General features: G+C 63.0%; 110 protein-coding genes, 1 other RNA gene and 1 riboswitch (2 of these 112 only partly in view). Of the genes, 51 read left to right on the plus strand and 60 right to left on the minus strand.

Annotation, left to right across the window (positions count from 1 at the left end):
• The 4 genes from AC07UB_RS07570 to AC07UB_RS07585 all read right to left on the minus strand — a co-directional run.
• On the minus strand, window positions 1–1,277 hold the 5' portion of the coding sequence (locus AC07UB_RS07570) for a tripartite tricarboxylate transporter permease (RefSeq protein ID WP_492792562.1). 238 nt of this gene lie to the left of the window's left edge; only the first 1,277 of its 1,515 coding nucleotides appear in the window; its start codon is at window positions 1,275–1,277; its stop codon lies off the left edge, out of view.
• A 7-nt stretch (window positions 1,278–1,284) separates the two neighbouring features.
• Window positions 1,285–1,779, minus strand: a complete 495-nt coding sequence (locus AC07UB_RS07575; RefSeq protein ID WP_492792561.1) for a tripartite tricarboxylate transporter TctB family protein — start codon at window positions 1,777–1,779, stop codon at window positions 1,285–1,287.
• A gap of 90 nt (window positions 1,780–1,869) precedes the next feature.
• The gene (locus tag AC07UB_RS07580; RefSeq protein ID WP_492792560.1) at window positions 1,870–2,403 is read right to left on the minus strand and encodes a chromate transporter; all 534 of its coding nucleotides are present in this window, start codon (window positions 2,401–2,403) and stop codon (window positions 1,870–1,872) included.
• Window positions 2,400–2,996 (minus strand): chromate transporter, encoded by a 597-nt coding sequence (locus tag AC07UB_RS07585; RefSeq protein ID WP_492792559.1) that lies wholly within the window; start codon window positions 2,994–2,996, stop codon window positions 2,400–2,402. Before AC07UB_RS07585 ends, AC07UB_RS07580 begins: the two co-directional genes overlap by 4 nt.
• 460 nt (window positions 2,997–3,456) lie before the next feature.
• Here AC07UB_RS07585 and AC07UB_RS07590 point away from each other — a divergent pair, with 460 nt between their 5' ends.
• The 5 genes from AC07UB_RS07590 (at window position 3,457) to AC07UB_RS07610 (ending at window position 6,914) form a co-directional block, all read left to right on the plus strand.
• On the plus strand, window positions 3,457–3,960 hold the full coding sequence (locus tag AC07UB_RS07590; protein WP_492792805.1) for a ClpXP protease specificity-enhancing factor SspB: 504 nt from the start codon (window positions 3,457–3,459) through the stop codon (window positions 3,958–3,960).
• A gap of 193 nt (window positions 3,961–4,153) precedes the next feature.
• A complete protein-coding gene (gene fumC, locus AC07UB_RS07595) occupies window positions 4,154–5,557 on the plus strand; it encodes a class II fumarate hydratase (RefSeq protein ID WP_494651509.1) in 1,404 nt (467 codons plus the stop codon).
• Between the two features lie 268 nt (window positions 5,558–5,825).
• The gene (locus AC07UB_RS07600) at window positions 5,826–6,032 is read left to right on the plus strand and encodes a DUF4169 family protein (RefSeq protein ID WP_492792556.1); all 207 of its coding nucleotides are present in this window, start codon (window positions 5,826–5,828) and stop codon (window positions 6,030–6,032) included.
• Window positions 6,029–6,301 (plus strand): ribbon-helix-helix domain-containing protein, encoded by a 273-nt coding sequence (locus AC07UB_RS07605; protein ID WP_492792555.1) that lies wholly within the window; start codon window positions 6,029–6,031, stop codon window positions 6,299–6,301. The genes AC07UB_RS07600 and AC07UB_RS07605 overlap by 4 nt, the downstream gene beginning before the upstream one ends.
• 274 nt (window positions 6,302–6,575) lie before the next feature.
• The gene (locus AC07UB_RS07610; RefSeq protein ID WP_492792554.1) at window positions 6,576–6,914 is read left to right on the plus strand and encodes a ribbon-helix-helix domain-containing protein; all 339 of its coding nucleotides are present in this window, start codon (window positions 6,576–6,578) and stop codon (window positions 6,912–6,914) included.
• Between the two features lies 1 nt (window position 6,915).
• On the opposite strand, the gene AC07UB_RS07615 is transcribed toward AC07UB_RS07610, so the two are convergent.
• Entirely contained in the window at window positions 6,916–10,560 is a 3,645-nt protein-coding gene (locus AC07UB_RS07615) for an AsmA family protein (protein WP_492792553.1), read from the minus strand.
• A 180-nt stretch (window positions 10,561–10,740) separates the two neighbouring features.
• Between AC07UB_RS07615 and AC07UB_RS07620 the strand changes: the two genes are divergently transcribed.
• Window positions 10,741–11,592, plus strand: a complete 852-nt coding sequence (locus tag AC07UB_RS07620; RefSeq protein WP_492792552.1) for a class I SAM-dependent methyltransferase — start codon at window positions 10,741–10,743, stop codon at window positions 11,590–11,592.
• 6 nt (window positions 11,593–11,598) lie between these two features.
• On the opposite strand, the gene AC07UB_RS07625 is transcribed toward AC07UB_RS07620, so the two are convergent.
• Both AC07UB_RS07625 and AC07UB_RS07630 read right to left on the minus strand, forming a co-directional pair.
• Entirely contained in the window at window positions 11,599–12,405 is an 807-nt protein-coding gene (locus tag AC07UB_RS07625; protein ID WP_492792551.1) for a 2-keto-4-pentenoate hydratase, read from the minus strand.
• 14 nt (window positions 12,406–12,419) lie between these two features.
• On the minus strand, window positions 12,420–13,832 hold the full coding sequence (locus tag AC07UB_RS07630) for an FAD-binding oxidoreductase (protein WP_492792550.1): 1,413 nt from the start codon (window positions 13,830–13,832) through the stop codon (window positions 12,420–12,422).
• A gap of 95 nt (window positions 13,833–13,927) precedes the next feature.
• Here AC07UB_RS07630 and AC07UB_RS07635 point away from each other — a divergent pair, with 95 nt between their 5' ends.
• Entirely contained in the window at window positions 13,928–14,446 is a 519-nt protein-coding gene (locus tag AC07UB_RS07635; protein WP_492792549.1) for a thioesterase family protein, read from the plus strand.
• A 14-nt stretch (window positions 14,447–14,460) separates the two neighbouring features.
• Here the strand turns inward: AC07UB_RS07635 and AC07UB_RS07640 are convergent, their stop codons facing one another.
• The gene (locus AC07UB_RS07640; RefSeq protein WP_046829548.1) at window positions 14,461–14,634 is read right to left on the minus strand and encodes a DUF1328 domain-containing protein; all 174 of its coding nucleotides are present in this window, start codon (window positions 14,632–14,634) and stop codon (window positions 14,461–14,463) included.
• 270 nt (window positions 14,635–14,904) lie between these two features.
• Here AC07UB_RS07640 and AC07UB_RS07645 point away from each other — a divergent pair, with 270 nt between their 5' ends.
• From AC07UB_RS07645 to AC07UB_RS07655, 3 genes are all read left to right on the plus strand, one after another.
• Complete coding sequence (locus tag AC07UB_RS07645; RefSeq protein ID WP_494651505.1) at window positions 14,905–17,370, plus strand: ATP-dependent helicase; 2,466 nt, start codon at window positions 14,905–14,907, stop codon at window positions 17,368–17,370.
• Window positions 17,371–17,494: 124 nt separating this feature from the next.
• Window positions 17,495–18,418, plus strand: coding sequence for an ABC transporter ATP-binding protein (locus AC07UB_RS07650; protein WP_494651503.1), 924 nt, complete (start codon window positions 17,495–17,497; stop codon window positions 18,416–18,418).
• Window positions 18,415–19,176 (plus strand): ABC transporter permease, encoded by a 762-nt coding sequence (locus AC07UB_RS07655; protein ID WP_492792545.1) that lies wholly within the window; start codon window positions 18,415–18,417, stop codon window positions 19,174–19,176. Before AC07UB_RS07650 ends, AC07UB_RS07655 begins: the two co-directional genes overlap by 4 nt.
• Before the next feature lie 36 nt (window positions 19,177–19,212).
• On the opposite strand, the gene AC07UB_RS07660 is transcribed toward AC07UB_RS07655, so the two are convergent.
• Both AC07UB_RS07660 and AC07UB_RS07665 read right to left on the minus strand, forming a co-directional pair.
• A complete protein-coding gene (locus AC07UB_RS07660) occupies window positions 19,213–19,515 on the minus strand; it encodes a hypothetical protein (protein WP_492792544.1) in 303 nt (100 codons plus the stop codon).
• 219 nt (window positions 19,516–19,734) lie between these two features.
• A complete protein-coding gene (locus tag AC07UB_RS07665; RefSeq protein ID WP_492792543.1) occupies window positions 19,735–20,043 on the minus strand; it encodes a hypothetical protein in 309 nt (102 codons plus the stop codon).
• A 216-nt stretch (window positions 20,044–20,259) separates the two neighbouring features.
• Between AC07UB_RS07665 and AC07UB_RS07670 the strand changes: the two genes are divergently transcribed.
• Entirely contained in the window at window positions 20,260–21,039 is a 780-nt protein-coding gene (locus AC07UB_RS07670) for a L,D-transpeptidase (protein WP_492792542.1), read from the plus strand.
• A gap of 26 nt (window positions 21,040–21,065) precedes the next feature.
• On the opposite strand, the gene AC07UB_RS07675 is transcribed toward AC07UB_RS07670, so the two are convergent.
• On the minus strand, window positions 21,066–23,336 hold the full coding sequence (locus AC07UB_RS07675) for a spermidine synthase (protein ID WP_492792541.1): 2,271 nt from the start codon (window positions 23,334–23,336) through the stop codon (window positions 21,066–21,068).
• A gap of 130 nt (window positions 23,337–23,466) precedes the next feature.
• Here AC07UB_RS07675 and AC07UB_RS07680 point away from each other — a divergent pair, with 130 nt between their 5' ends.
• Together AC07UB_RS07680 and AC07UB_RS07685 are read left to right on the plus strand one after the other, a co-directional pair.
• Window positions 23,467–25,068, plus strand: a complete 1,602-nt coding sequence (locus AC07UB_RS07680; RefSeq protein ID WP_492792539.1) for a phytoene desaturase family protein — start codon at window positions 23,467–23,469, stop codon at window positions 25,066–25,068.
• A gap of 160 nt (window positions 25,069–25,228) precedes the next feature.
• On the plus strand, window positions 25,229–26,173 hold the full coding sequence (locus AC07UB_RS07685; protein WP_492792538.1) for a 50S ribosomal protein L11 methyltransferase: 945 nt from the start codon (window positions 25,229–25,231) through the stop codon (window positions 26,171–26,173).
• Window positions 26,174–26,198: 25 nt separating this feature from the next.
• Here AC07UB_RS07685 and AC07UB_RS07690 read toward each other — a convergent pair whose 3' ends face one another.
• Window positions 26,199–26,600, minus strand: coding sequence for a hypothetical protein (locus tag AC07UB_RS07690; protein ID WP_492792537.1), 402 nt, complete (start codon window positions 26,598–26,600; stop codon window positions 26,199–26,201).
• A 22-nt stretch (window positions 26,601–26,622) separates the two neighbouring features.
• Here AC07UB_RS07690 and AC07UB_RS07695 point away from each other — a divergent pair, with 22 nt between their 5' ends.
• Window positions 26,623–28,461, plus strand: coding sequence for an aminopeptidase P family protein (locus tag AC07UB_RS07695; RefSeq protein WP_492792536.1), 1,839 nt, complete (start codon window positions 26,623–26,625; stop codon window positions 28,459–28,461).
• 59 nt (window positions 28,462–28,520) lie between these two features.
• Window positions 28,521–29,801: a multidrug effflux MFS transporter gene (locus AC07UB_RS07700; protein WP_492792535.1), complete on the plus strand. Its 1,281-nt coding sequence runs from the start codon at window positions 28,521–28,523 to the stop codon at window positions 29,799–29,801.
• 93 nt (window positions 29,802–29,894) lie between these two features.
• Here the strand turns inward: AC07UB_RS07700 and ligA are convergent, their stop codons facing one another.
• From ligA to AC07UB_RS07740, 8 genes are all read right to left on the minus strand, one after another.
• A complete protein-coding gene (ligA, locus tag AC07UB_RS07705) occupies window positions 29,895–32,054 on the minus strand; it encodes an NAD-dependent DNA ligase LigA (RefSeq protein WP_492792534.1) in 2,160 nt (719 codons plus the stop codon).
• Window positions 32,055–32,063: 9 nt separating this feature from the next.
• Complete coding sequence (recN, locus tag AC07UB_RS07710) at window positions 32,064–33,737, minus strand: DNA repair protein RecN (RefSeq protein WP_492792533.1); 1,674 nt, start codon at window positions 33,735–33,737, stop codon at window positions 32,064–32,066.
• Window positions 33,738–33,760: 23 nt separating this feature from the next.
• On the minus strand, window positions 33,761–34,573 hold the full coding sequence (locus tag AC07UB_RS07715) for an outer membrane protein assembly factor BamD (RefSeq protein WP_492792804.1): 813 nt from the start codon (window positions 34,571–34,573) through the stop codon (window positions 33,761–33,763).
• A gap of 333 nt (window positions 34,574–34,906) precedes the next feature.
• Window positions 34,907–35,869: a UDP-3-O-acyl-N-acetylglucosamine deacetylase gene (gene lpxC / locus AC07UB_RS07720; RefSeq protein WP_492792532.1), complete on the minus strand. Its 963-nt coding sequence runs from the start codon at window positions 35,867–35,869 to the stop codon at window positions 34,907–34,909.
• Between the two features lie 375 nt (window positions 35,870–36,244).
• The gene (gene ftsZ, locus AC07UB_RS07725; RefSeq protein ID WP_492792531.1) at window positions 36,245–38,011 is read right to left on the minus strand and encodes a cell division protein FtsZ; all 1,767 of its coding nucleotides are present in this window, start codon (window positions 38,009–38,011) and stop codon (window positions 36,245–36,247) included.
• An 87-nt stretch (window positions 38,012–38,098) separates the two neighbouring features.
• Window positions 38,099–39,421 carry a cell division protein FtsA gene (gene ftsA, locus AC07UB_RS07730; protein WP_492792530.1) on the minus strand — a complete coding sequence of 441 codons (1,323 nt, stop codon included), beginning with the start codon at window positions 39,419–39,421 and terminating at the stop codon, window positions 38,099–38,101.
• Window positions 39,418–40,401 carry a cell division protein FtsQ/DivIB gene (locus tag AC07UB_RS07735; RefSeq protein ID WP_492792529.1) on the minus strand — a complete coding sequence of 328 codons (984 nt, stop codon included), beginning with the start codon at window positions 40,399–40,401 and terminating at the stop codon, window positions 39,418–39,420. The genes ftsA and AC07UB_RS07735 overlap by 4 nt, the downstream gene beginning before the upstream one ends.
• Entirely contained in the window at window positions 40,368–41,294 is a 927-nt protein-coding gene (locus AC07UB_RS07740; protein ID WP_492792528.1) for a D-alanine--D-alanine ligase, read from the minus strand. Before AC07UB_RS07740 ends, AC07UB_RS07735 begins: the two co-directional genes overlap by 34 nt.
• Window positions 41,295–41,423: 129 nt before the next feature.
• Between AC07UB_RS07740 and AC07UB_RS07745 the strand changes: the two genes are divergently transcribed.
• Window positions 41,424–42,197 carry a bestrophin-like domain gene (locus tag AC07UB_RS07745; RefSeq protein ID WP_492792527.1) on the plus strand — a complete coding sequence of 258 codons (774 nt, stop codon included), beginning with the start codon at window positions 41,424–41,426 and terminating at the stop codon, window positions 42,195–42,197.
• A 4-nt stretch (window positions 42,198–42,201) separates the two neighbouring features.
• Here AC07UB_RS07745 and murB read toward each other — a convergent pair whose 3' ends face one another.
• The 4 genes from murB to AC07UB_RS07765 form a co-directional block, all read right to left on the minus strand.
• A complete protein-coding gene (murB, locus tag AC07UB_RS07750) occupies window positions 42,202–43,125 on the minus strand; it encodes a UDP-N-acetylmuramate dehydrogenase (RefSeq protein ID WP_492792526.1) in 924 nt (307 codons plus the stop codon).
• Window positions 43,122–43,601: a DUF6653 family protein gene (locus tag AC07UB_RS07755; protein ID WP_492792525.1), complete on the minus strand. Its 480-nt coding sequence runs from the start codon at window positions 43,599–43,601 to the stop codon at window positions 43,122–43,124. The genes murB and AC07UB_RS07755 overlap by 4 nt, the downstream gene beginning before the upstream one ends.
• A 12-nt stretch (window positions 43,602–43,613) precedes the next feature.
• A complete protein-coding gene (gene murC / locus AC07UB_RS07760; RefSeq protein ID WP_492792524.1) occupies window positions 43,614–45,017 on the minus strand; it encodes a UDP-N-acetylmuramate--L-alanine ligase in 1,404 nt (467 codons plus the stop codon).
• 144 nt (window positions 45,018–45,161) lie between these two features.
• Window positions 45,162–46,355 carry an MFS transporter gene (locus AC07UB_RS07765; protein ID WP_494651496.1) on the minus strand — a complete coding sequence of 398 codons (1,194 nt, stop codon included), beginning with the start codon at window positions 46,353–46,355 and terminating at the stop codon, window positions 45,162–45,164.
• A gap of 112 nt (window positions 46,356–46,467) precedes the next feature.
• Between AC07UB_RS07765 and AC07UB_RS07770 the strand changes: the two genes are divergently transcribed.
• A complete protein-coding gene (locus tag AC07UB_RS07770; RefSeq protein ID WP_494652653.1) occupies window positions 46,468–47,373 on the plus strand; it encodes a LysR family transcriptional regulator in 906 nt (301 codons plus the stop codon).
• On the opposite strand, the gene murG is transcribed toward AC07UB_RS07770, so the two are convergent.
• The 9 genes from murG to rsmH form a co-directional block, all read right to left on the minus strand.
• Entirely contained in the window at window positions 47,374–48,474 is a 1,101-nt protein-coding gene (murG, locus tag AC07UB_RS07775; RefSeq protein WP_494651494.1) for an undecaprenyldiphospho-muramoylpentapeptide beta-N-acetylglucosaminyltransferase, read from the minus strand.
• Window positions 48,475–48,489: 15 nt separating this feature from the next.
• Window positions 48,490–49,641, minus strand: coding sequence for a putative lipid II flippase FtsW (ftsW, locus tag AC07UB_RS07780; protein WP_494651492.1), 1,152 nt, complete (start codon window positions 49,639–49,641; stop codon window positions 48,490–48,492).
• A gap of 182 nt (window positions 49,642–49,823) precedes the next feature.
• A complete protein-coding gene (murD, locus tag AC07UB_RS07785; protein ID WP_494651490.1) occupies window positions 49,824–51,227 on the minus strand; it encodes a UDP-N-acetylmuramoyl-L-alanine--D-glutamate ligase in 1,404 nt (467 codons plus the stop codon).
• 4 nt (window positions 51,228–51,231) lie between these two features.
• Entirely contained in the window at window positions 51,232–52,317 is a 1,086-nt protein-coding gene (gene mraY / locus AC07UB_RS07790) for a phospho-N-acetylmuramoyl-pentapeptide-transferase (RefSeq protein ID WP_492792519.1), read from the minus strand.
• 10 nt (window positions 52,318–52,327) lie between these two features.
• Entirely contained in the window at window positions 52,328–53,776 is a 1,449-nt protein-coding gene (locus AC07UB_RS07795) for a UDP-N-acetylmuramoylalanyl-D-glutamyl-2,6-diaminopimelate--D-alanyl-D-alanine ligase (RefSeq protein ID WP_494651488.1), read from the minus strand.
• The gene (locus AC07UB_RS07800) at window positions 53,773–55,221 is read right to left on the minus strand and encodes a UDP-N-acetylmuramoyl-L-alanyl-D-glutamate--2,6-diaminopimelate ligase (protein ID WP_494651487.1); all 1,449 of its coding nucleotides are present in this window, start codon (window positions 55,219–55,221) and stop codon (window positions 53,773–53,775) included. Before AC07UB_RS07800 ends, AC07UB_RS07795 begins: the two co-directional genes overlap by 4 nt.
• Before the next feature lie 92 nt (window positions 55,222–55,313).
• Window positions 55,314–57,062, minus strand: a complete 1,749-nt coding sequence (locus AC07UB_RS07805) for a peptidoglycan D,D-transpeptidase FtsI family protein (protein WP_492792516.1) — start codon at window positions 57,060–57,062, stop codon at window positions 55,314–55,316.
• A complete protein-coding gene (gene ftsL / locus AC07UB_RS07810) occupies window positions 57,059–57,469 on the minus strand; it encodes a cell division protein FtsL (RefSeq protein ID WP_492792515.1) in 411 nt (136 codons plus the stop codon). The genes AC07UB_RS07805 and ftsL overlap by 4 nt, the downstream gene beginning before the upstream one ends.
• A gap of 1 nt (window position 57,470) precedes the next feature.
• The gene (rsmH, locus tag AC07UB_RS07815; RefSeq protein WP_494651484.1) at window positions 57,471–58,472 is read right to left on the minus strand and encodes a 16S rRNA (cytosine(1402)-N(4))-methyltransferase RsmH; all 1,002 of its coding nucleotides are present in this window, start codon (window positions 58,470–58,472) and stop codon (window positions 57,471–57,473) included.
• A gap of 541 nt (window positions 58,473–59,013) precedes the next feature.
• On the opposite strand from rsmH, the gene AC07UB_RS07820 reads away from it, so the two are divergent.
• The 3 genes from AC07UB_RS07820 (at window position 59,014) to AC07UB_RS07830 (ending at window position 61,652) form a co-directional block, all read left to right on the plus strand.
• Window positions 59,014–59,790 carry an N-acetylmuramoyl-L-alanine amidase gene (locus tag AC07UB_RS07820; protein WP_492792513.1) on the plus strand — a complete coding sequence of 259 codons (777 nt, stop codon included), beginning with the start codon at window positions 59,014–59,016 and terminating at the stop codon, window positions 59,788–59,790.
• Window positions 59,791–59,822: 32 nt separating this feature from the next.
• An RNA gene (gene rnpB, locus AC07UB_RS07825) (RNase P RNA component class A) lies at window positions 59,823–60,250 on the plus strand.
• A gap of 193 nt (window positions 60,251–60,443) precedes the next feature.
• Window positions 60,444–61,652, plus strand: a complete 1,209-nt coding sequence (locus AC07UB_RS07830; protein ID WP_492792512.1) for a diguanylate cyclase domain-containing protein — start codon at window positions 60,444–60,446, stop codon at window positions 61,650–61,652.
• Between the two features lie 24 nt (window positions 61,653–61,676).
• On the opposite strand, the gene AC07UB_RS07835 is transcribed toward AC07UB_RS07830, so the two are convergent.
• The 5 genes from AC07UB_RS07835 to AC07UB_RS07855 all read right to left on the minus strand — a co-directional run bounded on the left by AC07UB_RS07835 (window position 61,677) and on the right by AC07UB_RS07855 (window position 68,361).
• Window positions 61,677–63,482 carry an ABC transporter ATP-binding protein gene (locus tag AC07UB_RS07835; protein WP_494651481.1) on the minus strand — a complete coding sequence of 602 codons (1,806 nt, stop codon included), beginning with the start codon at window positions 63,480–63,482 and terminating at the stop codon, window positions 61,677–61,679.
• A 443-nt stretch (window positions 63,483–63,925) separates the two neighbouring features.
• Complete coding sequence (locus AC07UB_RS07840) at window positions 63,926–64,288, minus strand: Zn-ribbon domain-containing OB-fold protein (protein ID WP_494651479.1); 363 nt, start codon at window positions 64,286–64,288, stop codon at window positions 63,926–63,928.
• A complete protein-coding gene (locus tag AC07UB_RS07845) occupies window positions 64,285–65,421 on the minus strand; it encodes a thiolase family protein (RefSeq protein ID WP_494651477.1) in 1,137 nt (378 codons plus the stop codon). The genes AC07UB_RS07840 and AC07UB_RS07845 overlap by 4 nt, the downstream gene beginning before the upstream one ends.
• A 54-nt stretch (window positions 65,422–65,475) precedes the next feature.
• Entirely contained in the window at window positions 65,476–67,065 is a 1,590-nt protein-coding gene (locus AC07UB_RS07850; RefSeq protein WP_494651475.1) for a DHA2 family efflux MFS transporter permease subunit, read from the minus strand.
• Between the two features lie 42 nt (window positions 67,066–67,107).
• Window positions 67,108–68,361: an HlyD family secretion protein gene (locus tag AC07UB_RS07855; protein WP_492792507.1), complete on the minus strand. Its 1,254-nt coding sequence runs from the start codon at window positions 68,359–68,361 to the stop codon at window positions 67,108–67,110.
• Between the two features lie 259 nt (window positions 68,362–68,620).
• Here AC07UB_RS07855 and AC07UB_RS07860 point away from each other — a divergent pair, with 259 nt between their 5' ends.
• The gene (locus AC07UB_RS07860) at window positions 68,621–69,259 is read left to right on the plus strand and encodes a TetR/AcrR family transcriptional regulator (RefSeq protein WP_492792506.1); all 639 of its coding nucleotides are present in this window, start codon (window positions 68,621–68,623) and stop codon (window positions 69,257–69,259) included.
• 55 nt (window positions 69,260–69,314) lie between these two features.
• Here the strand turns inward: AC07UB_RS07860 and AC07UB_RS07865 are convergent, their stop codons facing one another.
• Both AC07UB_RS07865 and AC07UB_RS07870 read right to left on the minus strand, forming a co-directional pair.
• Window positions 69,315–70,574 (minus strand): extensin-like domain-containing protein, encoded by a 1,260-nt coding sequence (locus tag AC07UB_RS07865; protein ID WP_492792505.1) that lies wholly within the window; start codon window positions 70,572–70,574, stop codon window positions 69,315–69,317.
• Window positions 70,575–70,619: 45 nt separating this feature from the next.
• Window positions 70,620–70,832 (minus strand): hypothetical protein, encoded by a 213-nt coding sequence (locus tag AC07UB_RS07870; protein WP_492792504.1) that lies wholly within the window; start codon window positions 70,830–70,832, stop codon window positions 70,620–70,622.
• Window positions 70,833–71,080: 248 nt separating this feature from the next.
• On the opposite strand from AC07UB_RS07870, the gene AC07UB_RS07875 reads away from it, so the two are divergent.
• The 4 genes from AC07UB_RS07875 to AC07UB_RS07890 all read left to right on the plus strand — a co-directional run bounded on the left by AC07UB_RS07875 (window position 71,081) and on the right by AC07UB_RS07890 (window position 76,240).
• Window positions 71,081–72,730: a FecR domain-containing protein gene (locus AC07UB_RS07875; protein ID WP_492792503.1), complete on the plus strand. Its 1,650-nt coding sequence runs from the start codon at window positions 71,081–71,083 to the stop codon at window positions 72,728–72,730.
• Window positions 72,731–72,856: 126 nt separating this feature from the next.
• A complete protein-coding gene (locus AC07UB_RS07880) occupies window positions 72,857–73,900 on the plus strand; it encodes an MBL fold metallo-hydrolase (RefSeq protein WP_494651472.1) in 1,044 nt (347 codons plus the stop codon).
• Window positions 73,901–73,966: 66 nt separating this feature from the next.
• The gene (locus tag AC07UB_RS07885) at window positions 73,967–75,520 is read left to right on the plus strand and encodes a DUF4403 family protein (RefSeq protein ID WP_494651470.1); all 1,554 of its coding nucleotides are present in this window, start codon (window positions 73,967–73,969) and stop codon (window positions 75,518–75,520) included.
• 213 nt (window positions 75,521–75,733) lie between these two features.
• Window positions 75,734–76,240, plus strand: a complete 507-nt coding sequence (locus AC07UB_RS07890) for a transglycosylase SLT domain-containing protein (RefSeq protein WP_492792500.1) — start codon at window positions 75,734–75,736, stop codon at window positions 76,238–76,240.
• A 32-nt stretch (window positions 76,241–76,272) separates the two neighbouring features.
• Here the strand turns inward: AC07UB_RS07890 and AC07UB_RS07895 are convergent, their stop codons facing one another.
• Window positions 76,273–77,769: a hypothetical protein gene (locus AC07UB_RS07895; protein ID WP_494651469.1), complete on the minus strand. Its 1,497-nt coding sequence runs from the start codon at window positions 77,767–77,769 to the stop codon at window positions 76,273–76,275.
• Between the two features lie 277 nt (window positions 77,770–78,046).
• Window positions 78,047–78,157: riboswitch (TPP riboswitch) on the plus strand.
• On the opposite strand from AC07UB_RS07895, the gene AC07UB_RS07900 reads away from it, so the two are divergent.
• The 7 genes from AC07UB_RS07900 to AC07UB_RS07930 all read left to right on the plus strand — a co-directional run bounded on the left by AC07UB_RS07900 (window position 78,145) and on the right by AC07UB_RS07930 (window position 83,631).
• Window positions 78,145–79,164: an FAD-dependent oxidoreductase gene (locus tag AC07UB_RS07900; protein WP_494651467.1), complete on the plus strand. Its 1,020-nt coding sequence runs from the start codon at window positions 78,145–78,147 to the stop codon at window positions 79,162–79,164. (Overlaps the previous riboswitch by 13 nt.)
• Window positions 79,155–79,352, plus strand: a complete 198-nt coding sequence (gene thiS, locus AC07UB_RS07905; protein WP_492792497.1) for a sulfur carrier protein ThiS — start codon at window positions 79,155–79,157, stop codon at window positions 79,350–79,352. The genes AC07UB_RS07900 and thiS overlap by 10 nt, the downstream gene beginning before the upstream one ends.
• A gap of 2 nt (window positions 79,353–79,354) precedes the next feature.
• On the plus strand, window positions 79,355–80,146 hold the full coding sequence (locus AC07UB_RS07910; RefSeq protein WP_494651465.1) for a thiazole synthase: 792 nt from the start codon (window positions 79,355–79,357) through the stop codon (window positions 80,144–80,146).
• A complete protein-coding gene (locus AC07UB_RS07915) occupies window positions 80,133–80,741 on the plus strand; it encodes a thiamine phosphate synthase (protein WP_492792495.1) in 609 nt (202 codons plus the stop codon). The genes AC07UB_RS07910 and AC07UB_RS07915 overlap by 14 nt, the downstream gene beginning before the upstream one ends.
• Window positions 80,742–80,764: 23 nt before the next feature.
• Window positions 80,765–82,696 (plus strand): phosphomethylpyrimidine synthase ThiC, encoded by a 1,932-nt coding sequence (gene thiC / locus AC07UB_RS07920; RefSeq protein ID WP_494651464.1) that lies wholly within the window; start codon window positions 80,765–80,767, stop codon window positions 82,694–82,696.
• A gap of 188 nt (window positions 82,697–82,884) precedes the next feature.
• Complete coding sequence (locus AC07UB_RS07925) at window positions 82,885–83,355, plus strand: hypothetical protein (RefSeq protein ID WP_494651462.1); 471 nt, start codon at window positions 82,885–82,887, stop codon at window positions 83,353–83,355.
• Between the two features lie 96 nt (window positions 83,356–83,451).
• Window positions 83,452–83,631, plus strand: a complete 180-nt coding sequence (locus AC07UB_RS07930) for a hypothetical protein (RefSeq protein WP_494651460.1) — start codon at window positions 83,452–83,454, stop codon at window positions 83,629–83,631.
• A 92-nt stretch (window positions 83,632–83,723) separates the two neighbouring features.
• Here the strand turns inward: AC07UB_RS07930 and AC07UB_RS07935 are convergent, their stop codons facing one another.
• Window positions 83,724–84,179, minus strand: a complete 456-nt coding sequence (locus AC07UB_RS07935; RefSeq protein ID WP_494651459.1) for a hypothetical protein — start codon at window positions 84,177–84,179, stop codon at window positions 83,724–83,726.
• Between the two features lies 1 nt (window position 84,180).
• Window positions 84,181–84,858, minus strand: coding sequence for a hypothetical protein (locus AC07UB_RS07940; protein WP_494651458.1), 678 nt, complete (start codon window positions 84,856–84,858; stop codon window positions 84,181–84,183).
• A gap of 180 nt (window positions 84,859–85,038) precedes the next feature.
• Between AC07UB_RS07940 and AC07UB_RS07945 the strand changes: the two genes are divergently transcribed.
• The 3 genes from AC07UB_RS07945 (at window position 85,039) to AC07UB_RS07955 (ending at window position 87,016) form a co-directional block, all read left to right on the plus strand.
• Window positions 85,039–85,467: a YeeE/YedE family protein gene (locus AC07UB_RS07945; protein WP_494651456.1), complete on the plus strand. Its 429-nt coding sequence runs from the start codon at window positions 85,039–85,041 to the stop codon at window positions 85,465–85,467.
• A gap of 4 nt (window positions 85,468–85,471) precedes the next feature.
• Window positions 85,472–85,939 (plus strand): DUF6691 family protein, encoded by a 468-nt coding sequence (locus tag AC07UB_RS07950; RefSeq protein WP_494651455.1) that lies wholly within the window; start codon window positions 85,472–85,474, stop codon window positions 85,937–85,939.
• Between the two features lie 180 nt (window positions 85,940–86,119).
• The gene (locus tag AC07UB_RS07955; RefSeq protein ID WP_494652651.1) at window positions 86,120–87,016 is read left to right on the plus strand and encodes a YiiG family protein; all 897 of its coding nucleotides are present in this window, start codon (window positions 86,120–86,122) and stop codon (window positions 87,014–87,016) included.
• Window positions 87,017–87,096: 80 nt separating this feature from the next.
• On the opposite strand, the gene AC07UB_RS07960 is transcribed toward AC07UB_RS07955, so the two are convergent.
• Entirely contained in the window at window positions 87,097–87,534 is a 438-nt protein-coding gene (locus AC07UB_RS07960; protein WP_492792488.1) for a hypothetical protein, read from the minus strand.
• A gap of 124 nt (window positions 87,535–87,658) precedes the next feature.
• Window positions 87,659–88,102, minus strand: a complete 444-nt coding sequence (locus tag AC07UB_RS07965; RefSeq protein ID WP_494651452.1) for a hypothetical protein — start codon at window positions 88,100–88,102, stop codon at window positions 87,659–87,661.
• 96 nt (window positions 88,103–88,198) lie between these two features.
• On the opposite strand from AC07UB_RS07965, the gene AC07UB_RS07970 reads away from it, so the two are divergent.
• Window positions 88,199–88,396 carry a hypothetical protein gene (locus AC07UB_RS07970; protein WP_494651450.1) on the plus strand — a complete coding sequence of 66 codons (198 nt, stop codon included), beginning with the start codon at window positions 88,199–88,201 and terminating at the stop codon, window positions 88,394–88,396.
• 72 nt (window positions 88,397–88,468) lie between these two features.
• Here the strand turns inward: AC07UB_RS07970 and AC07UB_RS07975 are convergent, their stop codons facing one another.
• Entirely contained in the window at window positions 88,469–88,735 is a 267-nt protein-coding gene (locus AC07UB_RS07975; RefSeq protein WP_492792485.1) for a DUF2277 domain-containing protein, read from the minus strand.
• A gap of 250 nt (window positions 88,736–88,985) precedes the next feature.
• Here AC07UB_RS07975 and AC07UB_RS07980 point away from each other — a divergent pair, with 250 nt between their 5' ends.
• The 6 genes from AC07UB_RS07980 to AC07UB_RS08005 all read left to right on the plus strand — a co-directional run bounded on the left by AC07UB_RS07980 (window position 88,986) and on the right by AC07UB_RS08005 (window position 92,466).
• On the plus strand, window positions 88,986–89,243 hold the full coding sequence (locus tag AC07UB_RS07980; protein WP_492792484.1) for a helix-turn-helix domain-containing protein: 258 nt from the start codon (window positions 88,986–88,988) through the stop codon (window positions 89,241–89,243).
• A 50-nt stretch (window positions 89,244–89,293) separates the two neighbouring features.
• Window positions 89,294–89,524: a hypothetical protein gene (locus AC07UB_RS07985; RefSeq protein WP_492792483.1), complete on the plus strand. Its 231-nt coding sequence runs from the start codon at window positions 89,294–89,296 to the stop codon at window positions 89,522–89,524.
• Between the two features lie 25 nt (window positions 89,525–89,549).
• The gene (locus tag AC07UB_RS07990; RefSeq protein ID WP_492792482.1) at window positions 89,550–90,491 is read left to right on the plus strand and encodes a hypothetical protein; all 942 of its coding nucleotides are present in this window, start codon (window positions 89,550–89,552) and stop codon (window positions 90,489–90,491) included.
• Window positions 90,488–91,180 carry a YoaK family protein gene (locus AC07UB_RS07995; protein WP_492792481.1) on the plus strand — a complete coding sequence of 231 codons (693 nt, stop codon included), beginning with the start codon at window positions 90,488–90,490 and terminating at the stop codon, window positions 91,178–91,180. The genes AC07UB_RS07990 and AC07UB_RS07995 overlap by 4 nt, the downstream gene beginning before the upstream one ends.
• 104 nt (window positions 91,181–91,284) lie before the next feature.
• A complete protein-coding gene (locus AC07UB_RS08000; protein WP_492792480.1) occupies window positions 91,285–91,836 on the plus strand; it encodes a hypothetical protein in 552 nt (183 codons plus the stop codon).
• A 276-nt stretch (window positions 91,837–92,112) separates the two neighbouring features.
• Window positions 92,113–92,466, plus strand: a complete 354-nt coding sequence (locus AC07UB_RS08005; protein WP_492792479.1) for a hypothetical protein — start codon at window positions 92,113–92,115, stop codon at window positions 92,464–92,466.
• Window positions 92,467–92,517: 51 nt separating this feature from the next.
• Here the strand turns inward: AC07UB_RS08005 and AC07UB_RS08010 are convergent, their stop codons facing one another.
• The 3 genes from AC07UB_RS08010 to AC07UB_RS08020 all read right to left on the minus strand — a co-directional run bounded on the left by AC07UB_RS08010 (window position 92,518) and on the right by AC07UB_RS08020 (window position 94,354).
• Window positions 92,518–93,288: a DUF169 domain-containing protein gene (locus AC07UB_RS08010; protein ID WP_492792478.1), complete on the minus strand. Its 771-nt coding sequence runs from the start codon at window positions 93,286–93,288 to the stop codon at window positions 92,518–92,520.
• Window positions 93,289–93,436: 148 nt separating this feature from the next.
• On the minus strand, window positions 93,437–93,943 hold the full coding sequence (gene bfr / locus AC07UB_RS08015; protein ID WP_492792477.1) for a bacterioferritin: 507 nt from the start codon (window positions 93,941–93,943) through the stop codon (window positions 93,437–93,439).
• 135 nt (window positions 93,944–94,078) lie between these two features.
• On the minus strand, window positions 94,079–94,354 hold the full coding sequence (locus AC07UB_RS08020) for a (2Fe-2S)-binding protein (RefSeq protein ID WP_492792476.1): 276 nt from the start codon (window positions 94,352–94,354) through the stop codon (window positions 94,079–94,081).
• Between the two features lie 238 nt (window positions 94,355–94,592).
• Between AC07UB_RS08020 and AC07UB_RS08025 the strand changes: the two genes are divergently transcribed.
• From AC07UB_RS08025 to AC07UB_RS08045, 5 genes are all read left to right on the plus strand, one after another.
• A complete protein-coding gene (locus AC07UB_RS08025; RefSeq protein ID WP_494651446.1) occupies window positions 94,593–95,198 on the plus strand; it encodes a pyridoxamine 5'-phosphate oxidase family protein in 606 nt (201 codons plus the stop codon).
• A gap of 25 nt (window positions 95,199–95,223) precedes the next feature.
• On the plus strand, window positions 95,224–95,718 hold the full coding sequence (locus AC07UB_RS08030; RefSeq protein ID WP_494651444.1) for a CinA family protein: 495 nt from the start codon (window positions 95,224–95,226) through the stop codon (window positions 95,716–95,718).
• Between the two features lie 280 nt (window positions 95,719–95,998).
• The gene (locus tag AC07UB_RS08035; protein ID WP_492792473.1) at window positions 95,999–96,391 is read left to right on the plus strand and encodes a hypothetical protein; all 393 of its coding nucleotides are present in this window, start codon (window positions 95,999–96,001) and stop codon (window positions 96,389–96,391) included.
• Window positions 96,392–96,596: 205 nt separating this feature from the next.
• A complete protein-coding gene (locus AC07UB_RS08040; RefSeq protein WP_492792472.1) occupies window positions 96,597–96,917 on the plus strand; it encodes a hypothetical protein in 321 nt (106 codons plus the stop codon).
• Between the two features lie 279 nt (window positions 96,918–97,196).
• Complete coding sequence (locus AC07UB_RS08045; RefSeq protein ID WP_492281197.1) at window positions 97,197–97,484, plus strand: hypothetical protein; 288 nt, start codon at window positions 97,197–97,199, stop codon at window positions 97,482–97,484.
• Between the two features lie 68 nt (window positions 97,485–97,552).
• Here the strand turns inward: AC07UB_RS08045 and AC07UB_RS08050 are convergent, their stop codons facing one another.
• From AC07UB_RS08050 to AC07UB_RS08065, 4 genes are all read right to left on the minus strand, one after another.
• Complete coding sequence (locus tag AC07UB_RS08050) at window positions 97,553–98,767, minus strand: lytic murein transglycosylase (RefSeq protein WP_492792801.1); 1,215 nt, start codon at window positions 98,765–98,767, stop codon at window positions 97,553–97,555.
• 134 nt (window positions 98,768–98,901) lie between these two features.
• Window positions 98,902–99,513 carry a TIGR00645 family protein gene (locus AC07UB_RS08055; protein ID WP_494651442.1) on the minus strand — a complete coding sequence of 204 codons (612 nt, stop codon included), beginning with the start codon at window positions 99,511–99,513 and terminating at the stop codon, window positions 98,902–98,904.
• Between the two features lie 165 nt (window positions 99,514–99,678).
• Window positions 99,679–100,449, minus strand: coding sequence for a trans-aconitate 2-methyltransferase (gene tam, locus AC07UB_RS08060; protein ID WP_492792470.1), 771 nt, complete (start codon window positions 100,447–100,449; stop codon window positions 99,679–99,681).
• A gap of 51 nt (window positions 100,450–100,500) precedes the next feature.
• Complete coding sequence (locus AC07UB_RS08065; RefSeq protein ID WP_494651440.1) at window positions 100,501–101,655, minus strand: acyl-CoA dehydrogenase family protein; 1,155 nt, start codon at window positions 101,653–101,655, stop codon at window positions 100,501–100,503.
• Between the two features lie 203 nt (window positions 101,656–101,858).
• Between AC07UB_RS08065 and AC07UB_RS08070 the strand changes: the two genes are divergently transcribed.
• Complete coding sequence (locus AC07UB_RS08070) at window positions 101,859–102,566, plus strand: winged helix-turn-helix transcriptional regulator (RefSeq protein WP_492792468.1); 708 nt, start codon at window positions 101,859–101,861, stop codon at window positions 102,564–102,566.
• A gap of 29 nt (window positions 102,567–102,595) precedes the next feature.
• Here the strand turns inward: AC07UB_RS08070 and AC07UB_RS08075 are convergent, their stop codons facing one another.
• The 4 genes from AC07UB_RS08075 to ettA are packed head-to-tail and all read right to left on the minus strand — an operon-like array spanning window position 102,596 to window position 105,698.
• A complete protein-coding gene (locus tag AC07UB_RS08075) occupies window positions 102,596–103,024 on the minus strand; it encodes a hypothetical protein (protein WP_494651437.1) in 429 nt (142 codons plus the stop codon).
• Between the two features lie 53 nt (window positions 103,025–103,077).
• Entirely contained in the window at window positions 103,078–103,602 is a 525-nt protein-coding gene (locus AC07UB_RS08080; RefSeq protein WP_492792466.1) for a MarR family winged helix-turn-helix transcriptional regulator, read from the minus strand.
• 6 nt (window positions 103,603–103,608) lie between these two features.
• Window positions 103,609–104,052 carry a MarR family winged helix-turn-helix transcriptional regulator gene (locus tag AC07UB_RS08085; RefSeq protein WP_492792465.1) on the minus strand — a complete coding sequence of 148 codons (444 nt, stop codon included), beginning with the start codon at window positions 104,050–104,052 and terminating at the stop codon, window positions 103,609–103,611.
• On the minus strand, window positions 104,049–105,698 hold the full coding sequence (gene ettA, locus AC07UB_RS08090; protein WP_492792464.1) for an energy-dependent translational throttle protein EttA: 1,650 nt from the start codon (window positions 105,696–105,698) through the stop codon (window positions 104,049–104,051). Before ettA ends, AC07UB_RS08085 begins: the two co-directional genes overlap by 4 nt.
• A 269-nt stretch (window positions 105,699–105,967) precedes the next feature.
• Here ettA and AC07UB_RS08095 point away from each other — a divergent pair, with 269 nt between their 5' ends.
• The 3 genes from AC07UB_RS08095 to AC07UB_RS08105 all read left to right on the plus strand — a co-directional run bounded on the left by AC07UB_RS08095 (window position 105,968) and on the right by AC07UB_RS08105 (window position 108,982).
• Window positions 105,968–106,180 carry a hypothetical protein gene (locus AC07UB_RS08095; RefSeq protein ID WP_492792463.1) on the plus strand — a complete coding sequence of 71 codons (213 nt, stop codon included), beginning with the start codon at window positions 105,968–105,970 and terminating at the stop codon, window positions 106,178–106,180.
• Window positions 106,181–106,436: 256 nt separating this feature from the next.
• Window positions 106,437–107,780 carry an NADP-specific glutamate dehydrogenase gene (gene gdhA / locus AC07UB_RS08100; RefSeq protein ID WP_492792462.1) on the plus strand — a complete coding sequence of 448 codons (1,344 nt, stop codon included), beginning with the start codon at window positions 106,437–106,439 and terminating at the stop codon, window positions 107,778–107,780.
• A 245-nt stretch (window positions 107,781–108,025) separates the two neighbouring features.
• A complete protein-coding gene (locus tag AC07UB_RS08105) occupies window positions 108,026–108,982 on the plus strand; it encodes a D-2-hydroxyacid dehydrogenase family protein (protein WP_494651435.1) in 957 nt (318 codons plus the stop codon).
• Between the two features lie 104 nt (window positions 108,983–109,086).
• On the opposite strand, the gene AC07UB_RS08110 is transcribed toward AC07UB_RS08105, so the two are convergent.
• From AC07UB_RS08110 to AC07UB_RS08120, 3 genes are all read right to left on the minus strand, one after another.
• A complete protein-coding gene (locus AC07UB_RS08110) occupies window positions 109,087–109,575 on the minus strand; it encodes a VOC family protein (protein WP_494651433.1) in 489 nt (162 codons plus the stop codon).
• Between the two features lie 132 nt (window positions 109,576–109,707).
• Complete coding sequence (locus tag AC07UB_RS08115) at window positions 109,708–110,547, minus strand: outer membrane protein (RefSeq protein WP_494651432.1); 840 nt, start codon at window positions 110,545–110,547, stop codon at window positions 109,708–109,710.
• A 178-nt stretch (window positions 110,548–110,725) separates the two neighbouring features.
• Window positions 110,726–111,411 carry the 3' portion of a L,D-transpeptidase gene (locus AC07UB_RS08120; RefSeq protein ID WP_494652649.1) on the minus strand. The gene runs 553 nt beyond the window's last position, so 686 of the gene's 1,239 nt are visible here — the last part of the coding sequence; its start codon lies off the right edge, out of view; it ends in the stop codon at window positions 110,726–110,728.

Here is a 111,411-nt window from a genome sequence, read left to right on the forward strand (position 1 = left end):
TAGCCGACAAGCCCGAAGGCGGCGGTCAACACGACGTCCATGGGCGCATTGTTGACCGAGTAGATGCCGATGGCACAGAAAATCACGATGCAGGGGAACAAGAGCCGGTAAGGCACTCGCAGCAACCGCACCCAGATGCCGACCATCGGCAGATTGATGACGAGCAGCATCAGGTTGCCGATCCACATCGAGGCGATCATGCCCCAGACGAGTTCCGGCTGCTTCTGCATCACCTGCGGGCCGGGCACGATGCCGTGAATGGTCATCGCGCCGACCATCAGCGCCATCACCGCGTTGGGCGGGATGCCGAGCGTGAGCAGCGGAATGAACGAGGTCTGCGCCGCCGCGTTGTTGGCGCTTTCGGGCGCCGCAACGCCTTCGATGGCGCCGCGGCCGAAGCGTTCGGGATGCCTCGATATCTTCTTCTCGAAGGTGTAGGCGGCGAACGACGCGATCACCGCGCCACCGCCGGGCAGGATGCCGAGGATCGATCCCAGCACCGTGCCGCGCATGATGGCCGGCGCTGAATCCTTCAGATCCTTCTTGGTCGGCATTAGTCCGGAAATCTTCTGCTGCACCAGTTCACGGTCCATCGACGCGCCGTGATCGAGATTGCGGATAATCTCGGCGAATCCGAACAGGCCCATCGCCACCGTCGCGAAGCCAAGACCGTCGGCAAGTTCCGGAATGTTGAACGACATGCGCGACGCGCCGGTCTCAATGTCCGATCCGACCATCGACAGCAGCACGCCGAATGCGATCATTGCGATGGCTTTCAGAACCGATCCCTTCGCCAGCACCACCGCGAAGATGAGACCAAGCACCATCAGTGAGAAATACTCGGCAGGCCCGAACGCCAGCGCGAGTTTGGTCAACGGTGCGCCGAGCAGCGCGATCAGAACGGTCGCGACACAGCCTGCGAAGAACGAGCCGATGGCGGCAATAGCGAGCGCAGGACCGGCGCGGCCCTGCTTGGCCATCTGGAAGCCATCCAGTGCCGTGACCACCGACCCGGCCTCGCCGGGAATGTTGACCAGGATCGACGTGGTCGAGCCGCCATACTGCGCGCCGTAATAAATACCCGCGAGCATGATGAGCGCGCCGACCGGAGGCAATCCGAACGTGATCGGCAGCAGCATCGCCACTGTCGCAATAGTACCGATGCCGGGCAACACGCCGACGAGCGTGCCGACCAGCGCGCCGATCAGACAGAGACCGAGATTGATGGGTGAGAACGCAACGCCGAAGCCGAGCGCGAGATTTGCAAAAATATCCATGACGCCCTCAGCGCAGAATGCGTGGGAAGAGATCAAGCGGCAGCCCGAGCGCATAAGGGAACAGGAGTGCGCATCCGAGCGTCAGGCAAGCCCCGACAATGATGGCCTCTTTCCATTGTGTCTCATTGCTGCCCAGCACCGCGATCATAAAGCTCGCAAACGCGGAGATGATCAGGCCGAGCGGACGGATGGTCGCCGCGAACGACAGGATCGACAGCGTCACGAAGAAAGGCCCGCGAACGCCGTAACGCTGCAGCGGCGGCCCCTCGACGAAAAATCCGGTAATGGCGACGCCCGCGCCGAGCGCGAGCAGAAGATACGCGAACATGCGCGGCGCGGTGCCTGGGCCGAAAGAGAACCCACGCATCCCCTGCAGGTCGCTCGATGCCCACAACGCAAACAGCGCAATCCCCATCAGGGCGAGCCCGCCGTAAAAATCCTGTGGTCCTTTGACAAGCCTTGGCGCGGATTTCTCCGCAGCGCGGCTGGGCGCTTCACTCATCGTCATCCCCCTCAAGTCACGGGCTTCAGCCCGGTCTATTTTTTGCCGCTCGGAAAAGTTCCCCGAGGCCCCCCTGCTTATCGATTTTCATCAGACGACGCCAGCAAAACCGAGGATGCCCCCAGCGACCAGCATCCACAGGGGATTGAGCCGGGTCACGAGCGCCAGCGCAGCAGATCCTGTTGTGAGCAGTGCAGCAATCCATGTTCCACCGGATGTAATTGCGAGAATAAGGCCGCTGGCGCACATTAGCCCGATCGAAATGGGAACCAGCGCGGTTTGCAGAATCGTCGGCCAGGCGGATTGACTTGATCGCGTCAGCATATTGCTGACGAAGTAGGCAAACACGGCGGATGGACCGCACATGGCGAATGTCGCGACCAGCGCACCGGCGATGCCCGCCACGTGATAGCCGATCAGTGTCACAATCAGGACATTCGGGCCAGGCGACAATTGCGAGATCGCGAACATGTCGGCGAATTGCGAATCCGTCATCCAGTGACGCACATCGACGGCCACACGGTGCATTTCCGGAATCGTCGAGTTTGCACCGCCGATAGCGAGCAACGACATCAGACCGAAGGTCCATGCCATCGTGAGCAGCGTTCCCGTGGGCGAGTTCATGGCGCCGCCCTCCTTCGCATGGCAAAGGTGATCGCGAGGCTGAGCGGGATGGCGGTAAACAGAACGGGCACCAGCGGCAGCCGCAGCAACCCGATGGCGACGAAAACCGCAGCCAGCAACGACAGGGCTACCGGATCACGCTTCTTCAGCAGCGGCATCATCATGCGCAGGATCACCGCGAGAAAAAGTCCCACCGCCGCGCAGGACACACCGGCCAGCGTCCGCTGCAACGCGGGGATTTCGCCATAGCGCGCGTAGATCGCGGCCAGCACAGTGACGATCACCACCGGCGGACCGATAAGACCGAGAAACGCGGCGATGCTCCCGGGAATGCCGCGAAAACGCGCACCGAACACCACGGACAGATTGACGATGTTGGGACCCGGGAGAAAATGACAGAGCGCGAAGGCTTCGTTGAATTCGTCAGGCGTCATCCAGCGATGCTGGTCGACAATGGCGCGCCGCGCCCACACCAGTACGCCGCCGAAGCCCGCAAGCGACATCTTGGCGAAGGCAACGAACAGTTCGATCAACCCGGGACGCATTATCGCATCGGGAGACCGGGGAATCACGGGAGCGGAATCGAAAGACATGGCCCGATTTAGAATGGGCCCGAGTGGAGGCCAACTGATATTCCGATCCTCCCTCATGCAACACATGCAAATCACAGCGCTGCCGGGTGCAGGCCTCGGATCAAAGGCGCGGATCTTGGATAAACCCAGCCTTCAAACAGCCGAAGCTCCCGCTCACCCGGGAACACGGCCTTTTTCGGCGGAATTTACCCCTTATATCAAGGCTGCCGGTTCGTCCGGCTGATCGAGGTTCGGAGGCATCTGGCAACGGATGCCGCCACTTTTGCCACCCCGCATTGAATTTGATGGGGACTGTTTCAGGCAGAAGCGTTGCCGTTCTCGAGAATTTCTGCGATCTGCAGGCCGCAGATGCTGACCTGAGAGCTATGACGCGATAGCATGGATCGAAACCGCGAGTCGGACGTTCGCGTTCGGCACTCTGCAGACTTCGACCAGCCACCTTTTTCTACAGGACCGTATGATGGCGACCGATCACATTCGTTACGACGTCCTTGCACGCGACGCACTGCGCAGCGTGTTGAAGCAGGTGCTTGCGGATGCCGCCGAGAACGGCTTGCCGGGCGAACATCATTTCTACATCACGTTCCTGTCCAAGGCCGAAGGGGTGAAGATTTCCCCGCGTCTGCTGTCGCAGTACCCGCAGGAGATGACCGTCATTCTCCAGCACCAGTTCTGGGATCTGGTCGTGACCGACGACCGCTTCGAGGTTGGCCTCTCCTTCAACGGAATTCCGGAGCGCCTCGTCATTCCCTTCAGTTCGATCAAGAGCTTCTTCGATCCGTCGGTGCAGTTCGGCCTGCAATTCGAGCCCGTCGATGACCCAGCCGCCGAGGCCGCGCCCGTGGTGGTCGAGTCGCTACCGGTTGCGGCTGCCGCTGAAACACCCACGTACGCTAGCGACGAGCCCGTCAAACAGGGCGAAGGCGCCGAGGTTGTGCGCCTCGATCGTTTCCGGAAGAAATAATCAGGCGCGGACATCGTTCGCGAGCCGTACCGCACGTTGTCTTCCTTCCTTCCCTTCCTCCTCTGCTTCATAATGTCTTGAAGCTTTCTAATGTCAGGCGCGCGTTTCTCGCGATGTGCGGACGCGCAGCGGTTGCGCATGTCGCGCGTGAAGTCCTAAACTTCGCTGTCCCCGTACAACACCGGAAACCGTCATGGCCGTACCGAAAAAAACAACGCGCACCGAAACCGACACGTTCGGGCCGATCGAAGTGCCGGCGGATCGCTACTGGGGCGCGCAAACCGAACGCTCGAAGCACAATTTCAAGATCGGCAATGAACGAATGCCGATGCCGATCGTTCGCGCGCTCGCTATCGTCAAGCTCGCCTCCGCGCAGACCAATCTCCAACTCGGCCTGCTCGACCAGCGCCGTGCGCGCGCCATCGTCCGCGCTGCCCGCGAAGTCATCGACGGCAAGCTCGACGACAACTTTCCGCTGGTGGTCTGGCAGACCGGCTCGGGCACCCAATCCAACATGAACCTCAACGAGGTGATCGCCAACCGCGCCAGCGAGTTGCTCGGCGGCGAGCCCGGCACCAAGAAGCCGGTGCATCCGAACGATCACGTCAACATGAGCCAGTCCTCCAACGATTCCTTTCCGACCGCGATGCATATCGCGGCGATAGAGCGCATCACCCACGACCTCGTACCCGCGCTGACCGTACTGCTGAAAGCATTGCGCCAGAAAGAAAAGGCGTTCGCGAAAATCGTCAAGATCGGCCGCACCCACACGCAGGATGCGACGCCACTGACGCTCGGTCAGGAATTTTCCGGCTACGCGGCGCAGGTGGAAAGCGGCATCTCGCGAATACGCGAGGCGGCAAAAACTCTCTATCTGCTGGCGCAGGGCGGCACGGCGGTGGGCACCGGCCTCAACGCAAAGCCGCGATTCGCCAAGCTGTTCGCCAGGCAGGTTGCTACTCTCACCAAGCTGCCGTTCACCAGCGCGCCGAACAAGTTCGAGGCGCTAGCTTCGAATGACGCCTATGTGTTCGTGCACGGCGCGATCAACGCGATGGCCACCGGCCTGTTCAAGATCGCCAACGACATCCGGCTGCTCGGTTCAGGTCCGCGCTCGGGTCTGGGCGAATTGATCCTGCCGGAAAACGAGCCGGGTTCGTCGATCATGCCGGGCAAGGTCAATCCGACCCAGTGCGAAGCCATGACGATGGTGTGCTGCCAGATATTCGGCAACCACACCACGATCACCGTCGCAGGCAGCCAGGGTCACTTCGAACTGAACGTCTACAAGCCGGTGCTGGCGCACTGCATGTTGCAATCCATCCAGTTGATGGCCGATGTGGCGCGTTCGTTCACCGAACATTGTGTGGTCGGCATTCGCGCAGACGAGAAGCGCATCGACGATTTGATGCAGCGGTCGCTGATGCTGGTGACGGCGCTGGCGCCGAAGATCGGCTACGACAGCGCAGCCAAGGTCGCGAAGACTGCTCACGCCCGTGGCACGACGCTGAAGGAAGAGGCTGTGCGTCTCGGCTTTGTATCGGCAGCCGAATTCGATCGGCTCGTGAAGCCAGCCAGAATGACCCATCCCGGATAAAGGATAGCGCGGCTTCGCAACATTAACTTGTCGTAACCAATGCGGACATGTCGTCGCACCGCCTAAAGTCCTAGCTTGTTCGGCTACCCTACGCGACGCATCGCGTGCTAATTTTGAATCTCCTGCATCGCAATCGCACGCAGGGGACGAACGATAGCAACGGGCCCGCTCGAACGCTGGCTCCAATGAGACCCGAACAGGACACAACGAAACCGGCACTCACTTCAGCCGTTCATTCGTTACAACTGTCCTGGATGATGGAGGCGTCATGGGCGATCTGGTCAATCTGAGGCAAGTCAAAAAGCGCATCGCGCGTGACGGCGCGGCGAAGCAATCCGAAACCAATCGCGCACGCTTCGGCCGCACCAAGGTCGAGCGCCAGCGCGACGAGCTTCACGCGCAGCGCGCCGGCAACGTGCTGGATCAGCACCGCCTCGACGACGAGACTTCAAACGACGACAGGACTTCGGCATGAAGTCGCCTGTCGTCAAACGATCGATCGTCGTCGCCGGCCACAAAACCAGCGTCAGTCTCGAAGAAGCCTTCTGGAACGGCATGAAGGAAATCGCCTCGGCGAGAACCCTGACGCTGTCAGAACTCGTCGGAGAAATCGACGGCGGTCGGCAGCAGGGAAATCTCTCCTCGGCGATCCGGCTGTTCGTGCTGGATTATTTCCGGTCACGCGCGATGCCTTCAACGGGGAACGGCGCCAGCCGGATGCCCGCCGAAAACCCGCATCCGTAGTTTCACGCATCGGACACCTACGATTCTGATTCCGTCGTAGGTTTTCACACGAATACCGCCGGTACCCGGTTTCAGTTACTATGTACCCGTATCTCGAAACTCATACCGTTTCGGGAGCGGCTGTGAGGGCGCCGCGCATCTTTTGCGCCAGCGATATGTATTCTGATCCGCGCAGCCTGCCGATCCGAGTTCGTACCAACGTGCATGAGCCTCCCTCTCGACGAGACATCCTCTCGCCGCGCGCGGTCGCTTGGCCGAAATGGAGGATACTTCGATGCAGGACGACACAATCACGGCGGACATGGGCGACCTGGACCTCCACTCGGCACGGCGGGTCAAGGAATTCGCAGTGGTCAAGCGGTCCGTCGTGGTCGGTGGGCACAAGACCAGCGTTAGCCTGGAAGATGCCTTCTGGACCAGCCTGAAAGACATAGCGACACGACGCGGCCTAGCGCTCTCGACTCAGATCGACGTCATCGATCGCACCCGCAAGACCAGCAACCTGTCCTCCGCGATCAGGCTATTCGTGCTGGATCATTTCCGCGCGCGCGCCGTCACCACGATGTTCATAGGCGAGCGGGTTCAGTCACCGGGGATCGTCCCCGCCGCGTAAATCAAAACGTCCGGGACGCCGGCGGGGGTGCCGCCGAACGCGGTCTCGGCGTCTGCAAGACTCCCGGTGCGGGCTTGATGTTGATCGGCGGCGGCAGCGGCTGCACCTGCACATTGCCAGTCGACGGTTCGGGCGGCGCACTCGGCCGAGCCGGCGGCGCAACCGGGGCCCGCGGCTGCACGGTTTTCGCGCCGGAGTTCTTCCGCCGGGGATCGCGGATTGGAATTTTCACCTCCGACGGTGCAAGGGGCTCGGCCGTGGGCAGCGTTTCATCCCACAGGTTTTCGAATTCTGCTTCAGGCGTGACACCGCGCTCAAGCTGATCGAGCCTGCGCGTTTCACGATCGATCGCGCGCATCCCGAGCCACGACGACAACGCTGCGACGTCGACCGCGCGCGCCAAGCCATCCGGCGACCCGTTCAGATCGACACGAATTTCAGGACGCCCGCTGATCGGCTTTGTATTGATCGGCGACATGATCGCGCGAAGGTCCGCCTGATCGGCGAGCAGATCGTAACCGCCGGCGATGGCGACACGAGCCCGCGCAGACTGAAACGTCGCCGCCTCGACCCGCAGCCGGCCATCCTTGATGGTGAACGGAATCTGCGCCGATGGAACGCTCAGTGCGCCAGCGGCCAGTACCGGCTCGACGATTTCTTTCAGCTTGAGATCGTCGATCGCCTGCCCGCCATCGCTGGCGCGAAGTGCGACTTCGAAGGCGCGCGTATCGAGCCCCGTGATCTGCGCATCCGTCAGCGTCAGCGTCCCGCCGCCTGACAATGCGCCGGTCAATCCCGCAGCGCTGCGGCCCTGTCCCGCGAGTGTCATCTGCAGCGCTGCCTTGCCGCTCGGCATCGCGAGGTTGCGATAGCGCAACGACGCGCCGTCGACGCCCGACAATTGCAGACGCGCGTTAAACGACGCGCCTTGATTTGGTCCCTGCGCGGTCTGCCGCGCATCGAAGTCGAGCATCGCCTCGCCGCCGCCGATACCGGCTTTGACATTTTCCAGCACCAGCGATTGCCCGTCGCCCTTGATCGCGCCGCTGACGGGCCGCATCTCGCCGCCACCCGGCAGCGTCCCGCTCAATACCTGAAACGCCAGACGCCCACGCCAGCCGCGCAGCCAGCCTTTGTTGAGCGGAGACGATGCATCGTGACCCGCCGCGCCGAACGCCAGCCCGGTCACTGCGGCAATATCGAGCGTATCGAGTCCGATTTCACCATCGACGCCGATCTCGTCGCCGCGCGTCAGCGTCAACCGTCCGCGCACGCGCGATCCGCCCACGGTGGCGTCGAGACCGTCAAAGGTGAAGGCGTTACCCGACATACCGAGTTTCGACGACAGCGCGATTCCGAGCGATGGCACGCTTCCCGGCTTCAGATCGAACAGTACGGCCAGATCCGCACGGCGCACCGCCATTGTCAGCGCCGCCGTGGGTTGATCCTCCCAGGGGTTACCGGCGCCTTGAATGTCGCCATCGATGCCCGCCCCCGTCAGTTTCGCTTTCAGTTGCAGCGGCGAGCCCCAAACACCCATGACCGACGACTCGAACTGCGCAGGACCGTCCTGCGCCGAAACGACACGATCAAGACCGAGCGATGACAACATCGACGCGGTCTGGTCCGCGGCGAACTTCGTCTCAAGATTAAACTCGCTGCCGCGCAGCACCGCGAGGTCAAACCCGCGCGCAAGATCAATGCTCGGAGACGCGGTCAGCGTCATCGCACCCTTGATCCGCGGCGAGTCGATGTCGATAACGGCGCGCGCATCGGTGCGGCCGGAGCGATCCTTCGCCTTGCCGAGATCGGCGGAGAGTTGCACGCGCGCCGCGCCGCCGCCTTGCGACGCCGTGTTCAGCCGCTCAGCGACAGCGGGTGCGAACGGCGCGATGAAGCTGCCGATCCTTGCAAGCGATGGCGCGGTTGCGGTCAACGCGAGCTTGCCGCTGCCCTCAATGCGATCGAACGAGCCCTCGCCGTCGATAGCAAGACCACCACTGGCATCACCGATCCGAATTCGGTCGAGCGCGATGGTTTTCGGGCCGTAGCTGAAATTCATTCCGGCGGGCCGGAGTTCCTGCCCCGCGATGACGGCGCTTGCGGCGTCGAGCGAGATTTGCGCCTCGTCCGGCCACGCCGACTGCGGTCCGGCCAGCATCGCAACAAGCGACGAGGCGGACTCAAAATCAAGGCTCGCGGCTTTCAACGCGGCTTCAAACCGCGTCTTGCCGTCGGCGACTGTCAGAAGCGCGAGACGCCCGTCCATAGCGCCGCCGTTGATGTCGGCTTTCATACTTTCAAGCACGATACGATCCGCCGCCACCGTCGCATCGCCGCTCAGGCGCAGCGGCTTCTGGTTGCGGTACGTCACGTCGCCGCGCCCTTGCAGCCACGCCGCGAGCGCGTCCGGATCGGCCGATTCGATATTGACCGGACCCGTGAAACGAGCGGACGGCTGCGCAATCCCGCCGCTGGCCGAGATTCGCGTTGCGCCCGGCGCGCGCATCTCGAACTTGCCGATGGTCCATGCCTTGTCGTCGCCACGCAATTCGACAGCGATGTTCTGAAGCGGACGGCCGCCAAGCGCGATCTGGTCGGCGCTGAGTTCGATCTGCGCTAGAAGCGGCAGCGACGGCAGCGAGGTCACGAGCGTGCGCAGCGCCGGCAACAGCCGCAGCGGTTCGGCGTTGGCCGAGCTTCTAGCCAGCAAACGGTCCGCATCGAGTTGCCGCGCCGACAAGGCGAGATGCAACAACGGCGACGCGCCGAACCTGATATCGCCGCTGCCAATGAGGCGCAGCGCATTGTCCTCCGGACCGAATCCGGCTTCGACCTGCTCGAACGTTGCGGACGACGGAGTGGCCTTCACCCGCGATGTCAGCCTCCACGGCTGGCCGGGGTCTGCGGTCTTGACGTCTGCCGGCCGCGCCAACGTCAGCCCGCCGTCGAATTTCGGCACGGCGTTATCGAACGTCAGAACGCCATCGAGATCGGTCAGCAGCGGCCGCTCGCCCGGGTCGGTCATGAATCGCACACGCGTGCCTTTGCCGTCGGCGCTCTGGCCCGACGAGAGACGGAACGGCGTTCGCGCACTGAGCAGCGTGAACGATCCCTCCCCCCGCGCGCTGCCCGCGGCCCCGCGTATGTCCCCGCTGAAGTTGAGGTCGTCGATCCGCAGCGTCGCTCCGCTCGACGCATCGTGGAACGCGACACGTCCCGCGATGTTCATCCGGTTGATGGCGAGCGATCCGAGATTGAAGCGGCCCGTCGTCGCCGGCCATTCAAAACGACCCTGACGGTCGAGACCGAGATCGAGCACGAAACCATCCAGCGACAACTCGCTCGCGCGCCATTCGCCCCGCATCAGCGAGCCAAGTTCGAATTCGACGTCCAGTTTTTCCGCCCGGACCCTGGCGGGATCTTTCTCGCTGCCGACGGCGACCGATCGCAGCCGCAACGTGGGCGTCGGCAGCAAAAGCGCGTCGAGTTTGCCGTTGACGCGCACCGGCATCCCGAGGACACGGGAGGCTTCCGCCTCGAACTGCGGGCGAAACTGGTTCCAGTCGATAAAATACGGCCCGACCAGCGCCGCGATCAGCGCCAGAATAAATGCAATGGCCAGTCCAAGCAGCGTTGTCTGCAAGGTTTTACCTCAGCGAGGGATCGGCCGATCTTGCGCCGGTCGTCATAGGACATGACGGGGCTCAGCCGCGACCGTCAAGTGCCACGCACAGCGCAAATATTGAACCAACCGGCTGCTTCGAATACTAAGTTTAACAGGCTCCCTTCACAACCCTGCAAACCGGCAGACGCGATGTCCGAAATGACCTCACGACCACCCGACAGAACAGGCGCGTCGCCTGACGCCATCAAGTCGCATTACGACATGGGCAACGATTTTTTCCGGCTCGTGCTCGATCCAGAGATGATTTACTCATGCGCGCTGTTCGCGGACGACGACGATCTCGTCACAGCCCAGCGCCGCAAGCTCGATCATCATATCGACGCTGCTTCGGCGGCGAATAAAGCGCGGGTTCTCGACATCGGATGCGGCTGGGGCGCGATGCTGCGGCGGCTGGTCGATCACGCGGGCGCCGGACATGCGGTCGGGCTCACGCTCAGTCCATCGCAGGCAAGCTGGATTCGTGAAACCCGCAATCCGAAAATCGAAGTCATCGAGCAGGACTGGCGCGATCACAAGCCGGACCGCCGCTACGACGCCATCATCTCGGTCGGCGCGTTCGAGCATTTCGTGCAAAAGGGCCTCGACCCCAAGATCAAGCTCGACGCCTATCGCAAGTTCTTCGCCTGGTGCGACAGCGTGCTCGTCACCGGCGGCAGGCTGTCGCTGCAAACCATCGCCTATTCCGAACGGCACAAGGTCCTGCCGCTGCTGGAAAAGACCTTCCCTGAAAGCGACCTCCCGCTGGAATGGGAGCCGATCGCCGCTGCCGAAGGCACCTTCAGCCTGATCGCGGCGCGCAACGATGCGGATCACTATTACCGGACACTGCGGATGTGGGAGCAGAACCTGCTCACGCATTACCAGGAAGCGGTCGCGCTGGTCGGCGACGAACGCGCCGACGAATTCCGGCGTTATCTCCGGCTATCGGCGACGGGCTTCCGGATGGGCATGGTCAGCCTGATGCGCATGAGCTTCGTGAAGAAGCACTGATCGCGGTCAGGTGAATGTAACGTCGATCTGGCCGAGCGGAATTCCTGATACCGTCGTCGTCCAGCGTTCGCCGGGCTTGATCGGCATCGCGCGGGTCAGTGTGCCCGTGGTAACGATCTCTCCCGCTGCGAGCCCCGGATTCACATCGTCCTGCGCCAGCACGCCGACAAAGTGGCGCAACGCCGACAGCGGCCCGCCGAGAACGTTGCGCGCATGGCCGCGATCCACGACATCGCCGTTGCACGCGAGTTCGACGTCGAAATTCGCAAGCTGCTTCAGCCATTGTCCGGCATTGCCCGACACCGGATGCCGCTCACCGATCAGCATCGCGCCGTGCAGACCGAACGCCGCCACCGTATCGGCTGCGGCGAATTTCCAGTCGGGATAAATCGATTGTACGATCTCGTACCCGAGTGCCACCCATCCGACGCAGGACAGCAGCGCGCGCTCGTCCATCGCCGCATCAGGCGCGACGTCGAGACCGAAAACGATTTCCGGCTCAATTCGCGGATCGGTCAGATCGGCCAGCGACGCTTTCGCATTCGTCTCGCCCAGATTGTGGACCGTGCGATCGTACATATAGCCCCAAATCGGGCCGTTGACGTTGTATTGCGCCCAGATCGTGCTGTTGGTGAAGCCGATCTTGCGGCCCAGCACATTTTCGCCGCGCGCCTCGCGCATCTGACGGACGACCGGCGTCACCATATAGGCCTCGTCCAGACCGAACGCCGGATCGCGCGACGAAAACGGCGCAATCTGCCGGCCCTGACCGAGAACCGACAGGGCCTCCGCAGCGATGCTCTGCGCGTCCATGCTGCTCGACCTTGTCACGCGGGGAGAATTTTTCCGGGGTTCAGAATGTTGTGCGGATCAAGCGCCATTTTTAGAGCGCGCATCGCCTGCACTGCTTCCGGCCCGAGTTCTGTCTCCAGATACTGCTGCTTGCCCTGCCCGATACCGTGCTCACCGGTGCAAGTACCACCCATGGCCTGCGCACGCTCCACCAGACGGTGCAGGAAACCATCCGCGCGCTGCATCTCGTCGGGATCGTTGACATCAACTAGCATCGAGCAATGGAAATTACCGTCGCCCACATGGCCCACGATCGGAGACAAGAGCCCGACCGTTTCCAGATCCTTCTCGGTCGCGACCACGCATTCCGCCAGCCGCGAGATCGGCACGCAGACATCCGTCGCTACCGCCTGCGCGCCGGGGCGAAGTCCGCGCACCGCCCAATAGGCGTCATGCCGCGCCTGCCACAGCCGGGTGCGGTCTTCCTGCCGCGTGGTCCATTCGAATGCGCCGCCGCCACATTCCCTGGCGATCTCGGCAAACATCTGCGACTGCTCGGCGACGTCCGCTTCGGTGCCGTGGAATTCCAGCAGCAGCAGCGGCGTCTCCGGCAGAGACAGCTTTGAATAAGCGTTGCAGGCCTTCACCTGCGCGGCGTTCAGCAGTTCGATGCGCGCCAGCGGTATTCCGGTTTGAATGGCGAGAATGGTCGCATTGCAGGCACCCTGCACGGTCACGAACGAACACGACGCCGCCGCGATGCTTTGGGGAATGCCGCGCAGCTTGATGGTCAACTCGGAAATGATGCCGAGCGTGCCTTCCGCGCCGACGAACAGATGCGTGAGATCGTAACCCGCCGAGGATTTCTTCGCGCGCGTACCGGTCGTAATGATCTCGCCATCGGCGCGCACCACCTTCAGCGCCAGCACGTTGTCGCGCATGGTGCCGTAACGGACGGCGTTGGTGCCTGACGCGCGGGTCGATGCCATGCCGCCGATGGAGGCGTCCGCGCCGGGATCGATCGGAAAAAACAAACCCTGATCGCGCAGATGCTCGTTGAGCGCCTTGCGCGTCACGCCGGGCTCGATCACGCAATCGAGATCGTCGGCGTGGACGTCGATGATGCGATTCATCTCGCGCAGATCGATGCAAATGCCGCCCGCCGGCGCGTTGACCTGCCCTTCCAGCGAGGTGCCCGTGCCGAACGCGATCACTGGCACGCGCCGCTCGGCGCAAATCCGCACCACGTCCTGAATGTCCGCCGTGTTCTGAGCCAGCACGACGGCGTCCGGCGGCTGCGGCGGCAGCCATGTGGTGGTATGGGCGTGCTGATCGCGCACCGCCTGCGAGGTGATGAGATTGTTGCCGAACCGCGCGGCAAGCGCTTCAATCGCGCTCGAAACCGCCGATGGCGCGGGACGTGTCAGGGCTGCGTTGGAAAAGGCCACGGTTGCTCATCTCTAGGGAAGCTGTTGTGGCGCTGACCGTGGCAAAGGATGTATAGCGGGTCAAGAGAGAGTGCCGACTCGAACCGGGAATAGAGATGACATCGAGTACGCTTCCGAAAAACAATGCGCCGCAACAAATCGCGGCACCGTTCCTCACCACCGTGATGCAGATCGAACCGCAATGGATCGATTACAACGGCCACCTGAACATGGCCTACTACAACGTGCTGTTCGACCGCGGCATCGACCAGATGTGGCTCGAACTCGGCATCGGCCCCGACTACATGAAAGAGCGCAATGGATCGACGTTTACGGCGGAATGCCACGTGCGTTATCTGCGCGAAGTCCATCTCGGCGATCCGGTGCAAGTGTCGGTTTACCTCGTCGCGGCGGACGAAAAACGGATTCACACCTTCGAGGAATTGCGCCACGCGACCGAGGGATGGATTTCAGCGACCTCGGAAAACATGACGCTGCACGTCGATATGACGACACGGAAGACAGCGCCGTTTCCGCCCGACATCGCAACGCGTATACGTGAGGTGGTAGCGGCGCATGGCGCCGTCGGGCAGCCGGACGGCATAGGCCGACGCATCGCAATGCCGGTCAAATAACGCCAAAGCCGCCTTTACGGACCAGTACCGCGCCGCGCCAGACCGACAACGGCGGAAATCAGGAACAGGATCAGCGCGACGAAAAACACGATCTTGGCGATTTCGATCGACGCACCCGCGATGCCGCCGAAGCCCAACAGGCCCGCGACCAGCGCGATAATCAAGAATGTGACGACCCAACTCATCATGACACGCTCCTGCGTTCGTTTCGGGGGAGCGGCGTGCGCTCCATCTGTAAAAACAATCCGGTGCAGGATCGAAAGTTCCATCCCCGCAAAGAGGCCCCAACCCTGAAGAATCAGCCTCCAAACGGAAGAAATCCGCTCAATCCCGGCAAATAACGCCCCCACAGACGGCGCTGTCGGAACGACGCCGGAATGCCTATATGTTCCGTAATCCTGATATGAAGTCTCCCCTTCCCGGTGTCGCGATGTCATCGTGGCCTAAAGACGAATCGCATGACCGAGCCAAACAAGCTGCCGCCGCAAGATATTTCCCGCGACGTGCCGAACCACCAGCCTGCCGCTGGCGGCATCGCCGCGCGGGCGCGCGCGTCGGCGGCCCCGCAATATCTCTCGGCGCTCAATCCCGAGCAGCGTGATGCGGTGGAAACGCTGGACGGCCCGGTGCTGGTTCTGGCCGGCGCGGGCACCGGCAAGACGCGCGTGCTGACCTCGCGCATCGCGCATATCCTGTCGATGGGCCGCGCACGGCCCCACGAAATTCTTTCCGTCACCTTCACCAACAAGGCGGCGCGCGAGATGAAGCACCGTCTCGGCCAGATGCTCGGCCAGGCGGTCGAGGGCATGCCGTGGCTCGGCACGTTTCACTCCATCGGCGGACGCATCCTGCGCTATCACGCAGAACTGGTGCAGTTGAAATCCAACTTCACCGTGCTCGATGTCGATGACCAGGTCCGGCTCCTCAAGCAGTTGCTGCAGGCCGAAGGGATCGACGACAAGCGCTGGCCCGCTCGGATGCTGGCCGGACTGATCGACGGCTGGAAAAATCGCGGACTGCCCCCGTCGCAGGTGCCTGCCGGCGAAGCCGCCGTGTTCGGCAACGGCAAGGGCGGCAAACTTTACGCGACCTATCAGGAGCGGCTGAAAATTCTCAACGCCGCCGATTTCGGCGATCTCCTGCTGGAGAACATCCGGCTGTTCCGCGAGCATCCGGACGTGCTGCGGCAGTATCAAAACCGCTTCAAATACATTCTGGTCGACGAATATCAGGACACCAACGTCGCGCAATATCTCTGGCTACGGCTGCTGGCGCAGGCGCCGTCGTCTCCGATCGCGCTTCCCGCATCCGGCGACAGCGCACCCGCCCCCCTCGCCGCACCGAAGAACATCTGTTGTGTCGGCGACGACGACCAGTCGATCTACGGCTGGCGCGGTGCGGAAGTCGACAACATCCTGCGCTTCGACCACGACTTTCCCGGCGCGAAAGTGATCCGGCTCGAGCGCAATTATCGCTCGACGGGACATATCCTCGCCGCGGCCTCGCACCTGATCGCGCACAACGAAGGTCGCCTTGGCAAGACACTGCGCACCGAGGACATCGACGGCGAAAAAGTCACCGTCACCGGCTCGTGGGATTCCGAGGAAGAAGCCCGCGCCATCGGCGAGGAAATCGAGCAGTTGCAGCGCGCGGGCAGCAAGCTCAACGAGATCGCCATTCTGGTACGCGCCTCGTTCCAGATGCGCGAGTTTGAAGACCGCTTTGTCACCCTCGGGCTGAATTACCGCGTGATCGGCGGTCCAAGATTTTATGAGCGCGCGGAAATCCGCGACGCACTGGCCTATCTGCGCGTGATCAATTCGCCCGCCGACGACCTCGCCTTCGAGCGCATCGTCAACACGCCGAAACGCGGACTTGGTGACGCCACCGTGCAGATGCTGCACGATATCGGGCGCAAGCGCCGCATTCCGCTCACCGAAGCGGCGCGCGCCGTGATCGAGACCGACGAGTTGAAGCCGAAGGCGCGCGGCAGCCTCCGTGACGTGATGATGAATTTCGACCGCTGGCGCGCGCAGCGCGACATCGTTCCGCACACGCAGTTGGCCGAAATCGTGCTGGATGAATCCGGTTACACCGAAATGTGGCAGAAGGACCGCTCCGCCGACGCCGCCGGACGTCTGGAGAACCTGAAAGAACTCGTGCGCTCGATGGAGGAGTTCGAGAACCTGCAAGGTTTCCTCGAACATATCTCGCTGGTGATGGACCGCGAAGGCAACGCCGATGACGACGCGGTGTCGCTGATGACGCTGCATTCCGCCAAGGGACTGGAATTCAACAATGTGTTCCTGCCCGGCTGGGAAGAAGGATTGTTTCCCAGTCAGCGCACGCTCGACGAACAGGGCCGCGCGGGCCTGGAGGAAGAACGCCGCCTTGCCCATGTCGGTATTACGCGCGCGCGCAAACGCGCCAAACTTTACTTCGCTACCAACCGGCGCATTCACGGCTCATGGACGACGACGATTCCGTCGCGTTTTCTCGATGAATTGCCCGCGGACAATGTGGAGATCACCGAGAGCAAGGGCGGCTCGGGCTGGGGCGGCGCAGGCGGCTACGGCACGTCACGCTTCGACAATGTCGAGACATTCGGTTCGAGCTATACGACGCCGGGCTGGCAGCGCGCGCAGGCCAACCGCGCACGCAACGGCGGCAAGGGCTTCGACGAGACCGGCGCGCGTTACGATTCCGGTTCGCGCGGCGGCTTCAGCCGCAAGCCAACCGTGATCGAAGGCGAGCTGATCGCAAAATCCACCGGCGCGAATTCGGAATTCTCGCCCGGCGACCGGGTATTCCATCAGAAATTCGGCTATGGCCGCGTCGCCAAGGTCGACGGCAACAAGCTCACCATCGCGTTCGAAAAGGCCGGTGAAAAGAAGGTGGTCGACAGCTTCGTGACGCGGGCATAACGCGCGGATCCGGGATGCCACGAAAGAATTTTTGATGCGCGCCGCGCCATCCGAATAGGCGTTATGCATTGCGCGGGGACGCCGGGACGCCTATGTCATGCTCCCGCCTCCACAGATCGCACCCATGTCCCCTATCATCTCCATCTCCAACGTCTCGAAGACCTATGCGTCCGGCTTCACCGCGCTGAAGAATATCAACCTTGATATTCGCCGCGGCGAGATCTTCGCTCTGCTCGGACCAAACGGCGCCGGCAAGACCACGCTCATCAGCGTGATCTGCGGCCTCGCGGTGCAGACCGCAGGCACGGTGACGGTGGACGGCCACGACATCGTCAAGGACTATCGCGCCGCGCGCTCGCTGATCGGGCTGGTGCCGCAGGAACTGCATACCGACGCATGGGAGTCGCCGTGGTCGACCGCCTCGTTCAGCCGCGGCCTGTTCGGCAAGCCGAAAAACCCTGCGCATATCGAAAAGGTGCTGAAAGATCTGTCGCTGTGGGACAAGCGCAAGAGCCAGATCATCACGCTGTCGGGCGGCATGAAGCGCCGCGTCATGATCGCCAAGGCGCTGGCGCACGAGCCGCAAATCCTGTTTCTCGACGAGCCGACCGCGGGCGTTGACGTCGAACTGCGCAAGGCGATGTGGGAAGTGGTGCGCGGACTGCGCGACGCCGGCGTGACCATTATTCTCACCACGCATTACATCGAGGAAGCCGAGGAGATGGCCGACCGCGTCGGCGTCATCAACAAAGGCGAGATCGTACTGGTCGAGGAAAAGGCCAAGCTGATGCAGAAGCTCGGCAAGAAGCAGCTCAAGCTGCACCTGCAGGAGAAACTCACCGTCATTCCGCCGTCCCTCGCCGCACATCATCTCGACCTCTCAGCGGACGGCGAGGAACTGGTCTACACCTACGACACCAAGGGTGAGCGCACCGGCATCACATCGCTGCTGAACGACCTCGGCGTGGCCGGAATCAAGTTCAACGATCTCAACACCACACAAAGCTCGCTGGAAGAAATCTTCGTCAGCCTGGTGCATCAATCATGAATTTTCACGCCGTCGCTGCAATCTACAAGTTCGAGATGGCGCGGACCTTCCGCACGCTGCTGCAGAGCGTCGTTTCGCCGGTGATCTCGACATCGCTGTATTTCGTGGTGTTCGGCGCGGCGATCGGCTCGCGCATCACCGAGATCGACGGCATCAGCTACGGCACCTTCATCGTGCCGGGCCTCATCATGCTGTCGCTGCTGACGCAGAGCATCGCCAATGCCTCGTTCGGCATCTACTTCCCGAAGTTCGCCGGCACGATTTACGAATTGCTATCCGCGCCGGTGTCCTCCTTTGAAGCCGTACTGGGCTATGTCGGTGCGGCGGCGACCAAGTCGATCATCCTCGGCCTCATTATTCTTGCCACAGCAGGGTTGTTCGTGCCGCTGAAGATCGCGCACCCAGTCATGATGCTGACATTCCTCGTGCTTACGGCGGTAACGTTCAGCCTGTTCGGCTTCATCATCGGCATCTGGGCCGACGGCTTCGAGAAATTGCAGGTGATCCCGCTGCTGGTGATCACGCCGCTGACGTTCCTCGGCGGCAGCTTCTATTCGATCCACATGCTGCCGCCGGTCTGGCAGACCGTGACGCTGTTCAATCCGGTGGTGTATCTGGTCAGCGGCTTCCGCTGGAGCTTCTTCGAGATCGCCGATGTCAGCGTCGGCCTGAGCCTCGGCATGACGCTCGGATTTCTCGCGCTGTGCATGATCGCCGTGTGGTGGATTTTCCGCACGGGCTATCGGCTCAAGACCTGAGCCCTACAGCCCAAGCTCAATAAACCGGCTGTTTATCTACCGGCCGCGAGGCGCATCATTCGGCGGTGGCGGCACGTCTGCCGGCTGCACGGCGCGCGAAGCACCATCCCCGATGGCTCCCAGCGTACCGGCAACAGCGCCCACACCCGCGCCGACCGCGCCGCCGACCAGACCGCCGACGGGACCTGCCGCAGTCTTGCCCTGGTAAGTGCCCTGGGCTGCGCCGCTGACGGCCCCGTTGATCGGTCCCTGCTGCGCCTGCGACATTGCCGGAAGTGCCAGAAAAGCCAACGCCGTGGCCGCCCGCGCGAAACCTGAAATCGAAGTCTGGATTTTCATTTCAGAAAACCTCCCTGCCCGGCCGAATCCCGGCCCAGTTCAAGCAAATCACGAGACAGGAGGTTGCGTCAGGCGGGACGGAAACGCAATGCGCGGTGGTTTGACGCAATGACCGGCATTGCCTCAATTTGCGGGAGGCCCCGCCCGGCAACGCCCACGAAAAAGCGGCGCACCTGTTGCAGAAGCGCCGCCGGAATTCCAGTGTTCTGCCGCTCTCGATCAGCGGTGACGCCTGTGGTGGCGATAATGGCGATGCTTATAGCTGCGGCGATTGTCGATGCCGAGCACGCCATTCACGCCGCCGACCACACCACCGACACCCGCGCCTACCGCGCCTCCGACGACGCCGCCGACCGGACCCGCGGCGCGGTTGCCCCTGTAAACGCCTTCGTTCGCGCCGCCTTCCATGCCGCGAAAGACGCCCTGGGCGTGCGCCGCGACCGGCAAAGCCAGCAGCGCCAGCGCGGCCGCCACAAACGTGAAGCGCCGATGCGCCGATGTGATCATGAACAAGGCTTCAGTCTTCATCTTTAAATCTCCGTGGAGAGCCGAACTTTGACCCACGTTGCAAACGCGCTGGAACCTGGAAAGTTGCGTCAACTTTGGCGAAAACACGCCTTAAAGACGCGCCGTTCACGAAACCGTTTGGCTGCGGCCGTCAACCTTAAGACCATGACACTGTTAAAAAAGCCATGTTCCATGCTTTATTGCAGTGAAAGGGCTGGGCGAGACGAGGCAACAGTTATGCGTACGATTTTGATTTCGGTGACCGGCTTGATGCTGCTTGCAGGCAGCGCACAGGCTGCGGTTTCCATCCTCGTCGACAAGAACACGCAGCAGATGACCGTCTCCGTTGACGGCGTGCCGCGCTATACTTGGCCGGTGTCCAGCGGCAATCCCTCGCACGAAACGCCGAACGGCAGCTTCAAGACCTTCCGCATGGAAGAGGATCATTACTCGAAGGAATTCGATGATGCGCCGATGCCGAACGCGATCTTCTTCACCAAGCAGGGCCACGCCATTCACGGCACGGATTCGGTCAACCGGCTCGGCAGCCCGGCCTCACACGGTTGCGTGCGGCTGTCGCGCGCCAATGCGTTGAAACTCTGGGATCTCGTCAAGACCGAGGGCCTGCTCAACACCACCGTGACGCTGACGGGTTCGTCGCAGGTGGCGCTCGCGCGAAATCCCAAGGCGCGCACCAACGTCGCGACGACGCGCGGCACCGACGCCTATGGCCAGCCGGTTCAAATCGCACCGCGCGGCGTGGCGCAGGATACGTTCAGCGAAGACCTCAACGCCGCCACGCGTGCGCGTCAGGTGTCGCCCGATCGCATGTACCGCGATCCGTCGTTCCCGCAGGATCAGGCTTACTACGGACCGAGCGATCCCGGCCCGATGCAGCGACGCATCTATCAGTCGCAGGGCGGATATCAGGGTTACGCCCAGGGTTATGAGCAGGATGCCCGCTATCAGCGGCGCGCTCCCGCGCCTCGCGGCGGATATTACTATTACGCGGAGTAATGCGAATTGAGTGAGCGTAACACCGCCTACTCGTCCGGCGTCCTGAGCCGCCGCCACACTGCGCCGAGCACGTTGGAATAATCATCGGTCCAGACCCGCTGGCCTTCGGTGGCCTCCGTCAGAACCCACTTTTCGTCCGATGCGATCTTGCCGACATCGGCTTCCTCGCGCGCCGAGATCACCACCGCCGTGGTGAAGATGTATTCGGCATCGCGGCCAGAATCCTCGTTGTAAACCCAACTCTTCAAATCGTTTTCCTCGGCGATGCCGACGACAACGCTGGCGAGTTCGAGATGGCGGTTGGAGACATGCATCACCACGGCGCCCTGCGGGGCGAGCTTGGCCTTGTAGATCGCCATCGCCTCTTCCGTCGCGAGGTGGATCGGAATCGCATCGGATGAATAGGCGTCGACGATGATCAGGTCGTAGGTGCCGTCCTTCTCCTTGGCGAAGGTCAGCCGCGCATCGCCCATCACGGGCTTCATGTCGGGCTCGCACGAATTGACGAAGGTGAAATATCGCGGATCACGCGCGGTATCGACCATGGTCTGGTCGATCTCGAAGAACGTCCAGTCTTCGCCAGGGGCGGATTGACAGGCGAGCGTGCCGGCGCCGAGACCGATCACCGCCACGCGAATGTTGCCGCCCTTACGCTCGCGGATCGCTGCGATCGCCCGGCCCATGCCACCGTCCTTGTGATAATAGCTGATCGGCTCCGGACGGCCCGTGATCGGCGTTCCATCATTCTCCTGGAATTTCTGCGCGCCGTGAATCGTCGTGCCGTGCATCAGAACGTGATACTGGCTGTTCATCACGACCTTGTGGACGCCGAAGAAGCTGCGCACCGTTTCCACGCGGCCGTCGTCCGACGGATAGACACGGACCAGAACCAGTCCCAGCGCCACCAGCGTGGCGATCTGCCAGCGGCCAATCTTCCACAGTACCGCCAGCACCATCATGACGACGGCGACAATCGTGACCATCCAGACCCGATTAAGTTCGAGGAACGCTTCGGTCTCCCCGGACTTGAAAGAAAGTCCTATCAGCACTACCGCAGCCACGATTGCGACCAGCCAAAGCGCGATGCCGCCGCGAACGGTTGAGGTTTCCTGCGGACGGCACAGCGCGGCCAGCGCCAGCAGGATCGGATATTCGGCAATCCATGAAAACGTGTACGGCGCGATCAGGCCCGCGAACAATCCGCCGACCATGCCGCCGAACGACAGCGCGACATAGAAGCCGGTGAGATAGCTCGCCGCGGGCCGCGTGCGGGCCAGTTCGCCGTGGCACGCCATGGCAATGATGAAGAAACAGACCAGATGACCGCCGAGGGTCAGCAGCAGATTCTGTTCGCCGCCGATCACCAGCAGAATCATGACGCCCGCGATGGCGAGCGGTTGCAGCAGCAGCATGAAACGATGCGGCAGCAGCGGCCGCGACTGGAACACCAGCACCCATGTCAGAAGATAGAGCGACAGCGGCAGCACCCACAGCAAGGGCGCCGCGGCGACATCGGTCGAGATATGCGCGGTCACTGCAATCAGCAGGCCCGACGGCACGGCTGCGAGAAACACCCAGCGCAGCCGCGTGCTCCACGCGGGAGCCGGCGCATCGCCGTCGCTGGCGCGGGTCGCTTCCACGGTCATCGGCGGCGAGCGCATCAGCAGCACGCCGCACGCCGCGATCAGCACGATCAGCAATCCGTACCCGCCGGTCCAGATCAGGTTCTGGCTCCGCAGCGTGAACATCGGCTCCAGCAGCACGGGATACGACAGCAGGGCGAGAAAGCTGCCGATGTTCGACGACGCATACAGAAAATAAGGATCGGGACCCTGTGGATGGCCGGTGCGGACGAACCACGCCTGGAGCATCGGGTTGTTGGCGGCGAGCGCGAAGAACGGCAGGCCGATCGAGACCGTGAACAGCCCCAGCAGCCAGAACGCATAACCGCTCGCCGGCGGCTCGCCCCACCCGCTTGCGATCGACAGCGGCAAGGTCAGCAGCGCCACCGCCAGTACCACGAGATGGATCACGACCGGAGCCACGCGGCTCTTCAGCGTCATGAGATAATGCGCGTAGGCGTATCCGCCGAGCAGCAGCGACTGGAAGAACACCATCGCCACCGACCACACCGCAGGCGATCCGCCCAGCCGCGGCAGCACCATTTTCGTGAACAGCGGTTGCACCGAAAACAGCAGCAGGGCGCTGGTGAAAATCGCTGCGGTGTAGACCACCAGAACGAGCGTATTCCTCGCGCCGGTGGACTGGCTCGCGGATTCGGACGGCACAGACGTCATGAAGGCTCCGGACATTCCCGGCAAATCACCGGAGTGCGGCGGAGTGGATCATAGCCTCGGACTTCGGGCAATAACATGCACGTGATAGAAAACCCTCGCGCCTCGCGTGCCCTGCGATTATGACTGCCGCATGTCGGACTATGATGCACTCATCATTGGCGCGGGCCATAACGGCCTGACCTGCGCGGCCTATCTTGCGATGAAGGGCCTGCGCGTGAAAGTCGTTGACCGCCGCAAGACGGTCGGCGGCGCTGCGGTGACGGAAGAGTTTCATCCCGGCTTCCGCAATTCCGTCGCCGCCTACACGGTGAGCTTGCTCAACCCGAAAGTGATCGCAGATCTGCAACTGCACCGCCACGGGCTGCGGATTGTCGGCCGCCGCGCGCAGAATTTCCTGCCCGCGCCGAACGGCAGCTATCTTCTCACCGGCGAAGGCCGCACGCATCAGTCCGTCGCCAGACTCAGCGAACGCGATGCGGTCCGGATCGGCGATTTCAACCGTGAACTGGAAACCATCGCCGACGTGCTGCGGGCCTTCGTGCTGCGAGCGCCGCCGGACGTGGTCGAGGGCTTCGGCGTTCACGCCGTGCGGGAAGCATTCAACGCGCTAGGCACCGCCAACATCCTGCGCGGGCTGTCGCTGGAGAACCAGCGCATCCTGCTGGACCTGTTCACCCGCTCGGCCGGCGACATGCTCGAAGACCGCTTCGAGAGCGATCTGGTCAGGGCGCTGTACGGTTTCGACGCCATCGTCGGCAACTATGCCAGCCCCTACGCGGCCGGTTCCGCCTATGTGATGCTCCACCATGCCTTTGGCGAGGTGAACGGCCAGAAGGGGCTGTGGGGCCACGCCATCGGTGGCATGGGCGCGATCACGCAGGCTATGGCGGCGTCCGCCCGCGCCCACGGCGCGGAGATCGAGACCGATGCAGGCGTGCGCGAGGTGATCGTCGAGGGCGACCGAGCCGTCGGTGTCATCCTCGACAACGGCGCGACGGTGCGCGCGAAATACGTCGCCTCGAGCGTCAACCCGAAATTGCTCTATACGAGATTGATCCCGGCCGGCGCGCTACCGAAGCCATTCCTCGATCGCATCACGAACTGGCGCAACGGCTCCGGCACCTTCCGGATGAACGTCGCGCTGTCGGCGTTGCCCTCGTTCACGGCCCTGCCGGGCGGCGGCGACCATCTCACGGCGGGCATCATTCTCGCCCCGAATCTCGGCTACATGGACCGCGCCTGGCTCGACGCCCGTCAGCACGGCTGGAGCCGCGAACCCGTCATCGAGGTCCTGATCCCCTCGACTCTGGACGACTCGCTGGCGCCTCCAGGCCAGCACGTCGCCAGCCTGTTCTGCCAGCATGTCGCCCCGGAACTGCCGGACGGCCGGTCATGGGATGACCATCGCGACGAGGTCGCCGACCTGATGATCGCGACGGTCGACCGTTACGCACCGGGATTCGCCGCCAGTGTGGTCGGGCGGCAGGTGCTGTCGCCGCTTGATCTGGAGCGCCAGTTCGGGCTGCTCGGCGGCGACATTTTCCACGGCGCGCTGTCGCTCAACCAGCTGTTTTCGGCCCGGCCGATGCTCGGCCACGCCGGCTATCGCGGGCCGCTCAAGGGGCTCTACCACTGCGGGTCAGGAGCGCATCCCGGCGGCGGCGTAACCGGCGCGCCGGGGCACAATGCGGCGCAGATTATCCTCCGGGATCACCACGGAATTTTCACTTGAAGCGTTGTAAACGCCTGTTGAAATCCTGTGGATAACCCTGTGAATAACTTGTGGATTTTGGTCCCGTTGAAGCTTCACCGAGGTGTGGAAAACTATGGTTAACAGGCTGTGAAGAAGCCCGGTATGTTCCACTCGTAACCTGTGGACAGGCTGTGGGGAAATGGGCGATGCAGTCAGTGATTTCAGCCTCTTTTCAACCGCTCCGGACCCAGCCGTGAATTCACCATCCCCGCCCGCGACGCAGGCCACCTTCGCCATCGGCGATGAACATCTCGCCAGTCGCATTGTGGATATCATCACCGAGAGCTACCCGAGCCATGACCTGGCGATTGCCGCATTCGAGGGCCCGGGCGGCCGCTGGGACATCACCATGCATTTCGCGGAACCGCCGAACCGCGACATCATCCACGCGCTGGTGACGGACACCGCGGGCGAGGCCGCGGCCAAATCCATCGTCTTCAGCACCGTCGAGACCAAGGACTGGGTCAAGGCCAGCCTCGCCGACCTCGTGCCCGTCAACGCCGGCCGGTACATGGTCCACGGCAGCCATGACCGCGACCGCATCCCCGCGAACAAGGTCGGCATCGAGATCGAGGCAGCACTGGCGTTCGGCACCGGCCACCACGGCACAACGCGCGGCTGCCTCCTGCTGCTCGATCAGGTCCTGAACCGGCGCATCCCGAAGCGAGTGCTCGACCTCGGCACCGGCACCGGGGTCCTTGCCATTGCCGCCGCCCGGACACTGCGCCGGCGCGTGCTGGCCAGCGACATCGATCCGCAATCGGTGCTGGTAGCGCGCGAAAACGCCAGGTTCAACGGCGCGGGAAATCTGGTGGAGACGATCTGCGCCACGGGGTTTTCAGCGCCGCAGTTCGCGGCCCGGGGTCCGTTCGGGCTGGTGCTGGCGAACATCCTCGCCAACCCGCTGCGGCGGCTGGCGCCGCAACTGGCGGCGCACCTCGCCCCGAACGCGTTTGTCATTTTGTCGGGATTGCTGCCGCATCAGGCGAACAGCGTGATCGTGGCCTATCGCGGAGCGGGACTGAAACTGATCAAGCGAATCCAGATCGAAGGCTGGACCAGCCTCCTGATGCAGCGACGCTGATATCCCGAAAGTGGAAGGTAAATTCTTACTCGCCCCTTGTCCGGCGCGGCGTGAGATCGGCTTCGGTAAAGCCACCCTCGAATCTCGCCCGGCGCGCTTCGCGCTGCAGCCGGTTTTCCGTCAGGCGGTCGAGCATCTGGACGATGACGCCGCGCGTTTCCCTGATCGCGGTTGTCGGGACTGCCCCCGGAACCTGCGATGAAATCTTCTCAAACATAAAAGCTGGCATGTCCAAATCCCCTCTTCGTTGAGTTGAAAAACACACCCCTCGGAATCTCCTCCGGCAGAAACCGACAACAACTGCCGACGCAGAATCGTTCCCTGTCCCTTTTTTCTCCCGGCAGCCTTCGTTGGTTGCCGGGTTGGTTATATGTAAAGCATAAGCCATGCCACCATGGGCCCGCTGGCAGCCAATTGCCGCCGCCATCCCGGACTCCTAAGGTTGACCGATGTTCGAAGCCCAATTCCAGACATTCGAAGAGCCGGAAGGCGGCGTTGCGCTGACCGCGCGGCTGTCCGCATTTCGCGAGGAACTGCTGCGGCGGCAACTCACCGGATTCGTGATTCCCCGCGCCGACAGCCAGCAAAACGAATACGTGCCGCCCTCCGACGAACGGCTGGCGTGGCTTACCGGGTTCACCGGGTCGGCCGGACTGGCCATCGTTCTCAATGGGCAGGCGGCAGTGTTCGTGGACGGGCGCTACACCATCCAGGCGGCCAAACAGGTCGATACGGCCGCATGGGCTATCCAGCCGCTGGCGGACCCACCGCCGGAAACATGGCTGGCGGCGCAGCTTTCACCGGGCGACCGCCTCGGATTTGATCCCTGGCTGCACACTTCGGCGGCAGCGGAGCGCCTTGCCAAAGCCTGCGAGAAGGCCGGCGCGGAGCTGGTGGCCGTGGACAGCAATCCGGTCGATTCGATCTGGACCGACCGCCCGACCCCACCGCTCGGGCCGGTGAAAATCCACCCGGCGCAGTTTGCCGGAGAGGCCGAAAACGACAAGCTCGCGCGCATCCGCAAGGAGATCGCGAAGCTCAAGCTCGACGCGCTGGTGCTGTCGGATTCGCACGCAGTGGCATGGACCTTCAACATCCGCGGCGCGGATGTCGCGCACACGCCGCTGCCGCTGTCCTATGCGCTGGTGCCGAAAGAAGGCCGCGCCACCATTTTCATCGATCACCGCAAGCTCTCCAACAGTGTGCGCGATCACCTGGAAAAGAACGCGGACGTCCGGGAGCCCGATGCACTGACGCCCCGCCTTGCCGAACTGGCCCAGCAAAAGAGCGCGATCGGCCTCGACGCCGCGACCTCCGCCGACGCACTGAGCAGGCTGATCGCCGCCGAGGGCGGCAAGGCTGCGCGCGTGACCGACCCCGTCGCGCTGTTGAAGGCCGTGAAGAATGCCTCCGAAATCGCTGGCACCCGAGCCGCGCACAAGCGCGACGGCGCGGCGCTGACGCGGTTTCTGGCGTGGATCGACCGCGAGGCGCCGTCCGGCAAACTGACTGAAATCGATGCCGTGGAGGTATTGGAAACATTCCGCCGCGACACCGGCGCGCTGAAGGATGTGTCCTTCCCCACCATTTCCGGCACCGGCCCGAACGGCGCCATCGTGCATTATCGCGTGACGCGGAAATCCAACCGCCGCATCGCGCCCGGCGATCTCCTGCTGATCGATTCCGGTGCGCAGTATGAAGACGGAACCACCGACGTGACGCGCACGATTGCGATCGGCGAGCCGACGGACGAAATGCGCGACCGTTTCACGCGGGTGCTGCGCGGACACATCGCGATTTCGCGAGCGGTGTTTCCCGACGGCATCAGCGGCGCGCAGATCGACGCCTTCGCGCGGCAATTCCTCTGGCACGCCGGCATCGACTTCGATCACGGCACCGGCCACGGCGTCGGCAGCTATCTGTCGGTGCACGAAGGCCCGGCGCGGATTTCCAAGCTCGGCACCACGCCGTTGAAGCGCGGCATGATCCTGTCCAACGAGCCGGGCTACTACAAAACAGATGCCTTCGGCATCCGCATCGAAAATCTCGAACTGGTGGTCGAGAAGATCATCGAGGGCGCGGAAAAGCCGATGAACGGCTTCGAGACGCTGACCCTTGCCCCGATCGACCGGCGGTTGATCGACGCCGCACGCATCAGCAAGCAGGAACTGCGCTGGCTCAACGCCTATCACGCACGGGTGCGCGAGGAGATCCGACCGCTGGTGGAGGATGAAGCGACGAAGGTCTGGCTCGATGCGGCGACGGAGCCCATGACTCACGAAAGATGACTCACGAAAGATGAATCCGAAGGCAGCGATCTGAATACAACAAAAAGAATCCGGATAACGTGACCGACCAAAAAAGAGAGATCGCAGCCGCAAGGGTTGCAACTCCCACCTCGTGGAAACTGCTGCTGATGCTGGTGGCGATGAACGGCATCGCGCCGGTCTCGCTGTACATTCTGGTGCCGGCGCTGCCGATCCTGGCGAAGACACTGGCCAGTGACGTTTCCGCCGTGCAACTCAATGTCTCGCTGTTCATGGTCGGCCTCGCGATCTCGCAATTGCTGACTGGGCCGTTGTCGGACCGTTTCGGCCGCAGGCCCGTACTGCTCGCCGGTCTCGGGCTTGCGGTGATCGCCACGATCATCTGCATGTTCGCGCAGACGCTGCCGCAGCTGATTGCCGGACGTTTCCTGCAGGCACTCGGCGGAGCCACCGGCATGGTGATGAGCCGCGCCATCATTCGCGATCTCTATCCGCGCGAACGCATCGGCGGCATGATCAGCCTCGTCATCGCGGTGATGATGATCGCACAACTTCTCAGTCCGCTGATCGGAGGCCTGCTGGAAACCAGCTTCGGCTGGCGCGCGATCTTCTACTTCATGGCAGCGACATCGGTTGCGATTACCATCGGCATCGCGCTGGGCCTTCCGGAAACCCGCCCCCATCGAACCCAGACAAGCGACAGCGGGTTCTTCAAGGATGTCCGCGCGCTGTCATCGAGCCGCGTTTTCATCGGCTATTTGCTGTGCCAAATGCTGGCCTCGGCCATCATCTTCACCTTCGCAGGCGGTGGACCCTACATCGTCGTCGACCAGATGAGCCGCTCCACCGCAGAATACGGATTATGGTTCGCGACTTCAGGCTTCGCTTACCTGCTCGGCAATCTGGTGTCGGTGCGGCTGTCGCCGCGCTATGGCATCGACCGCATGATCTGGCTCGGGCTGGCGCTGCAGATCGCCGGCTCGATCATCAACGTGGTCTGGGGCGTCACGGGCCTCAATCAGGTTCCGTCATGGCTGTTCGGAACGCATATGATCGTGATGTTCGGTAATGCATTCGCAATGGCCAACGCATCGGCGGGAGCCATCAGCATTCGCCCGCAGGCTGCCGGCACTGCGGCAGGCGCGATGGGATTCCTGCAAATGGGCTTCGGTTCGCTGTGTTCGCAACTCGGCGCATTCCTCGGCGGCCAGTTCGCCACGCCGCTGCCGCTGAACATCGCGATCCTGGTGATTTCGGCCGCGTGCGCGGCCGTCATCGTGTTGCTGGTACCGCGCACCCGTAAAGCCGTCACGGCCGAACAAATCGTCAAGGCAGAAGGCGATGAGACGGGATTGATCTAGCGTTACGGTCGAGTCGTCATTGCGAGGAGCGCTTGCGACGAAGCAATCCAATCCCTCGACAAATCAAAATGGATTGCTTCGCTCGCAATGACGTTAGCGCCCGCCGACCAGCGCCAGCCATTCGTCTTCGGTGAGCACCTTGACGCCGAGCTTGTTGGCTTCGGCGAGCTTCGAGCCAGCGCCCGGCCCCGCCACCACATAATCGGTTTTCTTCGACACTGAACCTGAGGTCTTGGCGCCAAGCCGCTCGGCGGTGGCCTTCGCCTCTTCGCGGGTAAATTTCTCCAGCGACCCGGTGAACACCACGACCTTTCCCGCGATCGGTGTATCGGTTTTCACCTTTTCGGCCGGCTGCACGGTGATCTCGCCGAGCAGATCGTCCACCGCCTTGACGCTATGAGGCTCTTTGAAAAATTCGACGATGGCATTGGCCACCACAGCGCCAATGCCTTCGATGCCGTTCAGATCCTGATAGGCCTCGGGCTCCTCACCCTCGCCCGCTGCGATCATCGCCGCGCGGAAAGCCTCGACCGTGCCGTAGTGCCGGGCCAGGAGCTTCGCGTTTCCCTCGCCAACATGGCGGATGCCGAGCGCAAAAATAAACCGATGCAGCGCAATGGTACGCCGCGCATCGATCGCGGCAAAAAGATTGCGTATCGATGTTGCGCCAAAACCCTCGCGGTCGGCGAGTTTCTTTACCGCGCGCCCATCGCGCTTCTCAAGCGTGAAAATATCGACCGGCGACATGATCAGACCGTCGGTGAAAAACTCCTCGATCTGCTTGTCGCCAAGACCGTCGATGTCGAAGGCGTTGCGCGCGACGAAATGTTTTAGCCGCTCTTTCGCCTGGGCCGGACATGCCAGCGAGTTGGTGCAGCGGCGCACCGAATCCGGCCTCAGCGTTTTTGGATCTTCCTCCCGCACCGCGTGGCTGCCACAGGCCGGACAGACCGTGGGAAACTTGTAAGGCTTCGCCGTTTTCGGGCGCTTGTCGAGCACGACGCTGACGATCTGCGGGATCACGTCGCCCGCACGCTGGATCACCACGGTGTCCCCTATGCGAATGTCGATGCCGTCGCGGATCGGCTGGCCGTCATTGCCGACGCCCTTGATGTAATCCTCGTTGTGCAGCGTGGCGTTCTGCACCACCACGCCGCCGACCGTCACGGGTGCAAGTTTCGCCACCGGCGTCAGCGCGCCGGTGCGGCCTACCTGAATTTCGATGTCGTTGAGAACCGTGGTCGCCTGCTCGGCGGCGAACTTGTGCGCGATGGCCCAGCGCGGCGTGCGGGTGACAAAGCCGAGCCGGTCCTGCCAGTCGAGCCGGTCCACCTTGTAGACCACGCCATCGATGTCATAGCCGAGTGACGCGCGCTTGGTTTCAATCTTGCGATAGAACTTCAACAGTCCGTCGACATCCTTGCACAGCGTAATCAGCGGATTGGTGACAAAGCCCACGTTCTCGATCCACTCGATCATCTCGTGCTGGGTCTTGGCCGGCATCGCGCTCATCTCGCCCCAGGCATAGGCGAAGAACTTCAGCGGACGTGACGCCGTGATCGACGGATCCTTCTGGCGCAGCGAACCTGCGGCGGAATTGCGCGGATTGGCGAACACGGTGTCTTCGGCGGCAGCCTGCCGCTTGTTGAGCGCGAGGAAATCCTTCTTGAGCATGTAGACTTCGCCGCGGATTTCGCAGACGGCTGGAATGTTGCGGCCCTTCAGCTTGTGCGGGATGTCGGACATGGTCCGCACGTTGGCGGTTACGTCCTCGCCGGTGAAGCCATCGCCGCGCGTCGCGCCGCGCACCAGTTCGCCGTCCTCATAACGCAGCGACAGCGACAGGCCATCGATCTTCGGCTCGGCCACGATAGCCGGAATGTCGTCCTCGCCGAGTTTCAGGAAACGCCGCACGCGGTCGACGAAATCGGTGACGTCTTCGTCGCTGAAAGCGTTGCCGAGCGACAGCATCGCCACTGTGTGCGGCACCTTGGCGAAGCGGCTCGACGGCGCAGCGCCGACTTTCTTCGACGGGGAATCCTGTGTGACCAGCCCCGGAAACCGCGCCTCGATGGCGTCGCTGCGCTGACGCAAGGCGTCGTAGTCCGCGTCCGAAATTTTCGGCGCGTCGTGCTGGTAATAGTGTTCGTTGTGACGTTCGATCTCAAGCGCAAGCCGCACCAGTTCGACCTTGGCCTGCGTCTCGGTGAGCTTGTCGACGGCGATGGGGGCTTTCTTCGGTTTCGCAGCCATGACGTCAACTCACGCCGTCGCGGCTTTGAGCAGGCGTTCCGCCGCCGCCCGCGCCTCTGCGGTGATTTCCGCGCCCGCCAGCATCCGCGCGATTTCCTCGCGGCGATGATCCTTCGCCAACATCGCCACGCGTGTTGCGACACGCTTGCCCTTGTCGAGCGCATCCTTGGAAATGAGCAAGTGCTGGTCCGCGCGCGCCGCCACCTGCGGCGCATGCGTCACGGCCATGACCTGAACCTTCTCGGCCAGCCGCGCCAGCCGCGCGCCGATGGCGTCCGCGACGGCGCCGCCTACGCCGGTATCGATTTCGTCGAACACCAAAGTCGGTGCCGAACCTCGATCCGACAGCACGACCTTCAGCGCCAGCAGGAACCGCGAGAGTTCGCCGCCAGACGCAACCTTCATCAGCGGGCCGGGCTTGGTGCCCGGGTTGGTCTGCACCCAGAATTCGACGCGGTCGAAGCCCTGCGGCCCCGGCGATGCCGGGTCGGATTCAACCTGCGTGGAAAACTTCGCGCGCTCCAGTTTCAGCGGCGCGAGTTCGGCGTTGACCGCCTTGTTGAGTTTCTCCGAGGCCTTGATGCGCGCGGCGGACAATTTCTGCGCGGCAGCATCATAAGCCTTTTCGGCGGCGACCGCCGCCTTCTCCAGCACTTTCAACTGATCCGCGCCGGCGTCGATCAAGGCGACGTCCGACGCATAGCGCTGCGCCAGCGCCGCCAGCCCGTCGACCGGCGTCGAGTACTTCCGCGCCGCTGCGCGCAGCGCGAACAACCGTTCTTCGATGCGCTCGAGTTCGAGCGGATCGAAGTCGGCAGCGATCAGCGCCGCATTGAGATGCTGGTCGGCCTCTTCCAGCGCGTTGATCGCGGCGTCCATCGCCTTCACCGCAGGCTCGATCAGCGCAGGCGCAGTACCTGCGCGGCGTTCCAGCCGGCGCACAGCGGCGGCCAGCGACGACACCGGCGATTGCGGGCCACCGACCGCCGCCTGCGCATCGCGCAGATCCTCGGCGATCTTCTCGCCCTGCATCATGATGGTGCGCCGTTCCGCGAGCGACGTCTCCTCGCCGTCCTGCGGATTGAGTTTCTTCAACTCGTCGGATGCATGGCGTAGATAATCCGCCTCGCGCGCCGCGCGTTCCATGCCCGCGCGATGCGCCTCCAGCGCCGTGCGCGCGGTGCGTCGCGCATCCCACAATATCTCGACCGCACCGACATCCTTTTCGAGCGCGGCAAAGGCATCGAGCAGCCGCCGATGCGTGGCGGTGTCGACCAGCGCGCGCTCGTCGTGCTGGCCGTGGATTTCCACCAGCGTCGCGCCGACCGCCTTGAGGGTCTGCACGCTGATCGCCTGATCGTTGAGGAAGGCGCGGGTGCGTCCGTCGGCAAACTGCACGCGGCGCAGGATCATCTCGCCGGTATCGTCGAGCCCGTTGTCGCGAAGGATCGCGCTCGCCGGATGTTTTTTGGAAACCTCGAACGCGGCCGTGACCTGTCCCTGCTCCGCGCCGTGGCGCACGAGGCTGGCGTCGCCGCGTCCGCCGAGCGCAAGCGCGAATGCGTCCAGCAGAATGGATTTGCCCGCGCCGGTTTCTCCGGTGAGGACAGCAAGGCCTTTGAGGAAATCGATGTCGAGCCGCTCGATCAGGACGATGTCACGGATCGAAAGCCGGGCCAGCATGCGGAGTGGGTCCTGACGCGAGTTTAGCCGAGGCCGACCTTCTTGAATGCCCGGCTAATCCAGGAACTCTTGTTTTCGGCCGGTTCGGTACCACCCGACTTTACAAGATTGTACGCGTCTTTGTACCAGCGGCTGTCAGGAAAGTTGTGGCCAAGAACGGCTGCGGCGGTCTCGGCCTCCGGAACGATGCCGATCGACATATAGGCCTCGGTGAGACGCGCCAGCGCCTCTTCGACGTGCCGCGTGGTCTGGTACTGCGTCACCACGACCTTGAAGCGGTTAATCGCGGCGGTGTAGTCCTTCTTGTCCATATAGTAGCGGCCGACCGTCATTTCCTTGCCGGCGAGTTGGTCGCGCGCGGCCTCGATCTTCTTCTTGGCGCTGGTTGCGTATTCCGAGGTCGGATACTTGCGGACCACTTCCTCAAGCGCGGCGATGGCCTTTTCGGTGCGGGCCTGGTCGCGGGAGACGTCAGGGATCTGGTCGAAGTTGGAAGCCGCGATCAGATACTGCGCATAGGCGGCATCCGGGCTGCCGGGATGCAGCGCGACGTAACGGTTGGCCGACGAGATCGATTCGTCGTAGTCGCCGTTCTCGTAAGCCGCGTAAGCCGACATCAGCAGCGACTTGCGCGCCCATTCCGAATACGGGTGCTGGCGATCGACTTCCTCGAACTTCTTGTTGGCGGCCTTGCGGTCGCCCTTCTTGTTCATCAGGTAGAGGCCTTCGTTGTAGAGCTTTTCAGCAGGCTCATCGACGAAGGTTTCTTCCTTGGTCATGAACTTGTCCCACAGCGCGCCGCCGCCGCAGCCGCTCAGCGGCACGGTCAGGACCATCAGTCCGAACACAAGGTACGCATGACGGACAAGGCCGGTCGTGCGGGACGGACGGGTCTGTTTGCGCAATGCGAGCGTCATACGTTTGGGCCGACCTGAATGTAAATCCGACGCGAGAGACCGAACCGATCACGGGTGTTGGCGTGCTGGAAAGCCCGATGCCGTGCGTCCGGCGCAAGCAGTCCCCGAAGCCCGTCCAGCCATGCCTGTTCAGCAAAGCCTATTTAGCTGAAAAACAGTTCCTGACCAACCGGATAGGAAGACATTTCGCCGGGATTAAGGCGGATTGCCGCTCCTGAACAGTGACTTGGTTAAACAGGGAAACTGAGGCGTTCAGGACACGTCCGGCGCGTAGGCCGCGGCAACCATGCCCCCGGCCACATCGGCGTGGCCGCGCGAACGGCGGGCCACGACGGGACGTTCGAGCACCGGCGGGGTGGCTTCCACGATCCGCCAGGCATGGCGGTCGGCCATCAGGGCGGTCAGCACGGCATGGTTGAGCCTGTGACCGCCGCGCACCGAACGGTACAGGCCGATCAGCGGCAGACCGGCCAGCGCCAGGTCGCCCACCACGTCGAGAACCTTGTGACGGACGCATTCGTCCGCATAACGAAGGCCTTCGGTGTTCAGAACGCGGGTGTCGTCGAACACCACGGAATTCTCGAGCGACGCGCCGAGGGCGTAACCCGCGCTCCAGAGCTTGTTGACGTCGCCCATGCAGCCGAAGGTGCGGGCACGGCAAATGTCGCGGCGGAAGCTGTTGGCATCGAGGTCGAAGGCATAGGCCTGACGCCCGATCGGGGAATTGGTGAATTCGATTTCGAGTTCGGCGCGGAAACCATCGGCGTAAGGCCGGATTTCACCGAACGATTCGCCTTGCACGACCTGCACCGGCTTCAACACTTCGATGAAGCGGCGCGCGGCGTTCTGCTTGACGATACCGGCCTGATCAATGGCCTCGACGAAAGGAGCAGCGCTGCCGTCCATGATCGGCACTTCAGGGCCATCGACTTCGATGGTGGCGTTGTCGACGCCCATGCCGCGCAGCGCGGCCAGAACATGTTCGGCGGTGGAAACGAGCGGACCCTGATGGTCACCCAGCACGGTCGCAAGCTCGGTCGCGATGACGGAGGACACCGTGGCCTTAATTTCGCGATCGGCGCCGGTGCGGATGAAAACGAAACCCGCATTGATGCTGGCGGGCCCGAGCGTGAGGCTGACCTGAGTACCAGAATGAACGCCGATGCCTGTCACGGTGACTGGCGACCGGAGCGTTGTCTGCCGACTCGATTTCATTCCAGTGCCCAAAGTTTACTATCCAAGTCGCGCTATAACCAAGCTGGCTATATTCGAGCCGGTTTCGCCTGTTAGACGGCGGTGCGACCTAGGATTGTCCCCCAACGTGAACGGACCTTAATCCCTCCGCTGGAGAGCGCCACTCACGCTTGTTTACAGATTGTTACCCCAAACTCGCCGCATTCGTGCCGCCGGTCCGGCCTATTTCCCCGCAATCCGAGGGCTTAGAAACCCTCGCGGCACCCGGACAATGGGTCTAATTTTACCAGCAAAAACAAATATTTAGTTTACGCGCCCTGACGCAGGTGCCTCCAAAAGCAAAATGCCCCGGCTTTGAAGCCGGGGCATTGCCGTTTGCACGGACTGTAACAAACGTCAGGTGGCCTGACGCCGCAAGAAAGCGGGGATATCCAGATGGTCCTCGGCACCGCCCTGCGGGGCGACCGGGGCCGGACGGCCGTGCGAATCGAGTCCCTGCGGAGCCGGACGGCGGCCATACTCAGATACCGGATCGCCTGCTCCGCCGTACTGCGCCGGAACCGGACGCTGCGGCTTGCGCTCGGGAAGCGGCGGCATCGGCGACATCGCGGGGCCGGACGCGCGGGCCGCGATTGGCGGCTCGCTGTCCTCGTCGCGGCGGCCAAGGCCGACATTGGCGAGACGCTGGAGCAGCGATGTGCGCTTTTGCTGCGGATGCTCCTCGGTGGTTTCACCGCGGGCGTGGCGGATCTGGTTCTGCGCCGGTACCGGCAATTCATCGAACTGCGGCATGCGAGGCGTGCGAACCGGCATCCGCTCCGCAGGCTGCGGAATGAAGGATGACGGCGGCGCGGTTTCCTGCAGGTTCATCGGCTCTTCGTGATCCGGGAACAGCGAGGGCTTCGGCGGGATCGGACGCACGCTGACGTCGCCATACGCGGCAGGCTGCATCGGCGCCTGAGCCGGACGCTCGGTCGGCGAGACAGCTTCGGCGATCGCGGCCAGCGCGGCGCGGTCGATCTGGTCGGCGGTGGCGCGGGCGGGCGCCGGAGCAGACGCCGGTGCGGCCTTCTGCTGCTGCGCGCGCTCCGCCATGCGCTGATTGTCGGCGCGCAAACGCGCCGTCAATTCGGCAAGGCGGCTTTCCGGTCCGGCGGAAGTGATCGCCTGAACGGGAGGCGTGGCGCGGCTTGCCACGACGGTATCGATCCCGGTTGCGACCACCGACACGCGGATGATGCCGTCGAGGGTTTCGTCGAAGGTCGCGCCGACGATGATGTTGGCGTCATTGTCGACTTCCTCGCGGATACGGGTCGCGGCTTCGTCGACTTCAAACAGGGTGAGGTCCTTGCCGCCGGTGATCGAGATCAGGAGACCCCGCGCGCCGCGCATCGAGCTGTCGTCGATCAGCGGGTTGGCGATCGCGGCTTCGGCCGCGGTCAGCGCACGCTTCTCGCCGGTGGCCTCGCCGGTGCCCATCATCGCCTTGCCCATTTCGCGCATCACGGCGCGGACGTCGGCGAAGTCGAGGTTGATAAGGCCTTCCTTGACCATCAGGTCGGTAATGCAGGCGACGCCCGAGTAGAGCACCTGGTCGGCCATCGCGAAGGCGTCGGCAAACGTCGTCTTCTCGTTGGCGACGCGGAACAGGTTCTGGTTCGGAATGATCAGCAGCGTATCGACCACCTTCTGGAGCTCGGCGATGCCGGTCTCGGCCGTGCGCATCCGGCGCTGGCCTTCGAAGTGGAACGGCTTGGTCACGACGCCAACGGTGAGAATGCCCATCTCGCGCGCGGTCGCGGCGATGACGGGAGCAGCGCCTGTGCCGGTGCCGCCGCCCATGCCGGCGGTGACGAACACCATGTTCGCGCCGGTGAGGTGATCCTTGATTTCGTCGATCACTTCCTGGGCGGCTGCGGCGCCGACGTCCGGCTGCGAACCCGCGCCGAGACCCTGGGTCACCTGGGTGCCCATCTGCACGATGCGTTCGGCCTTCGACATGGTGAGGGCCTGCGCGTCGGTGTTGGCGACGACGAAGTCGACGCCCTGCAATCCGGCGGAGATCATGTTGTTGACGGCGTTGCCGCCCGCGCCGCCGACACCGAACACGGTGATGCGGGGCCTCAGCTCGCGAACATCAGGGGGGGTGAGATTGATGGTCATGGTTGCCTCTCGATTATGCGCGCGCGTGGGGGCTTGGGCTGCACGCCAAAGCGGTTGATGGAATGGTCCGATCCGGTGTTGAGATCATCAGAAGCCCTCTCGAAGCCATCGTCCGACCTTTCCGAAATAGCCGTTGGTCCCTGTCATGAGCTGCCGCGTATGCCGCGGTTCAACGTGTTCAAGATGTGCGAATTGCGGATAGACCAGCAGGCCCGTCGGCACCGCGAACGATGCGCTCTTGGCTTCATGGGGCAGACGTCCGAAACCGAGCGGGCGGCCGATGCGTACCTCGCGGCCCAGGATGCGGCCAGCCAGATCTGGAATGCCGGTGAGCTGCGAGGCCCCGCCGGTCAAGACAACTCGCGCCCGCGGCTCTGCCGCAAAGGGGGAATCCGCGAGCCGGTCCCTGACCATTTCAAAAATCTCCTCGACCCGCGGCTTCACGATGTTCGCAATCGTCGCGCGGGAAACAATCTGCGGCTCGTCCCGGTCGTCACCGCCCGCCACAGGCACACTCATGACGTCGCGCGCGTCGGATCCGCCGGTCAGCACGGTGCCATATAACGTCTTGATTCGCTCGGCATCCGCAATGCAGGCACCTAAGCCGCGCGCCAAATCCACCGTGACGTGTTGCCCGCCGAGCGCAAATCCGCTGGCGTGGACGCACTGGCCATTCGAATAGGTTGCTATCGTTGTCGTGCCAGCACCCATCTCGACGACGGCAGCGCCGAGATCGGCTTCGTCGTCGGTCAGCACCGACAATCCGGCGGCATAAGGCGCGCAGGCCATCGCCTCGACGTTGAGATGGCAGCGCTCGACCACCAGCATCAGGTTCTTTGCTGCGGTTGCGTCGGCCGTGATGACATTCATGTCGATACCGACATGCCGGGCGACCATGCCGCTCGGGTCGCGGACACCCTTCACGCCATCCAGCGAGAAGCCGACCGGCAGGACATGGAGCACAGTGCGGCCCTGCGGCGTCGCATGATGCATTCCGGCGCTGATGACGCGGCTCATGTCGGCAGGCGTGACGCCGCCGCCGCGCAATTCCGAGGAGGCCTCGACGAGATCGCCCTGCAGGCGGCCGGCCGAAACCGACAGCAGCACCGATTCGACGCGGACCTTGGCCATGCGCTCCGCCAGCGCCACTGCGTGACGCACGGCCTGTTCGCATTCGTTGAGGTCTACGACCGCGCCGGCCTTGACGCCGCGCGACTGGATATGGCTGAGGCCGATCAGTTCGACCGAATGGGTGCGGCCGCGCAGCGCATCGCTCGGCGGGCACGGCTTCAGCCGCGCGATCAGGCACGCGATCTTGCTGGTGCCGATGTCGAGCGCGGCCACCAGCGCCGTCTTGTTCGGCGGCATCTGACGGGTCTTTGGGGTCTGAACGCCATCAAGACTGGTCATGCGGCACCAGCCTTCTTGGGTTTCTTGTCCTTGAGCAGGTCGTCGCGCGCCTTCGCCGCGGCTTCCGACAGCCGCACGGTCAGACGATCCGGCAGGCGCATGTCGATGGCGGTGATGTCCCGCGAAAACAGCCCGTTTTCCTTGTCCATCTTGCTGAGCGTCGCCAGCGCCTTCTCGACCTCGAATTCCGGAAGCCGGACGTCGATGCCGTCGGCCAGCCGCAAATTCCAGCGCCGCTCACCGACGAACACGATCGCCTTCACGGCGGTGCGCACCTGCGGATATTGCGCCAGCAGATCGAGAAAATCCTTGGCGCGGGTTTCCGCGCCCTTGCCCACCACCAGTGGCAGCGACACGAAACGCCGCGCCACATATGGCTCAAGCACTGTGCCGTCCGACGAGATCACGGAGACACGGCCGTTCTCCTGCCACAGCGCGAACGGCTTGCGTTCGGTGATGTCGATCTGCAACCGGCCCGGATAAAGCTTCTGCACGGTGGCATCGGCAATCCACGGATCGGCTTTCAACTTGTCGCGCGCTGTCGCCGCATCGAGAAACAGCAGCGACGAGCGGCCGTTAACGCCGCCGACGGCAAGAACCTCATCCTGCGTCAGCTGCTTGCGGCCGGAGATCGCGACGCTGGTGATACGGAACCCGACCGAATTGGCGGCGGCATTGCGGGTATCGCTCAGCGCATTGAGAACGTCGTCGGTGTGACCGCCCTTGACGATGCCAAGCACCGCCGCGCCGATCAGGATCACCACGGTTGCGGCAAGCCCGGCGAAGCGCGGCAGCCGGCGTTCGATCGTGGCGATCCAGGGATGGGACGCAAAACGACTTGTATCTTTGAATGCGGGACGGCGCGCAGAGGCGTTCGCGCGGCCGCGCGAACGCGGCGCTGCGGAGGCGGCTCTTGTCTTGGGATTAGATTGGGGCCTCTGCGATCCTAACGATCGAGCGAGGCGTCCTCCACCATCCATTGCACCAACTCGTCAAATGTTACGCCTGCGTGGACCGCAAGCTCTGGAACAAGTGACGTCTCGGTCATGCCGGGTTGGGTGTTCACCTCGAGGCAGGACAATCCCCCAAGTCCCTCGATGCGGTCGTCGTAGCGGAAATCCGCACGGCTAACGCCCCGGCAGCCAAGCGCCACATGCGCCGCCAGCGTTAACCTTCGGACTTCCTGGTAAACAAAAGGTAAAATAGGAGCAGGCAGGATGTGTTTTGATGCGCCCGGTGAGTACTTTGCCTCGTAATCGTAAAATTTGATCAATGGAACGATCTCTATCACCCCGGTCGCCTCGCCCTGGATGACCGCGCAGGTCAGTTCCTTGCCGGCGATGTACTTTTCAACCAGCAGTTGCTCCCCGTGGGGCCAGTCCTCGCGGAAAAGCTCCTGCGGCGGGTGGGCATGGGCCTCGGTGACGATGAAAACCCCGACGCTGGAGCCGTCCGCGATCGGCTTGATGACATAAGGCGGCGCCATGACGTGGCCCTTGGCGATTTCCGCCCGGCTCAGCGTCAAACCTTCCGGCACGGGCACGCCGGCCGTCGCCAGCACGGTCTTGGCGAGATCCTTCTGCATCGCCAGCGATGAGGAGAGAACGCCGGAATGGGAATAGGGAATTCCCAGCGTCTCGAGCACGCCCTGAATGGTGCCGTCCTCACCAGGCTTGCCGTGCAGCATCACCAGTGCTGCGTCAGGCTTCAGCATGTCGAGCACGGTTGCGATATCGCGCTTCACGTCGATGCGCGTGACCCGATAGCCGCGGCGCTCCAGCGCATCGGCGCAGGCCTTGCCAGACCGCAGCGAGACCTCCCGCTCCGACGACCATCCGCCCATCAATACCGCAACGTGTTTTGATCCGCTCATGACTCTCCCTCTATCGCCTAACTACGCTGATTTGCGCCCATGACCAAGCCGCTGCGAGTCGGGTAGTGTCCCGAGAGAATCAGCACGCAAAGCCAAGCTCAAAGACGACCCTCACAAGAAAGGTTTTTCATGATCCGGGCCTGGCTCGACCTGTCCCCCGTCGGCATCTTCGCCGTGCTCATCGTTCTGTATTTCGGCATGACGCTATTGCTTGCCGTGGTCACCTTCTGCCGTCCGTTTGCGCCACCGGTTCAATCCTTGACCGGAGTGGTTGCGCCGTTCTTCAGCGGAATCGCCATCCTGTTCGCGCTGCTGACGGGTTTCCTCGCCAACGACGTCGCCGAGCGTGGCCGGCAAGCCTATCGCGTGGTCCACACCGAAGCCGGCGAGTTGCGCAACATCCACACGCTCAGCGTCGCCTCGGCATCGGACATGCGCACCATCCGCGCCGCGCTGAAGACGTATGTGACCTCGGTGGTCGCCGACGAATGGCCTGCGATGGATTTGTCGCGGCTGTCGCCGCGTACCGAGACGGCCTATGACGATCTGCTGCGCGAGGTGAGTGTGCCGTCGATTGCGAAGGATTCCGGTCAGGCCGTGCATTCCGCGCTGCTCACGGCGACATTGCGCGTCGGCACTGCGCGTAACGACCGTCTCGCGCTGTCGTCGGATCACACCAACGATCTGAAATGGCTGGTGGTGATCGCGCTCGGCGTGCTTACGCAAGTGGGAATCGCTCTCGTCCATCTGGAGAGGCCCCGCGCGTTCATCGCTTCACTGGCGGTGTTCGCAAGCGCCGCCGTCGTCGCGCTCGGCCTCATTGCGCTTCAGGAATATCCGTTCGACGGCGCGTTCAGGATTTCGCCTGCGCCGATTCAGGCGCTGCAATCGCTGAGCGATTGAGCGCTCAGGAGCGCTCGATCCCGATCCGCTTGATTTCCCACTGCAACTCGATGCCGGACTGTTCCTTCACGCGCGCGCGCACGGTTTCGCCCAGCGTCTCGATGTCGTGACCGGTGGCGTCGCCGGTGTTGATCAGAAAATTGCAGTGCATCTCCGACACCTGCGCGCCGCCAACGCGGAAGCCCCGCATTCCGGCAGCATCCACGAGTTTCCACGCGCTGTGCCCCGGCGGATTCTTGAATGTCGACCCGCCAGTCTTCTCGCGGATCGGCTGCGCCGTCTCGCGATGATTCTGTACATCATTCATGCGTGCGCGGATCGTTTCCGGATCGGTGATCTGCCCGCGATAAAGCGCGGACGTGAAGATCACCGACGTGTCCACGCCGCAATTGCGATAGACGAATTTCATATCGGCGTTGGAGAATGTAACCTTCTCACCCGCGCGTGTGACGCCCCTCGCCTCCACCAGCACGTCTTTGGTCTCACCGCCATTCGCGCCAGCGTTCATGCGCAGCGCGCCGCCGATTGAACCCGGAATCCCGAAATAGAATTCCAGGCCCCCGATGTTGGCGGCGGCGGCGGCTTCCGCGACACGCTTGTCGAGCGCCGCCGTTCCCGCGCGAATCGTATCGCCGTCAGCCTTGATTTCACCGAAGCCGCGCGGTGACAGACGAATGACGACGCCGCTGACGCCACCGTCACGCACGATCAGGTTCGATCCGACGCCGACCGTGTAAACGGGAATATCGCCCGGCAGCTTCGACAGGAAGTACGCGAGGTCGTCTTCATCCGCAGGCGTGAACAGGATCTGCGCCGGTCCGCCGACGCGAAACCAAGTCAGCGGCGCCAACGATTCATTTGCGAGCAACCGCCCGCGCAGATCCGGCATCGCGGATTTGAGATCGGAACTGATATCAGCAAACATCAATACAACCACTTCCGGTATTCGTCGTTGTCGCGGCTGCGTTCGCTGAACAACCAGACCATCCGGTCATTGCTCCAGGATTTTCCAACCAGCACATTGGTTGTGCTGACGACGGTCAGCACAACATCCGAGGCGACGATGCCCCAGACCAGCGCGGCAAGGTTAACCAGCGAAGCCGCCATCAGCGCATAAAACACCCTTGGATGCTGATCGGGCAAGAACCGCCGCCCTTCCTTCAGCCAGACGCGCTCGCCCAGCACAGCCTTCGACGCCCAGTTGTCGGTCGACCTCGGCGGAGCGAACAGTTTTGGATTGATGATGAGAAAAACGATCGTCGCCGCGACGGGAACAAGCGCCCACCAGCCGATGCTGTGGTAGCTCCAGATTGCCGCCACTAAAACCGGAAATGCCGCATAGCGCGTCCACACGCTCCACGGATTGGAATGGCGCAACCATGTTGCTTCGCTGAGAATAGCCATCGGCACCTCGCGTTATTTCAGCGCCTTCAACTCGCCGGGCAACGCATAGGCCCATTGCGTGATGTTGCCCGCGCCGAGCAGCACGACGAAATCGTCCGGCTTCGCGACGTCGCGCACAACCGACGCAAGCTTGTCGGCACCCGGCAGCGGAATCACTTCACGATGGCCGTGCGCGCGCAAGCCCAGCACGAATGAATCGCGGTCGATACCGGCGATCGGGGCTTCGCCCGCGGCATAAACGTCGGCGACGATCACGGTGTCGGCGTCGTTGAAGCAGGTGCAAAACTCCTCGAACAGCGATTGCAGCCGCGTGAAGCGATGCGGCTGCACCACGGCGATGACCCGGCCCTTGGTGGAATCGCGCGCAGCTTTCAGCACAGCGGCGATTTCCACCGGATGGTGGCCGTAGTCGTCGATGATGGTGACGCCGTTCCAGTCGCCGGTCTTGGTGAAGCGCCGCTTAACCCCGCCGAAGCCTGCCAGCGCCTTGCGAATCGTGTCGTCCGAAATGCCGATCTCGTGCGCCAAGGCGATCGCCGCCGTTGCGTTGAGTGCGTTGTGACGGCCGGGCATCGGAAGCACCAGATCGGAAATCTCGTAGGCCGCATCGGTCTTGCGGTGGCGGAATTCCACCTTGAATTTCGAGCCGCCGGTGAACGGCACGAGATCGACCAGCCGCGCGTCGGCCTGGGGATTCTCGCCATAGGTGATGATGCGGCGGTCCTCGATCTTGCCGACCAGCGCCTGCACCACCGGATGATCTGTGCACATCACGGCGAAACCATAGAATGGCACGCCCTCGACGAAATCCTTGAACGCTTCCTGCACCGCCTCGAAGGTCTTGAAGTGGTCGAGATGTTCGGGATCGACGTTTGTAACGATGGCGACGTCCACAGGCAGTTTGAGGAAGGTGCCATCGCTCTCATCGGCCTCTACCACCATCCACTCGCCCGCGCCGAGGCGCGCGTTGGTTCCGTAGGCATTGATAATGCCGCCGTTGATGACGGTGGGATCGAGCGCGCCGGCGTCGAGCAGCGTGGCGACCATCGACGTCGTGGTGGTCTTGCCGTGCGTGCCGGCAATCGCGATGCAGCTTTTCAGCCGCATCATTTCGGCGAGCATCTCGGCGCGGCGCACCACTGGAATGCGCAGTCCGCGCGCGGCGATCAATTCCGGATTGTCGCGCTTGATCGCGGTGGACACCACCAGCACGTCCGCGCCGTTCACATTCTCGGCCTTGTGGCCAACGTTGATCTTGATGCCCTTGTCACGCAGCCGCATGACGTTGGCGCTTTCCGATGCATCCGAGCCCTGCACGTCGTAGCCGAGATTGCACAGCACCTCGGCGATGCCGCTCATGCCGATGCCGCCGATACCGACGAAGTGAATGGGTCCGATCTCGCGCGGCAGTCTCATAAATTTGTCTCTCGATTGTCGGACGCCCGCTCCGGCGTCCATGAGGTCCTTCAAACAGACGAAGCTGGCCGGGACAAGCCCGGCCAGCACAGAAAAATAGCACGATTCTTTCAAATCAGGCGTGATGCGGGCCGCAGTCGCCTGTCACTCGGCCGCCTCTGGGCAGACAATCGCCGGAACCGGCTTGCCGCGCCGCGATTCCAGCCGGTGGCTGACCAGCGCCAGCACCAGCGCCGCCAACGGCACCAATCCGGCAATCCATGGAATGGCGCCGAGCCCCGGACCGTGATCGATCACCACGCCGCCGAGCCACGCACCGATAGCGTTGCCGAGATTGAATGCCGCGATGTTGAAGCTGGAGGCGAGCGACTGCCCCGCGCCCGACGCCTTGTTGAGCACCCACATCTGCAGCGGCGGCACCGTTGCAAATCCCGCCGCGCCAAGCAGGCCGACGAAGATCACTGCTGTGATCTGGTTGTGGACTGCGAAGGTCATTGACACGAGCACCACGGCGAGCAGCAAAAGCGTGCCGAACAACGTGGGCATCAGCCATTTGTCCGCGAGCTTGCCGCCGATCAGATTGCCGCCGACGAGGCCCGCACCGAACACGAGCAGGATCGGTGACACTGCGGAATCCGGAAAGCCTGCAATGCGGGTCAGAATCGGCGCGATGTAGGTGAACACCGCGAACACGCCGACCCAGCTCAGCACCGTCGTCAGCAGGCCGGCCAGCACCGGCGCGCGGCCAAGCACCGCGAGATCGTCCTTGAGATTCGATGCTTCCGGTGCATCCTTATTTTTCGGCACGAATGCTGCGATGATCGCGAACGCGGCGATACCGACCAGCGTCACAGCCCAGAATGTCGAGCGCCAGCCGAAGCCCTGCCCCAGCCACGTGCCGAACGGCACGCCGAGAATGTTCGCGACCGTGAGGCCCGTGAACATCACCGCGATGGCCGATGCCTTCTTGTTGGGTGCAACAAGCGTCGTCGCTACCACCGAACCGACGCCGAAGAACGTGCCGTGCGCGAACGCGGTCAGCACGCGCGCGGCCATCAGCGACCAGTAATCGGGCGCAATCGCGCAGGCGAGATTGCCGATGGTGAACACCGCCATCAGCGCAAGAAGTACGGTCTTGCGCGGCCAGCGCGCGGTGGCGATGGTCATGATCGGCGCGCCAACCACAACGCCAAGCGCGTAGCCGGAGATCAGGAGGCCCGCAGCCGGGATCGAAACGCCGAGATCGGCGCCGACCTGGATCAGCAGGCCCATGATGACGAATTCAGTGACACCAATTCCGAAAGCGCCGGCGGTGAGCGCATAGAGTGCGAGCGGCATGGAACATTCCTCAGACGAATCCGGCCAACCGCCGGCATTCCTGAGAAGTGGACGCAAAGCCATTCGTGAACTAGACTACAGTAAGTAACAATATTTGTGAATTAAAGTCACAATTATGCGACAAGACATCAACCGCTCCGGCGAGATGGAAGTGTTCGTCCGGGTGGTCGACCTGGGCGGCTTTTCCGCCGCGGCGCGCGCTTTCCGCATGAGCCCGTCCGCCGTCAGCAAACTCGTCGCACGGCTGGAAGCGCGGCTTGGCGTGCGGCTGATCAATCGCTCGACCCGCAAGCTGCAACTGACACCGGAAGGCACGGCCTATTACGACCGCAGCATCCGCATTCTCGACGACATCAATACGGCCGAACGCGAGGCCGCCGTCGGCGCAACGCCGCGCGGGCGCGTGCGAGTCAATACCAGCGTGCCGTTCGGGCTGCACTGGCTGCTGCCGCTGTTGCCCGGATTTCTGAAACTGCATCCTGGTGTCAGCGTCGATGTATCGCTGACCGACACGGTGGTCGATTTGATGGAAGAACGCGCCGACGTCGCCATTCGTGTGGGACCGTTGCGCGAGTCTCGCCTGCTCGCGCGCAAGCTCGGCGAGAGCCGCATGGTCGTGGTCGCAGCGCCCGCTTACCTCAACGAACATGGAATTCCACGGACGCCCGCCGAACTCGGCCAACACAACATGCTCGGCTTCTGCTTTTCAAAACAGATCGACGGCTGGCCATTTCGTGACAGCAAGGGCGGCACCGTCAGCGTCGCGCCTGTCGGCAATGCGCTGGTCAGCGACGGCGAAGCCATGCAGAAGCTGGCTGTCGCAGGCGCAGGCCTTGCACGCCTCGCCCGCTTTCATGTCGATGCGGACATCAAGGCCGGACGACTCGTGGCGGTGCTTGAAGACTTCAATCCGGGCGATCTCGAACCGATCCATGCCGTGTTCGTCGGCCACGGCGGACAGTTGCCCGCGCGGGTGCGGGCGTTTCTCGATTATCTCGTGGAGAATGTGAGACTGTAACTAAATTCCCGCGACCTTCGCCGTGAGATCGGCGAGCCGCTCCGCTGCATCGAGCCTGCCGACAGTGCGCGCGGCGGTGGCCATGGCGATCAACCGTGCGGGATCGGCGGACAGCGCGGAGATTTCCACGGCGAGACGATCCGGCGTGAAGTCGGCCTGAAGAATCCGGATCGCGCCGCCGGCTTTCTCCAGCACGCCGGCATTGGCGAACTGGTCCTGATCGATTGCGCCGGGCAGCGGCACCAAAATCGAAGGACGCCCGATCGCACCGAGCTCAGCGACGGTGCCCGCGCCGGAGCGCGACACTACGAGATGACTCGCAGCAAGCCGCGCCGGGAGATCGACAAAGAACGGCGCCAGCTCAGCCTCGATCTTGAGGCGATCATAGACCGCGCGGACCCGCGCCATGTCTTCATCGCGCACCTGCTGCACAAGAATAAGCCTGCGCCACAACGCCGGCTCCAGCCGCTCAATCGCGCCCGGCACGATATCAGCCATGATCCGCGCACCCTGGCTGCCGCCAGTAACCAGCAAACGCAGCGGCCCCGTCGCATCCGGCGAGGCATACGGCACGGCGGCGGCGGCGAGGATCGCGGGCCGCATCGGTGTTCCGGTGACGGTGGTTTTTCCGGCGAGCGCCGGCTCATGATCGAGCACGCCGGGCAGCGAAGTCGCAATCGCGCTGACGCGTCCTGAAAGAAACTTGTTCGCCCGGCCCATCACCGCATTGGCGTCGTGAATGAGGGTCGGAATTCCAAGCAGCTTCGCCGCCATCAGCGGCGGCAGCGTCGGATAACCGCCGAAGCCGATCACCGCCCTGGGTTTTTGCCGCAGCAGCAGCGCCAGCGCCATCACGCCGCCCGCGGCGAGCATCGTGCCGGTGCGCGCCAGCGCCCACGGTGTGCGGCCGCGCACGGTCTCGCTCGGCACCACATCCATCATGTCGCGCGAGAACAATCCGCCGTAGCGCACTGCGCGCTCGTCCGTCATCAGCCGCACGCGCGCGCCGCGCTTCATCAGCGCAACGCCGAGGGCTTCCGCGGGAAACAGGTGACCACCCGTTCCGCCCGCCGCCAGCATGATGAGAGGCCTGTCAGGCATCGGAATACTCGCGTGTCACGCGAAGCTATGCGCAGCGTTGGCTGCGCCGATCGATTCCATTTCGACGCGCGGACGCTGCCGCGTCAGGGCCAGCAGCATGCCGACGCCGTAAGCCAGCGAGATCATCGACGAACCGCCGTAGGAAATGAACGGCAGCGTCATGCCTTTGGCGGGCATCAGGTGCAGGTTCACCGCCATATTGATCGAGGCCTGGATGCCGAACATGATCGCGAGACCGGCGGCGGCGAAGCGCGCGAACAAATCTTCACTCTGATACGCCCGCGCCAGCGCGCGGATCACAATGAAGGCAAACAGCGCCAGCAGCGCTAGGCACAGGATGATTCCGAATTCCTCGGCGGCGACCGCGAACACGAAGTCGGTATGACTGTCGGGGAGAATGCGCTTCACCGTGCCCTCGCCCGGCCCCTGCCCGAACCAGCCGCCATGGGTGAACGATTCCATCGCCATGTCGACCTGAAACGTGTCGCCCGACGACGGATCCATGAAGCGCTTGATGCGGCCTGCAACGTGCGGCACCAGCATATAGGCGCCAAACAATCCGACCGCGCCCGCGCCCATCAGGCCGAACACCCAGATCATTCGCATTCCGGCGATGAAGAACAGCGTGCCCCACACCATCAGCACCAGCATGGTCTGGCCGAAGTCCGGCTCGAGCACCAGCAATGTCACCGTCATCAGCAACATGCCGAGCGCCATCGACGTCGCCGGCATCTCGGGACGCTTGGCGGATTCAGCGAACAGCCACGCCACCAGCACCACGAAAGCGGGCTTGAGGGATTCCGAGGCCTGAATGTTGAGGCCGAGAATGGTGATCCAGCGTTTCGAGCCCTTCACCTCAGGCCCGAACAACAGCGTCGCCACCACCAGCACGATGCTGACGGAAAACACGATCAACGCGGTGCGCCGCACCTGCCGCGGCGACAGGAACGACACCGCGACCATCACGAGCATCGATGGAACGAGGAACAGCACATGGCGGTTGAAGAAATGAAACGGATCGAGGCCGATGCGCGCCGCGACCGGCGGGCTCGCCGCCAGCGACAGGATCACGCCGCCAAGCATCAGCGTCATGAATGCGGCCAGCAGCAGCCGATCCACGGTCCACCACCATTCGCTGAAAGGTGTGCGTTGCTCGCGGGAGATCATGTGCGTGTCCTGCGCAAAAGATTAACGGGTTATTACTCGCCCATCGTGGTTTCCGAAGGGTTAAAGATGGACGGATACGAGAAAAAATCTCGTCAAAGTGTCGGGATATTCGAATTCGAATGTACCAGCGCCGCGAACAAGGCGCTCTCCCTCTCCCCGTAAACGGAGAGAGGTAAGGGAGCTCATGCCGGCTTCAAATCGCCAGGCAGGGCGTTGGCGAGTTCGCGGAAGCGGTCGCCGCGCTTCTCGAAATTCGGGAACTGATCGAACGACGCGCAGGCCGGAGACAGCAATACCACCGGCTCCGCAAGCCCCGACGCCTCGGCGTCGTGTGCGGCGTGCGGAACTGCCTCCTCCAGCGTCCCGCTGATTTCATGCGGAACGTCGCCAAGGGTGGCTGCGAATTCCGCCGCCGCCTCGCCGATCAGATAGGCCTTGCGGATGCGCGGGAAGAATTCGCGCAGGGATTCGATGCCACCGGTCTTCGGCTTGCCGCCCGCGATCCAGAAAATATCTTTGAGCGACGACAGCGCGTGCCCTGCCGCGTCCGCGTTGGTCCCTTTGGAGTCGTTGATGAACAGCACGCGGCCGTTGCGCCCGAGCTGTTCCATGCGATGCGCGAGACCGGGAAAACTTCGCAGGCCCCGTTGCAGGACATCGATGCCGACGCCAAGCGCAAGCGCGGCTGCCGATGCACAGGCAGCGTTCTGCGCGTTGTGCAGTCCGCGCAGCGAACCGATGTTGTCGAGAGAAACGATATCTTCGCGTGCGCCGCCTTCCGCGCGAATGACGATGCCGTCATCCACGTCGAAATAAAATCCGCTCGCAACCGGGTGCTGAACCGAGACACGCGCAACGCTTCTTCCTGCCTGCTCGATGCGGTCGGCGATTGCCGCGCAAAAGTGATCGTCCACGCCGACGATGGCGGCACCGCCGCGCTGGACGTTCGCGACAAGCCGCTCCTTCACCGCCGCGTAGTGCTCGATGCTGCCGTGACGGTCGATGTGATCTTCGGTGACGTTCAGTAGAATGCCGACGCTGGGATTGAGCGACGGCGTGAGATCGATCTGGTACGACGACATTTCGATCACATGGACGCGACCCATGCGCGGTGGTTCCAGCGACAGGATCGCGGTGCCGATATTGCCGCCCATCTGGGTGTCGTAGCCCGCCTCGCGCATCAGATGCGCGACCAGCGCCGTGGTCGTGGATTTTCCGTTGGTGCCGGTGATGGCGACGAACGGCGCATCCGGCGCGTGACGCGCGCGCTCGCGGCAGAACAATTCGATGTCGCCGATCACCTCGACGCCGGCGTCCTTCGCCGCCAGCACCGTCCAGTGCGGTGTGGGATGCGTCAGCGGCACGCCCGGCGTCAGCACAAGCGCCGCGAAATTTTCCCACGAGACTTTACGCAAATCCGCCGTGATGAACCCGGCCCTCGCCGCTTCCGCGAGTTTCGCGGGCGTGTCGTCGCTCGCGATCACCTCCGCGCCGCCGGCCTTCAGTGCATGACAGCTTGCCAGCCCCGACCCACCGAGGCCGAACACAGCAACGGTCTTGCCCGCGAACGAGGTGACGGGAGTCACGCGCTCACCGCAGCTTCAGCGTCGAGAGACCGGCGAGCGCCAGCATCACCGAGACGATCCAGAACCGGATCACGATCTGCGGCTCGGTCCAGCCCTTCTGCTCGTAGTGATGATGGATCGGCGCCATCCGAAAGAAACGCTTGCCGGTGAGCTTGAACGACGCGACCTGCACGATGACGGAGAGCGCCTCGACCACGAACAGGCCGCCGATCACCGCCAGCACGATCTCATGCTTGGTGGCGACGGCAATCGCGCCAAGCATGCCGCCGAGCGCGAGCGAGCCGGTGTCGCCCATGAAGATCGAGGCCGGCGGCGCGTTGAACCAGAGAAATCCCAGCCCCGCGCCGAGCACCGCGCCGCACAGCACCGCGAGTTCGCCGGTGCCGGGCACGTAACGGATCTGGAGATATTCGGCGAACACCGCGTTGCCGACGAGATAGGCGATCATGCCGAAGCTCGCCGCGGCGATCATCACCGGCACGATAGCGAGCCCGTCGAGACCGTCGGTGAGATTCACCGCATTGCCCGCGCCGACAATGATGAACATGCCGAACATCAGGTAGAACCAGCCGATGTTCAGCGTGAATTCCTTGATGAAGGGAATCGACACCGCTGTGACCGAGGCGTCGCGGCCGAACCAAACGATGCAGGCACAGGCCGTCAGCGCGATCAGTCCTTCGACCGCGAGCCGCGAGCGTCCCGAGAAGCCCTTGTCGGTCTGCTTGGAAACTTTCAGATAGTCGTCATAGAAGCCGACAAGGCCGAAGCCGATGGTGACGGCGAGAACGATCCAGACATAGGCGTTGCGCAGGTTGGCCCACAGCAGGGTCGCAACGATCAGGCCCGACAGGATCATCAGGCCGCCCATGGTCGGCGTGCCCTTCTTGGTCACCAGATGCGTCGGCGGGCCATCGGCACGGATCGGCTGGCCCTTGCCCTGCGCCAGGCGAAGCTGATCGATGATCCAGGGTCCGAACATGAACACGACCAGCGCGCTGGTCACCATCGCGCCGCCGGTGCGAAACGTGATGTAGCGGAATACATTGATGCCGGGAATCGTGCCGGCGAATTCGGTGAGCCAATAAAACATTCCAACCGCCTTATGTGCCGGCCTGGGCGACAATGTCGTCGTGCTCGGCCTTCTCCGGAAAACGCTTTTGCAACGCGGCTACAATCAATTTCATACGCGAGCCGAGCGATCCCTTGACCATGATCGCATCGCCGGCGCCGACCGCAGCGACGACCTGCGGCTCAAGCGCCGCCGAATTATCGGCATAGCCGCCCTTCTTCTCGGAAGGAAGGGCTTCCCACAGATTGCGCATCAGCGGACCACAGCAAAATACCGAATCAATATTGTTGGCCTTGATCGCCTCATTGAGTCCGCGATGCAGGTCCGGACCGCCCGCGCCGAGTTCCAGCATGTCGCCGAGCACCGCGATGCGACGACCGCGCGGGCCGACGCCGGCCTGACCGAGGACCGTGATCGCAGCCGCCATCGAGGCCGGATTGGCATTGTAGCTTTCATCGATCAGCGTCGCCGTGCCGTCCGTGAGGGTCAGAACCTCGCGTACGCCCCGCCCCGTTGCCGGTTTGAGCTGCGCCAGCGCAAGCGCCGAGAGCGCGAGGTCCGCGCCCGCGAGCGAGGCTGCTGCCAGCACCGCCAGCGAATTCATCACCATGTGACGGCCCGGCATGGCGATCTTGTAGGTGATGTCGTGTCCGAGAATATCCGCGCGCACGGCGGAACAGGTCGGTTGCAGCGAGACATCGATCAGCCGCGCATCGGCTTTTTCGTCACTGCCGAACGAAACAATGCGCGAGACCTTGGCTTTTTTGGCAGCCTTGCTCAGGCGCGCGAATTGCGGATTGTCGCGGTTGAGCACCGCAGCGCCGCCCGGCTCAAGTCCTGCGAAGATTTCCGCCTTGGCATCGGCAATCGCTTCGATGCCGGAGAAAAACTCCAGATGCACCGGCTCGACCGTGGTGATGATCGCCACATGCGGGCGCACCATCTTCACCAGCGGCTCGATCTCGCCCGCATGGTTCATCCCGATCTCGAAGATCGCGAATTGCGACGACGCGGGACACCGAGCCAGCGACAGCGGCACGCCCCAATGATTGTTGAACGAGGCGACCGACGCATGAGTCTCGCCCTGCGCGCCCAGCACCGCGCGCAATGCTTCCTTGGTCGAAGTCTTGCCGACCGATCCGGTGACGGCGATGACCTTGGCACCGAGACGCGCCCGCGACGCGCGCGCCAGATCGACGAGGCCCGCCAGCACGTCATCGACAATCAGCAGCCGTGCATCGGCGGCGAACGTGCCGGCGTGAGCTTTGTCAACGACCGCCAGCGCCGCGCCGTTGGCCAGCGCCGCTTCGACGAAGTCATGCCCGTCGTGAACGTCCCCCTTGATCGCGAAGTAAGCCTCGCCCGGCGTCAGCGTGCGGCTGTCGATGGAAATTCCGGTAACGTCACCGGGCATCATGCCGCGCCCTGAGGCACGCATGGCCTCCGCCATCGCCGCACTCGTCCACAATGCAGTGCTCATGCGGCGTACTCCGCCAATGCCGCCGCAGCAGCCTCGTGATCGCTGAACGGCAACACTTTATCTCCGACGATCTGTCCAGTCTCGTGGCCCTTGCCCGCGATCAGCAATGCATCGCCGGTCTGCAAACCCGCAACGGCCGCGCGGATCGCCTCGGCGCGGTCGCCAATATCCTGCGCGCCTTTCGCCGCAGCCATGATGGCGGCGCGGATCGATGCCGGATTTTCGGATCTCGGATTGTCGTCGGTGACAATGACCGTGTCGGCGTTCCCGGCTGCAATCGCGCCCATCAAGGGACGCTTGCCCGCATCGCGGTCGCCACCCGCGCCGAACACGACAACGAGTTTGCGTTTGGTGTAAGGCCGCAGCGCTTCCAGCGCTTTCGCGAGTGCATCGGGCTTGTGTGCATAGTCCACGAACACCGGCGCGCCGTTGCGCTCACCGACCAGTTCGAGGCGGCCCGGCGCCCCTTCGAGTTTTTCCAGTGACACGAATGTCTGCGCCGCGTCGCCACCGGTAGCGATCACGAGTCCAGCCGCCGCAAGCGCGTTCTCGATCTGAAATTCGCCGACCAGCGGCAGCCGCACCTGATGGCGTTTGCCGTCATGTTCGAGCGTCAGCTTCTGCGAAAATCCATCCACCGCCGCATCGACGAGTTTGATTCCCTCGCCGTTGCGGCCCACGGTGACGATCCGCAGCTTGCGGCTGCGCGCGGCATCGATCACCGCTTGCGAATGTTCATGATCAGCGGAAATCACCGCCGCGCCGCCGTCGACGATGAGATCGGTAAACAGCCGCAGCTTGGCCGCGAGATAATGTTCGACGGTCGAATGATAATCCATGTGGTCACGCGACAGATTTGTGAACGCGCCGGCACTGACGCGCACGCCGTCGAGGCGATGCTGGTCGAGGCCGTGCGACGACGCTTCGAGCGCCAGATGCGTGACGCCCTCGCCCGCGAGATCGTCAAGCGAACGATGCAGCGCGATCGGATCCGGCGTGGTCAGCGAGCCGTAGACCGTGCGCTTCGGCGACACGAGACCAATAGTGCCGATGCTCGCCGACGCGAATCCGAGGCGCTGCCAGATCTGCCGCGTGAACACCGCGACGGAGGTCTTGCCGCTGGTGCCGGTAACGGCTGCGATGGTGGCAGGCCGGCGCGCGTAAAACTTTGCGGCGGCCAGCGCCAGCGCGCGGCGCGGGTTCGATACGGCGATGAACGGAACGCGGCGGTCACCCTCGGGAATCCGGTCGCTCACAATGGCGGCCGCGCCCGATGCAATCGCCTGATCGATGAACCGCGCGCCGTCAGTCTTGACGCCGGCCAGCGCGAAGAACACGTCGCCGGGCTTCACCGCGCGGCTGTCCACGGCGAGACCCGCGACCGCAACATCGGCATGTTGCACGTCCACGACGGCATCCCCGCTGAAAAGGTCGCGTAATTTCATCTCACCCCAGCAGATAGGTCCTGCGCGTCCTCTGACCGCAAAACCGGTGCCACCTTGCGGAATACGCCCACGCGATCCCGTGAATCGTGCGGTTACCGGCTTTCCTTCGATGCCGCAAGAATAAGGCGCTCGGACGGCGGCAAATCGAACCTCGGCGTCATTCCAAGCAGAGGAGCGATCCGCTCGATGACCTTGCCGCCGGTCGGCACCGTGTTCCAGCCGGAGGTAATAAAGCCATGGGTTTCCGGCAGTCCCTGCGGTTCGTCCAGCATGATCAGGAGCTGATATTGCGGGTTGTCCGCGGGCATGATCGCCGTGAAGGAATTCAGCACCTGCTTTTTGGAATACCGCCCGTTGACGACCTTTTCCGAGGTGCCTGTCTTGCCGCCGACATAATAACCTTTGACGTCGGCCTTGCGCGCCGTACCCTTCTCCGCGTTCAGCCGCATCAGGTACCGCATGCTGTTGCTGGTCTCGGTTTTCACGACCCGCTTGGCGAGTTGCATGGCGTCGTCGCGGGAGCGCTTCAGGAACGTCGGCGGAATGAGATAGCCGCCGTTGACCAGCGCGTTGATGCCCATCACCGCCTGCAACGGCGCGACCGCCATGCCATGGCCGAACGCGATGGTGATTGTATTCAGTTCGCCCCAGCGCTTCGGCACGATCGGCTCGGCGCTTTCCGGCAACTCGGTGCGCAGCCGCGTGAGCTGTCCGAGCTTGCGCAGGAACGCCTTGTGCGCCTCGACGCCCATCGACAGAGCGACGCGCGCGGCGCCGACGTTGGAGGACTCGGTAAACACTTCCCACATCGGCACGGAGCGGCCAAGGTTGTGCGTGTCGTGAATTTTGAACTTGCCGTACACCAGCGGCGCGCGCGCATCGTACAGCGTGTTGACCGTGGCGCGACCTGAATCCAGCGCCATCGCCAGCGTCAGCGACTTGAACGTCGACCCCATTTCATAGACGCCGGTGGTCAGGCGGTTGATACGGGTCGGATCGTTGGCCTCGCGCGGATTGTTCGGATCGTAATCGGGCACCGAGACCATCGCGATGATTTCGCCAGTCTGCACGTTCGACACCAGACCCGCGGCAGCCTTGGCCTTGTATTTTGTTTTCGCCTTGAGCAATTCGTCGCGCAACGCGTGCTCGACCCGCAGATCGACGGCCAACTCCACCGGCTTTTGCAGGCGGTCGGTGGCGAAGCCCGCGCGATGCAGATCGGCGAGACCGTTGCCGTCGAGCCACTTCTCGATTCCGGCGATGCCCTGGTTGTCGATGTTCACATGGCCGATCAGATGCGATACCACCGCACCGGCCGGATAGACCCGCTTGTTCTCGCGCAGGAAGCCGATGCCGGGCACGCCGAGGCGATAGATTTCCTTCTGCTGCTGCGGCGTGATCTCGCGCTTCAGCCAGACAAAGCCCTTGCGCGACGACAGCCGGTCGCGCACTTCGCCGGCGTCGATATCCGGCAGCGTCGCGGTGAGAAGCTCGATGGCCTCGTCCTTGTCGATGATGCGTCGCGGTTCGCCGAACAGCGACGGCGTCTTCACGTCGGTGGCGAGGATCGTGCCGTTGCGGTCCAGAATGTCGGGGCGCGCAGTGGCGATGGCGTCCTGCGACGCCGTGCGTCGCGCGCCATGGCCGTCGCCGTTCACGGCGAACATGATAAGGCGGCCAGCGATGACGCTGAAGACCGCCGCGAATGCAATCATCGCAAGCCCGACGCGCGCGCGGGCCTTGGCGGCACGATCGACATTCCGCCCGTAAAGCAGCGTGCGGATCAGCCGCTGCCGCCAGGGTTCCGGGGGCCGTGCGGGTGTGAGGGCGTGATCGGTCATTGCGTGCCCTCCGGCGAAGGCACCGAGCCGGTGACGGAATCCGCGTCCTGCGGACCTTCGGCGAGCGCTTCCTGATCGACGCTTTCGATCATGGTGCCGATCGGATCGGGATCGCCCGGCTTGACGAAGCTCGGCGGGCGCGGCGGCAGGTTCTTCAGCGTGTCGTATTGCGTGGCTTCGATCGAGCGCAGCGAGAGATGGCGCGCGGCCATTTCCTGCAAACGCTTGGGCGTTTCCAGCTTGGCCCACTCCGCCTTGAACACGGCAATCGAATTGCGCTGCTCACGGATGTCGGCGCGCAGCTTTATCACGCGCTCGGTCCGCACGGTGGATTCCATCTTGATGCGGTAGACGTAGGACGCCGCGAACACCAGCGCGCAGATGACGAAGAGGTGGATGATGCGCATGTCAGCCTCCCCTCATCACGTCGACGAGTTGGGGCCAGTCGAAGGAAGCGGTCTCGGATTGCGCCGGCGCATCGGTGCGGGCCGCGGCGCGGAGTTTTGCAGAGCGCGCGCGCGGATTGTCCGCGACCTCGGCTTCGTCTGCGACGATGGGACGCTTGGTGAGAATCTCGAAGCTCGGCATCGCTTGCTTGACGTCGGGCAGATGCCGCGAGCCGCCGCCGCGCTTGCCGCGCTCATTCAGGAAATTCTTGACGATGCGATCCTCGAGCGAATGGAACGACACCACCGCCAGCCGTCCGCCGGGTTTCAGCATCTGCTCCGCGGCCACCAGCGCCGCATGAAGTTCGTCCAGTTCCTCGTTGACGAAGATGCGCAGCGCCTGGAAGGTGCGGGTTGCGGGATGAATCTCGTTCGGCTTGGAACGCACCACGCGCGACACGATGTCGGCGAGCGCGCGCGTCGTCGTGATCGGCGCTTCTTTCCGCGCGGCGACAATAGCGCGGGCGACGCCGCGGGAATGCCGCTCCTCGCCGAAGATATAGATGATGTTGGCCAAATCCGTTTCGGACGCCTTCGCGATCACATCGGCAGCGGTCGGGCCATCCTGACCCATTCGCATGTCGAGCGGGCCGTTGAGACGGAACGAGAAGCCACGCCCTGACTGATCGAGCTGCATCGAGGAAACGCCGACATCCATGACGACGCCATCAATCGCAGTCACGCCTTGCGCAGCGCAGACATCCGCGAGATTTGAGAAACGATCCTCGACCAGCGTCAGCCGGCCGTCGGAAGAGTCTACGAGATCGAAGCCGCCGGCGACGGCGGTGCGGTCACGGTCGATGCCGATGACGCGGGTTCCGGGAATTTTCAGGATCGCGCGGCTGTAGCCGCCCGCGCCGAATGTGGCGTCCACATAGATTCCGCCTTCGCGCGGCGCGAGCGCCTCGACCGCTTCGCGGCCGAGAACCGGGACATGGCGCACTGGTGCATCGTCGGGCGACATTTCAAAAGCCTGCCGGTGAAAAACGGCCGCGTGCCGGCCCGAATATCCGGGCCGATCCGCCAGATCCCGGCCGAACAGCCCCAGATTGGACCGTTCCGGGGCCCAGATCGACCTGAACAAAGAGGCGCTTGCGATGACTCGCCGCAAATTCGAGGTTCCGCATGGGATTTTCTGGCCAGCCATCGGACTTTTCGCGGGACTTTTTGCGCATCGACGAAACCGCAGCCACCCCTTTTTGGCGCGACTCTTCATCCTTCAGTAGCGACGGTTATCGTTAAGGAATCGTTGACGCCGAAGATCGACGTTTAATGGCGTCCTTTTGGCCTCGGGTCCGGCATCCGATCGAGCCCGGAATACTCTGGGGGTAAAATGGTTCATGGAACCCGCCCGGATTGCGCCCGGTGCACATCAGGGTTTCACTCCGATACCGCCCTTCTCTCGCCCCGTTTCGCGTCCCTGTAGGCTTTGAGGATCGTTTGAGTCTGCTGGATTTGATTCGAGGCGTCAGCGTCCCGACATTTCACCTGGGGGTACTGCTGACATGACAAGTTTCGTGCCGGATTCATCCGTCGTCTCGACCGTCACGCCGTCGCCGAACTACGGCGACCGCAAGGGTCTACTGTCGCCGAACATGATCGTCCTGCACTATACCGGCATGGCCGATGCCGCGAGCGCCATCGTGCGGCTGTGCACCGAGGGCACCGAAGTCTCCGCGCATTACGTCGTGCTCGAGGACGGCAACATCGTCCAGTTGGTGCGTGAGGCCGCGCGCGCGTGGCACGCAGGCGCAGCTTCCTGGAGCGGCGACACCGACATCAACTCCTGTTCGATCGGGGTCGAGATCGTCAATCGCGGTCACGACCTCGGCTACACCGATTTTCCGCTGCGCCAGACTGCGGCGGTGATCGCGCTGTGCAAGGGCATCATGATCCGCCGCGATATTCCGAAGCACCGCGTGCTGGGCCATTCGGATGTCGCGCCCGGACGCAAGAAAGATCCCGGCGAGAAATTTCCATGGCGTCTGCTGGCGGATTCCGGTGTCGGGCTGTGGGTCGAGCCCGCGCCTATTGTGAGCGGCACCCAGAAGCTGCTCGGCGCGTCCGGCGAGGACGTGCTCGATTTGCAGAAATCGCTGGCCAGTTTCGGCTACGGCGTGCCGCTGAACGGACAATACGACACCAACACTATGGACGTGGTCGCCGCCTTCCAGCGCCACTTCCGCCCCGAGCGGGTGGACGGCGTCGCCGATCAGTCGACGTTGACCACGTTGAGCGATCTGCTTGCACTGATGCCGGCGGAAACCCAGCTCACCTCTTGACCTCGCGCGCCGGCGCGCCCATCACTCGGATGTCAGTCGGCTGGACGGCCGCCCCGGCAAGGATCGAAAGGTCGCCGGGGAGGAAAGTCCGGGCTCCATCGACATACGGTGCCGGATAACGTCCGGCGGGGGTGACCCCAGGGAAAGTGCCACAGAGAACGAACCGCCTCGCCCTCCGCAAGGAATGGCGCGGTAAGGGTGAAAAGGTGCGGTAAGAGCGCACCGCGTTTCTAGCAATAGAGACGGCATGGCAAACCACACCGGGAGCAAAACCGAATAGGGACGGCACAGCGGCGAGTTCGTCTTCGGACGATAACTCCGCGGGGCGATGTCAGGCCCGCTGTCCGGGTAGGTTGCTTGAGGCGCCGGGTAATCGGCGTCCCAGAGGAATGGCCGTCACGTCTGCGTGGTGCAAATCATGCAGGCCCTACAGAACCCGGCTTACAGGCTGGCTGATGCTTTATCGACGTGCGGTCCGCATGGGCCCACGAAGCCAACGAGGGGTCCGGCGGAACACGCCGGGCCCCTCACCATTTGGGCCGCAGCCGGTTCCAGACCGGTCAAGTTTGACCTTTCTGCAGACGCTTCATTTTACTCAGCCTCGATAGAAGAAGCGGTCAGCCTCGATAGCGAGGCTCGGGAACTTGCGAATCATGGCCATCTCATCGTTGCAGTTGCTGCGGCCTCATCGGCTTCCGGACGGCATCTACGTCGAGATCATCGCCGATCTCTTCAGTGCGACACCGTCGATCGTTGTCTTCCTGCTCAGCCAATGCGTGATCGGCGCGGCCATCTTTGCCGAGACCGGCGACTTCTACATCCTCGCGCTGACGCTGATCGCTGTCGTGATCTCACTCGAACGGATATGGATGATCCGCCGCTATCATCGCACCGACGGTGCGAAGCGGCTTTCGCGCAATTCGGCTGCGCTTTGGGAACGCCGGTTCGCGATCCGGAGTATTGCGACCGCCGTCGTTGTCAGCGCGATCGGCGTTCGCTGCTTCATGCTTCCCTTCCCGACTGTGCACATGCTCATCATCGGCGTTATTTCCACTTATGCGGCAGGCACAATCATGCGCGTGGCCTATCGTCCGCGTCTCGCTCTGCTGAATGTCCTGATCGTGGCCATTCCGCCAAGTATCGCCTGCATTCTTCATGGCGGCGTGATCTACATCTGCCTCGGCATCATCACGTTGATGTTTCTGTTCGGCGCGTTCGAGATTATCAAGCACGCCTATGCGACCGCCGTCAGCCAGCTGACCCTCAAGCGCAAGTTCGCAGGCCTCGCACAACAAGATGCGCTGACCGGTTTGTCCAACCGCCTCGGCCTCAATGATAATCTCGATACGGTGATGGCCGACGCGCAGCGCAACGGCTACGGCATCGCCGTCCACAGCCTCGATCTCGACCGCTTCAAGGCGGCCAATGACCTTTACGGCCATCCCATCGGCGATGCGATCCTGAAGGAGGTGGCGCAACGGCTGTCGCGCCTGACGCGGGCGAGCGATCTTCTGGTGCGGCTCGGCGGCGACGAGTTCGTGCTGGTGCAGACCGGTGTGGCGGCACGCGAACAGGCCACGGCACTGGCGGAACGTATCGTCGAGGACATCGGCTCCAACTACGACATCAAGGGCTACACCATCGAGATCGGCACCAGCGTCGGCATCGCATTGATGTCCGGCGACGAAACAACACCCGACGAACTGCTGGAGCGCGCCGACCACGCACTTTATCAGGCCAAGCGGACGCGAAGCGGCTTTGCCGTTTACACCGTCGCGCCGCATCTCGTTCCGCCGTTGATTGACGGCGACGATTTTCAGGACACCAGCGCCGTCACCAGGAAAATGGTCAACCTGCGCTAGTCGAATATCGCCGCCGCCTTAGCTTTACTCAGCCGCCGACATGCGGTCGAGTTCGAACACCTGCCGCTCGAACAGCGCGCGGTAGATGCCGTCGGGACGCCGCGCCAGCGACGCATGCGTCCCCTCCTCCGCGATCCGGCCCCGGTCGAACACCAGAATCCGGTCGAGGCTGCGCACCGTCGACAGACGATGCGCGATCACGATCGCCGTGCGGCCTTGAATCAGGCGGTCCATCGCCTCCTGAATCAAGGCTTCCGATTCCGAGTCGAGGCTTGAGGTGGCCTCGTCCAGAATCAGGATCGGCGCGTCGGCGAGGAAGGCGCGCGCCAGCGCCACGCGCTGACGTTCGCCGCCCGACAGTTTCACGCCGCGTTCGCCCACCAGCGTTTCGTAACGCTTCGGCAGCCGCATGATGAAGTCATGCGCGTTGGCAAGCCGCGCCGCTTCCTCCACCTCGCGCATGGTCGCACCCGGCCGCGCATAGGCGATGTTCTCCGCCAGCGAGCGGTGAAACAGCACCGGCTCCTGCTGCACGATGGCGATCTGGCTGCGCAGCGATTGCTGCGTCGCCTTCGCCACGTCCTGACCGTCGATCAGGATGCGGCCGCCGGTCGCGTCGTACAACCGCTGCACCAGCTTGACGAACGTCGTCTTGCCCGAGCCCGACCGGCCGACCAGACCGACGCGCTCGCCCGGCCTGATGTTGACCGTCAGCCGGTCGTAGAGCGGCGTGTCGTGCCCGCGATAATGGAACGTCACATCGTCGAACACGATGCCGCCGCCGGTGACCTTCATCGGCACGGCGTCGGGTGCATCGGCAATGCCGATGGCTTCATCGTGAATCGCGACCAGTTCCTCCATGTCGTTCACCGACCGCTGCAGATGGCTGATGTGCTGACCGATATCGCCGAGATAGCCGTGAATGACGAAGTATGTCGTCACGACATAAGTGACATCGCCCGGCGAGGCGCGGCCCGCGATCCACAGCAGCAGCACGCCGCCGATCACCGACGCGCTCATCAGCACCAGCACCGCGTGCTGCGCGGTGCCGACATAGGTGTAGCGCAGCCAAGTGCGGCCCGCGCGGCGTCGCCACTTGCCGAGCACACCGGACACGCGGGCATCTTCCCGCGTCTCCGCACCGAACGATTTCACCACGGCGTTGCACGTCAGCGAGTCGGCCAGCGTGCCGCCGACCTTGGTGTCGAGCGCATTCGACAATTGCGCCGCCGGCGCGATGTAGTTGGTCGTCAGAGCGACCGTCATCGCGACATAGATCACCGTGATCAGCGCGATCACCGCACCGAGCACCGGCCAGTGCCATCCGACCAGAATCGTCGAGCCGAGCAGCACCACCAGCGACGGCACCAGTGCCATCAGGATGGTGTCGTTCATCAGGTCGAGCGCCCACATGCCGCGCGTGATCTTGCGCACGGTCGATCCGGCGAAGCTGTTGGCGTGCCAGTCCGTCGAGAACCGCTGGATTCGCACGAAGGCCTTCTGCGCCACGTCCGACATGATGCGGAGCGTGAACGGCAGAATGGCTTTCAGTCCGACGAAACGAAACACCATCGCCGCAAAGCCGAGCGCCACGATCGCACTGAATGCGATCATGGCGGCGCGGTGTGCGGCGGCCTGGTCGGTCGCGGCCAACGCGACCGCGTCCACCAGCTTTCCTGCGAACAGCGGCATGAAGACATCTGCGGCCGCCGCGGCGATCAGGCCGCCGGCGACCACGGTCAAGCGCACCGGTTGATTGCGCCAGTGACGGAAGACGAACGGCAACACCGCGTTGATCGCGGGAGATTTCCGCTTACGAGAATGAGTCATGACTTGTTTCGGCTGCGCATGCGCAAGCCGACTCCATGGAATGGACGACGCAGCGGCAACGCCGCGCGCAATCGTCGCGTGTAAAAAATCAGGTTGTGGAAGCTGGACGTCCGGGTTCGCGGAAAATCGAACCGGACAACCCCGGACGAGCCATCGGAAAACCGACGGCAGCCGGCAACCTTATGCGGAGGACCGCGAGGTTAACCGAGGGGGTATCCGGATGCCGAGGCGCGAACGCGCAGGACTCGCGGGGTCGCGATAAACGCAAACTTCAAATTCATGCGATCCTCCCGCGTTTGAGCAATGCGGACTCACGTTGCGTGTGCCGCTGATGATTTCTTGCGCAATAATTGCGGCAAATTTTGTACCGGGCAATGAAAATCCCGCAATGTGCGCGCGGCGACGCGCCGCACTTGCGGTGATAGCGGCAAATGTCCGCGAAATCAGCCCTTCACGAAATACGGCGTGCTCAGACCGGCGAACGGCCGGAATTGCACAACGGCATCGTCCCCGATTTTCAGATCGTGGTCACCATGCGCCATCATGCGAAAGCCTTCCGTCATGTCGACCAGAAGGATCGCATACGGCACATGGGCCCTAGCCTCCGGCGTCGCCGCGCGCCGCACCAGCGTCGCGGCATAGACCGTGCCCTTGCCGCCGGCCTGATGGGTTTGCGGCGAAGCATCGCCGCACGCGGGACAAAACGCGCGGCGGAAATACCAGAGGTGACGGCACGCGCCGCAGGACTGATACAGAATAGCGTCGGCGCCGTCGGGCCAGCCCTTGAGGTCTGTTGCGCCGCTCATCGCACTCGCTCCAGAAACATGCTGACATGGGACGACATCACGCCGCCGTCGCCGTGCAGCAATGCGAGCGACGCATCGCGCACCTGCCGCGCACCCGCCCTGCCCGTCATCTGCAATTGCGTCTCGACCAGATGCGCCATCGCGCCGCCGCAGCCGCAATGACCATAACTCAACAGCCCACCGTGGGTGTTCAGCGGCAGCGCACCGCCGATGCCGAAATCGCCGTTGCGTACGCGAGCGGCAGCCTCGCCCCTCGCGGCCAGACCAAGCTCTTCGATCAGGATCGCCAGCGTGATGGTGAAGCTGTCGTAGATGCCCGCGTATTTGATATGGCGCGGATCGACGCCCGCCTTCTCGCGCGCGCGTTCCATGGCAACTGCCGCACCCACGTCGGAGAGGCTGCGCGCCGCCGTGACGTGCTGATGCAGATGTGCCTGCCCGCAGCCCAGCACGCGGACATGATGATCTCCGGTCGGCTCGCGGCTGACGATGAAGGCCGCGCCGCCGTCCGACACCGGACAGCAGTCGAGCAATTTCAGCGGCGACGATATTTCGCGTGACGCCATCACGTCCGCAACAGTAATCGGATCGCGGAACTGCGCGCCGTGATGCAGCATCGCGTGCTTGCGCATCAGCACCGCGAACTCCGCCATGTCCTCCTGCGTGAGCCCGTAGTCGTGCATGTAGCGCGACGCGAGCAGCCCGTAATAGGCGGGAATGGTCGGGCCGAGCGGCACCTCATAATCGGGATGCCCGACCTGCGCGAGTGTGCTCATCGCGGAGTCGCGCGCCTGTCCGGTCAAACGGTTCTCGCCCGCGACCACGAGAATGGTTTTGGCGACACCCGCCTCCACCAGTTCATGCGCCAGCATCGCCATCGCGAGACCCGTCGCGCCACCGACCTGAATGGCGTGCGCATAGGACGGCTGCACGCCGAAATGCTCGGCGAATACGGTCGCCAGCATCAGATGCGGCATGGTGGTGGAATAGCCGGTCAGCAGGCCGTCGATGTCACCGCGTTTGAGGCCCGCGTCCGACAGCGCACTCTCGGCCGCCATGCTCATCAGGTCGAGCGTCGAGCGGCCGTCATGCTTGCCGAACGCCGTCAGTCCGACGCCACTGATGAAACTCATAGGTGTCTCGCGTCATTGAAGAGCGACCGTGTTTGCCACGGCCGCGCGGCTTCTTCAATGCGCGTCGGGCGGCGGACCGGCCATGCTGGGCTTGTTGACGAAGAACACCAGCCCGCTCAGCGCGAGATAAAAGCACGTCAGGATGAAAAACGCGTCGCCGAAGCTCATCACCACCGCCTGCCGGTGCACGATCAGCGAGAGCTGCTTCAACGCCATCAGCGAGGCGTTGCCCGCGCCCTGGAATTTCTGCGTCAGCATGTTGAGCGTCTCAACCGCCACCGAGTTGCCCCATGTGACCCTGTCGTGAAGACGCGAGATGTGCAGGTCGGTGCGATGGTCGAGCACGGTGTTGATAACGGCAAGCCCGACCGCGCCGCCGAGGTTGCGCGTCAGGTTGAACAACCCCGAGGCATTCTTGAGCCGTGCGGGCGCCAGCGTACCGAGCGCGATGTTGTTGACCGGCACCATCGCCATCATGATGCCGACGCCACGCAGGATCTGCGGCACCAGCAGTTCGTAGAAATCGTAATCACGGGTGATCCCGGTCATCATCCATGAGGAGAGCGCGAAGATCATGAGACCCGCTGCGATCATGTAGCGCAGGTCGACCTTGGTCATCATTCGCCCGATGATCGGCGCACTGAGGAACATCGCAGCACCCGAGACAAACACGGTTTCGCCGATCATCAGCGCGCTGTAACCCCTCACCTCGGCAAGATAGCGCGGATAGACATAGGTCAGGCCGTAGAGGCCGATGCCGACGCAGAACGAGAACATGCAGCCGAGCGCGAAGTTGCGGTCGGTGAAGGCGCGGATATCGACAATCGGCTCTTTCTGCGTCAGCGCGCGATAAAAGAAGATGACCGCGGAGATGACGCAAACGATCGCGAAAAAGAAAATCGACTCGTCCTGGAGCCAGTCGTTGCGCGGGCCTTCCTCGAGCACGTATTCGAGTGAGCCGAGAAACCCGCCCATCGCGGCAAGGCCCCACCAGTCGAAATGCTCGAGCAACTTGAAATTCGGTTCGTCGAAATCCACCAGCGCCAGCACGCCGATGGTGATGCCGATACCGGGCACGATGTTGATGAAAAACAGCCAGTGCCATGACATCAGGTCGGTGATATAGCCGCCCACCGTCGGGCCGATGGTGGGCGCAAGCGTCGCGACAAGGCCGATGATCGGGCCGACGATGTGAAACTTGCTGCGCGGAAACACCGTGTAGGCCGAGGCGAACACGGTCGGGATCATGCCCGCGCCGACGAAGCCCTGGATCGCCCGCCACAGGATCATCTGCTCGATGGTGGAGGTCAGACCGCACATGAAGCTCGCCGCGGTGAAGCCAGCGGCGGAAATCGCAAAGAGCAACCTCGTGCCGAGCGCGCGCGAGAGAAATCCCGACAGCGGAATCGCGATCACCTCGGCGATCAGATAGGAGGTCTGGACCCAGGCCACTTCGCTGGTGCTGGCCGACAGACCGGCCTGAATTTCGGACAGCGATGCCGAGACGATCTGGATGTCCAGGATCGACATGAACATCCCGAACACCATGATGAGGAACGCGATCAGCCGGCGTGTGCTGATCGTCTCCGTCGCCGGTGCGGCCGGCGCTCCATCCATGGTCGGCGATGCGGTGTTGGACGCCATCACATTGTCCTTGAGGTCCGCGATGCGAGACCCCGCACGCGATTATCTCGCGGCGATCGGATCGACGCCGTCGGGCGCGGGCTTTGTGTTCACCGTCGTGATCACCGACATGCCGGGCCGCAGCAGGTTTTCCCGCGCCACCGAGAACGGCACGCGAATGCGAACCGGCACGCGCTGAACCACCTTGGTGAAATTGCCGGTCGCGTTGTCGGGCGGCAGCAGCGTGAACACCGAGCCGGACGCCGGCGCGAGGCTGTCGACGATGCCCTTGATGGTGCGCCCCGACACAGCATCGACTGTGATCGAGACCGGCTGGCCGGGTTTCAAGCGGCCAAGCTGTGTTTCCTTGTAGTTGGCGTCGATATAAACGTCGTCGATCGGCACCACGTTGGCCAGCCGCTGACCGGGCTGCACGAAGTCGCCAACGTTGACGATGCGGTTTGAAAAAATGCCGTCCACCGGCGCGCGCACCAGCGTGAACGACAGATCGCGCACCGCCTTGGCAAGCGCCGCGCGCAACTCCTGCAACTGGCCCTCGGCTTCGGCCTGCTGCGCCTTGACGACGTCGACCTGAGCTTGAGCCGCGTCGAGCGCGGCCTTGGCGCCCTGCACCGAAGCCAGCGCCTGATCGCGGCCGGCCTGCGAGACGTCGAATGTCGCTTTCGAGGCAAATCCCTTGCTGCTCAAACTTTCCTGACGCGCGAAATCCGCCTCGGCGCGTTTGATCGCGGCTTCCGCCGACACAAGCTGCGACCTCGCCTGTTCAACCGCACTTTCCTGCGCGGTTGCCTGACGCGCGATCCGCGCGATGGTCGCTTCCTGGGTCGCGGCTTTCGCCTGTGCGCTTTCGACAGCGAGCCGATAGTCACCGTCGTCGATCTGCAAGACGACATTGCCGGCGCCGACGCGCGCATTGTCGCCGACCAGGACTTTCGAAACGTGTCCCGAGATTTTCGCGCCCATCGTGGTGTTGTTGGCGCGCACATAAGCATCGTCGGTGGTGACCATGTAGCGGCCGACGACCATGTAGTGATAACCGAAATAGATGCCGGCCAGCGCCGCGAGCGCGCCGACGCCGACCAGAACTTTTCTGCGAAACGCGGATTTCGGTTTCGACGTCTCGCCGTCCGCATCGGCCGATGGACCGGTCGCAGGCGCATCCGTTCCGGGTTCTTCTACCGTGCGCGCGCGCAATTCGGTTTCCACGACTGAGGCGGCACGCGATACGTCGGTCTCGGAGGCGTCAGGCTCCGGGTGAACAACCCTCGCAACCTGATCACGGGCAGGCACGGCCATCACGGCCTCCTTGAGAAAATGACAAACTCATCAACATCCGGCGCGCTTGCACACCGGCACGCTTCAATTGCCGGCGATGATTTCGGAGCGAGCCAAAGCCACGCGTTCCAGGGTCATCGCCCGACGTGCAACAAAATTACCATTGACCGAACGGTTCGGTCAATGGTAATTTCGCACTGTCACCCAATATCGCCGGCCGCTTCTTGGAGTCTCTATTCCTAGCGGCATCCGGGGCGAAACGTATCGGCAAGCTGAACGAATGGTTGCACACACATCCCTTTCCATCGCCCCGCAAGGCGACGAAGACAGCGCAAAGCACCGCCAGATCATGGACGGCGCACGGCGGGTTTTCATGGATCTGGGCTTCGACGGCGCCAGCATGAACGAGATCGCCCGAGCAGCCGGCGTCTCCAAGGGTACCCTCTACGTCTATTTCACCGACAAGAATTCGCTGTTCGAGGCCATCGTTGAACAGGAATGTCTGGAGCACGGGCGCGTCGCCTTTAACTTCGATCCTGACCGCGATCCGGAGACAGCCCTGCGCGATTTCGGCCGCGCCTATATTGAAGTGGTCTGCCGGCCGGACGGCGGCTCCGCAGTCCGCACCGTCATGGCCATCGCGGAACGGATGCCGGATGTCGGCCGCCGGTTTTATGAGAACGTGATCGCGCTGACGATGAATCGCCTCGCCACCTATCTCGAAGCGAAGGTGGAAACGAAGGAGCTTGTTATCGACGACTGCAAGCTCGCGGCCATGCAGTTCATGATGATGTGTCAGGCGACGCTGTTCCAGCCTTACATCTTTCAGGTCCGCCCTGTCCCCACAACCGAGCAGATCGTGACGGTGGTCGATAGCGCCACGCGGCTTTTCCTCGCGGGCTATCTGCCGAAGACCTGATCGGCGGCCGACATCGGCCTCCCGGTGTCCGCCGACATACGATCCGGGGCAGCGATCAGCGATCCTTGATGCGGGATTCGTCCTCGATCGACTCCTGGTCTTCCTTCGACAGCGGACCGCGCGCGAAGGCGCGCTTCATGCGCTGGCCGATGGAGCCGGTGATACCGCTATCGCGGCCCGCATATCCGCGCGGCGATGCGCGCGCCGCGACCTCCTCGCCGGACACTGCGGCAGGCTGGCAGATGACGCGGCCGCTCGCGCGCCGCATCAGGTCGACGTGAATGTGATCGTAGTGATAGACGTTCGAGCCCGGCGCCAGCACGGTGTTGAACTGCTGGCACGCCGCGCCCTGTATGTCGCGCAGGAAACCCTGCTCTTCCGGCATTCCCTTCCAGCCGTCCTTGACAGAAATGCGCCGTCCATCCGCCAGCGTGAACGATGCGATGTCGAGCGCGTTACCGAAAGCATGTTCGGAAATATGCGCGCGCGAATTGCCGTTCATGCCGCGGCATGAGTAAGCCGAAATCTGCTTGATCTCCGCGACCGGCGATCCGAACCAGCGCTGTGCGGCAGGCTGCACCGAGTCCGCCAGCCAGCGGTCAAGCGCGGAGACGATCGGACACGCCAGCGTTGCGGCGGGCTTCAGCGCCACCGGACCGAACCTGTTCACCGACGATCCCTGCGATGGCCCGAGACGCGGCGGCGTGTACGGCTGACTCACCGGATAGGACGGTTGCGCGGAATAGGGCGCGCGGGATTGCTGTGCGCGATTCATCGCGGGCGACATCGCGTCGGAGGCAGCCTCGATATCTTCTTCGTCGGGAGGCGCGACACCCGGCGCATTCAACGGCATCGGCGCGCCGCCTTGCGCCGGATATGGCGACGGACGTACGGCCGGATACGGCTGCGACGATGGAAAGGATGGCGCGGCCGCCTGCGGATAAGGTTGTTGCGACGGATAAGGCTGCTGCGAAGACGATTGCGGATAGGACGACGGCGGCTGCGACACCGGCCAGCGCGGCTGGTTGCTGATGCTGCCGGGCGGGCGCAAATCGTCGGCATAGCCGAAGCTGCTGCTGCTCTCGCCGAACGCCGCCACCTTCAAGGGAAATTCAGCGCCGCACGCGCCCGGACCCGAAATCGGGTCGATCCGAACGAGGGTGGCCGTCTCCTTCACCGTTCCGGATTTCAGGCACGCCTTCTCCGCCTCGGCCCGCCAGGGTTCACGTTCCGCGGTCATGAAACCACGGCCGCAACCCGCCAGCGCAACGAGGACACAGGAGCCGACTACGAACAAACTTACTCCGCGCGTCATCCGCGCACCGTCGCCGAAGATAATTAAAGACTCTTCAACGCATTGTTATTCAATGTTTTTTAACCACGTTTGCGCGGCTGGAGCGCCATCATCCACAGGAGCGACAGCAACACTGACTTTTTGCGCGGGGAACGCCTTGCTAGCGTTGCGCGTTACATCCGCCGACTGCGGACCAATGACCGCCAGCGTTGAGCCAAGGGAGCTTCCCATGACCATCGTCGGACGTTTGAGTGTTGTGGCAGCGTATGCGTCGATCATCTTCGTCGGTGCGATCGTTCTAGGCCTGTTCTAGCAATTGCTGGCCCAGCAATCTGAACGGTCTTCGCGCGCATCCAGGCCGCGCACGATCCTGTTTTTTAGCGACCACGGGCATCGATCCGGCTGATATTCCCCGTAATAATGCAATGAATAACCCGCATCGTGCCGGGCGCGGCGTTGCATCGCCCTGACCGGACTGCCAAGTTCGAGACTCTTGGTTTTTCCATTTTCCCCGACAGGTGTTCTTCGTGAGAATTTGTGGCGGCCTGCTTGTTGCTTCGCTGATTTTCTGTTGCGCATACGCATCCGCCGCACAGGCGGCTTCCGGTCTTCAACTCGCTCAGGCGACAACACCCGCACAACCAGCACCCGCCGCGCAGCCCGCGGCACCCGCCGATCAGCCACCCGCAGATCCGGCGCAGTCCGCCGATGCCGACACTGACGAGCCTGCCGGCAACGTCGCGACCTTGCAGGGCACCGCGACGGTGACACGCAACGGCATGACCGGTCCGCTGAAAATACAGGACGAGATTTTCAAGGGCGACGTGCTCCAGACCGGCAAGAGTTCGATGCTCGGTGTGACGTTTACCGACGACACCACGCTCAATCTCTCCGCCAGTTCGCGGATCGTCGTGGATAATTTCGTTTATCAGGACGGCGGAAAGGACAACGCCGCGCTGATCAATGTCACACGCGGCACCATGGCCTTCGTCGCCGCCGCCGTCGCCAAGACCGGCGACATGAAGATCGAGACGCCAACCGCGACGCTCGGCATTCGCGGCACCACCGGCGTCGTAGAAGTGCCAGAAGGCGCCGCGGCAGCCAGCAGCGCCAAAAATGTCGGCGTCAAACTTTATCCCGATGCCGACGGCAAGGTCGGGCGCATCGAAGTCAAGGCGCGCGACGGCGCGCCGCTCGGAATGCTGACGCAAGGCGCGAGCGGCTTCACCGTGCGCGGCACGATGGTGAGTGGATTCGGCATGCGAATGGCGGTCATGCCGATGGTCATGTCCGCGCAACTGATCGCGCGTGATCGCGGCTTCATGCAGCGCGTCCACAACATGCAAGGTATCGGGCGGCGCATCGTCGCGGAGCAACGCAATTTCCGGATGCAGAATCCGCAGCGCCCGCCCGCATTCGGACGGGGACCGCAACAGCGCGGCGGCTTCAATCAACCGGGCCAGCAGCAGCGCCCCGGACTCAATCAGCCCGGAAATCAGCGCGGCGGAGTTAATCAGCCAGGAAACCAGCCCGGTCAGCGCGGACAACAGCCCGGTCTCAATCGTCCGGGCCAGCCCAATCAGCCGGGACTGCGCAACCAACCGGCGCAACCCGGCCAACCGAACCGTCCGGGGCTCAATCAACCCGGTCAGCCGGGACGACCGGGTCTGCAAAACCAGCCGGGACAGCGCGGCGGCTTGCAGCCCGGCATCGGTCAGCCGGGGCGACCCGGATTGCCAAATCAACAAGGCGGAATGCAACGGCCACCCGGTGTGCCGAACCAGCTCGGACATCGGCCCGGATTGCCGAACCAGCCGGGATTGCAACGACCGCCCGGAGTACAGCAAGGCATTCCGCAAAGGATGCCCGGACAAACTGGATTGCCGCGGCAAACCGGCATGCCAAGTCCTTCTAACGTAACAGGTCCGTCCGGCGTGCCGGGCGGATTCCAGCGGCCATCCGCCATGCCGGGCGCGATACAGGGCGCAGACGGTATTCTCAACCGGCTCGGTGTGCCGAACATCCCCGGCGTCCCAAGCCGTGCCGCCGTTCCGCAAGTGCCGGCCCAGCGCATGCCGGCGGGATTGCCGCGCGCAGGACAACCCGCGCTGCCGACCGCGCAGAAAAAGCTCCCGCAACTGCAAAAACTGAAGCCGCCGCCGAAAGACCTTCGATAATCCGCACACGGTCATTGTGCCGCGCGACGCGAGGGGCAGCGCGCGGCCTTGACGTGCCGCGAAACAGGTTTCAATTGTATCTTCAGCGACGCAGGCCACGGCCGTCATGCCGCCAGGGAGCTTGCCATGATCTTTCGCCAGTTGTTCGACAGCGTCTCCAGCACTTACACGTACCTGCTGGCCAGCCGCAAAGGCGGCGAGGCGCTGATCATCGATCCTGTGTTTGAGAAGGTCGATCATTATATCCGGCTGCTGCACGATCTCGATCTCAAGCTCATCAAGGCGGTCGACACGCATCTCCATGCCGACCACATCACGGGGCTCGGCGCGTTGCGCGACAAGACCCATTGCATCACCGTGATGGGAGAACAAAGCGGCGTCGATGTCGTCTCCATGCGGGTGTCGGACGGCGACCGCATCGGCATCGAAGGCCTGAGCCTCGACGTGCTCTACACGCCCGGCCACACCGACGACTCCTACAGCTTCATCCTTCCCGATCGTGTGTTCACCGGCGACACGCTGCTTATTCGCGGGACCGGCCGCACCGATTTCCAGAACGGCGACCCGCGCGCGCAATACGAATCGATCTTCGGCCGGCTGCTGAAATTGCCGGACCACACGATGATCTTTCCGGCGCACGATTATAAAGGCGATACCGTCTCCACCATCGGCGAGGAGCGCGCCCACAATCCTCGCCTGCAGGTCAAGTCGGTCGATCAGTATGTCGAGCTGATGAACGGCCTGCATCTGCCGAACCCGAAGATGATGGACGTGGCGGTCCCCGCCAACCTCCATGTGGGACTTGTGCAGGAGGACGTTGCGTTGCGCGGCTGGGCCGTCTCCGCTTCGCAGGCAAAAGAACTTGTCGGGCATCCGGGCGTAGTTCTCATCGACCTGCGCGAGCGCAGCGAGCGCGAGAAGCATGGCGTGATTCCCGGCTCGATCCATGCGCCCTATCCGGATCTCGAGGACAACGTGAAGGCCGGCGGCATTCTGCATGAGCTTGCCGCGGCCTCGCACAGCCGCCTGCTGTTCTACTGCGCGTTCGGCGAACGCTCCGCCATGGCGGTGCAGGCCGCACAGGCCGCAGGACTGACCGCCGCCTGCCATATCCGCGGCGGTATCGATGCATGGCGTACGGCCGGCGGTAACATCACGCGCAACGGCTGACGGCGCGGAACTGGCGCACACGGCGCAACGGCTGTAGCATCGCGCCATCATGCGTCTGGAGTCGTTATGCGCGTAAAGATCATTCTGCTGGGATTGGCGGCTCTCGTCGTGTCGTTCGCCGCGAGTCTTTACGCGATGAACACTTTCTGGCCCCCCGTCGTCCAGAAACCGGTGCTCGCGGCATTGCCGCCGCTGCCGCCGGTCTCGCGCAATTCCGAAATTCTCACGCCCATCGCGGTGTCGATCACCGCGCTGCGTGACGCGCTTGATCGCGCCGCGCCGCGCAACATCGGCGGCAAGGCCGACAATCCCGTCAGCCAGATTCTCCAGAATGCCGACATCAACTGGACGGTGACGCGCGGACCGATCGCGGCGTCAGGCGTGCAGAACGCGCTGGCGCTGTCGACGCCGCTCGACGGCAAGCTGACCGTGCTGGGTTCAATCTCGGCGGCGAGCGGATCGGCGCTCGGCAACGTGCTGGGAAATGTTCTCGGCAGCAATGCCGCCAAGCAACTCGGCAACATCTCGATCAAGCAGTTGAACGCCAACGCCGCGATTCACGGCAATGTCGCGATCACCGCGCGTCCTGAAATTTTGCGCGAGTGGCGCATCGATCCGAAGCTGACCGCGCAGGTCAATCTCGGCGAGAGCAGCCTCTCGGTCGCCGGCGCAAAGATCGCGGTGCCTGCGCAGGTCAAGCCGCTGATCGACAAGACCGTCGCCGAGCAGATGGGAGTCCTGCAGCAGCGGCTGCGCAACGATCGCTCGCTCGAACAGAACGCGCGGCGCGAGTGGGCGAAACTTTGCCGCTCCCTCCCCTTGCCGCCCGCAGCCGCGGGCATGCCCACGCTGTGGCTCGAGATGCGGCCGGTGCGCGCCGTCGCGGCGCAACCGCGCATCGACGCCAACAACGTCAACCTGATGCTCGGCCTGCAAGCGGAGACACGCGTGCTGCCAGCGGAGACCAAACCGGACTGTCCGTTTCCCGCGACGCTTGAGATCGTGCCGCCGCCCGAGCGCGGCCGCATCGCCATCGGCGTGCCGATCGATCTGCCTTTCACCGAAGTGAACAAGATCGTCGAGGTGCAGTTGAAAGGCCGCACCTTCCCCGAGGACGGCAGCGGCTCGGTCGACGTCACCGTCAAAAGCGCAAGCGTCACCGCGGCCGGACAACGGCTGCTGATTTCGCTGCTGGTGAACGCCAGGGAAAAGAAGAGCTGGTTCGGCTTCGGCGGCGAAGCGACGATTCACATCTGGGGACGCCCGGTGCTGGATCAGGCGCAGCAGATTCTGCGATTGACCGACCTCGAACTCGCGGTCGAATCCGATTCCGCGTTCGGCCTGTTAGGGGCCGCCGCACGTCCGGCGATTCCCTATCTGCAGCGCGCGCTGGAACAACGCGCCACCATCGACCTGAAAACATTCGCCGCCAACGCGCAGCAAAAGATTTCCGGGCTGGTTACGGAATTCCGTCAGAACGACGACGGCATCCGCATGGAAGCATCGGTGAGCAGTATCCGCCTCGGCGGCATCGCATTCGACTCCAAAACGCTGCGCGTGATTGCGGAGGCGGAAGGCTCGATCAGCGTGGCGGTGACGGCGCTGCCGAATCTGCAGTGAAATCCTGCTCGTCATTGCAATATCAGGACTTCATTTTGCGGCTTCATCCCGCTAAATCATTCACATCATGGAACTTATTTCGTGACATGATGTCTCCACATTTGTTCCGCATTGGAACTCTTTGCGCCCGCTGCCGTTGAGCCGGGCCATTCGTCGCGCCGGCGTTGCATCCCGCGTTGGACTCATTTCCATTTTCTCGTTGAGGACACACACATGAAACGTATTTTGCTCGCCGCAGCAGCGGCGATGATGCTGATTCATCCGGCAAGCGCGCAACGCGCGAACTACGAGCAGATGGTGGCGAGCCACGCCGCCGCGAACGGCGTTCCCGCCGAACTCGTGCATCGCGTGATCGTGCGCGAGAGCCGCTACAATCCGCGCGCCGTGAGCAAGGGCAATTACGGCATGATGCAGATCAAGCTCGCGACCGCGCGCGGCCTTGGCTACACCGGCACCGCGCAGGGCCTGCTCGATCCGGACACCAATCTCACCTACGCCGTGAAATATCTCGCGGGCGCCTATCGCGCCGCGGGCGGTAACCACAACCGCGCTGTCTCCTATTATGCCGGCGGATATTATTATGCCGCAAAACGTCAGGGACTGACACCGCGTCAGCAGATTCGACAGGCGCAGGCTGAACCGTCGATCTCACTGTTCGATGCAAACGCGCAGGAAGTTGAGCGTCCCGTCCGGCATCATCGCCACCGCCATCATCACTGAGAAAATTGAGCGCTGAGTTAACAGAGCCGGCTTCAGTTTGAAGCCGGCTTTATTTTTGAGCCGGTCGCAGCGTCCGGCTTGCGAACGTGAACGACAGCGCGATCGTCGGCATAGATCCGCTGCCAGCCATCAAGATGATCGAGCAGCCCGACCGCCGGAGTCGCGGGTGTCAGCAACGTCGCATCGATCTTGTAGGTTTCGAGCAGGCCCAAAAACGAATCCACATTCTTCAGTGCGAAAGCCTCGAGCGCGGTGACGACGAATTTTTCGCCGTACAATTCCGCGCGGCCGTCGAAGAAGGTCGGGATGCCCTGCGTGATGAGATAACCGCCGAACCCGGAATTGTGCAGGATTCGCGCAGCCTTGCGCTCCTTCAGCACATCGACGGCCGCGGCGGGGGTCTGAACCGCCATCGGTGTGAATGTGTGATACGCGGCGAACGCCCACGTCGCACTGACCGCCGCAAGGATCACGACGACAATGCCGGCAATGCCGCGCGATGCGCGCACGTGATCGCCGGTCTGGCCGAGTTGCTCCGCCAGTGGCTTCGCCAGCACCAGTGGCGTCAGCAGCGCGAACACCTCGATATTGCGACTGTGCGAGAGCGCCATGTGCAGCAACCCGAGCACCAGCAGGATGCGCGTCGGCGTCAGCACGATGCCGCGCCAGAGCGCAGCACCAAGCGCCGCCAGCAAACAAATCTCGAACGGACCGAGGCTGCTGAAATCCGCCGGCTGCCATTCGGGGATCAGCGGCATTGCACCGCCGAGATCGAGAATCTGCCGCGCGGCCAGCAGTGAATTCCAGCCATAGGGCGTGAGGCAGCTTGCGGCGAGCGCGCACAGGCCGAACGCCGCCCAGCGCAGCGCCAGCGGAATGCGCCGCGATGCATCGGCATTCCATAGTGCTTCGAGCGCGAACGGCGCGACCAGCGCCACGCCCAGCACGAAGCCGCCATGAAGATTTGCCCACAGCACGATCAGCGGCAGCAGCCAGTACGAAGGCGTGGTGCGATTGTCGCTGGCCGTGACGAGACCGTTGACCCAGGCCACCATCACCGGCAGCGCGAGGAGATGCGGTCGCGCGAGAAAATGGTGTGCGGATAAAATCACCGCCGCCATCGCTACGATGATCGCATGGGTCGCGGTGAACCGCTGGCAGAGGATATGCGCCAGCAGCGCGAACGCGGCAGACGCCGCGAGCGAGGCAAGGATCACCGGCCCTGCCCATCCGATGGCGGAATACGAGGCCGCATAAAGCACCTGCGCCAGCCACGAGGAGGAGATCCATGGCGCGCCGAGTTTGGTGAAGGAGTAAATGTCGGTGATGGGCAACGCGCGATGATCGATGATCCATTGCCCGATCGCGATCTGCCAGTAGGTGTCGGCATCCTGCAGCGAGCGATTGCCGCCGAGCACCATCAACAGAAAGAGGCCCGCACCGAGCCACAGCCACGGCGGCACCTGGCCGACAGCTTTCGCAAGCGTGCCCGGCGTCTGCGCGATGCCGTTGTGCCCGGCGATGCTCATATGCGGTCCTGAACCCGGAAAAGAAGTTCCGCGATCTAACCACCGGCGGCATAATTCCCGGTAAATTTGGACCCGGATTTTCTCTCCAGAATCGCAAGAAACCGGCCCCAAATGGCCTTTATTCGCGCGCGGCAAGGTCAACGAACCCTTACCGCGGTTTTCAGCTTGGCTGCGCCTTGCATTGCGAAATGCAAAAGCGCGTTTCCACGATGCGGAAAAGCGGTGCGCCCCGGCGCCTCCGCCCATTGAAACCGGGGGGTATCGGGTCTATCGTAATGATTGTTCCGAGGGGGGCTCCGGCGTGGAGCTGAGATACCGCGTGTTGCGCGGTGACCCTTTGAACCTGATCCGGGTCATGCCGGCGAAGGGACAGGGATGTTGCAAGAATCATCATCTCCGCGAGGAGAGTCTTCCGTCAACATTATAGGTGCGGGCATCGCCGGTTCATGGCAGGCGCTGCTGTTTGCGCGTGCCGGTTATGACGTGACGCTGCATGAGCGTGGCGACGCTGCGATGATGCAGGCGACCAGCCATTTCGCCGGCGGGATGCTGGCCCCCTGGTGCGAACGCGAAGCCTCCGAACCGGTCATCACCCGCCTCGGCATCCGCTCGCTCGATCTGTGGCGCGAGCAGCTTCCCGAGACGCCGTTCAACGGCTCGCTGGTCGTGGCGCATCCGCGCGACCGCACCGACTTCGAGCGCTTCGCCAAGCTCACCACCGACCACGACCGTCTCGACGCCGGCGGCATCGCCGAACTCGAGCCATCGCTCGACGGGCGATTCCGGGAGGCCTTGTTCTTCGCCGGTGAAGGTCATGTCGAGCCGCGCACCGTACTGCCGAAACTGCACGCGAAGCTGGCCGAGGCTGGCGCGACCATCCGGTTCAACAGCGACCGCGACGTGAAAGATGATGCCGACGGCATCGTGATCGATTGCCGCGGCCTGAGCGCGCGCGACACATTTCCCGATCTGCGCGGCGTCAAGGGCGAGATGGTGATCGTCGAAACGCCCGAGGTGCAACTGTCGCGCCCGGTGCGGCTGATTCATCCCCGCTGGCCGCTCTATATCATTCCGCGTGACGGCAATCGCTTCATGATCGGCGCGACCAGCATCGAAAGCGAGGACACCGGCGTCAGCGTACGCTCGGCGCTGGAATTGCTGACCGCCGCCTATGCTGTGCATCCGGCGTTTGCCGAAGCGCGCATTGTTGAAATCGGCGCGGGCCTGCGTCCCGCCCTTCCCGACAACCTGCCGCGCATCGCCATCGACGCCACGCGTATCTCCGTCAACGGGCTTTATCGCCACGGCTTCCTGCTGGCGCCTGCCCTTGCGGAACTGACGCTGGCCTTTGTCGAGCGCGGCGCCATCGACAACGAGGTGATGCAATGTTCCTGATCGTCAACGGCGAGCGCCGCGAGACCAAGGCCACGCGCGTCGATGCGCTGCTGGCCGAGCTTGAATATGAAGGCGCGCATCTGGCCGTCGCCGTGAACTACGACGTGGTGCCGCGCGCGCGCTGGGCCGACACGCCGCTCAACGACAACGACGCGGTGGAAATCCTCACGCCGCGGCAGGGAGGATGAGCATGTCCTCGACCGTGAAATTCTACGACAAGGAATTCTCGTCGCGCCTGCTGATCGGCAGCGCGCTGTATCCGTCGCCGAAGATCATGCAGGACGCGATCCGCGCCTCGGGCAGCCAGATCGTCACCGTGTCCGTGCGCCGCGAAACCGCCGGCGGCAAGACCGGCGACCAGTTCTGGTCGCTGATCCGCGAACTCGATGTAACGGTCCTGCCCAACACCGCGGGCTGCAAGAGCGTGCGCGAGGCTGTGACCACCGCGAAGCTGGCGCGAGAACTGTTCAACACGCCGTGGGTCAAGCTCGAGGTCATCGCCGACGACGAAACGCTGCAACCCGACGTGATCGGCCTTGTCGAAGCCGCATCGATCCTCACGAAAGACGGCTTCGAGGTGTTTCCTTATTGCACGGAGGATCTGAGCGTCGCCATGAAGCTGGTCGACGCCGGCTGCAAGGTCGTGATGCCGTGGGCCTCGCCCATCGGTAGCGCGCGCGGCATTACCAATCGCGATGCATTGAAGCTGCTTCGCCAGCGCCTGCCGGACATTACGCTGGTAGTCGATGCCGGCCTCGGTGCACCGTCACACGCCGCGGAAGCGCTCGAACTGGGCTTCGACGCCGTGCTGCTCAACACCGCCATCGCCAAGGCCGACGATCCGGTCCGGATGGGCAACGCCTTCCGCCTCGCCGTCGATGCCGGCCGTGCCGGATATGAAGCGGGCCTGATGGGCGCGCGCGATTTCGCTTCTCCTTCAACCCCTGTCGTTGGGACACCTTTCTGGCATGTCGTATCCTGATCGCTTCTATCCCGTTGTCGATACTGTCGCGTGGGTCGCGCGGCTGACCAAGCTCGGCGTCGGCACCGTGCAATTGCGCGCCAAGGACCTCGACGACGCAGCGGCTCTGACGCTGGTGCGCGAGGCGCTCGCCGTCACCAACGGCACGCCGACCAAGCTCGTGGTCAACGACTACTGGCGCGCCGCCATCGAATGCGGGGCGGAGCATCTGCATCTCGGGCAGGAAGACATCGCCGACGCGGACGTCGCCGCCATCAAGCGCGCAGGCCTCACCCTCGGCATCTCGACTCATGACGAGGACGAACTCGACAACGCGCTCCGGAACAAGCCGGACTACATCGCGCTCGGTCCGATCTTCCCCACGACGCTGAAAGCCATGCGCTTCGCGCCGCAGGGTATCGAGCGCATCACCGCATGGAAGCTGGTGATCGGCGACATTCCACTGGTCGCCATCGGCGGCATCAAGCTCGAACAGGCCCGCGAGATTTTCGCCGCGGGCGCGAATTCCATCGCCGTCGTCAGCGACGTGACCCAGAACGCCGATCCGGACGCGCGCGTGCGCGCCTGGCTCACCGATTATTCAGAAGCTGCCTGAGACATCCTTCAAAGGAGGACGCCATGAACAAACCAATCAACACGGCCGACCTGAAGCCCGCCGTCACCACCGGCAACCTGCCGGCCTCGCGCAAGATTTACGTCACGCCCGACGAGGCCGCGGATGTGCGCGTGCCGCTGCGCGAGATCATTCTCTCCGAGGGCGCTGGCGAGCCGAACCTCCCGGTCTATGACACCTCCGGCCCCTACACCGATCCGAACGTCATCATCGACGTCAACGCGGGCCTGTCCCGCGAACGCATCAAGTGGGTGAAAGAGCGCGGCGGCGTCGAGGAATACGAAGGCCGCGACATCAAGCCGGAAGACAATGGCAATGTCGGTGCCGCACACGCGGCTGCGCAATTCAAGGCGCACCACAAGCCGATCCGCGGCGTCGGCGACGCCATGATCACGCAGTACGAGTTCGCGCGCGCGGGCATCATCACCAAGGAGATGATCTACGTCGCCACCCGCGAAAACCTCGGACGCAAGGTTCAGCTTGAACGCGCGGAAGCCGCCCTCAAGGACGGCGAGAGCTTCGGCGCGGACATCCCCGCCTTCGTCACTCCGGAATTCGTGCGCTCCGAGATCGCGCGCGGCCGCGCCATCATCCCCTGCAACATCAACCACGCCGAACTGGAGCCGATGATCATCGGCCGCAACTTCCTGACCAAGATCAACGCCAACATCGGCAATTCGGCCGTGACGTCATCGGTCGAGGAGGAAGTCGACAAGATGGTGTGGGCGATCCGCTGGGGCGCGGACACCGTGATGGATCTCTCGACGGGGCGCAACATTCACACCACGCGCGAATGGATCCTGCGCAACGCGCCGATTCCGATCGGCACCGTGCCGATCTATCAGGCGCTGGAGAAGTGCGACGGCGATCCGGTCAAGCTGACGTGGGAGCTGTATAAAGACACGCTGATCGAGCAGTGCGAACAGGGCGTGGACTATTTCACCATCCATGCCGGCGTGCGGCTGCCGTATATCCATCTCACCGCCAACCGCGTCACCGGCATCGTCTCGCGCGGCGGCTCGATCATGGCCAAGTGGTGCCTCGCCCATCACAAGGAGAGCTTCCTCTACACGCACTTCGACGAGATCTGCGATCTGATGCGCAAGTACGACGTGTCGTTCTCGCTCGGCGACGGCCTGCGTCCCGGTTCGATTGCAGACGCCAACGACCGCGCGCAGTTCGCCGAACTCGAGACGCTTGGCGAACTCACGAAGATTGCGTGGGCCAAGGGCTGTCAGGTGATGATCGAAGGCCCCGGCCATGTGCCGATGCACAAGATCAAGATCAACATGGACAAGCAGCTCAAGGAGTGCGGCGAAGCGCCGTTCTATACCCTCGGGCCGCTGACCACCGACATCGCGCCGGGATACGATCATATCACGTCCGGCATCGGTGCTGCGATGATCGGCTGGTTCGGCTGCGCGATGCTTTGCTACGTGACGCCGAAGGAGCATCTCGGCCTGCCCAACCGCGACGACGTCAAGGTCGGCGTCATCACCTACAAGATCGCGGCGCATGCCTCCGATCTGGCGAAGGGCCATCCGGCGGCGCAGTTGCGCGACGATGCATTGAGCCGCGCGCGGTTTGACTTCCGCTGGGAGGACCAGTTCAATCTCGGCCTCGATCCGGAAACGGCGCGCAGCTATCACGACGAGACGCTGCCGAAGGAAGCGCATAAGGTCGCGCATTTCTGCTCGATGTGCGGGCCGAAGTTCTGCTCGATGAAGATCACGCAGGACGTGCGCGACTACGCCGCGACCCTCGGCGACAACGAGAAGGCCGCACTGAACCTCGACGGCAAACTCCCCGGCGTCGGCATGTCGATGTCCGGCGTGATCGAAGACGGCATGGCGCAGATGAGCGAGAAGTTCGTCAAGATGGGCGGACAGGTCTATGTCGAAGCGGAGGCCGTGAAGGAAAGCAACAAGGTCTTCTGAGCCTCGTCATTGAAGCCAATCGAACGGCGGGTTGCGCGAACGCGCAGCCCGCCGTTTTCGTGTGCCCTTCGAAAAATAATCCCGCGAGCTTGTACCCGCGATAGTTGAACTGCGGCCAGATCACGCTAACCTTGGCGGCGGGGAAGAAGGCGGGCGATTTCACGAGCCCGTCGTACAGGGCAAGACAAATGACAAATGTATTGAATGCGGTCGGCGTATCCCGCCGGCGGGCGATTACTGTTGTTTTCCGGACTTTGATTTTAGCTGCGGCCAGTCTGGCCGTGACCAGCGTCGAGCCATCGGCCGCTGCGGACGGCGCCAAGCTCACCCTCACCCGCGTCAGCGGATTACAATATGCGGGCGTGCCGGCGACAGTGAACGTCAACGGCCAGAAAGTGGCCAGCCTTTGGGGCGGATCGTCGGCCACCGTCGATCTTGCACCGGGCGCGAAAACCATCACCGTCGATGCATGGTCTTATCCCGGCAGTTGGACCCACACCCTGAACGTCAAGCCGGGCGCCCGCTACACCATCGAGATCTCGCCACGCGACGGCAGCGCCGCGTCAGCCGTGCTCGGCCCGGTCGGCACCGCGATCGAAGCCAGCTCGAAGAAAAAGCAAGGCGGCGCATTCCAGATGCGTGTCGTGACGGCGCGTTAGCCGGATCGCACGGCCGCGGATAAGCGAAGCTCGTCGAGATGGGCGGACAGGTCTAATGTCGAGGCCGACGCCGTGAAGGAGAGCAACAAGGCGTTGATGGGTTCGACGCTGCACATGCTCAAGATCGCAACGGCGCTGGGGGTTCTCAGCGTCGTCACTTTATCTGGCACAGCCTTTGCTGCGCAATTGACCGCCGCCGATCGCGCATGGACCGACACCTGCATGGCGCAACGCACGGCGAGCAACGAACAGCCTTTGAGGCTACGGAAATATTGAGCGCACCTACCCGCCCGCGCATCAGATGTGCAGGAAGGAAGTGAGTTTGCAACGCCATCGTGAAATCGGACGACTGCCCACTTATCGCCAAACTATTTGCCGTTCGTCATGCGCCTTACCATCTCCTCGATCATCGAAATATCCCGTTCAATCTCCCCTGCGATTTGGCCTGCGCGCTCTGGCGAAATGACTTTTCCTTCCTCGCAATCAAACACGATACCACCGGTGGCCTTGGCATAAGCGCCGCCCGCCATGTACGCGGCGATGCCTTCGTAAGGATTTCCGGTCCAGCGAAATGCAAGAGCGAATTTCCAGCTATGACCGAACTCGACGTCGGAAAGTTCGGCCATTAATTCGGCAGCGCTCCAGTGATCGCACTCAAAGGCAGCCTGCCTGTCCCTGAGTTGCACCGGCAATACACCCTTCAAGTCGGCGAAAGGCAGCCCCGCGAACAGCCGCAACGGAAAGCCGCTGGCATCAATCGCCTGTTGCCATGCAGTAATCGACGGCAGCTGCACGTCTGACAGGACATACAATTCCATCGACATCTCAAACTCCCATAGCATTCAGCATGGAATGTATCCGCGCGACATACATCGTAGGATCAAACCTGCCTCGTCGATACTTTCGGGATGGGCCGCGCACAACATTCAATTCGAAAACAGGTGTATTCGATGTGGCACCCGTTGCTTCGCGAAGCGCGTTTGCCCTCGCTGGCCTTATTCTCGCATCGCCTGTTTTGACATCATAGATGGCGATGACGTCACCCTGAATATTGCGCAAGATAACATCGGCTCTAACGGTGCCTAAAAGTCCGTAGCGAGGGTCGCTATCGCTCAAGCTAAAGCTACGTTCAATATCTCCTAAGCCTGGAATGCCCAATTTTTTGACTTCGATTTCAAATGCAATGTGCACCGCTGTGCCATAAACACCCGGATTCATCGTCGGAAGAAAATCAAGTTTTTCCATAACACGAACCAACGCGTCACTAAGCGCCTCAGTTGCCTCGTCAATTGTCGGGATGCCGGTGAGAAAGCCGGACGACGTCGTAACCTGAACACCACCACCACTCGTCCACCGTCCCCACTCATCGCGCGGCTGGTCATGGTTGAACCCCGCTTTGAATGCGACGTGCATAAATCTCATGAACTTCAACTCGACTTTGATGTCGAGAAGTTCGCTCTTTAATCCGAGCAGGTCCCTCCGGGTTTCCTTCAGCAAATCCATCCAACATCGCTCCAATCAGACAAAACCCATATCGGACTTTATTCCTATTGTCAATCCATCAAATTGATGTGCCCAGTCCTGTTCCAAGGGATAAACGGGTATACGACGACGTGGGACTGTCACCCGGTATGCGAGCTGCTCCGACAACTGATTATCCAGCGCTTGTGATAGGCTCACCCCATGCACAATCTCACACCTCTCTCCGGTCTTCTCGGCGGCGCGCTGATCGGGCTTGCTGCTGCGATGCTGATGCTGTTCACCGGGCGCATCGCGGGCATCAGCGGCATCTTCGGCGGACTTCTTTCACCAACAGCAAGTGATCGCGGCTGGCGCATCGCCTTTCTTGCGGGCCTGATCGCGGCACCGATCATCGCAGCACTGCTCACTGGCGCGGCACTCCCCTCGCCTGCGATGCCCGCGAGCCTGATCGTGATTATCCTCGCCGGTCTGCTCGTCGGGTTCGGCAGCCGCATGGGCGGCGGCTGCACCTCGGGTCACGGCGTGTGCGGTGTCGCGCAGCTGTCGGCGCGCTCGCTCGTTGCCACCGCGGTCTTCATCGTCGCGGCGATCATCACTGTCGCCATCGTGCGTCACGGTATGGGAGGCTGATGCGATGCCGCTCGTTCTCGTAAGCTTCATTTGTGGACTCATCTTCGGCGCGGGCCTCTTGATCTCCGGCATGACCCAAACCGGAAAAGTGCTCGGCTTCCTCGACATCTTCGGCGCGTGGGACGCGACGCTGGCGTTCGTGATGGCGGGCGCCGTCGCGGTCACCAGCATCGGGTTTGCGCTGGCACGGCGACGTGGCACTCCGGTCTTCGCCGCGCAGTCGCTCTGGCCGACGCGCAAGGACATCGATGCGCCGCTGGTTTCGGGCGCAGTCCTGTTCGGCATCGGCTGGGGACTGGTCGGGCTTTGTCCCGGCCCGGCTTTGGTCAACCTCGCGGGCCTCAGCCTGCCGGTGATCGTCTTCGTCGCCGCGATGGCCGCCGGAATGGTCGGTCAGGATATCTGGAGCAAACGAAAGACGGTCGCGCCCATAACGCGCGAGACCGCCGTCGTCACATCTACCGACGGTTAGCGATCAGCAACCGTCGCGCATCAACCATACGCCGGCTTGACCTCGGTGTTTTTCACGGCTGATGTCGAACCGTTTGGCGCGTCATGCCGACACACCACCGTGTTCAACAGGGCGACCGGAGCCATGCGAAGCAGACCCGTTTCCACACGAACCCTCATCGCCGCGTTTGTCGCGGCATGCATGGCCTACCCGGCAGCAGCGCAAACAAAGCCCCCGGCCTCGCCATCCGAAGCTGCGTTGACGGAAAAGATGAACGCCTACGTGGGCTGCATCAATCGCCTGTCCGAGCGCTCCTACAGTTCCCGCAGCCGCTATTTCAGCTGGGCCAAGCAGAGCGGGCCGACCGGCAAGGAGCGGATCATCTACGGCACATACACGATCCATGACACGTCGGACTGCCGCAAGAATGTAGAGAAGGCCAACGCGCTGGAACCGCGCGATGCCGAACTGGAAGCGTCTGCGTCGGCTTACGCCGATGCCGTCAGCAAGCTGGAGCCGCTGCTGAAGGAGACGGACGACTACTACACCCAGGAGAACTACAAGGACGACAAGATGGCCAAGGGGAAGGCGCTGCATCCCCAGCTTGTCGCGGCGTGGGATGCCTTTGCAAAGGCGGACAAGGATTTGCGCCGCAATGTCGAGGTCATCAACGACAGGCGCGCGCTGGAGCGGCTTGCCGAGATCGAGCGCGGCGAAGGCCGCAAGGCGCGCTATCATGTGGAAGCGCTGATGATCCAGGCCAAGCGCGTGTTGCGGGCACAAAATGCCGACAAGCCGGACATGGTCGCGATCACGCAAGCGCTGAACGACTACGAAGCCGCCATCAAAGGCGTCGAAGAGGTCGCGAACGCCGATGGCGGCCAGAAGATCGGTTCAATGTTCACCAGCAGCGCCAAGTCGTTCCTGACGTCGGCAAAACAACTGATGCGCCGTGTCCGCGACAAGGTGCCTTACAGCAGCGGCGACAAGATGATGCTCAACGCGGGCAGCGGCTGGATGATCGAGGGATCGCCTGAGCGGCTGCTGCGCGACTACAATCAGCTGATCGAGTCCTACAACCGCGGCGCGCGCATCTAGATCGCGCGCCGGACAGCGGACTGCTCGAGTCCACGACTTGAGGGAGAAAGGCGCGCCGGGATGCGGCGCGCTTTCGCTTCTTACTTCAGCGTAATCGCGAGTCCGCTCAGGTCCGCGTTGGCCATCAAGCCGACCTGCCGCCCGGAGAGTTCGAGCACCGCGCCCTTCTGGTTGGTCAGCACGATGGCGCGCGCGCCGCTGCCGACCGCGATGCCCGCGCCCGCAGCGCCATAGACACCCGCGACGTCCGAAGGACGGTTGATGTTGCTGACCCGTCCGCGCAGCACCGTCTTCGATCCGCCGAACACAAGGCCGTAGTCCAGCCCGCCGGCAGAGAGCCGATAGCTCCTGCCCCGGAAATTGAGCGTGCCGCCGCCGCCCGAGCCGCCGATGAACCAGCCGGCCTTGTAGACCGTGAGCGACACGGTGCCCGAGTCGGCCTGCGCTGCGGATGACAGGCCGATGCCTGCGAACGCGAGAGCGATCGCCGCGGCGCGAAGGACGGATAATCGTTGCATGTGGTTTCCCCGGATTGTGTTGAGTTTGATGAACAGGCGCTTGCGAAAACGCATCACAGATGAGTCGCGCGAAGCTTACCCCATGGGGCGGATTCGCGCAGCCCAAACGGCATGATCGGCCGCCCTATCCCCGCGGACATTCCCTGTAGCCGAACCGGTCGATGATCTGCGCGCCGGAGATGGTGCTGAATTCCAGCCTTGTGAGATAACCCTTCTCGACAATGTATTGCCGCAGTTTCGCGTTGTAGGCATTCAGCATCCGGTTGGTGGAGCCCGCGTTGATGACATTCCTGTTCGCGCCGCGGCCATGGCCGGCGTGAAACAGCAGCCGCGCGCTGCGCTCGACGCAGACGTTGCGCACGCCGAGAAACAGCGTGCAGTTCGATTGGCAATGGCCGCGAATCCGAAACAGTTCGCCGCTGGCGTTGGCCTGATCGATGGCGGGCTGGAATTTCTCGATCCATCCGCCCTGGCTGAAGCGGTCCGACGTGTCGGCAAAAACAGGCGAGACCAGACCTGCCATGGACGCGCAGGCGCAGGTGAGCAGCAGCGCAACGACACATTTCATCGAATGCCTCCGGGCCTGAGCGGCTTTGTGTAAGGTTAACTCGTTGTCCGGCAGCGACAAGACCATTGCGAGCGCCCGCGCCGAGGCATAGCTTTCATGCCAGACATTGAACGCTGCTTTTTTGAGTCGGCGTTCAACTGCCCGACGGTCAAACACATCAAGAAGTGGATTATGACAATGTTGGCGGAAATCTTTTTATTGAAACTTGAAGCCCTGCTGCGCGTGGCCGCGATCGACCTGCGGGCCGGATCGAGCGATCCGCGTTTCGTGCCGGTCGCGCTGCCGCGCCGCTAAAGACGAGCGGACCCCGCGAACCAAAAGCAGCGGGCTGCCCGCTTGCTTCAGCCACACCCGCCTTCTGCCGGCTTAACCGAACCGCGCCTTGCTGCGCTCCCTTGCCTTTTCCGCTTCCACCTCGCGGTCGCGCGCCGGCGCGTGGGTGTGCAGCGACGTCAGCAATCGCCGCGCGACCTCGGAAACATCGGCGACGGCGCGGTTGAACGCATCTTCGTTGGCCTTCGACGGCGCGTTGAAGCCGGACAGCTTGCGCACGAACTGCAACGCCGAGGCGTGGATTTCATCCTCGGTCGCCGGCGGCTCGAAATTGAACAGCGTCTTGATGTTGCGGCACATGGCCGATCTCCTTGTCCATCGCGGGCCCGATATTATTCGCTCTGAACCGGGCCGGTTTAAAGGCTTAAGGGACTGCGCGCGCAGGATTTTCCCGCGGTTCCATCCGGTTCCAATTCGTGAGTTCCATGAAGGGGTTAGAGCGCCGTTAGGAAATTGTTAACTATATCGGCCCACCCTTTTTTCAGGGCTGAGATCGGAGAACTTTTAACAGTCTGCGTCCTTCGTGGACACGGATTTGGTGGAGGTCTCGATGACCCAAGACACAGCACATCACATCGCCGGAATTCTGCCGCCGAGCGGTCCCGCCATCGCGCCGAAGCGCGTGGTCCGGCTGCTGATCGGCGCCACCGTCGGTGAAATCGAACGCGAACTTATCGTGCAAACGCTGGCCCGCTGCGGCGGCAACCGCACGCACGCGGCGCGCGTGCTCGGGGTCTCCGTGCGCACGCTGCGCAACAAGATCCGGCAGTATTCCGCTGACGGCGTCGAGGTCCCGGCGCATCACTAGCGTTGATGGAGCCTCGCAATCGGGTTACGGTTCCTTGCTGAGGAACAGACATGACCAGACTGACCAGAATGATACTCGCGTGTGGGGCCGCGACGGTGCTTGTGGCCCTGCTCGCCGCGTCGTCGGCGCAGGCCGCCGGCACGCCGGAGCAACGCCGCGCCTGCCGCAAGGACGCGATGACCTTCTGCCGGCAGTTCGTTCCCAATGTGGAGCGCATCACGGCCTGCATGGAGCGGAACGTCTCGAAACTGTCCCCGCTCTGCCGGAAGCAATTCAGGTAGCCGCCGGCACGGTCGCGAGGCACGAATGCACATTCCCGCCACGCTCGATCAGGCTCGCTGCATTCTGGCGATCATGCTGCGTGTCGCGGCCGCCGAGGGGCCGCCGACCGAGGCGGACAAGGAAAGCATCGCAGCAGCCACTCGCTATATTTTCCAGCTTGAGCCGCAGTTCGGCCTCGCCGGGTTGATGCCGCTCAGTCCCTCGCGGGTCAGCGCACTTGCGTCCGACGCCGATCTCGCCCGCCAGGCCGTGAGCTTTGCAACCGTCATCGCGCTGCTCGACGGCACGATCAATGTCGAGAAACTTCACGCCGTGATCAAGCTGGCCGGCACGCTCAAGGTACACGACGAATTCGTCGACGACCTCGCGCGGCTTGCGGCGGGCAAACTCTCCGACGCCATCGATCACATGACCCTTGCCAAAATCGAAAGCGTGACCGGCCGCAAGTGGACGACGGCGGAGGCGGACACGTGGCTGCGGCCTTACAACGCCGAGCCCGATCCCGCACTTGCGACGCGGTTTCACGCGCTGGCGCGGCTGCCGGGCGATACGTTCGGCTACGCCTTCGCGGCCTTCTATGACGAGAACAACTACGCCTATCCCGGCGAACCAACCGCGCTCAACTTCGCCCTCTCCGTTCCGCACGATTCCGTGCATGTGCTGGCCGGTTACGACACGTCGCCGCGCGGCGAACTGCTGACGTCGGCGGTGTCGGCGACCATGCATCGCAATCAGGGGATGTCGGGTCATGTGCTGCCGGCGATCCTGAGCGGACATCTCGGCATTCCAATCGACGATGCCGCGGGTGCGGCCACCGGCGCGCTCGATCCGCAGGAGTTCTGGTACGCGTGGGCGCGGGGTGAGGACACGGCGGCGGACCTGTTCGGTCCTGACTGGAATTTCTGGTCGGCGGCGATCCAGCCGATCGCGGCTGTGCGTGACGTGGTGGGGCTCATCCCCACATGAATCAGCTCACCCGCACCAACGTCGTCGCCGCACTGCTGTCGTTCAACGGCGGCTTCGTCGACACCGCTGGCTTCCTCGGGCTCAATGGCCTGTTCACGGCGCATGTCACCGGCAACTTCGTCACGCTCGGACACGCGCTGGTCGAAGGCAGTCACGGCATCATTGGAAAAATTCTCGCGCTGCCGGAATTCATCGCGGTGATCGCGCTGGCGCGGCTTGCGGGTATCGTCCTGCGGGCGCGTGGTCTGCCTGCGCGGCCGATCCTGCTCACCGTGAAGGTCATGCTGCTCGCCGCCTTCTTCGGGCTCGCGGTCGGCTTCGGTCCGTTTCCGGATGCCAACACGCCGGCGGCGCTGCTGACCGGCTTCGCCGGGGTCGCCGCGATGGCGATGCAGAACGCCGTGCAGCGCGTGCACATGGCGAACATGCCGCCCTCCACCATGATGACCGGCTCCACCGTGCAGGCGACCATCGACGCGGTCGACCTGCTTGTCGGCACGACGCCCGAACAGGCTGCGCCTGTGCGCTTTCGCTTCAGCCGCCTTGCGCTCACCATCGGCTTCTTCGCGATCGGCTGCGCGGTCTCCGCGACCATGTATGTTTTTGTGGGCTTCTGGTGCCTCGCGCTCGCGGTCGTGGTCGGCGCGGTGGCGTCGATCATCCATGTCGAGGAAGCGCGCACGGCATAAAGGCGCTTGCGCCCTACCCGCTCCGGTTGCAGATTAAAGGCTGGGCCGGGGATGTCGTTGTGCGTGGTGTCGCGTTCGCCGTGATGACAGCAGGATTGTGCGCGATGCTTGCCGCATGCGCATCGCCTGATCCCTATGTGGTCAATCCCGCGACCACGACCTCCGGCAACTGGAAAATCGAAAAGCAGGTCGATCGCATCACCGGCGTGCCGGTGCCGAGCGCGATGCTGATCATCGACAACGCCTCGAACAGTTTCGCCGACTACGCCAAGCCGGCTTCGATGCAGCTCACCTGTTTCGAGGGCAAGCCGATGGTGCGCTTCGCTTTCGAATTCAAGGTCGGCACCGACCCCAACTCGACGCTTGGTTATCGCTTCGACGAGAAGCCCGGCCACGACAATGTCGCGGCGCGCTTCCTTCAGGAATACCGGACCGTGGTGATCGAGGACCGTGCCGCGGTCACGACATTCGCCGGCGAACTCGTGAGCTCAAGCGGTCTTGTCATACGCATCCGCTCGCTCGCGGCCGGGCGCACCACGGCGGAGTTCAAACTCGACGGCGCGCCCGCTGCCGTTGAGGCCGCCTTCGCGGGCTGTCCGCTGACGCCGCCGCCCGCGCCCGAGACGAAGAAGAAACGCGGCCACGCCAGGGCGTGACGGGGACTTCACCTCGCCCCGTTTACGGGGAGAGGTCGGATCACGCAGTGATCCGGGTGAGGGGCGCCAGCGTTCGGTCGTTACAAAAGCCCCTCACCCCGACCCTCTCCCCGCTTGCGGGGAGAGGGAGCAAATCAATTGTTGGTACAGCCATGCTGCGCCGCATCGTGCCTCATCTATGCGCAGGAGGAACGTTGCACGCCCGACGGGTTTGTCTCGACGGTCTTGCGCGACTCTCCGAAACTTTGCGCGAGTCCTTGACGTCCGGAGGATCGCATGAGGTGGCCATCGCGCGTTGCCCTGATGATTCCGCTAATGCTGTTTGCCACGACGACCTTCGCGGTCGATCGCGGACAGTTTGCCGACGTACCCGAACACATCCGGAAATGGTTCAAGGATGCGCGCAGCCCCGCCGGCGTGCCGTGCTGCGATGTCTCAGATGGACACCGCACCGATTACGATGTGCGCGGAGGCAACTACTGGGTGCCGATAGAGGGCACGTGGTGGCTGGTGCCGGAGAAAGCAATCATCCGCACCGGCGGCAATCCCACCGGCGGCGCGGTGGTGTGGTACGTGACCCTTCGCGGCAATATCGAGATCACTTGTTTCGTGCCGGCCGATGGGTCGTGAGCCATACAGCACACAGGCATCACGGGGACGACTCGCTGAAATATCGCAAACCTACTTCCGCCCCGGATAACTCACAGCCATGCCCGCGCGCACGTCCTGCTGCACGCCGTATTGCGCGAACGGATAACGGAATCCGTTCTTCGACAGCGCCTTCATGCCGGCGATGGCGCTGACGAGATATTCCGGCGGGGTCGCCATCAGCATTTCCTCGTCGAGCACGCCGCCATAGCGGCGCTCGGCGAAACACGGAATCGACAGGCTCGGCAATCGCGTGGTCAGCGCGCGGCCCCATGAGTCGGCGCAGGCGGATTCGCCAACCACGCTCCAGTCGAAACGCTTGTAGCCAGACCACTGCAATCCGTTGATGAAATAGATCATCGCGCCGGGCGTTGCGTAAAACAGCGCGATGTCCGGCGGATCGAGCTTGCCCGACGACAGCGGCCCGACCGCGAGCGCGTCGTATTGCCCATCCGGCACGCAATGCATCGCCTCCTGGTGCGCCTGCGCATCCTGCTGCGTCGAGAACCACACGCCGGTCATGTGCTGTCCGGATTGCCATGTCTCGGTCTTGGCGCCGCCGAGGCCGACCACCGCGCGGCATTGCGCGCCGACCAGATCGTCGCTGGTGATGCCGACCGTCCAGCCGATCCGCGCCGCCTGCGCCACGATCTGGTCCAGCGTGTGCACGGATTGAGGCCTGCGGATTTTCGGGATCGCCTCCATGTCCTCGCGCCGCGTGAACATCTTCATGCCGAACGGGATCGAACGCAGCTTCAGCAGCGAGTCCAGATCGCCGACGATCGCAGGCCAGTCATATGTCATCGCGTTTCTCCCGGTGTTCTTGTTATCGGTGAGGCTAAAGCATTTCGCGGCGAAGGGGAGCGCCAAAAGAAAAGCCCGGAGCCGCAACGAGCGGTCCGGGCTTTGATCGTAACAGGCATTTGGTGGCCAACGGCCGATCCAAACGAATTCAGTGGCCGCCGCCCTCCGGCGCATTGTCGTCGCCGATGCTGCCGACATGCTTCTGCTCGTAGAGCTGGATGCCGATGCGCTCGACCAGATCGATCTGGGTTTCGAGGAAATCGATGTGATGCTCCTCGTCCTTCATGATGCTCTCGAACAGGTCGCGCGAGACGTAATCCTTGATGCTGTGGCAGTAGGTCGCCGCTTCCTGATACAGCGCGCGCGCGCCGTTCTCGGCGGCGAGATCGCATTCCAGGATCTCCTTGACGTTCTGGCCGATGCGCAACGGGTCCAGCACCTGCATGTTGGGGAAGCCGTCGAGGAACAGGATGCGGTCGGTGAAGCGGTCGGCGTGGTGCATCTCCTCGATGGATTCCTTGCGCCACTGCTTCGCCATGTCCTTGAGGCCCCAGTGGTTGAGCAGCCGGAAATGCAACCAATACTGGTTGATCGCGGTCAGTTCGCTCCGCAGGCCCTTGTTGAGGTAGTCGATGACCTTGGGGTCGCCCTTCATGATTCACTCCATCGCGGACCGTCCCAGGGACGGTCAAAATCTAATTTAGAAACGTTCTAAATCAGATTCCACGCGAGTACAACCCCTCGCCGAAGTTATCGGCAGGAGGCTGAAAATATCAAACGGTGAAATGACTTAGCAGGCAGCTTGGGCGAACAGAGCCACAGGCTCCGGATTGGCCTCGGCGGCGTCATGCTGCTGGCTATGGGGGCATCCCGAGCAGCAGGACTTGGCGCAGGCGCCAAGGGCTTCGTCCATGATCTTCTTGATGGTCCGGGCGCAACGGCCGCACTCGGCGCTACAGCCGAGGCATCCATAGACCTGCCCCGCTGTGCGCGGAAAATCCTTGGCTTGAGTCACAACGTTACGCACGTCGTGGTCGGTCAGGACGTTGCAGGAACAAACGATCATGGACTGCTGGGCAAAACCTGTGGGGACTGTTGATCCACAGGTATGGGAGCGAAGCCGCCGATGCAAAAGGAAAACAGCTACTTTTAAGCTATTCCAAACTGGCTTCGCGCTTCGCAGACAGTTTGGAATCGATCTAATCTGATTTTCAGAAAGCGATTTGAGCCCTGTGGCGCAGCCTCCAAATGCATGACGCGGCGGATTGGGTTAAACGTGACAATCGCAAGAACGGGAGCACCGCGTGGCGCATATCGGACCTGAAGACCTCGGCACCATCTATGCCCCACCGACCGAGCGCGTGATCGCGAAACAGCTCGCGCGCATCGATCGCCACGCCGCGAACTTCATCGGCCTGTCGCCGTTTTGCGTGCTGGCGACCTCAGGGCCTGACGGCACCGTGGATGCCTCGCCGCGCGGCGGCAATCCGGGCTTCGTCCATATCGAGGGCGAGACGCGGCTTCTGATGCCGGACCGCCCCGGCAACAACCGCATCGACAGTTTCCGCAATGTGCTCTCGGGCTCGGGCTATGTGCAGCTGATCTTCTTCGTGCCGGGCCTCGACGAGACGCTGCGCGTCGGCGGCCAGGCAAAGCTGTCCACGGACGCCGATCTGCTGGCGACGATGATCGAATTCGGCAAGCTGCCGCGCGCGGTGCTCGATATTGCAGTGGCGGAAGCCTATTTCCACTGCGGCAAGGCGCTGATGCGTTCGAAACTGTGGTCGCCGGACTCGCGCGTCGCGCGCACAGCACAGCCGAGCATCAGCGAGGTCATCCACGAACAGACCGGGCAAGGCACGCCCGAAAGCCAGGAAGAGGTCGAGGCGCGTTACAAGACGCAGCTCTGACCCAACCAAAACCGAAAGCCTCACCATGGAAAAGCTGCTGCCGCTCGCGGAGAAAATCGCCGCGTCCCTGATCGCGCGCAAGGAAACCATCGCCGTCGCGGAATCCTCCACCGGCGGATTGATTTCAGCAGCGCTGCTCGCGGTGCCCGGCGCGTCCGCCTACTACCGCGGCGGCGGCGTGATCTACACGCCGCGTGCGCGCGCTGCGCTGGTGAACATCACCAGGGAAGAGATGGAAGCTCTCGGCAACCGCGGCGCGACCGAGCCCTACGCCATGCTGCTCGCAAACCGCGCAAGCGAACTTCTCAACACGACGTGGGGTCTCAGCGAAACCGGCGCGAGCGGACCGTCGGGCAATCGCTACGGCGACGCCGCCGGACATTCATGCATCGCGATTGCGGGACCTCGGCCGCGCGTCATCACGCTCGAGACCGGCGACAGCGATCGCATCGCCAACATGCGCGCCTTCTCGCTGCGCGCGCTGGAATTGTTCGCGGAAACCATCGGCTTGTCCCGCTGAACAATATTTCGCAAAACGCCCCTGATGCGAATTATTCAGCATTTCCGGGCCGAATCAGCATCGGCGCGAGTGCGTTCATGCAGATGAACGGCGCTCAAGTTTGATGTGCGAGTGTGACAAGTGAAAAAATAACACTGATTTTGCGGAACAATTCGGGGCCGAAAACCTTAATGGAGGGTAAGCGCCGTTATCCCTGAATAATTAACGACTTTCATCGCATTTTCGTCACATATGCCCCCTACGCCCCGTTGTCATCAGCCCACATACTGAAGTGAGAATTATGCGAAAGTTTGTAATCGCGATCGCTGCTGTTGCCGCACTGTCCTCTTTCAGTGCGCCTGCATCTGCCCAGGACGCCGTGATGTACCAGGACGGAGAAACCGCAGCCCCCGCTCCGAAGAAGCTGTCGATGTATCAGAGCGCCATGAGCGAAGTCGCGATCCTGCGCTATCGCACGGCTCTCAAGCTCCGCGCCGAGCAGCAGAAATACTGGCCCGCCGTCGCCAGCGCATTGCGCGCGCTTGCGCGCGAGCCGCAGGTCAACGAGGCCGCCGTGCGCCGCTTCGCGCCTGCCGCGTCCGCGCTGTTCGCCCGCCTCGACGACCAGCAGAAGCAGACCGCGATGAGCCTTGTGCAGCGCGCCGGTCTCCAGCAGTACGCCTCGATGTTCTAAGCGGCCCGCCCGCGATTCATCGCGCGGCATTCGATATTCAAACGGCGCTTCGCATTCGCGAGGCGCCGTTTTTCTTTTGCGCCAGCACAATCCAATCATGGCGAGAATCCGCCCCCGCCGTTCAGTTCCTGTTCAAGAGATCGGTGCAACTTTCCGCGTCGCGACCCGTTATTTAGGGGTCAACGCAACGACGAAAGGTGAAGCCATGAAGAAGATCGGCGTTAGGAAGATCGTCTTGGCGGTTGCCGCTGCCGCTACTGTCGCAGTCACCGCCCTCGCAGCCCCGGCTCCCGCCGAAGCGCGCGGCGGACGCGTCGCGGCCGGCGTCGGCCTGGGCATTCTCGGCGGCGCCATCGCGGGTGCCGCGATCGCCAACAGCGGCGGCTACTACGGCCCGGGCTATGGCTATGGTTATGGCTATTACGGCAACGGCCCCGTCTATGTGTCCGCGCCCTGCTACTGGCAGCGTGAGCGGTTCTGGGACGGTTACGGCTGGCGCGTCCGCCGCGTTCAGGTTTGTAACTAATCCGGATCTGCGACCCGTCGCCCGGCCATTTTTTAGCCGTGACGGGCTGGAAGAAATAGGCGCTCCGGGAGGGTTAAAACCTCCTTCCGGGGCGCTTTTTTTAGGATTCAACCAAGAGAATCCCCGATATACTGCGACGGGGACGTCACAAGATGCCGGTGCGGGATGACGCCGGTGCTTTGAAAACGGGGCCAACCGGGATAAATGAGTTCCCGTCATTGGACCTTGCAGACCAATCGCCTTGCGCCGGGCTCTGGCGTGATCTGAGGAGAGACAACTATGAAGAAAGTTCTTTCGGCGTTCCTCGCGGTCGCAACGATCGCCGGTTCGCTCGCAACCGCGATGCCCGCAGCCAAGGCTGATGGCGGCCGTGTCGCCGCCGGCGTGGGCCTTGGCCTTCTGGGTGGCGCGATTATCGGCGGCGCGATTGCCAACAGCCGCCCTGCTTACGGCTATGGCTACGCTCCCGGCCCCGTGTACGTCGAAGAGCCCGCCTGCCGCCTCGTGCGCGAGCGCTTCTGGGACGGCTACGGCTGGCGCGTCCGCCGCGTTCAGGTTTGCGATTGATCTGACCTTCTCACGATTGCTTCGTGAGACATGAGTTTCAAAACCCGGCCTCGCGGCCGGGTTTTTGTTTAGCGCCCCGCGCTCATCGCGCGCAGCACATCCGCGCTCGGCCAGCAATCGACCTTCAGCCCCGCCTTTTTCTGATAAGCGCCGAGCGCCGCACGGGTCTGCATCCCCGCCTTGCCGTCGAGCTTCGATGAGTACAGGCCGATGCGCTCCAGATGCTTCTGCATCGCCTCGACATCCGTGCTGCGCATCTGCGTCGAGGCCGACCACGGCGTCGCGAACTTCGGACCGTTGGCCATGCGGTCGGCAAGATGACCGACGAACAGCACATAGAGATCGGAGAAATTGTATTCCTTGATGACGAAGTAATTCTTCGTCGTCAGAAACGCCGGGCCGTAGATTCCCTCCGGCTGCAACAGCGACGCGCTCTGCGCCATTTCAGCTGCGCTGAGACGCAGGCCCCGCACCGGGATATATCCCTCGCGCAGCCATTCGGAGATCGGCTTGGTCACTTCCGGCACGCCCTGCGTGCAATCGGCATTACGCGGCGCGTGGACTTCGTAGGCCCAGCGCAAACCAGCCTGCCAGCCCTTGTTCTTGAGCTGTTGCGCAGCGGAGGCCAGCGCATCCGGCACCGAGGTCCAGATATTGATATGCCCATCGCCGTCGAAATCGACACCATGCTTGGCAAGCTCCGACGGCAGGAATTGCGTCAGCCCGGTCGCGCCACCCCATGACGTGCGCAGATCCTTGCGCGTCACGTCGCCGTTCTGGATCAGCTTGAGAGCCTCGATGAATTCGCCGCGATACTGGTCCTTGCGACGCCCGACATAGGCCTGCGTCGCCAGCACGCGCAGCCCGTCATACGGCAGGGCGTAGCGCCCGTAGTCGGTCTCGCGTCCCCAGATCGCCAGAATGATCGGCCCCGGCACGCCGAAGCGCTGCTCGATGGCGGCCAGCGTGGCGCGCTGCTGGATCATCAGCCGCTGACCCTCGGCGGCGAGCCGCGCGATGCTGGCTTCCTTCACATAGTCGGCAGGCACCTGCACGAATTCGGCCTGCGACGGCGCGCCGGTCGAGGGCCGTCCGGGAAGCAGCAAATCGGGCAATTTATAATCCGGCTCAAGTCCGCGCGTCTGTGCGTCGAATGTCGCGCGCGAGACACCGGCCTGCTGCGCCTCCGGCCATAGTGAGGCAATGAACTGGGTGAACGCTGCGTCGGCGGCGAAAGCGCGCGGCAGCGCAAACAACAGGACTGCGCTCGACAGTGCGATCATCAGCGCCCGGCGCAAGGCGGCGGCCAGTTTGATACGGGACATCGTCATTGCGGGCGAAGCGAAGCAATCCAGTCCTGATTTGGCAAGGGGTGGATTGCTTCGCCGCAAGGGTTCCTCGCAATGGCGGATCTCACTCAATGTGCGCCATGGCCATTCTTGCTTGCCTCAGTGCGCACGGTGTCGGCGTCGTTGGACAGCTTGTCGACCCAGGCAATGCCGATGGCCGACAGGATGAACATGCCGTGGATGATGGTCTGCCACATCACGCCCGCTTCGGTGTAATTCGTGGTGCGGCCCGCACCGCCGAGATTGCCGGCCTCGATGAAGGTGCGCAGCAGATGGATCGAGGAGATGCCGATGATCGCCATCGCGAGCTTGATCTTGAGCACGCTGGCGTTGACGTGGCTCAGCCATTCCGGCTCGTCCGGGTGGCCCTGCAGATTGAGCCGCGAGACGAAGGTCTCGTAACCGCCGACGATCACCATGACCAGAAGATTGGAGATCATCACCACGTCGATCAGGCCGAGCACCACCAGCATGATCTGCTGCTCGGTGAAATCGAACGAGTGCATGATGAGATGCCAGAGTTCCTTCAGGAACAGGATGACATAGACGCCTTGGGCGACGATCAGCCCGACGTACAGCGGAAGCTGCAGCCAGCGCGATCCGAAGATCAGCATCGGGATCGGGCGCAGCGCCATGTCGGCGCGCGACGGCAGCAACGGGGTTTCGGGGGTCATGGACATTCGGGGGACGTGCTCCGGCTAGCTGATCATCGAAGGTGCTCAGCTAGGGAGAATGGCCGATTCTGTCGAGACGTGCTGTAGCGGCGTTTAACCGCAAGCGAATTTTTCAGTCCGACATCATTGTGTCAGGTTCATGCGGGTTGGCCCGCAAGACCCGCTAAACCTTCATTTCACCGCCACGATGAACAGCCTTGGAAACCGCAACAGCACCTTGCCGTCGGCCTGCGGCAGGTAGCTCGCGGCGATACGCGCCTTGTAGGCATCGAGGAATTCCTTGCGCTCCGGAATCTCGAGCGGATCGAGAAACGGACGCAGGCCGGTGCCCTTCACCCATTCGACGATGGCCTCGGCGTCGTCGAGCACATGATTGTAGACCGTGTGCCAGACGTCGATACGCTTACACAGCGGGCGCAGCGCGTCGTAATAGACGCCGGGCTCCGGCAGGTTGTCCCGCGCCTCCAGCACGTGCGCGAGCTGGGTATGAAATTGCGGCAGGCGCGCGACCTCGCGCATCTGGACATGCGAGGGCTCGTCCATGTTGTCGGGCATCTGCACCGCGAGCGCGCCGTTCTGCGGCAGCGCGAGGGCAAGACGGATCAAGTGCTTGAGATGATTCGGCACCCACTGAAAGACCGCGTTGGCGAACAGCACGTCGGAGCTGGCCGGCGGTGCCCAGTGCGAAATGTTGGCTTCGATGAACGTCGCCTGCGGCAGCCGCTCGCGGGCCTGCCGCAGCATGTCCGCCGAAGTATCGATGCCGGTCAGCTTGGCCTGCGGCCATCGCTTGGCCAGCAGTTCGGTGGAATTTCCCGGACCGCAGCCGATGTCGACCACGCCCCGCGCGTCCGCAATCGGGATTTGTGCCAGCAGGTCGCGTGCGGCCCGCGTCCGTTCATCTTCGAACTTCAGGTATTGCTGTGCATTCCAGTCGGCCATGCCGCCTTTTACGACATGGCCGACTGTTTTGCGTGCGAAATTAGTTTCGCGTCAGAAAATTTTATCGGTCGGCAGGCCGAGCGCCACCGCGCCCGCATATTCGGCCTGCGGTCCGGCTTGCAGCGGATGATAGCGCGCCGCCTGAATATCCCGGAAGCGGCGCTCCAGCCCCTGCGCCCGGTAGAACCCGGCGCCGCCCGCCGCCTCCATCGCCAGCTCCACGGCACGGATGGCGCTGCGTTCGACCAGTTGCCGGCAGATCATCACCTCGTTGATGCTTTCCGCCGAGGGGGCGCCGCGGGCAACCACCGCGAGCATCCCGTTGCGAGCCAATTGCGCGGCGCGCAGCGACGTCTCCATCTGTCCGACCAGCGACAGCACATTGTGGTCGGCATGGCGCTTTGCGGCAAGCTTCACCGCGATGTCGCGCGCGCTTTCCGCGATCCCAAGATAGACCGAGTAGACCAGCGGAAACGCCAGCGTGCCGATGATCTGGAAAACCGGATGCCACTGGCCCGCCTTGCGCGACACTGCCACCGCGGCGTCGGGCACCACATGACCGTCGATCTGCACGTCGTGCGAGCCGGTGCCGCGCATCCCGAGCGTGCGCCATGTGTCGAGCACCTTCACGTGCGGCGAGTTCATCGGCAGGCCGAAGTGAATAACCGTCGGCCCGTCCTCGCTCTCCAGCACCGCCGACGTCATCAGCAGGTCGCCCAGGGGCGCGCCCGAGGTGAACACCTTGCGCGCGGAGATGCGGTAGCCGCCCTCGACCTTCTCGGCCTTGCCCGAACCCGCGATCCAGTCCGATCCTCCGCTCGAGAGCAGGATGATCCGCTCGGCGGCGACCCGCTTCAGCAGAGGCTCGGCGCCCGCGAATTTCTGGTGCGTCCAGCGCCATGCCGGAATCGCGACCTGGTGGGTGTGCATCGAGAACGCCAGCGCCGTCGAGCCGCAATAGCGGCCCAGCACGCGCAGCATCTCGGCGAGTTCTTCATAGGACGCGCCGCCGCCGCCGAGTTCGCGCGGCACGCCGGCCTCGACCAGACCCGCTTCTTTCAGCGCATTGATGTTCTCCGCGACGAAACGGTCTTCGTCGTAAATCTCCGCCGCGGCGAAGCGCTTGCCCAGTGCATCGGCGATCTGGACGGCATCGAATTCCTTGTTGAATTCCTTGGGGGACGTCATCGGTTGAACCTGAGCCATGTCGGCCTCCTCCTCTGATGTGATGCCCCATCATCGCAATCCCGCAGCCGTCCTCTAGTCCTGCATCTGGACTGGTCTCGGGAATCCGAGCTATGCGGATTTGCGAAACGCCGCACCGGGCGCGGCAATCTGGCGCGCCTCCGCGCCCCCTTCAGCTCCAAGAAATGGACTGGACTCTCAAAAGGCCCGGTCCTAGCCTAAAGATGCTCAATGAAAATCGCCGGAGGACTGAGGTGGAAGGCAGCTTCGGCCAGTTTTGTCCCGTGGCCATGGGCGCGGAAATTTTCTGCGCACGCTGGACGCCGCTGGTGCTGCGCGAGTTGCTGTGCGGCAGCACGAAGTTCAATGACATCCGGCGCGGCGTGCCGCGCATGTCGCCGACGCTGCTGTCCAAGCGGCTAAAGGAGCTTGAGAAAGCCGGAATTCTCCAGACACGCGGACCGGGCAAGACCGACTACGTCCTCACGCCCGCCGGCGAGGACCTGCGTCCCGTGGTAATGTCACTCGGGAACTGGGGACAGCGCTGGGTGGACTCCAAACTGACGCTGCGCAATCTCGATCCGTCGCTGCTGATGTGGGACATGCGCCGCAATCTCAATCCGAAGCCGCTGCCGCCGAAACGCTGCACCGTGTTCTTCCATTATCCCGATCTGGAAGGCCCGCGGCGCTTCTGGTGGCTGGTCATCGACAGCGGCGCCGTCGACCTCTGCCTGGTGAATCCGGGACACGAGATCGACCTCACGGTGAAAGGGCCGCTGCGCGTGATGACCGCGATCTGGATGGGCATCACCACGGTGAAGACGGAGACCGAAGCCGGCCGCCTCGACGTCGCGGGCGACCCTGTGATCGCCCGCTCGATTCAGAAGTGGCTGGGTCTCAGCCCGTTCGCGCGCGAGATGAAACGCGCCTAGTGCAATGGTTCGCAAAGTCCAGCTGAAGCTCAGCCGCCGCAATTACCCTGCACGGCGGCGTCAGCCTTCTGGCGCGCGATTTCGCCGGCCGCCGACGCACCCACGTTCGCCGCGGCGCTCGCCATGCCGGACGCAGCGCCGCCGAACGGCAGGAAGCCGACCGCGCTCGACAGCACGGATGTGCCCACCGCCGTATTCTGCGCGCTGGTCACGGCCTCCTGGCATCGCCTGGCGCGCTCCATCGCCTGTTGCTGCTGCTTCTGCACCCGCTGCGACTGCTGACCCGCGCCGCGCCCGCGCGTATCCGTCGCTCCCTGCGCCTTGCGCGCCTCATAGGCCTTGATGTTCGCCGCCCGCTGCGCCGGCGACAAGCCGACATCGTCAGCCATCGTCGACAACACCGAGCCCGGCGTCAGCAAAAGAAGCGTGAGTGCAAACGCGATGAATCGCAAAATCATGATCTGTCCCCTTGTTTGGAAAGATCACTCCTTAGCGGCGCAGGCCGCCGGATTCACGCGGGATCGATTGCAGTTTTGCTGTCGATGGCGCTCTCACCGGTCCACACAAAACCGTGATCGCGCATGATACGGATTCGCGCCTGCAGGTATCCGTGACCGATGGTTTCCAGGCGCCGCGTCGGCAGCAGAAAGATACGGCGGCGGTCGTCGGGATCGACCTGGCGCACGATCATGCCGCTTTCTTCCATGTCATCGAGATGGCGCGAGACGGTTGCTTCGGTGACGAACAATTCGAAATAGGTCGCAAGCTCCTTGTGCGTGATCGGACGTTCTGCGAGCCAGCGGTGCGCGACGATGCTGAACATCATGTCGGCCTCGAACACGCTGCGCCACGGCCGGTTCAGCACGCCGGAGGCGATCATCGTGCGCCGGAAGTCTGCGCGCCACTGAACATAGGCGATGTCGATAGCCAGCGCTGCGCGCTCCTGTGCATCGATCGTGCACTCGCTCAAATGGAATGTCTCCGTCGTGGTCGCTCCGATTTCTTCGGATGTCAGTGTCTTGTCGTCGCCCCCCATCGTCCCTCACCCCGTCACGTTGCCGCCGTTCCAGATAAAACCGTTCTCACGCATGATGCGCAGGCGCGCCTGCTGAAATTCATGGCCGAGGCCTTCGAGCCGCCGCGTCGGCACCAGAAACATGCGGCGGCGGTCGCCCGCGTCGATGCGGCGCTCGACGAGCCCGCTCTTCGCCATGTCGTCGATGTGCCGGGAGACGGTGGCTTCGGTGGCAATCATGCCGAAATATGTCGCAAGCTCCTTCAGCGTGACCGGCCGCCCCTTCAGCGCATGGTGCGCGACGATGCTGAAAATCATGTCGGCCTCGAACACGCTGCGCAACGGGCGTTCGAGAACGCCGTCGGTGAACAACCTCTTCCGGAATTCCGACCGCCACTGGACCCAGGCAACGTCAATGGCGAGGAGCGCGCGCTCCTGCGCATCGAGGTCGCTGTCCAGCGGCGCGTTCAACGCGTCAACTTCTTGTACTTCACGCGATGCGGGATCGCCGCATCCTGGCCGAGACGGCGCAGCTTGTCCTTCTCGTAATCCTGGAAGTTGCCTTCGAACCACTCGACATGGCTGTCGCCTTCGAACGCTAGCATGTGGGTCGCGATGCGGTCGAGGAACCAGCGGTCATGGCTGATGATGACGGCGCAACCGGCGAAATCCTCCAGCGCCTCTTCCAGCGCGCGCAGCGTATCGACGTCGAGATCGTTGGTCGGTTCGTCGAGCAGCAGCACGTTGGCGCCCGAGCGCAGCATCTTGGCAAGATGCACGCGGTTGCGTTCGCCGCCTGACAGCGCGCCGACCTTCTTCTGCTGGTCCGCGCCCTTGAAGTTGAACGACGAACAGTAGCCGCGCGAATTGACCTCGCGCTTGCCGAGCAGGATCAGATCGTTGCCGCCGGAGATTTCCTCCCACACGGTCTTCTTGCCGTCGAGCGCGTCGCGCGACTGATCGACGTAGCCGAGATGCACGGACTCGCCCACCGTGATGGTGCCGGCATCCGGCTTTTCCTGTCCGGTGATCATCTTGAACAGCGTGGTCTTGCCCGCGCCGTTGGCGCCGATCACGCCGACAATGCCGCCGGGCGGCAGCTTGAAGGTCAGATTGTCGATCAGGAGGCGGTCGTTGAAGCCCTTCGAAAGCCCCTCGAAGTCCACCACGTTCTGGCCGAGACGTTCTGCGACCGGAATGGTGATCTGCGCGGTCTGGGTCTGCTTCTCGCTGGCCTGCTTGAGCAGGTCCTCGTAGCGCTGATAGCGCGCCTTGGACTTGGCCTGACGCGCCTTCGGCGACGAGGCGATCCATTCCTGCTCGCGCTCCAGTGTCTTCTGGTGCGCAACATCCTCGCGGCCTTCCTGCGCCAGACGCTTCTGCTTCTGCACCAGCCACTGCGAATAGTTGCCCTCGTAGGGAATACCCTTGCCGCGATCGAGTTCGAGAATCCAGCTCGTCACGTTGTCGAGGAAGTAGCGGTCATGGGTCACGATCAGGATCGCGCCGGGATAATTGCGCAGATGGCCTTCCAGCCAAGACACGGATTCCGCATCGAGATGGTTGGTCGGCTCGTCCAGCAGCAAGAGGTCCGGCTGGTCGAGCAGCAGCTTGCACAGCGCGACGCGGCGCTTTTCGCCGCCTGACAGCTTGGAGATGTCCGCATCGTCCGGCGGACAGCGCAGCGCGTCCATCGCCTGATCGACCTTGCTGTCGAGATCCCACAGGCCCGCGGCCTCGATCTCGTCCTGCAATTTGGTCATCTCGTCGGCGGTCTCTTCGGAGTAGTTCATCGCCAGTTCGTTATAGCGATCGAGGATCGCCTTCTGCTTGGCGACGCCGAGCATCACGTTCTCGCGCACGGACAAGGCGGGATCGAGCTGCGGCTCCTGTTCGAGGTAGCCGACGCGCGCGCCCTCGGCGACCCACGCCTCGCCGTTATAATCCTTGTCGATGCCGGCCATGATCTTGAGCAGCGTCGACTTGCCCGAGCCGTTGACGCCGAGCACGCCGATCTTGGCGTCCGGATAGAACGAGAGATGGACGTTATCGAGCACCTTGCGGGTCGGGTAGGCCTTGGACAGACCCTGCATGAAGTAGACGAACTGGCGAGCCATCGTGATCCTTGGAACCGTCAGATTTGAGCGGGAATACGCGGGAATTTGCTGCCGTTGATGTAACTGCGGGAACCGCAAAGGGCAACCGGCGAGCCCCCGGAAGTAGCGATTTGGAAAGCCTAACAGGCGGAATTTCCCGCGTCGTCAGGCCGTTGCCGGGGCAAACACCGCTTTTTAATCGATTCCCCCACATCCTTCAAAATCGAACCGCGAACTGGCGCGCCGCGACGAATTGGCAGCGTCGAACAACAGATCGTCGAGCAGAAGCCATGACGACGCAGAGCCCATCGATTGCATCCCGCATCGCGGACGTCACCGCGCGCGCCCCGGCCGGTTCCTCCAACAAGGGATTGATTGCCGAGATCGTGACCTTCTGCCACGAGTTCGCCCAGACCGCCTTCACATCCTACCATCCGGAGCGGCACTACATGCGCGGACCCGGACCGGCGTGCGCCAGCAAGCAGAAGCAGCACCGCGTCTGACGGACGCCGTGCAGTGGTAAAATCGCGACAATTTGCTCACTTTGCTCGCTGAAAACGACGTTCCGCGCCTCGCGAGCTATGCCGCGAGAGGGACTGAATCCTCGCACAGCGCATAGATTGACGCTGCCCTGCATGGTTCGTAGGACATCAGCGCGCGCCGGGCGCAAACGACAGCTTTTCAACCGCAGGCGAAGAGGAACCCTCTTCGCCTGCGGTCGCGCGTTGTCGTACCTAAAAACCATAGGTGTAAGATTAAATGCTCGATGAAAAACTTCAGCCGATTTTCGCTGACGTACTACGCCGCAATCCGGGCGAGGAAGAATTCCACCAAGCCGTCAAGGAAGTCCTGGACAGCCTCGGAGCGGTTGTCGCCAAACATCCGCATTATGCAGAGGACGCGCTGATCGAGCGCATCTGCGAACCAGAACGACAGATCATTTTCCGCGTGCCGTGGGTCGACGACAAGGGCAAGGTCCAGATCAACCGTGGCTTCCGCGTGCAGTTCAATTCCGCGCTCGGCCCGTTCAAGGGCGGCATCCGGTTTCATCCCACCGTCTATCTCGGCACCATCAAGTTTCTCGGCTTCGAGCAGACGTTCAAGAACGCGCTCACCGGGATGCCCATCGGCGGCGGCAAAGGCGGTTCGGACTTCGATCCGAAAGGCCGCTCCGCCGGCGAGATCATGCGCTTCTGCCAGTCCTTCATCACCGAGCTCTATCGCCATCTCGGCGAATATACCGACGTGCCTGCCGGCGACATCGGCGTCGGCCAGCGCGAAATCGGCTACATGTTCGGCCAGTACAAGCGCATCACCAATCGCTACGAGTCGGGCGTGCTGACCGGTAAGGGTCTCGCATGGGGCGGCTCGCAGGTGCGCACCGAAGCCACCGGTTACGGCGCAGTCTATTTCGTCGAACGTATGCTGCGCACGCGCGGCCAAGGCTTCGACGGCAAGAAGGTGATCGCATCCGGAGCGGGCAACGTCTCCATCTACACGATGGAAAAGGTGTCCGAACTCGGCGGCCGTGTCATCGCGTGTTCGGATTCCGACGGTTACGTCGTCGACGAGGCCGGTATCGATATCGCTCTTCTCAAGGAGATCAAGGAAGTCAAACGCGGCCGCGTCTCCGACTATGCGAAGGCGCGCGGCAAGAATGCGACCTTCGTTCCGAACGGCCGGATCTGGGACGTGCCCGCCGATGTGGCGATGCCGTCCGCGACACAGAACGAGCTCAACGGCCAGGACGCGCGCACGCTGCTGAAGAACGGCGTGATCGCCGTGGGTGAAGGCGCCAACATGCCCTCCACCCCGGAAGCCGTGCGGCTGTTTATCGACGCAGGCATCCTGTTCGCGCCGGGCAAGGCGGCCAACGCGGGCGGCGTCGCAACCAGCGCGCTGGAGATGCAGCAAAACGCCTCGCGGGATTCCTGGACGTTCGAGGCGACCGAAACGCGGCTCGCCACGATCATGCACGGCATCCACGACCGCTGCGCCGAAATGGCCGACACCTACGGATCGCCGGGCAACTACGTGCTGGGCGCCAACGTGGCGGGCTTCATCCGCGTCGCGGAGTCCATGCGCGCCCTCGGCATCGTGTAAGGATCACCCATCCGATGAACAAGCGCTCCGGCGAAAAGCCGGGGCGCTTTTTCTTTGCGTGCTATAATCCGCCTGATCTCTCATCACGTCATTGCGAGCGCCAGCGAAGCAATCCAGCTTTGTGACCTCGCATTGAAGTGACGATGGATTGCTTCGTCGGCTTCGCCTCCTCGCAATGACGGGTTGAATTCCCCGTCCCGCCACGTCAGCATGCCCGCCAGCGAAGAACAAAAAACGAGGCCCCGATGAGCTACCGCGTCGCAATTCTCGACGACTACCAGAACGTGGCCCTGAAACTGGCCGGCTGGTCATCGCTGAAAGACAAGATCAGCATCACGGTGTTCGACAAGCCGTTCGCTTCAAGCGAAGACGCGGTGCGCGCCTTGCAGGATTTTCAGATCGTCTGCGCCATGCGCGAGCGCACGGCGTTCAGCCGCGAGGTGCTGACCGCGCTGCCGAACCTCAAGCTGCTTTTGACATCTGGCATGAAGAACGCCGCCTTCGACATGGACGCTGCCAGGGAACGCGGCGTCACGGTGTGCGGCACCGGCGGGTTCGGCAACGCCACGGCCGGATTGACCATCGGCCTGATGCTCGAACTGACCCGCCATATCGGCTTCGAGAATGCGCGGATGCACGCGGGCCAATCATGGCAGGTCACCATGGGCGAGGATGTCGAGGGCAAGACGCTCGGCGTGATCGGTCTCGGCAAGCTCGGCCAGAAGGTCGCGGCAATTGCAAAGGCCCTCGGCATGAACGTGATCGCATGGAGCCAGAACCTGACGCCGGAAGCCTGCGCCGCCGCGGGCGTGACCTACGCGACGAAGGACGAGTTGTTCGCGAAAGCCGACATCGTCACCATCCATCTGGTGCTGAGCAGCCGCTCGCGCGGGCTGGTCGGGCGCGCCGATCTCGAACGGATGAAGCCTTCGGCCTATCTCATCAACACCGCGCGCGGGCCCATTGTCGATGAAGCCGCGCTGCTGGATGTGCTTCAGCGCAGGAAGATCGCGGGTGCGGGCCTCGACACGTTCTCGCAGGAGCCTCTTCCGCTCGATCATCCGATCCGGAAGCTCGACAATGTCGTGCTGACGCCGCATCTCGGCTACGTCACGCAGGAAAACTACAGCCGCTACTATGCCGACATGGTCGAGGACATCGCGGCGTGGATCGGCGGCAAGCCGCTGCGGGTGATGACCTAACTGCTTCACCCGTCATTGCGAGCGAAGCGAAGCAATCCACTCTTTGCAAGGATATGGATTGCTTCGTCGCTTACGCTCCTCGCAATGACGAATGGACGAAGCCTTCACCCCCGTCTCGCCGCCTCGATCGTGGCCACGTCAATCTTCTTCATGGTCATCATGGCGTCGAACGCGCGCTTGGCTTCAGCCCCGCCGATCGCCAGCGCCTCTGTGAGAACGCGCGGCGTGATCTGCCACGAGATGCCCCACTTGTCCTTGCACCAGCCGCACTCGCTTTCCTTCCCGCCGTTTCCGACGATCGCATTCCAGTACCGGTCCGTCTCTTCCTGGTTGTCGGTCGCAATCTGAAACGAGAAGGCCTCGTTGTGCTGAAACACCGGCCCGCCATTCAGGCCGATGCACGGGATTCCGGCGACCGTGAATTCAACCGTGATGACATCTCCCGCCTTGCCTGACGGATAGTCACTCGGGGCCTTGTGAACGGCGGTGACTGAGCTGTCCGGAAAAACACTCGCATAAAATCGCGCGGCCGCTTCGGCATCCTTGTCGTACCAGATGCAGACCATGTTTTTGGGTGCCTTGTTCCCCGCCATGCGGATCTCCCCATCGGTTTGCGGTGATCCAATCAATATCGCACATGCAGAAAAGTTGCATGTCATGCGCAAACAAAAAGCCCGGCAAAACCTTAAGGTCTTGGCCGGGCTTCTGTTTAACGGATCAAAAAATCAGAAGTGATAGTTCGCGCCGAGGCGCACGACGTGGAAGTCAAGATCGCTGAAGTGCGTGTTGTAAGATGAAATTGCGTTACCGGGAACGCCGGGGGCAGCCGAAGTGATATTGCTACGTCCAAGATTGACGTAGAGATACTCAGCTTTGAAAGAAACATTTCGCCAGGCTGCGTATTCAAAGCCGCCACCAGCGGTGTACCCGGTCATCACTTTTGTCGTTGGTCCCGTGTAGCAAGCTCCTGAAGCAGGAGGACACGCGGCACCGAAGCCACCACCCGTTGCGGTATAGCCTATCGTGTTGCTGAGGGTGGAGTTTGCGTGGACCGAGCCGTAAGCCAGGCCACCCGTTCCGTAAACGAGGAGTTTGTCAGTCGCGAGCAATCCAGCGCGCCCGCGCAGCGTTCCGAACCATTCAACATTCTGCTCGGCGTTAACTTGCCCGGGTCGACCGATTAGCGCGTAGGGCGTGGCCGCCGATCCCTTGATGTCACTGCCCTGAAAATCCGCTTCCAGACCAATCAGCCAATTCGGCGAGACCTGCCAATTGTAACCAACCTGCGCGCCGCCAAGAACGCCTTTGACATCGTATGCAACTGACGACGCCGGGTTTGGATTGGAAAAGTTGAATACGTTCGCGGATACAACGTCATTGGGCGCAAAGGTCGCAACCGGATCGTTAAAGCCATAGCCGACGTTGAGGCCGGCGTAGAAGCCCGTCCAGCTTGAGACAGCCGCCAATGGAGGCGCTTTTGTATAGGGGCGCGGCGCGATGTCGGCAGCGTGCGCGCCGGTTGCGCCAAGAGCGGCAACGGCGGCAGCGATCAAAAGCTTTTTCATGAAATTCCTCAAAAACATGCAACAAAATCTGGCTGCACCTTAAGGAGAGTCGAAGGTCGTTACTGTAGCGCGCGGGCAACAGCGTGGAACTCCGTCGATAGGCTTCTTTGACACTGCGAGCCCAAACAAAAATGCCCGCGACATGCGCGGGCATTTTTCATTCGATCGGAAACCTGATTTAGCGGATCGTCACCGGCGCGGGCAGCGGCGGCACGACGGCCGGCCCCTGATTGGGAACGCCGACCGGCGCACCCTGCGGCGAACCTGCCATTGCCTGACCCGACATCGCCTGACCTGTCGACATCGGCTGACCTGGCATGGACTGACCCTGCATCGGTTGCGCGGCCGCCACCGCTGGCGGCTTGCCGCCCGGCAGCACGACCACGCGGGTGCCGACCTTGGCGCGCTCGAACAGATCGGTGACATCCTCGTTCAGCATGCCGATGCAGCCCGACGAGACGAACTGGCCGATGGTCGACGGCTGGTTGGTGCCGTGAATGCGGTACACGGTCGAGCCGAGATAGAGCGCGCGCGCGCCCATCGGGTTGCCGTCGCCGCCGGCCATGAAGCGCGGCAGGTAGGGCTGGCGCTCGATCATTTCCGTCGGCGGATGCCAATCCGGCCACTCGGCCTTGCGGGTGATCTTCTGCACGCCGGTCCAAGTGAAGCCGTCGCGGCCGACGCGGACGCCGTAGCGGATCGCGCGCCCGTTGCCGAGAATGTAATAGAGGTGCGTGTTCGGCGTATCGACGATGATGGTGCCGGCAGGCTCCTTGGTCGGATAGGAGACTTCCTGCTTGCGCAGGTTCGGCGGCAACTCCTTGCGCGGGCCGGTTTCCGGCTGCTCCTCGGGCGGCAGCGCCG

It is taken from the genome of Afipia sp. GW821-FHT04G03 (genome assembly GCF_059419985.1).

What these genes read in the sequence shown, in the direction of transcription:
- AC07UB_RS07575 (WP_492792561.1), bottom strand. Translation starts at nt 1,779, where the DNA reads ATGAGTGAAGCGCCCAGCCGCGCTGCGGAGAAATCCGCGCCAAGGCTT.
- AC07UB_RS07580 (WP_492792560.1), bottom strand. Translation starts at nt 2,403, where the DNA reads ATGAACTCGCCCACGGGAACGCTGCTCACGATGGCATGGACCTTCGGT.
- AC07UB_RS07585 (WP_492792559.1), bottom strand. Translation starts at nt 2,996, where the DNA reads ATGTCTTTCGATTCCGCTCCCGTGATTCCCCGGTCTCCCGATGCGATA.
- AC07UB_RS07590 (WP_492792805.1), top strand. Translation starts at nt 3,457, where the DNA reads ATGGCGACCGATCACATTCGTTACGACGTCCTTGCACGCGACGCACTG.
- fumC (WP_494651509.1), top strand. Translation starts at nt 4,154, where the DNA reads ATGGCCGTACCGAAAAAAACAACGCGCACCGAAACCGACACGTTCGGG.
- AC07UB_RS07600 (WP_492792556.1), top strand. Translation starts at nt 5,826, where the DNA reads ATGGGCGATCTGGTCAATCTGAGGCAAGTCAAAAAGCGCATCGCGCGT.
- AC07UB_RS07605 (WP_492792555.1), top strand. Translation starts at nt 6,029, where the DNA reads ATGAAGTCGCCTGTCGTCAAACGATCGATCGTCGTCGCCGGCCACAAA.
- AC07UB_RS07610 (WP_492792554.1), top strand. Translation starts at nt 6,576, where the DNA reads ATGCAGGACGACACAATCACGGCGGACATGGGCGACCTGGACCTCCAC.
- AC07UB_RS07620 (WP_492792552.1), top strand. Translation starts at nt 10,741, where the DNA reads ATGACCTCACGACCACCCGACAGAACAGGCGCGTCGCCTGACGCCATC.
- AC07UB_RS07625 (WP_492792551.1), bottom strand. Translation starts at nt 12,405, where the DNA reads ATGGACGCGCAGAGCATCGCTGCGGAGGCCCTGTCGGTTCTCGGTCAG.
- AC07UB_RS07635 (WP_492792549.1), top strand. Translation starts at nt 13,928, where the DNA reads ATGACATCGAGTACGCTTCCGAAAAACAATGCGCCGCAACAAATCGCG.
- AC07UB_RS07640 (WP_046829548.1), bottom strand. Translation starts at nt 14,634, where the DNA reads ATGATGAGTTGGGTCGTCACATTCTTGATTATCGCGCTGGTCGCGGGC.
- AC07UB_RS07645 (WP_494651505.1), top strand. Translation starts at nt 14,905, where the DNA reads ATGACCGAGCCAAACAAGCTGCCGCCGCAAGATATTTCCCGCGACGTG.
- AC07UB_RS07650 (WP_494651503.1), top strand. Translation starts at nt 17,495, where the DNA reads ATGTCCCCTATCATCTCCATCTCCAACGTCTCGAAGACCTATGCGTCC.
- AC07UB_RS07655 (WP_492792545.1), top strand. Translation starts at nt 18,415, where the DNA reads ATGAATTTTCACGCCGTCGCTGCAATCTACAAGTTCGAGATGGCGCGG.
- AC07UB_RS07660 (WP_492792544.1), bottom strand. Translation starts at nt 19,515, where the DNA reads ATGAAAATCCAGACTTCGATTTCAGGTTTCGCGCGGGCGGCCACGGCG.
- AC07UB_RS07665 (WP_492792543.1), bottom strand. Translation starts at nt 20,043, where the DNA reads ATGAAGACTGAAGCCTTGTTCATGATCACATCGGCGCATCGGCGCTTC.
- AC07UB_RS07670 (WP_492792542.1), top strand. Translation starts at nt 20,260, where the DNA reads ATGCGTACGATTTTGATTTCGGTGACCGGCTTGATGCTGCTTGCAGGC.
- AC07UB_RS07675 (WP_492792541.1), bottom strand. Translation starts at nt 23,336, where the DNA reads ATGACGTCTGTGCCGTCCGAATCCGCGAGCCAGTCCACCGGCGCGAGG.
- AC07UB_RS07680 (WP_492792539.1), top strand. Translation starts at nt 23,467, where the DNA reads ATGTCGGACTATGATGCACTCATCATTGGCGCGGGCCATAACGGCCTG.
- AC07UB_RS07685 (WP_492792538.1), top strand. Translation starts at nt 25,229, where the DNA reads ATGGGCGATGCAGTCAGTGATTTCAGCCTCTTTTCAACCGCTCCGGAC.
- AC07UB_RS07690 (WP_492792537.1), bottom strand. Translation starts at nt 26,600, where the DNA reads ATGGCGGCGGCAATTGGCTGCCAGCGGGCCCATGGTGGCATGGCTTAT.
- AC07UB_RS07695 (WP_492792536.1), top strand. Translation starts at nt 26,623, where the DNA reads ATGTTCGAAGCCCAATTCCAGACATTCGAAGAGCCGGAAGGCGGCGTT.
- ligA (WP_492792534.1), bottom strand. Translation starts at nt 32,054, where the DNA reads ATGGCTGCGAAACCGAAGAAAGCCCCCATCGCCGTCGACAAGCTCACC.
- recN (WP_492792533.1), bottom strand. Translation starts at nt 33,737, where the DNA reads ATGCTGGCCCGGCTTTCGATCCGTGACATCGTCCTGATCGAGCGGCTC.
- AC07UB_RS07715 (WP_492792804.1), bottom strand. Translation starts at nt 34,573, where the DNA reads ATGGTCCTGACCGTGCCGCTGAGCGGCTGCGGCGGCGGCGCGCTGTGG.
- lpxC (WP_492792532.1), bottom strand. Translation starts at nt 35,869, where the DNA reads ATGAAATCGAGTCGGCAGACAACGCTCCGGTCGCCAGTCACCGTGACA.
- ftsZ (WP_492792531.1), bottom strand. Translation starts at nt 38,011, where the DNA reads ATGACCATCAATCTCACCCCCCCTGATGTTCGCGAGCTGAGGCCCCGC.
- ftsA (WP_492792530.1), bottom strand. Translation starts at nt 39,421, where the DNA reads ATGACCAGTCTTGATGGCGTTCAGACCCCAAAGACCCGTCAGATGCCG.
- AC07UB_RS07735 (WP_492792529.1), bottom strand. Translation starts at nt 40,401, where the DNA reads ATGGATGGTGGAGGACGCCTCGCTCGATCGTTAGGATCGCAGAGGCCC.
- AC07UB_RS07740 (WP_492792528.1), bottom strand. Translation starts at nt 41,294, where the DNA reads ATGAGCGGATCAAAACACGTTGCGGTATTGATGGGCGGATGGTCGTCG.
- AC07UB_RS07745 (WP_492792527.1), top strand. Translation starts at nt 41,424, where the DNA reads ATGATCCGGGCCTGGCTCGACCTGTCCCCCGTCGGCATCTTCGCCGTG.
- AC07UB_RS07755 (WP_492792525.1), bottom strand. Translation starts at nt 43,601, where the DNA reads ATGGCTATTCTCAGCGAAGCAACATGGTTGCGCCATTCCAATCCGTGG.
- murC (WP_492792524.1), bottom strand. Translation starts at nt 45,017, where the DNA reads ATGAGACTGCCGCGCGAGATCGGACCCATTCACTTCGTCGGTATCGGC.
- AC07UB_RS07765 (WP_494651496.1), bottom strand. Translation starts at nt 46,355, where the DNA reads ATGCCGCTCGCACTCTATGCGCTCACCGCCGGCGCTTTCGGAATTGGT.
- murG (WP_494651494.1), bottom strand. Translation starts at nt 48,474, where the DNA reads ATGCCTGACAGGCCTCTCATCATGCTGGCGGCGGGCGGAACGGGTGGT.
- ftsW (WP_494651492.1), bottom strand. Translation starts at nt 49,641, where the DNA reads ATGATCTCCCGCGAGCAACGCACACCTTTCAGCGAATGGTGGTGGACC.
- mraY (WP_492792519.1), bottom strand. Translation starts at nt 52,317, where the DNA reads ATGTTTTATTGGCTCACCGAATTCGCCGGCACGATTCCCGGCATCAAT.
- AC07UB_RS07795 (WP_494651488.1), bottom strand. Translation starts at nt 53,776, where the DNA reads ATGAGCACTGCATTGTGGACGAGTGCGGCGATGGCGGAGGCCATGCGT.
- AC07UB_RS07800 (WP_494651487.1), bottom strand. Translation starts at nt 55,221, where the DNA reads ATGAAATTACGCGACCTTTTCAGCGGGGATGCCGTCGTGGACGTGCAA.
- AC07UB_RS07805 (WP_492792516.1), bottom strand. Translation starts at nt 57,062, where the DNA reads ATGACCGATCACGCCCTCACACCCGCACGGCCCCCGGAACCCTGGCGG.
- ftsL (WP_492792515.1), bottom strand. Translation starts at nt 57,469, where the DNA reads ATGCGCATCATCCACCTCTTCGTCATCTGCGCGCTGGTGTTCGCGGCG.
- rsmH (WP_494651484.1), bottom strand. Translation starts at nt 58,472, where the DNA reads ATGTCGCCCGACGATGCACCAGTGCGCCATGTCCCGGTTCTCGGCCGC.
- AC07UB_RS07820 (WP_492792513.1), top strand. Translation starts at nt 59,014, where the DNA reads ATGACAAGTTTCGTGCCGGATTCATCCGTCGTCTCGACCGTCACGCCG.
- AC07UB_RS07830 (WP_492792512.1), top strand. Translation starts at nt 60,444, where the DNA reads ATGGCCATCTCATCGTTGCAGTTGCTGCGGCCTCATCGGCTTCCGGAC.
- AC07UB_RS07835 (WP_494651481.1), bottom strand. Translation starts at nt 63,482, where the DNA reads ATGACTCATTCTCGTAAGCGGAAATCTCCCGCGATCAACGCGGTGTTG.
- AC07UB_RS07840 (WP_494651479.1), bottom strand. Translation starts at nt 64,288, where the DNA reads ATGAGCGGCGCAACAGACCTCAAGGGCTGGCCCGACGGCGCCGACGCT.
- AC07UB_RS07845 (WP_494651477.1), bottom strand. Translation starts at nt 65,421, where the DNA reads ATGAGTTTCATCAGTGGCGTCGGACTGACGGCGTTCGGCAAGCATGAC.
- AC07UB_RS07850 (WP_494651475.1), bottom strand. Translation starts at nt 67,065, where the DNA reads ATGGCGTCCAACACCGCATCGCCGACCATGGATGGAGCGCCGGCCGCA.
- AC07UB_RS07855 (WP_492792507.1), bottom strand. Translation starts at nt 68,361, where the DNA reads ATGGCCGTGCCTGCCCGTGATCAGGTTGCGAGGGTTGTTCACCCGGAG.
- AC07UB_RS07860 (WP_492792506.1), top strand. Translation starts at nt 68,621, where the DNA reads ATGGTTGCACACACATCCCTTTCCATCGCCCCGCAAGGCGACGAAGAC.
- AC07UB_RS07865 (WP_492792505.1), bottom strand. Translation starts at nt 70,574, where the DNA reads ATGACGCGCGGAGTAAGTTTGTTCGTAGTCGGCTCCTGTGTCCTCGTT.
- AC07UB_RS07870 (WP_492792504.1), bottom strand. Translation starts at nt 70,832, where the DNA reads ATGATCGACGCATACGCTGCCACAACACTCAAACGTCCGACGATGGTC.
- AC07UB_RS07880 (WP_494651472.1), top strand. Translation starts at nt 72,857, where the DNA reads ATGATCTTTCGCCAGTTGTTCGACAGCGTCTCCAGCACTTACACGTAC.
- AC07UB_RS07885 (WP_494651470.1), top strand. Translation starts at nt 73,967, where the DNA reads ATGCGCGTAAAGATCATTCTGCTGGGATTGGCGGCTCTCGTCGTGTCG.
- AC07UB_RS07890 (WP_492792500.1), top strand. Translation starts at nt 75,734, where the DNA reads ATGAAACGTATTTTGCTCGCCGCAGCAGCGGCGATGATGCTGATTCAT.
- AC07UB_RS07895 (WP_494651469.1), bottom strand. Translation starts at nt 77,769, where the DNA reads ATGAGCATCGCCGGGCACAACGGCATCGCGCAGACGCCGGGCACGCTT.
- AC07UB_RS07900 (WP_494651467.1), top strand. Translation starts at nt 78,145, where the DNA reads ATGTTGCAAGAATCATCATCTCCGCGAGGAGAGTCTTCCGTCAACATT.
- thiS (WP_492792497.1), top strand. Translation starts at nt 79,155, where the DNA reads ATGTTCCTGATCGTCAACGGCGAGCGCCGCGAGACCAAGGCCACGCGC.
- AC07UB_RS07910 (WP_494651465.1), top strand. Translation starts at nt 79,355, where the DNA reads ATGTCCTCGACCGTGAAATTCTACGACAAGGAATTCTCGTCGCGCCTG.
- AC07UB_RS07915 (WP_492792495.1), top strand. Translation starts at nt 80,133, where the DNA reads ATGTCGTATCCTGATCGCTTCTATCCCGTTGTCGATACTGTCGCGTGG.
- thiC (WP_494651464.1), top strand. Translation starts at nt 80,765, where the DNA reads ATGAACAAACCAATCAACACGGCCGACCTGAAGCCCGCCGTCACCACC.
- AC07UB_RS07925 (WP_494651462.1), top strand. Translation starts at nt 82,885, where the DNA reads ATGACAAATGTATTGAATGCGGTCGGCGTATCCCGCCGGCGGGCGATT.
- AC07UB_RS07930 (WP_494651460.1), top strand. Translation starts at nt 83,452, where the DNA reads ATGGGTTCGACGCTGCACATGCTCAAGATCGCAACGGCGCTGGGGGTT.
- AC07UB_RS07935 (WP_494651459.1), bottom strand. Translation starts at nt 84,179, where the DNA reads ATGTCGATGGAATTGTATGTCCTGTCAGACGTGCAGCTGCCGTCGATT.
- AC07UB_RS07940 (WP_494651458.1), bottom strand. Translation starts at nt 84,858, where the DNA reads ATGGATTTGCTGAAGGAAACCCGGAGGGACCTGCTCGGATTAAAGAGC.
- AC07UB_RS07945 (WP_494651456.1), top strand. Translation starts at nt 85,039, where the DNA reads ATGCACAATCTCACACCTCTCTCCGGTCTTCTCGGCGGCGCGCTGATC.
- AC07UB_RS07950 (WP_494651455.1), top strand. Translation starts at nt 85,472, where the DNA reads ATGCCGCTCGTTCTCGTAAGCTTCATTTGTGGACTCATCTTCGGCGCG.
- AC07UB_RS07955 (WP_494652651.1), top strand. Translation starts at nt 86,120, where the DNA reads ATGGCCTACCCGGCAGCAGCGCAAACAAAGCCCCCGGCCTCGCCATCC.
- AC07UB_RS07960 (WP_492792488.1), bottom strand. Translation starts at nt 87,534, where the DNA reads ATGCAACGATTATCCGTCCTTCGCGCCGCGGCGATCGCTCTCGCGTTC.
- AC07UB_RS07965 (WP_494651452.1), bottom strand. Translation starts at nt 88,102, where the DNA reads ATGAAATGTGTCGTTGCGCTGCTGCTCACCTGCGCCTGCGCGTCCATG.
- AC07UB_RS07970 (WP_494651450.1), top strand. Translation starts at nt 88,199, where the DNA reads ATGCCAGACATTGAACGCTGCTTTTTTGAGTCGGCGTTCAACTGCCCG.
- AC07UB_RS07975 (WP_492792485.1), bottom strand. Translation starts at nt 88,735, where the DNA reads ATGTGCCGCAACATCAAGACGCTGTTCAATTTCGAGCCGCCGGCGACC.
- AC07UB_RS07980 (WP_492792484.1), top strand. Translation starts at nt 88,986, where the DNA reads ATGACCCAAGACACAGCACATCACATCGCCGGAATTCTGCCGCCGAGC.
- AC07UB_RS07985 (WP_492792483.1), top strand. Translation starts at nt 89,294, where the DNA reads ATGACCAGACTGACCAGAATGATACTCGCGTGTGGGGCCGCGACGGTG.
- AC07UB_RS07990 (WP_492792482.1), top strand. Translation starts at nt 89,550, where the DNA reads ATGCACATTCCCGCCACGCTCGATCAGGCTCGCTGCATTCTGGCGATC.
- AC07UB_RS07995 (WP_492792481.1), top strand. Translation starts at nt 90,488, where the DNA reads ATGAATCAGCTCACCCGCACCAACGTCGTCGCCGCACTGCTGTCGTTC.
- AC07UB_RS08000 (WP_492792480.1), top strand. Translation starts at nt 91,285, where the DNA reads ATGCTTGCCGCATGCGCATCGCCTGATCCCTATGTGGTCAATCCCGCG.
- AC07UB_RS08005 (WP_492792479.1), top strand. Translation starts at nt 92,113, where the DNA reads ATGAGGTGGCCATCGCGCGTTGCCCTGATGATTCCGCTAATGCTGTTT.
- AC07UB_RS08010 (WP_492792478.1), bottom strand. Translation starts at nt 93,288, where the DNA reads ATGACATATGACTGGCCTGCGATCGTCGGCGATCTGGACTCGCTGCTG.
- bfr (WP_492792477.1), bottom strand. Translation starts at nt 93,943, where the DNA reads ATGAAGGGCGACCCCAAGGTCATCGACTACCTCAACAAGGGCCTGCGG.
- AC07UB_RS08020 (WP_492792476.1), bottom strand. Translation starts at nt 94,354, where the DNA reads ATGATCGTTTGTTCCTGCAACGTCCTGACCGACCACGACGTGCGTAAC.
- AC07UB_RS08030 (WP_494651444.1), top strand. Translation starts at nt 95,224, where the DNA reads ATGGAAAAGCTGCTGCCGCTCGCGGAGAAAATCGCCGCGTCCCTGATC.
- AC07UB_RS08035 (WP_492792473.1), top strand. Translation starts at nt 95,999, where the DNA reads ATGCGAAAGTTTGTAATCGCGATCGCTGCTGTTGCCGCACTGTCCTCT.
- AC07UB_RS08040 (WP_492792472.1), top strand. Translation starts at nt 96,597, where the DNA reads ATGAAGAAGATCGGCGTTAGGAAGATCGTCTTGGCGGTTGCCGCTGCC.
- AC07UB_RS08045 (WP_492281197.1), top strand. Translation starts at nt 97,197, where the DNA reads ATGAAGAAAGTTCTTTCGGCGTTCCTCGCGGTCGCAACGATCGCCGGT.
- AC07UB_RS08050 (WP_492792801.1), bottom strand. Translation starts at nt 98,767, where the DNA reads ATGATCGCACTGTCGAGCGCAGTCCTGTTGTTTGCGCTGCCGCGCGCT.
- AC07UB_RS08055 (WP_494651442.1), bottom strand. Translation starts at nt 99,513, where the DNA reads ATGTCCATGACCCCCGAAACCCCGTTGCTGCCGTCGCGCGCCGACATG.
- tam (WP_492792470.1), bottom strand. Translation starts at nt 100,449, where the DNA reads ATGGCCGACTGGAATGCACAGCAATACCTGAAGTTCGAAGATGAACGG.
- AC07UB_RS08065 (WP_494651440.1), bottom strand. Translation starts at nt 101,655, where the DNA reads ATGGCTCAGGTTCAACCGATGACGTCCCCCAAGGAATTCAACAAGGAA.
- AC07UB_RS08070 (WP_492792468.1), top strand. Translation starts at nt 101,859, where the DNA reads ATGCTCAATGAAAATCGCCGGAGGACTGAGGTGGAAGGCAGCTTCGGC.
- AC07UB_RS08075 (WP_494651437.1), bottom strand. Translation starts at nt 103,024, where the DNA reads ATGATTTTGCGATTCATCGCGTTTGCACTCACGCTTCTTTTGCTGACG.
- AC07UB_RS08080 (WP_492792466.1), bottom strand. Translation starts at nt 103,602, where the DNA reads ATGGGGGGCGACGACAAGACACTGACATCCGAAGAAATCGGAGCGACC.
- ettA (WP_492792464.1), bottom strand. Translation starts at nt 105,698, where the DNA reads ATGGCTCGCCAGTTCGTCTACTTCATGCAGGGTCTGTCCAAGGCCTAC.
- AC07UB_RS08095 (WP_492792463.1), top strand. Translation starts at nt 105,968, where the DNA reads ATGACGACGCAGAGCCCATCGATTGCATCCCGCATCGCGGACGTCACC.
- gdhA (WP_492792462.1), top strand. Translation starts at nt 106,437, where the DNA reads ATGCTCGATGAAAAACTTCAGCCGATTTTCGCTGACGTACTACGCCGC.
- AC07UB_RS08105 (WP_494651435.1), top strand. Translation starts at nt 108,026, where the DNA reads ATGAGCTACCGCGTCGCAATTCTCGACGACTACCAGAACGTGGCCCTG.
- AC07UB_RS08110 (WP_494651433.1), bottom strand. Translation starts at nt 109,575, where the DNA reads ATGGCGGGGAACAAGGCACCCAAAAACATGGTCTGCATCTGGTACGAC.
- AC07UB_RS08115 (WP_494651432.1), bottom strand. Translation starts at nt 110,547, where the DNA reads ATGAAAAAGCTTTTGATCGCTGCCGCCGTTGCCGCTCTTGGCGCAACC.